General features: G+C 62.7%; 95 protein-coding genes, 2 tRNA genes and 1 pseudogene (2 of these 98 cut by a window edge). 46 read left to right on the top strand and 52 right to left on the bottom strand.

From position 1 onward, the window contains the following. From JG743_RS24940 to JG743_RS24965, 6 genes are all read left to right on the top strand, one after another. Positions 1-805, top strand: the 3' portion of a protein-coding gene (locus tag JG743_RS24940) for a mannose-1-phosphate guanylyltransferase/mannose-6-phosphate isomerase (RefSeq protein WP_202293515.1). 611 nt of this gene lie to the left of the window's left edge; the window shows 805 of its 1,416 coding nt (coding positions 612-1,416); its start codon lies off the left edge, out of view; the stop codon is at positions 803-805. Between the two features lie 87 nt (positions 806-892). Then, positions 893-1,879 carry a GDP-mannose 4,6-dehydratase gene (gmd, locus tag JG743_RS24945; protein ID WP_202293517.1) on the top strand — a complete coding sequence of 329 codons (987 nt, stop codon included), beginning with the start codon at positions 893-895 and terminating at the stop codon, positions 1,877-1,879. A 24-nt stretch (positions 1,880-1,903) separates the two neighbouring features. Beyond that, positions 1,904-2,863 (top strand): GDP-mannose 4,6-dehydratase, encoded by a 960-nt coding sequence (locus tag JG743_RS24950; RefSeq protein ID WP_202293519.1) that lies wholly within the window; start codon positions 1,904-1,906, stop codon positions 2,861-2,863. A 173-nt stretch (positions 2,864-3,036) separates the two neighbouring features. Continuing rightward, on the top strand, positions 3,037-3,846 hold the full coding sequence (locus JG743_RS24955) for an ABC transporter permease (protein WP_202293521.1): 810 nt from the start codon (positions 3,037-3,039) through the stop codon (positions 3,844-3,846). A gap of 8 nt (positions 3,847-3,854) precedes the next feature. Continuing rightward, on the top strand, positions 3,855-4,595 hold the full coding sequence (locus tag JG743_RS24960; RefSeq protein WP_202293523.1) for an ABC transporter ATP-binding protein: 741 nt from the start codon (positions 3,855-3,857) through the stop codon (positions 4,593-4,595). Between the two features lie 159 nt (positions 4,596-4,754). Beyond that, positions 4,755-5,540, top strand: coding sequence for a hypothetical protein (locus JG743_RS24965; RefSeq protein WP_202293525.1), 786 nt, complete (start codon positions 4,755-4,757; stop codon positions 5,538-5,540). 27 nt (positions 5,541-5,567) lie between these two features. Here JG743_RS24965 and JG743_RS24970 read toward each other — a convergent pair whose 3' ends face one another. Further along, a complete protein-coding gene (locus tag JG743_RS24970; protein ID WP_202293527.1) occupies positions 5,568-7,079 on the bottom strand; it encodes a glycosyltransferase in 1,512 nt (503 codons plus the stop codon). A gap of 72 nt (positions 7,080-7,151) precedes the next feature. Next, positions 7,152-7,835: a Stf0 family sulfotransferase gene (locus JG743_RS24975; protein ID WP_202293529.1), complete on the bottom strand. Its 684-nt coding sequence runs from the start codon at positions 7,833-7,835 to the stop codon at positions 7,152-7,154. 176 nt (positions 7,836-8,011) lie between these two features. Here JG743_RS24975 and JG743_RS24980 point away from each other — a divergent pair, with 176 nt between their 5' ends. From JG743_RS24980 to JG743_RS24985, 3 genes are all read left to right on the top strand, one after another. Next, positions 8,012-8,209 (top strand): hypothetical protein, encoded by a 198-nt coding sequence (locus JG743_RS24980; RefSeq protein WP_202293531.1) that lies wholly within the window; start codon positions 8,012-8,014, stop codon positions 8,207-8,209. Then, on the top strand, positions 8,206-9,705 hold the full coding sequence (locus tag JG743_RS34235; protein ID WP_244672903.1) for a class I SAM-dependent methyltransferase: 1,500 nt from the start codon (positions 8,206-8,208) through the stop codon (positions 9,703-9,705). The genes JG743_RS24980 and JG743_RS34235 overlap by 4 nt, the downstream gene beginning before the upstream one ends. 455 nt (positions 9,706-10,160) lie before the next feature. Next, on the top strand, positions 10,161-12,575 hold the full coding sequence (locus JG743_RS24985; protein WP_244673220.1) for a glycosyltransferase family 4 protein: 2,415 nt from the start codon (positions 10,161-10,163) through the stop codon (positions 12,573-12,575). 233 nt (positions 12,576-12,808) lie between these two features. On the opposite strand, the gene JG743_RS24990 is transcribed toward JG743_RS24985, so the two are convergent. The 6 genes from JG743_RS24990 to JG743_RS25015 form a co-directional block, all read right to left on the bottom strand. Continuing rightward, positions 12,809-13,582: an FkbM family methyltransferase gene (locus JG743_RS24990; RefSeq protein WP_202293535.1), complete on the bottom strand. Its 774-nt coding sequence runs from the start codon at positions 13,580-13,582 to the stop codon at positions 12,809-12,811. Between the two features lie 298 nt (positions 13,583-13,880). Beyond that, positions 13,881-16,106, bottom strand: coding sequence for a glycosyltransferase family 39 protein (locus tag JG743_RS24995; RefSeq protein WP_202293537.1), 2,226 nt, complete (start codon positions 16,104-16,106; stop codon positions 13,881-13,883). Further along, positions 16,103-17,023, bottom strand: coding sequence for a lysylphosphatidylglycerol synthase domain-containing protein (locus JG743_RS25000; RefSeq protein ID WP_202293539.1), 921 nt, complete (start codon positions 17,021-17,023; stop codon positions 16,103-16,105). The genes JG743_RS24995 and JG743_RS25000 overlap by 4 nt, the downstream gene beginning before the upstream one ends. Continuing rightward, complete coding sequence (locus JG743_RS25005; protein WP_202293541.1) at positions 17,020-17,745, bottom strand: class I SAM-dependent methyltransferase; 726 nt, start codon at positions 17,743-17,745, stop codon at positions 17,020-17,022. Before JG743_RS25005 ends, JG743_RS25000 begins: the two co-directional genes overlap by 4 nt. A gap of 10 nt (positions 17,746-17,755) precedes the next feature. Beyond that, the gene (locus JG743_RS25010; RefSeq protein ID WP_202293543.1) at positions 17,756-18,838 is read right to left on the bottom strand and encodes a glycosyltransferase; all 1,083 of its coding nucleotides are present in this window, start codon (positions 18,836-18,838) and stop codon (positions 17,756-17,758) included. Beyond that, positions 18,838-19,830 carry a glycosyltransferase family 2 protein gene (locus tag JG743_RS25015; protein ID WP_202293545.1) on the bottom strand — a complete coding sequence of 331 codons (993 nt, stop codon included), beginning with the start codon at positions 19,828-19,830 and terminating at the stop codon, positions 18,838-18,840. Before JG743_RS25015 ends, JG743_RS25010 begins: the two co-directional genes overlap by 1 nt. 131 nt (positions 19,831-19,961) lie before the next feature. Between JG743_RS25015 and JG743_RS25020 the strand changes: the two genes are divergently transcribed. The 4 genes and pseudogenes from JG743_RS25020 (at position 19,962) to JG743_RS25035 (ending at position 22,921) form a co-directional block, all read left to right on the top strand. After that, a complete protein-coding gene (locus JG743_RS25020) occupies positions 19,962-21,086 on the top strand; it encodes a glycosyltransferase family 4 protein (protein WP_202293548.1) in 1,125 nt (374 codons plus the stop codon). Further along, on the top strand, positions 21,083-22,201 hold the full coding sequence (locus JG743_RS25025) for a glycosyltransferase (protein ID WP_202293550.1): 1,119 nt from the start codon (positions 21,083-21,085) through the stop codon (positions 22,199-22,201). The genes JG743_RS25020 and JG743_RS25025 overlap by 4 nt, the downstream gene beginning before the upstream one ends. Positions 22,202-22,324: 123 nt before the next feature. Next, positions 22,325-22,668 (top strand): annotated as a pseudogene (locus tag JG743_RS25030) (VOC family protein). Between the two features lie 178 nt (positions 22,669-22,846). Further along, a tRNA-Gln gene (locus tag JG743_RS25035) sits at positions 22,847-22,921 on the top strand. Between the two features lie 95 nt (positions 22,922-23,016). Here the strand turns inward: JG743_RS25035 and JG743_RS25040 are convergent. Further along, the gene (locus JG743_RS25040) at positions 23,017-23,175 is read right to left on the bottom strand and encodes a hypothetical protein (RefSeq protein ID WP_202293552.1); all 159 of its coding nucleotides are present in this window, start codon (positions 23,173-23,175) and stop codon (positions 23,017-23,019) included. 416 nt (positions 23,176-23,591) lie between these two features. On the opposite strand from JG743_RS25040, the gene JG743_RS25045 reads away from it, so the two are divergent. Continuing rightward, complete coding sequence (locus tag JG743_RS25045; protein ID WP_202293554.1) at positions 23,592-24,296, top strand: Crp/Fnr family transcriptional regulator; 705 nt, start codon at positions 23,592-23,594, stop codon at positions 24,294-24,296. Between the two features lie 225 nt (positions 24,297-24,521). Beyond that, positions 24,522-25,280, top strand: coding sequence for a response regulator transcription factor (locus JG743_RS25050; RefSeq protein WP_202293555.1), 759 nt, complete (start codon positions 24,522-24,524; stop codon positions 25,278-25,280). A gap of 155 nt (positions 25,281-25,435) precedes the next feature. Here the strand turns inward: JG743_RS25050 and JG743_RS25055 are convergent, their stop codons facing one another. Together JG743_RS25055 and JG743_RS25060 are read right to left on the bottom strand one after the other, a co-directional pair. Beyond that, a complete protein-coding gene (locus tag JG743_RS25055) occupies positions 25,436-25,711 on the bottom strand; it encodes a hypothetical protein (protein WP_202293558.1) in 276 nt (91 codons plus the stop codon). 561 nt (positions 25,712-26,272) lie between these two features. Further along, positions 26,273-27,085: a LuxR C-terminal-related transcriptional regulator gene (locus JG743_RS25060; RefSeq protein WP_202293560.1), complete on the bottom strand. Its 813-nt coding sequence runs from the start codon at positions 27,083-27,085 to the stop codon at positions 26,273-26,275. Between the two features lie 370 nt (positions 27,086-27,455). Here JG743_RS25060 and JG743_RS25065 point away from each other — a divergent pair, with 370 nt between their 5' ends. The 9 genes from JG743_RS25065 (at position 27,456) to JG743_RS25105 (ending at position 39,668) form a co-directional block, all read left to right on the top strand. Beyond that, the gene (locus JG743_RS25065) at positions 27,456-29,273 is read left to right on the top strand and encodes a polysaccharide biosynthesis/export family protein (protein ID WP_202293562.1); all 1,818 of its coding nucleotides are present in this window, start codon (positions 27,456-27,458) and stop codon (positions 29,271-29,273) included. Between the two features lie 242 nt (positions 29,274-29,515). Further along, positions 29,516-30,748 carry a GNAT family N-acetyltransferase gene (locus JG743_RS25070; RefSeq protein WP_244672904.1) on the top strand — a complete coding sequence of 411 codons (1,233 nt, stop codon included), beginning with the start codon at positions 29,516-29,518 and terminating at the stop codon, positions 30,746-30,748. 116 nt (positions 30,749-30,864) lie between these two features. Then, positions 30,865-32,175, top strand: a complete 1,311-nt coding sequence (locus JG743_RS25075; RefSeq protein ID WP_244673221.1) for an NAD(P)-binding domain-containing protein — start codon at positions 30,865-30,867, stop codon at positions 32,173-32,175. A gap of 388 nt (positions 32,176-32,563) precedes the next feature. Then, entirely contained in the window at positions 32,564-33,442 is an 879-nt protein-coding gene (locus JG743_RS25080) for a hypothetical protein (RefSeq protein ID WP_202293565.1), read from the top strand. Positions 33,443-33,893: 451 nt separating this feature from the next. Beyond that, positions 33,894-33,978 (top strand) — tRNA-Asn (locus tag JG743_RS25085). Between the two features lie 384 nt (positions 33,979-34,362). After that, positions 34,363-35,373: a TubC N-terminal docking domain-related protein gene (locus JG743_RS25090; protein WP_244672905.1), complete on the top strand. Its 1,011-nt coding sequence runs from the start codon at positions 34,363-34,365 to the stop codon at positions 35,371-35,373. Continuing rightward, positions 35,370-37,376 (top strand): non-ribosomal peptide synthetase, encoded by a 2,007-nt coding sequence (locus JG743_RS25095; RefSeq protein ID WP_202293567.1) that lies wholly within the window; start codon positions 35,370-35,372, stop codon positions 37,374-37,376. The genes JG743_RS25090 and JG743_RS25095 overlap by 4 nt, the downstream gene beginning before the upstream one ends. Positions 37,377-37,486: 110 nt before the next feature. Further along, positions 37,487-38,590 (top strand): acyl-CoA dehydrogenase family protein, encoded by a 1,104-nt coding sequence (locus JG743_RS25100; RefSeq protein ID WP_244672906.1) that lies wholly within the window; start codon positions 37,487-37,489, stop codon positions 38,588-38,590. A 226-nt stretch (positions 38,591-38,816) separates the two neighbouring features. After that, entirely contained in the window at positions 38,817-39,668 is an 852-nt protein-coding gene (locus tag JG743_RS25105; protein WP_244672907.1) for a class I SAM-dependent methyltransferase, read from the top strand. A 132-nt stretch (positions 39,669-39,800) separates the two neighbouring features. On the opposite strand, the gene JG743_RS25110 is transcribed toward JG743_RS25105, so the two are convergent. The 7 genes from JG743_RS25110 to JG743_RS25140 form a co-directional block, all read right to left on the bottom strand. Beyond that, positions 39,801-41,135 (bottom strand): lipopolysaccharide biosynthesis protein, encoded by a 1,335-nt coding sequence (locus tag JG743_RS25110; protein ID WP_202293571.1) that lies wholly within the window; start codon positions 41,133-41,135, stop codon positions 39,801-39,803. Next, a complete protein-coding gene (locus tag JG743_RS25115; RefSeq protein ID WP_202293573.1) occupies positions 41,126-42,397 on the bottom strand; it encodes a glycosyltransferase family 4 protein in 1,272 nt (423 codons plus the stop codon). Before JG743_RS25115 ends, JG743_RS25110 begins: the two co-directional genes overlap by 10 nt. Before the next feature lie 14 nt (positions 42,398-42,411). Continuing rightward, the gene (locus JG743_RS25120; protein WP_202293575.1) at positions 42,412-43,170 is read right to left on the bottom strand and encodes a hypothetical protein; all 759 of its coding nucleotides are present in this window, start codon (positions 43,168-43,170) and stop codon (positions 42,412-42,414) included. Next, positions 43,157-45,136: a hypothetical protein gene (locus JG743_RS25125; RefSeq protein WP_202293577.1), complete on the bottom strand. Its 1,980-nt coding sequence runs from the start codon at positions 45,134-45,136 to the stop codon at positions 43,157-43,159. Before JG743_RS25125 ends, JG743_RS25120 begins: the two co-directional genes overlap by 14 nt. Further along, positions 45,133-46,278, bottom strand: coding sequence for a glycosyltransferase family 4 protein (locus JG743_RS25130; protein ID WP_202293579.1), 1,146 nt, complete (start codon positions 46,276-46,278; stop codon positions 45,133-45,135). The genes JG743_RS25125 and JG743_RS25130 overlap by 4 nt, the downstream gene beginning before the upstream one ends. Before the next feature lie 5 nt (positions 46,279-46,283). Continuing rightward, positions 46,284-47,084, bottom strand: coding sequence for a glycosyltransferase family 2 protein (locus JG743_RS25135; RefSeq protein ID WP_202293581.1), 801 nt, complete (start codon positions 47,082-47,084; stop codon positions 46,284-46,286). A 336-nt stretch (positions 47,085-47,420) separates the two neighbouring features. Further along, positions 47,421-48,995: a glucosamine inositolphosphorylceramide transferase family protein gene (locus tag JG743_RS25140; protein ID WP_202293583.1), complete on the bottom strand. Its 1,575-nt coding sequence runs from the start codon at positions 48,993-48,995 to the stop codon at positions 47,421-47,423. A 356-nt stretch (positions 48,996-49,351) separates the two neighbouring features. On the opposite strand from JG743_RS25140, the gene JG743_RS25145 reads away from it, so the two are divergent. The 8 genes from JG743_RS25145 to JG743_RS25180 all read left to right on the top strand — a co-directional run bounded on the left by JG743_RS25145 (position 49,352) and on the right by JG743_RS25180 (position 62,795). After that, positions 49,352-50,599 (top strand): glycoside hydrolase 5 family protein, encoded by a 1,248-nt coding sequence (locus JG743_RS25145; RefSeq protein ID WP_244672908.1) that lies wholly within the window; start codon positions 49,352-49,354, stop codon positions 50,597-50,599. Continuing rightward, complete coding sequence (locus JG743_RS25150) at positions 50,596-51,600, top strand: glycosyltransferase family 2 protein (RefSeq protein WP_202293584.1); 1,005 nt, start codon at positions 50,596-50,598, stop codon at positions 51,598-51,600. The genes JG743_RS25145 and JG743_RS25150 overlap by 4 nt, the downstream gene beginning before the upstream one ends. Positions 51,601-53,098: 1,498 nt before the next feature. After that, entirely contained in the window at positions 53,099-55,384 is a 2,286-nt protein-coding gene (locus JG743_RS25155; protein WP_202293586.1) for a glycoside hydrolase family 16 protein, read from the top strand. Between the two features lie 105 nt (positions 55,385-55,489). Beyond that, positions 55,490-58,141, top strand: a complete 2,652-nt coding sequence (locus tag JG743_RS25160; protein ID WP_202293588.1) for a type I secretion system permease/ATPase — start codon at positions 55,490-55,492, stop codon at positions 58,139-58,141. Next, positions 58,128-59,540, top strand: a complete 1,413-nt coding sequence (locus JG743_RS25165; RefSeq protein ID WP_202293590.1) for an HlyD family type I secretion periplasmic adaptor subunit — start codon at positions 58,128-58,130, stop codon at positions 59,538-59,540. Before JG743_RS25160 ends, JG743_RS25165 begins: the two co-directional genes overlap by 14 nt. 266 nt (positions 59,541-59,806) lie before the next feature. Next, complete coding sequence (locus JG743_RS25170; RefSeq protein ID WP_202303175.1) at positions 59,807-59,956, top strand: hypothetical protein; 150 nt, start codon at positions 59,807-59,809, stop codon at positions 59,954-59,956. Positions 59,957-59,969: 13 nt separating this feature from the next. Continuing rightward, complete coding sequence (locus JG743_RS25175) at positions 59,970-62,276, top strand: AGE family epimerase/isomerase (protein ID WP_202293592.1); 2,307 nt, start codon at positions 59,970-59,972, stop codon at positions 62,274-62,276. A gap of 93 nt (positions 62,277-62,369) precedes the next feature. Next, a complete protein-coding gene (locus tag JG743_RS25180; protein WP_202293594.1) occupies positions 62,370-62,795 on the top strand; it encodes a DUF982 domain-containing protein in 426 nt (141 codons plus the stop codon). A 502-nt stretch (positions 62,796-63,297) separates the two neighbouring features. Here JG743_RS25180 and JG743_RS25185 read toward each other — a convergent pair. Continuing rightward, on the bottom strand, positions 63,298-64,674 hold the full coding sequence (locus tag JG743_RS25185; RefSeq protein WP_202293596.1) for an aspartate aminotransferase family protein: 1,377 nt from the start codon (positions 64,672-64,674) through the stop codon (positions 63,298-63,300). Positions 64,675-64,927: 253 nt separating this feature from the next. Here JG743_RS25185 and JG743_RS25190 point away from each other — a divergent pair, with 253 nt between their 5' ends. Continuing rightward, on the top strand, positions 64,928-66,043 hold the full coding sequence (locus tag JG743_RS25190) for an NAD(P)/FAD-dependent oxidoreductase (protein ID WP_202293598.1): 1,116 nt from the start codon (positions 64,928-64,930) through the stop codon (positions 66,041-66,043). A 253-nt stretch (positions 66,044-66,296) separates the two neighbouring features. Here JG743_RS25190 and JG743_RS25195 read toward each other — a convergent pair whose 3' ends face one another. The 4 genes from JG743_RS25195 to JG743_RS25210 all read right to left on the bottom strand — a co-directional run bounded on the left by JG743_RS25195 (position 66,297) and on the right by JG743_RS25210 (position 73,305). Then, complete coding sequence (locus JG743_RS25195; protein ID WP_202293600.1) at positions 66,297-68,066, bottom strand: rhomboid family intramembrane serine protease; 1,770 nt, start codon at positions 68,064-68,066, stop codon at positions 66,297-66,299. 349 nt (positions 68,067-68,415) lie between these two features. Beyond that, positions 68,416-71,874, bottom strand: coding sequence for a chromosome segregation protein SMC (gene smc, locus JG743_RS25200; RefSeq protein ID WP_202293602.1), 3,459 nt, complete (start codon positions 71,872-71,874; stop codon positions 68,416-68,418). Positions 71,875-71,934: 60 nt separating this feature from the next. Beyond that, positions 71,935-72,663, bottom strand: a complete 729-nt coding sequence (locus tag JG743_RS25205; RefSeq protein ID WP_202293604.1) for a DsbA family protein — start codon at positions 72,661-72,663, stop codon at positions 71,935-71,937. Between the two features lie 141 nt (positions 72,664-72,804). After that, positions 72,805-73,305: a DUF721 domain-containing protein gene (locus tag JG743_RS25210; RefSeq protein WP_202293606.1), complete on the bottom strand. Its 501-nt coding sequence runs from the start codon at positions 73,303-73,305 to the stop codon at positions 72,805-72,807. A 32-nt stretch (positions 73,306-73,337) separates the two neighbouring features. Between JG743_RS25210 and mutY the strand changes: the two genes are divergently transcribed. Both mutY and JG743_RS25220 read left to right on the top strand, forming a co-directional pair. Then, positions 73,338-74,456, top strand: a complete 1,119-nt coding sequence (mutY, locus tag JG743_RS25215; protein WP_202293608.1) for an A/G-specific adenine glycosylase — start codon at positions 73,338-73,340, stop codon at positions 74,454-74,456. A gap of 10 nt (positions 74,457-74,466) precedes the next feature. Next, positions 74,467-75,078 carry an HAD family hydrolase gene (locus JG743_RS25220; RefSeq protein ID WP_202293610.1) on the top strand — a complete coding sequence of 204 codons (612 nt, stop codon included), beginning with the start codon at positions 74,467-74,469 and terminating at the stop codon, positions 75,076-75,078. A 62-nt stretch (positions 75,079-75,140) separates the two neighbouring features. Here the strand turns inward: JG743_RS25220 and JG743_RS25225 are convergent, their stop codons facing one another. Next, positions 75,141-76,274: a site-specific DNA-methyltransferase gene (locus JG743_RS25225; protein ID WP_202293612.1), complete on the bottom strand. Its 1,134-nt coding sequence runs from the start codon at positions 76,272-76,274 to the stop codon at positions 75,141-75,143. A gap of 185 nt (positions 76,275-76,459) precedes the next feature. Here JG743_RS25225 and JG743_RS25230 point away from each other — a divergent pair, with 185 nt between their 5' ends. Beyond that, positions 76,460-77,149, top strand: coding sequence for an HAD family hydrolase (locus JG743_RS25230; RefSeq protein WP_202293614.1), 690 nt, complete (start codon positions 76,460-76,462; stop codon positions 77,147-77,149). A gap of 161 nt (positions 77,150-77,310) precedes the next feature. Here JG743_RS25230 and JG743_RS25235 read toward each other — a convergent pair whose 3' ends face one another. Further along, positions 77,311-78,033, bottom strand: coding sequence for a hypothetical protein (locus JG743_RS25235; RefSeq protein ID WP_202293616.1), 723 nt, complete (start codon positions 78,031-78,033; stop codon positions 77,311-77,313). Positions 78,034-78,161: 128 nt separating this feature from the next. Here JG743_RS25235 and thrC point away from each other — a divergent pair, with 128 nt between their 5' ends. Genes thrC through JG743_RS25255 form a run of 4 tightly spaced genes read left to right on the top strand, consistent with a single transcriptional unit; the run spans position 78,162 to position 84,370 of the window. Continuing rightward, complete coding sequence (gene thrC, locus JG743_RS25240; RefSeq protein ID WP_202293618.1) at positions 78,162-79,559, top strand: threonine synthase; 1,398 nt, start codon at positions 78,162-78,164, stop codon at positions 79,557-79,559. A 14-nt stretch (positions 79,560-79,573) separates the two neighbouring features. Then, the gene (locus tag JG743_RS25245; protein WP_202293620.1) at positions 79,574-80,866 is read left to right on the top strand and encodes a M16 family metallopeptidase; all 1,293 of its coding nucleotides are present in this window, start codon (positions 79,574-79,576) and stop codon (positions 80,864-80,866) included. Between the two features lie 15 nt (positions 80,867-80,881). Beyond that, positions 80,882-81,478 (top strand): GNAT family N-acetyltransferase, encoded by a 597-nt coding sequence (locus JG743_RS25250; RefSeq protein ID WP_202293622.1) that lies wholly within the window; start codon positions 80,882-80,884, stop codon positions 81,476-81,478. A gap of 3 nt (positions 81,479-81,481) precedes the next feature. Continuing rightward, on the top strand, positions 81,482-84,370 hold the full coding sequence (locus tag JG743_RS25255; protein WP_202293624.1) for an EAL domain-containing protein: 2,889 nt from the start codon (positions 81,482-81,484) through the stop codon (positions 84,368-84,370). A gap of 162 nt (positions 84,371-84,532) precedes the next feature. Here JG743_RS25255 and JG743_RS25260 read toward each other — a convergent pair whose 3' ends face one another. Continuing rightward, positions 84,533-85,141: a YqgE/AlgH family protein gene (locus JG743_RS25260; RefSeq protein ID WP_202293626.1), complete on the bottom strand. Its 609-nt coding sequence runs from the start codon at positions 85,139-85,141 to the stop codon at positions 84,533-84,535. 181 nt (positions 85,142-85,322) lie between these two features. On the opposite strand from JG743_RS25260, the gene JG743_RS25265 reads away from it, so the two are divergent. The 3 genes from JG743_RS25265 to JG743_RS25275 all read left to right on the top strand — a co-directional run bounded on the left by JG743_RS25265 (position 85,323) and on the right by JG743_RS25275 (position 87,302). After that, the gene (locus JG743_RS25265; protein WP_202293628.1) at positions 85,323-86,129 is read left to right on the top strand and encodes a protein-disulfide reductase DsbD domain-containing protein; all 807 of its coding nucleotides are present in this window, start codon (positions 85,323-85,325) and stop codon (positions 86,127-86,129) included. Between the two features lie 130 nt (positions 86,130-86,259). After that, entirely contained in the window at positions 86,260-86,739 is a 480-nt protein-coding gene (locus JG743_RS25270) for a peroxiredoxin (protein ID WP_202293630.1), read from the top strand. A gap of 86 nt (positions 86,740-86,825) precedes the next feature. Beyond that, complete coding sequence (locus JG743_RS25275) at positions 86,826-87,302, top strand: DUF2938 domain-containing protein (protein WP_202293632.1); 477 nt, start codon at positions 86,826-86,828, stop codon at positions 87,300-87,302. A 13-nt stretch (positions 87,303-87,315) separates the two neighbouring features. Here JG743_RS25275 and JG743_RS25280 read toward each other — a convergent pair whose 3' ends face one another. From JG743_RS25280 to coxB, 12 genes are all read right to left on the bottom strand, one after another. Beyond that, positions 87,316-87,978, bottom strand: a complete 663-nt coding sequence (locus JG743_RS25280) for a hypothetical protein (RefSeq protein WP_202293634.1) — start codon at positions 87,976-87,978, stop codon at positions 87,316-87,318. Positions 87,979-88,075: 97 nt separating this feature from the next. Continuing rightward, entirely contained in the window at positions 88,076-88,606 is a 531-nt protein-coding gene (gene rnhA / locus JG743_RS25285) for a ribonuclease HI (RefSeq protein WP_202293636.1), read from the bottom strand. After that, positions 88,603-89,565 carry a homoserine kinase gene (locus JG743_RS25290; protein WP_202293638.1) on the bottom strand — a complete coding sequence of 321 codons (963 nt, stop codon included), beginning with the start codon at positions 89,563-89,565 and terminating at the stop codon, positions 88,603-88,605. The genes rnhA and JG743_RS25290 overlap by 4 nt, the downstream gene beginning before the upstream one ends. Before the next feature lie 7 nt (positions 89,566-89,572). Continuing rightward, the gene (gene ispH, locus JG743_RS25295) at positions 89,573-90,577 is read right to left on the bottom strand and encodes a 4-hydroxy-3-methylbut-2-enyl diphosphate reductase (RefSeq protein ID WP_202293640.1); all 1,005 of its coding nucleotides are present in this window, start codon (positions 90,575-90,577) and stop codon (positions 89,573-89,575) included. A gap of 85 nt (positions 90,578-90,662) precedes the next feature. After that, positions 90,663-91,418 (bottom strand): SURF1 family protein, encoded by a 756-nt coding sequence (locus JG743_RS25300; protein ID WP_202293642.1) that lies wholly within the window; start codon positions 91,416-91,418, stop codon positions 90,663-90,665. Then, positions 91,415-91,801, bottom strand: coding sequence for a DUF983 domain-containing protein (locus JG743_RS25305; RefSeq protein ID WP_202293644.1), 387 nt, complete (start codon positions 91,799-91,801; stop codon positions 91,415-91,417). The genes JG743_RS25300 and JG743_RS25305 overlap by 4 nt, the downstream gene beginning before the upstream one ends. 84 nt (positions 91,802-91,885) lie before the next feature. Next, complete coding sequence (locus JG743_RS25310; protein WP_202293646.1) at positions 91,886-92,767, bottom strand: cytochrome c oxidase subunit 3; 882 nt, start codon at positions 92,765-92,767, stop codon at positions 91,886-91,888. 1 nt (position 92,768) lies between these two features. Then, positions 92,769-93,398: a cytochrome c oxidase assembly protein gene (locus JG743_RS25315; protein WP_202293648.1), complete on the bottom strand. Its 630-nt coding sequence runs from the start codon at positions 93,396-93,398 to the stop codon at positions 92,769-92,771. Positions 93,399-93,400: 2 nt separating this feature from the next. Beyond that, entirely contained in the window at positions 93,401-93,562 is a 162-nt protein-coding gene (locus tag JG743_RS25320) for a hypothetical protein (RefSeq protein ID WP_202303176.1), read from the bottom strand. Between the two features lie 2 nt (positions 93,563-93,564). Then, positions 93,565-94,509 (bottom strand): heme o synthase, encoded by a 945-nt coding sequence (locus tag JG743_RS25325; RefSeq protein ID WP_202293650.1) that lies wholly within the window; start codon positions 94,507-94,509, stop codon positions 93,565-93,567. Between the two features lie 79 nt (positions 94,510-94,588). Next, positions 94,589-96,241, bottom strand: a complete 1,653-nt coding sequence (gene ctaD / locus JG743_RS25330; protein WP_202293652.1) for a cytochrome c oxidase subunit I — start codon at positions 96,239-96,241, stop codon at positions 94,589-94,591. A 37-nt stretch (positions 96,242-96,278) separates the two neighbouring features. Beyond that, entirely contained in the window at positions 96,279-97,145 is an 867-nt protein-coding gene (gene coxB, locus JG743_RS25335; protein WP_202293654.1) for a cytochrome c oxidase subunit II, read from the bottom strand. Between the two features lie 378 nt (positions 97,146-97,523). Between coxB and JG743_RS25340 the strand changes: the two genes are divergently transcribed. Beyond that, positions 97,524-98,072 carry an invasion associated locus B family protein gene (locus JG743_RS25340; protein WP_202293656.1) on the top strand — a complete coding sequence of 183 codons (549 nt, stop codon included), beginning with the start codon at positions 97,524-97,526 and terminating at the stop codon, positions 98,070-98,072. Positions 98,073-98,197: 125 nt separating this feature from the next. Further along, positions 98,198-99,610 (top strand): metalloprotease TldD, encoded by a 1,413-nt coding sequence (gene tldD, locus JG743_RS25345; protein WP_202293658.1) that lies wholly within the window; start codon positions 98,198-98,200, stop codon positions 99,608-99,610. A gap of 33 nt (positions 99,611-99,643) precedes the next feature. Here tldD and JG743_RS25350 read toward each other — a convergent pair whose 3' ends face one another. The 11 genes from JG743_RS25350 to JG743_RS25400 all read right to left on the bottom strand — a co-directional run bounded on the left by JG743_RS25350 (position 99,644) and on the right by JG743_RS25400 (position 111,207). Then, positions 99,644-102,280 (bottom strand): caspase family protein, encoded by a 2,637-nt coding sequence (locus JG743_RS25350; protein ID WP_202293660.1) that lies wholly within the window; start codon positions 102,278-102,280, stop codon positions 99,644-99,646. A gap of 194 nt (positions 102,281-102,474) precedes the next feature. Further along, on the bottom strand, positions 102,475-103,716 hold the full coding sequence (locus JG743_RS25355) for a class I SAM-dependent RNA methyltransferase (RefSeq protein ID WP_202293662.1): 1,242 nt from the start codon (positions 103,714-103,716) through the stop codon (positions 102,475-102,477). Continuing rightward, positions 103,713-104,483, bottom strand: a complete 771-nt coding sequence (locus JG743_RS25360) for a TlyA family RNA methyltransferase (RefSeq protein WP_202293664.1) — start codon at positions 104,481-104,483, stop codon at positions 103,713-103,715. Before JG743_RS25360 ends, JG743_RS25355 begins: the two co-directional genes overlap by 4 nt. A 52-nt stretch (positions 104,484-104,535) precedes the next feature. After that, positions 104,536-104,823, bottom strand: coding sequence for a hypothetical protein (locus JG743_RS25365; protein WP_202293666.1), 288 nt, complete (start codon positions 104,821-104,823; stop codon positions 104,536-104,538). 150 nt (positions 104,824-104,973) lie between these two features. After that, complete coding sequence (gene dxs, locus JG743_RS25370) at positions 104,974-106,887, bottom strand: 1-deoxy-D-xylulose-5-phosphate synthase (protein ID WP_202293668.1); 1,914 nt, start codon at positions 106,885-106,887, stop codon at positions 104,974-104,976. Between the two features lie 106 nt (positions 106,888-106,993). Then, on the bottom strand, positions 106,994-107,914 hold the full coding sequence (locus JG743_RS25375) for a pirin family protein (RefSeq protein ID WP_202293670.1): 921 nt from the start codon (positions 107,912-107,914) through the stop codon (positions 106,994-106,996). Positions 107,915-107,923: 9 nt separating this feature from the next. After that, the gene (locus tag JG743_RS25380) at positions 107,924-108,190 is read right to left on the bottom strand and encodes a DUF2277 domain-containing protein (RefSeq protein ID WP_202293672.1); all 267 of its coding nucleotides are present in this window, start codon (positions 108,188-108,190) and stop codon (positions 107,924-107,926) included. Between the two features lie 46 nt (positions 108,191-108,236). Further along, positions 108,237-108,488, bottom strand: coding sequence for an exodeoxyribonuclease VII small subunit (locus JG743_RS25385; RefSeq protein ID WP_059186707.1), 252 nt, complete (start codon positions 108,486-108,488; stop codon positions 108,237-108,239). 3 nt (positions 108,489-108,491) lie between these two features. Beyond that, positions 108,492-109,418: a histone deacetylase family protein gene (locus JG743_RS25390; protein WP_202293676.1), complete on the bottom strand. Its 927-nt coding sequence runs from the start codon at positions 109,416-109,418 to the stop codon at positions 108,492-108,494. Positions 109,419-109,506: 88 nt separating this feature from the next. Next, a complete protein-coding gene (locus JG743_RS25395; RefSeq protein ID WP_202293679.1) occupies positions 109,507-110,487 on the bottom strand; it encodes a hypothetical protein in 981 nt (326 codons plus the stop codon). Positions 110,488-110,613: 126 nt separating this feature from the next. Next, a complete protein-coding gene (locus JG743_RS25400) occupies positions 110,614-111,207 on the bottom strand; it encodes a TetR/AcrR family transcriptional regulator (protein ID WP_202293682.1) in 594 nt (197 codons plus the stop codon). Positions 111,208-111,327: 120 nt separating this feature from the next. On the opposite strand from JG743_RS25400, the gene JG743_RS25405 reads away from it, so the two are divergent. Next, the gene (locus JG743_RS25405) at positions 111,328-112,551 is read left to right on the top strand and encodes an MFS transporter (protein WP_202293685.1); all 1,224 of its coding nucleotides are present in this window, start codon (positions 111,328-111,330) and stop codon (positions 112,549-112,551) included. Positions 112,552-112,610: 59 nt separating this feature from the next. Here JG743_RS25405 and JG743_RS25410 read toward each other — a convergent pair whose 3' ends face one another. From JG743_RS25410 to aroC, 3 genes are all read right to left on the bottom strand, one after another. Then, positions 112,611-113,033, bottom strand: a complete 423-nt coding sequence (locus JG743_RS25410; RefSeq protein WP_202293688.1) for a hypothetical protein — start codon at positions 113,031-113,033, stop codon at positions 112,611-112,613. A gap of 18 nt (positions 113,034-113,051) precedes the next feature. Beyond that, positions 113,052-114,152, bottom strand: coding sequence for a 3,4-dihydroxy-2-butanone-4-phosphate synthase (ribB, locus tag JG743_RS25415; RefSeq protein ID WP_202293691.1), 1,101 nt, complete (start codon positions 114,150-114,152; stop codon positions 113,052-113,054). 85 nt (positions 114,153-114,237) lie between these two features. Next, positions 114,238-115,343: the 3' portion of a chorismate synthase gene (gene aroC / locus JG743_RS25420; protein WP_202293695.1), read on the bottom strand. Its footprint extends 10 nt past the window's final position; the window shows 1,106 of its 1,116 coding nt (coding positions 11-1,116); its start codon lies off the right edge, out of view; the stop codon is at positions 114,238-114,240.

Here is a 115,343-nt window from a genome sequence, read left to right on the forward strand (position 1 = left end):
CGCAATGGCCAAGCATTGTCCCGCGGTGATCGAGGCCGTTCTCGCCAGCTACGATGACAGCCGCGCCAGCCGTGGCGATGGTTTCGCCAACATCGAACTCTCGCCTGAGCATTTCGCCCTGGCTCCGCGCATTTCGCTCGACCATGCGGTGATGGAAAAGGCGCAAAACCTGGCCGTCGTTCCCTGCGACATGGAATGGAACGATATTGGATCATGGAACGCGATGGCCGAACTGGTCGCCCCCGACCAGAACGGCAACCGGATTCGCGGTGACGTTCGCATGGTCGATACAGCGGGCAGCTACATCAGTTCCGACAAACGCGTCATCGGCACGGTGGGCGTCAGCGACCTGGTGATCGTCGATTCCCCCGACGCATTGCTGGTGGCGTCCCGCGATCGCGTTCAGGACGTCAAGAAACTGTTCGAATCGCTCAAGGCCTCCGGGCATGAAGCGCACTTGCTTCACAGCACCGTGCACCGGCCGTGGGGCACCTACACGGTCCTGGAGGAAGGCGAGCGATTCAAGATCAAGCGCATCGAGGTCAAGCCTGGCCGGCGCCTGAGCCTGCAGATGCATCACCATCGTTCGGAGCACTGGGTCGTTGTCAGCGGCTCGGCGAAGATAATTAATGGCGACGAGGAACTGTTCCTGGCGACCAATCAGTCGACCTACATTCCTTGTGGTCACAAGCATCGGCTCGAAAACCCGGGCAAGATCGACCTGGTGATCATCGAAGTCCAAAGCGGCGACTATCTGGGCGAGGATGACATCGTGCGCTTCGACGACGTATACGGTCGCGCCTGACAATTTCATTGGCTCGCCGGGCTGGGGCGGGCAACCATCGGAAACACGGCTTGGGTGGAGCAATCATCGGACACATCGAGAGCATTGATGACAAAGACAGCATTGATAACGGGCGTCACCGGGCAGGACGGCGCCTATCTGGCAGAACTCTTGCTCTCCAAGGGCTATGAGGTCCACGGACTTGCGCGGCGATCGAGCACAGCCGACGTCAACACGACGCGCCTGAAATGGCTCGGCATCGAGAAGGACGTCAGGATCGTCGACGGAAACCTGACGGATCTTTCCGGCCTGGCCCGAACGATGCGCGACATCGGGCCGGACGAGGTCTACAACCTTGCCGCCCAGTCCTTCGTCAAGTCATCGTGGCAGCAGCCGATCCTGACGGGCAACGTCACCGGCATTGGCGTGACCAACGTGCTTGAGGCGCTTCGCCTCGAAAAGCCCGAGGCTCGCTTCTATCAGGCCTCGTCGTCCGAGATGTACGGCCTTATCCAGGAACCGATGCAGTCGGAAACGACCCCCTTCCATCCTCGCTCGCCCTACGCGGTGGCGAAGCTCTACGGCCACTGGATCACCATCAACTACCGCGAAAGCTTCGGCTTGCATGCCTCGAGCGGCATTCTGTTCAATCACGAATCGCCGCTCCGCGGCATCGAGTTCGTGACCCGCAAGGTCACGGACGCGGTTGCGCGCATCAAGAAGGGCCTGTCCAGGGAATTGCGGCTCGGCAATATCGACGCCAAGCGCGATTGGGGCCACTCCAAGGACTATGTCCGCGCCATGTGGCTGATGCTGCAGCAGGATGTGCCGGACGACTATGTCGTGGCCACGGGCAGGACGACGACCGTGCGCGACATGTGCCGCATCGCCTTCGAGCATGTCGGGCTCAACATCGAGGACCATCTCGTCATCGACCCCGAACTGTTCAGGCCCGCCGAAGTCGAAATCCTGCTGGGAAATCCGGCCAAGGCAAAAGCGAAGCTGGGGTGGGAGGCGACGATTTCGCTGGAAGACATGATCCGGGAAATGGTGGATGCCGACCTTGAACGTCATACCAACCAGCCCGCACGCTAAGTCGAGCAGAGGGCCCCTTGCGTAATGGTCGATAGCTTGGCGCATCGCATTCTGGTCACCGGGGCAAGCGGCTTTGTCGGTTCGGCGCTGCTACAGCTGCTCGCGCGGGACCATGGCGAATGCGAGGTGTTCGCCTTTGGCCATGGCAACGGGCAGATGAACCCGATCGACCTCACGGACCGGAGCGCGGTCGAGGCAGCGATCCGAAAAACCCGTCCCACAGCGCTTGTGCACTTGGCGGCGGTCGCGGCGCCGGCGGATGCGCGCAACGCGCCGCGACATGCATGGGATGTCAACGTGACGGGGACCATGAACCTCGCCGAATCCGTGATGCGACATGCTCCGGAGGCCAGGTTCGTCTATGTCAGCAGTTCGGAAGCCTATGGCGCGTCGTTCCAAAGCGCGGCCGGCCGGCCGGTGACGGAAAACGAGCCGCTTCGGCCGACGACGGTGTACGGCGCCACCAAGGCCGCCGCCGACCTGATGATCGGGCAGATGGCCTATGACGGGCTGCGGGCCGTCCGCTGCCGGCCGTTCAACCATACTGGCCCCGGCCAGTCCGACGCCTATGTGGTCCCCGCCTTCGCGCGCCAGGTGGCTGAGATCATGGCCGGCAAGAACGAACCCGTCATCCATGTGGGAAATCTGGAGGTCGAGCGGGATTTCCTCGACGTCCGCGACGTTGTGCGCGCCTATGCGCGTCTGGCCACGGTCGACTTCGATGCCGAACCGGACCGTGTCTACAACATAGCGTCCGGACAGCCCCGCAAGATCCGGGATATCCTTGACATGCTTATCGCGCGGTCGGGCCTCGATATCGAGGTGCGCACGGATCCGGAAAGACTGCGGCTCAACGACACGCCCTTCGCATGCGGTGATGCATCAAAGGCGCGCGACAGGCTAAACTGGAGGCCCGTCGTGCCATTCGAACAGACAATAGCCGACGTGCTCGACTATTGGCGCCGGATGCACGGCGCCCGCTGAAAGCGCAAAGGTCGAGCACAAGCCCTTGGCAACATTTCTGTTCTGTCATGTCATCAACGAAGTGCGAGCCGGCCGGTATTCCGCGTCGGCGCATCAACTTGATGTCCACCGGGCAATAATGTATCGAACCTGTCGCACACAGCCGGCCTGGGCAGAACAAACGATCGGGACATATGCTGCCGACTAAAACGGGCTTCCTTGCAGAGGCGTTCGCCGATATAGGCGCCGCGCTGACGAAACATCACCTCGCGACGACTTTCAGCTGGCAGGACGTGGCCCAGCGCTATCGCCGTTCGCGTGTCGGGGTGTTCTGGCTGACCATCAACATGGGTGTCCTGATCGGCGCGCTCGGGTTCCTCTTCGGCACGCTGTTCCGCACACCCCTGGAGGAGTTTCTCCCCTACATTTGCGTCAGCCTGATTTTCTGGGGGTTCATCGCTACATCAATCAACGAGGGGTGCATCGCCTTTGTCGGCGCCGAGGGCATAATCCTCCAGGTGCGCATGCCATTGTTCACGCATGTGTTGCGGACGCTGTACCGCAACGCAATCATCCTCGGCCACAACATCCTGATATATCCCCTCGTCCTGCTGGCCGTCGCGCGCATGCCGACATGGCACGTCTTACTGGCGCTGCCCGGCTTTGTCATTTTGTCGCTCAATCTGCTTTGGATCATGCTCATCCTGGCGGTGCTGTGCGCGCGCTACCGCGACATGACGCAGGTGATGCAGAACCTCCTGCAGGTCATCATGTACCTAACCCCGGTGATGTGGATGCCGCAAACGCTTCCGGAGGGCTTCTCGAGACGGCTGGTGGAGCTTAATCCCTTCTACCATCTGATCAGCGTCGTGCGGGACCCACTTCTGGGCGAATTGCCGTCGGCAACCAGCTGGATGGCGTGCGTCGTGTTCGCGGTCGTCGGCTGGATGGTCGCATTGGCCCTCTTCGGCCGCTATCGTCATCGCATCCCCTATTGGCTCTGAACAGCGCTATGGCTTCCATCACATTGACCGGCGTCTCGGTCGAATTTCCGGTGTTCAACGCGGCAAGCCGCTCCCTCAAGAACAGGGTGCTCAGTGTCGCGACCGGCGGCGCGATCGACCGCCGAGGGGACGGCCATGTCATCGTGCGCGGCCTCGAGGATGTCAGTTTTTCCCTGCGGGAGGGGGACCGGATCGGCCTTGTCGGCCACAACGGCGCCGGCAAGACGACGCTGCTTCGCGTGCTGTCGGGCATCTACAGGCCGACACGAGGATCGGCCGTGATCCAGGGCGAATGCGTGTCTCTCATCAACATCTCGCTGGGCATCGATCCGGAAGCGACGGGCCGCGAAAACATCCGGCTGCGCGCCGCGATGATGGGCATGCGTCCGGAAGAATTGCGTGAGCAGTATGACGAGATCGCCGAGTTCACCGGATTGGGCGACTTCCTCGACATGCCATTCCGGACCTATTCGTCCGGCATGCAGCTTCGGCTGGCATTCTCGACGTCCACCGCGATCCGGCCGGAGATACTCGTCATGGACGAATGGCTTTCGACCGGCGACGAGGATTTCAAGCACAAGGCCGACAAGCGGCTGCGCGAGATCGTCGACACGACCAAGATTCTCGTCCTTGCCAGCCACTCGCGCGAGTTGCTGCAGAACAATTGCAACCGCATCCTGTGGATGGAACATGGCCGCGTGCTGATGGACGGCCCTACCAATGAGGTCCTCCCGGCCTATTTCGGTTGAAGCCCGTGGCAAGTGCGCCTGACGTGCGGCCTCACATTCTATGCAATTCTGGACGGAAACCGTTACGCACTTTTCCCGGGATTGCGCTAAGGCCAATCGACACTCGGTACTTAAATTTTACATTGATCATTTCAGTTTCAGATTTTGGGGGACGCACCCATGGGCAGCGACGAGCAAGGTTGGTGGCGCGGCAAGAAGGCGGCATTGGTCGTCGCCCATCCGGGGCATGAATTGCGGGTCCACCATTGGATGGAAACCGCCAAGCCTTTGGTGCTTGTCCTGACAGACGGTTCGGGCCATCTCGGTGTCGGCAGGCTCGACCGCACGACCGAAGTCCTGGCCGGCGCCGGGGCACGTCCATCGGCAACGTTCTTCGGCAAGATGGCGGACCGGGATCTCTACCGGGCTATCCTGACCGGCGAAGCCGAGACATTCCAACAGCTCGTTGACGAAATGACCACAGTTCTCGCCGATGAAGCGATCGACTATGTCGCGGCTGACGCGGTCGAAGGTTTCAATCCGGGGCACGACGTCTGCCGGCTGCTCGTCAATGCGGCGCTGGCGAGATTGCGCGGCCAAAACGGGAGCGAGTTGCCCAATCTCGAGTTTCCGCTCGAGGCGGACGCGCTCAGGCGCGAGACGGAAGCACCAGGGGGGATCGAGCTTCACCTCGACGCCGCGGCATTCGACCGCAAGCTTGGGGCCATCGACAATTATCCGGAATTGACCGAAGAGGCCGACCGCCTGCGCGCGGCGCACGGCCTTGCAAGCTTCGGCGTGGAACGCCTCACTCCGGTCGATTACCATTTGGACATTTCAGAATGCTCGGAGCAGCCGCCAGCCTACGAGCGATGGGGTGAGCAGCGGGTCAAGAGCGGCTATTACACGACAGTGCTGCGCTTCAAGGAGCATGTCGAGCCACTGGCCAGACAACTGGCGATGTGAATCCTGGCGGACGGTCGGGGCGGTCTCTCATTTGCCGAGTTCGATCAGGCGCAGTCCCAGCCCAAGCCGCCGTTCATCGCTCGACAGCCCCAGCTGCTGTGGACTTGCGGGATTCTCAATCCGAAGGCCGACGGTAAAATTCCGGGCTAGCGCAGCTTCGGACGACAGCGCCACCTCCCAGTCTTGCCGTCCCCCAAATATCCGTCGTTCAATCCGCATTCCGTTGATGAAAAGCTCAGCGGCGACTTCCGAACGATGCTCATGCAGGAAAGGCTCCAAAACCAGTCTGAGTGAGGTTGGCGCAGGGCCCCAGCCTATCTTGAATTCGACCATTGCCAGCTCGCCGTCGGTCCAGACTCCCCAGGTTTCAACGGCGCCGAACCCCGTCAGGCGCACGAATCTTTCGGGCTCGTCGGCCAGCGCCAAGGAAACCGGCTCGCCCGCCTTGACTGGTTCCAACTCGGCCGGCAGGCGTGCCAGCCGTGTCAGGAGATCCTCGCGCTCCTTCATCCACGGCCATATAGGTCCTGGCTTCGGCAGCCAGGTCTGCATATGACGCGCCAGCGAGAGGTTCAACTCGTGCCTGACCGGAGGCGCGGCGCGGTATTGGCTAATCGCTTCACCGTAGAGCGACAGGCAAGCGTCCAACCATTTAGACATGCTCGCCTCCTGGCGCGTTCTCCTCGAGACTTCCGCCGCGTCGGCCGCGTCGTAGCGATCGATCTCGGCCGCGATCGCCTCGGGCAAGAGGCGCCGCTGCAGCACCCGAAGTCCGAAGTTGCGGCGCCGCCATGCACCCCAATTGTCGGAGCGAGCCATTCCGGCGAGGCCGCGACCGTCGCAAACGATGACGGCGCGTCCGCATGCCATGGCTTCGAGGGCGCTTAGCCCGGACGCGAAGGCAAGATCGTATTGCGGCAGCAGGGTTTCTGGCTCGCTCGCGACGTTGCCTACGGAGGCTCCTATCACGTCCAGCTCGATGCCACGCGCCTCGCAGGCGGCGCGCACCGCATTCAAATGCTGCACGTTCTTGGCGAAGGCCAGGGCGCGGCGCGGACGCGCCGGCAGCGGCGGGCCGGGCGCGAAACGGTCTGTATCGACGGCATTGAGTAGCGTGACGATACGGTCTGCCGGAATGCCGGCTTCGAATTGCAGCCGCTCGGTGAGCGTGTCGTCGACGGCGACATACTTCCAGACATTGGCGAGAAGCGGAGGGGCGCTATGCCAGGCGACGAAATCGTGCGCAAAGTAAAGGACCGGAGCGTTCGGGAAGCGTGCCGCGGCGATGGCGGTAACCTGGGTGTGGTTGCCGTGGATGATGTCGACGTCCGCAGCGATGGTCGAGATGTCACTGGTGACGGCTATGCCGCGCGCCTGGAGCTCTTGAGCGATCGGCCCCAGTTCGGGCGCATAGACGATCGGCCTGTGCCCGGCGCGCATGAGGGCGAAAGCGACTTCCCTGGTGACGATCTCGGTCCCCGAACGGCCTGTCAGATAAATGTTGGCGATCAGGACCGTCAGCGGCTGTTCGAGCGTCATGTATCCGCGGGTTCCCTTACGATGGATCGTTCGCGCGCGAGCCGGCCGGAGTGCATGGCGCCACGACTGGCTCTATAGCCTATCAACACTATCTGGATCGCCGAATTCTTCGGTGAAGCGCTTGCGCCACCTTTCAGTGACTTCGTCGCGCTGCACGGTAACGCTGATTTGGCGCATGTCGACGTGCGCGCTGTGGAGATCAAACCGCTTTGCTACCCTATCGATTGCCTGTTGCGGTGCGTCCACGACCTCCTCATAGACCATACGCAGGGCTGATATTTCGTTCCTGGCGAAGTACATCTCCCACCGAGCATATTCCGCCGCGATCGCGCGAAGACGGGCCAGAATCGCTTCGCCATCAAATCCCGCTTCACCGGTTGGCGTCTGCCCATGCCGATACTGGCCAGTCTGCAGGGCCCGAGCCCAGGAGATCGCCTGGGCGAGCATATCCCGCCTGCGCAGGAATACGAATTGCAGGCTTGGAAGCATCGAGGTCCATTTTATGGTGCCTTCGATCCAGTCGTGCTGATGGGCAAAGATCTTCAGCCCATAGATCCCGTTGGGCGTCGCGCCCATGGTCAGGATTCTGTCGACCTGCATGGCCCTGTCGTCGGGATAGTCCGGATCGTCGAAATAGCGCCGCCCTGGGCCGTTGAAGTATTCCAGCGGGCGCCCGAGCTGACCGGTGCTGGAGAGCAGTTGCGATACGAAATTGCTGCCCGACCGTGGTGCCGTGCAGATCGCGAAGCCGCGCATGAGAACATCCCCGATTCCTTGGCTGGTCCTTAGCCGATCTCCCGCCCTCAGCAAAGACGGGCTCAGGCCGCTGGCCACTTTCCGTAACTGGCTCCGGCCCCGACCCGACGCGTGGAATCCGCCATTGTCGTGGCGTGCACCGCATGCCATACCCGCCCGTGGGAGGCGACATGCGCTTGGCGGAGCTGACGCCAAGCAGCGGCGAGAGAGAGATGTTTGGCTCTGCAGCAAAAGTGCGAACCAAGGCGGTAGCATTGGAATCCGTGACGCTGACCGATGGCAAAGATGCAGAAGGCTTTGACATCATCCATCCGGACCGTCCCCTTTTTACCGGGGCGGGCTGCGTTGAACACGCGCTCGAAATCACCCGATGAAAAAGAGCTTTGAGGAACTGTACAAGGCGTTCGAGGATCGCTTTCGCGGCTCGAGGGAACTCGTCAAGGAGCGGCTCAAGATCTACGAGCCCTTGCTGGCGCAGGTGCCGCGACAGGCCGATGGACCCACTCTTGCGATCGATCTTGGCTGCGGACGCGGCGAGTGGCTTGAGGTACTCGGCGAGGCCGGGCTGGAAGCGGTGGGCGTGGATACGAACACGCGCATGGCGCAGGAAGCCATCGACCATGGCCTCAAGATCGAACTGCAGGACGCGCTCGAATATCTCGGCGGCAGGCCGGACAGCAGCGTGGCGGTCGTTTCGGCCTTCCATATGGTCGAGCACGTGCCGACCGATTACCTGATCGAACTGCTGGACGAATGCCAAAGGGTGCTGATCGACGACGGTCTGCTGATCCTGGAAACACCCAACCCGGAAAACATCTCGGTCGGCACGCATACTTTTCATCTCGACCCGACTCACAAAAGCCCGCTGCCGCCGGAGCTGCTTCAATTTCTGGTGGGACAGGCCGGCTTCGCGCAAACAGCGATCCTCAGGCTGAATGGCGCGCCGATGATCGAGGCAGGGCCGATCGAGCGCAGCGTCCACCTCATGTTCGAGGTGGCGCGCGACTATGCCTGCCTGGCAACGAAGCGTGCGGCGGAAGGTTCCGAAGCCCTTGCGGCATTTGTAAACGCCGCATCACAACAGCATCCCGCCGACATGGGACAGATCAGGCAGTGGCTCCGTTCGGCCGATGACGAGATCGTCAACCTGTCGGACGGCGTGAAGGCGACCATGGCATCCACCGCGCAACAGATTCAGCTGCTGACGGACAATCTCGCCGCCCAGTCGGAGATGATGCGCGTGGGAAACACCGTGCTCACGAACACGGTTGCCGCTCTCGGCAAACAGTTGAAAGACATTATCAAAGACAGGGCCGTTGCTGCGCGCGACACAGAGATCGAGCGTCTTCGCCAGCATATCGCCGATGAGGAGATCGCGAACAGGGAACAGTTTGCCGTGAAGGAAGCATCCATCCAGGAGCGGGATGCCGAAATCGCCCGCTTGCGTGAAAAGGAGACCGTTCTAACCGAGCAGGTTCAGCAACTGTCGAGCCTGACGGATGCCTTCAAGAATTCGACGTCGTGGAGGCTTGCGGCTCCGTTGCGGGGGATGAAACACCTGTACCGGACCGCTCTCGGGCGGCCGACGGACAATGGCTTTCGCGTCGAACCTCCCGCCGGGCGCCGAACCGCAAGGGCAAACGCAAAGCTTGTGATGCAGCACGCCGTGCTGTGGTTGCGCCGAAGACCTCGCATTGCCGCTGTGGTCTTGCGGACAGTGCGGCTTGTCCCGCCACTCGAACGCCGCCTGCTGGCTTTCGCGCGCGCCGGAGGAGGCTTTGTCACGACGGACACGGGTTGGGCACTCGAGCCCGACCCCTCTACCCTGCGAGCCTGGAGCAAACGTCTCAATTCCGGAAAGCCGACATGACCAGCGAGCCCTTGAAACTCTGGGTCGATGGCCAGTGCCTGCAGACGCATAGCCGCATGCGGGGAATTGGACGCTATGTCCTTGATCTGCTGCGCAGCCTTTCCACCCACAAGGACGAGATCGAGTTGCTGGTTTCGCTCAATGCCGCAATGCCCGAGAGCGCGATGGCCGCGCGGTCATTGCTTTCAGACATCGTCCCGGCGGACCGTATTCATGTCTGGCACGGGAAAGTCGAAGGCGGCGAAGCCGACTTCGGATACACGCCGTGGCGCAAGCGCAGCGAAATAGCCCTTGTCCACCACGTCAATCAACTCAATCCGGACGTTGCCCTTTCCGCCAGCCCTTTCGAAGGCGCGCTGGATCCCGCGGTTCCCTACCTCGGAGGGCCGTTGGCGACGGTCAAGACCGCAGCCATATTCTATGACGCGATACCCTTCAGGTTTCCCGACAAGTATATGCGGGACAGCCGCCGGCAGGACTATTTCAATCGTCGCCTCGCCAGCTACAGAAACTTCGATCTCGCCTTCACGATTTCGGATTTCTCATCGCGCGAATTGCGCCATTTCGTCGACGCGACAAACGACCTGTATATCGGGACCGGAATATCAAACACTTTTGTCGAACTGATAAACGACAGCACGGATCGCAACGGCATCGAGGGCGATTACGTCCTCTACGTGGGAGGATTTGATTGGCGCAAGAATATCGCTGTCGTCCCGGCCGCCTTTTGCATGATCTCCAAATCATTGCGGGAGAACCTGAAGTTCGTCATTGCCGGCGACGTCGGACCTCTGGAAGAGGGTGAGCTGAGAAACATATGGGCGTCCTGTGGTTTGGCGGCCGACCGGATCGTGTTTGCAGGCGCAGTCGATGACCGGACGCTGGTTTGCCTCTACAAGGGAGCTCTTGCCCTGGTGCAACCCTCCTTCATGGAGGGCTTCGGGCTAACGGCGCTGGAGGCGATCGCCTGCGGGACACCCGCGATCGCGGCCAGGGCGGGGGCGCTTCCCGAGATTGTCAGGGATGACGCGCTGTTGTTCGACCCCACTTCGCCGTGGGATCTGGCGGAAAAGATCGAAGCTGTCGCGGCAGGCAAGCCCAACACGCGCAAGCTGAAGGAACTGGCGCGGGACAGGATAGAGGCGTTCGGCTGGGACAAGGTCTCGGAGCGTGTCGTCCAGGGCCTGCAAGGGCTCGATCGCCGCTCCGCGCCGCCGCCCGGGCTCGGATTGGTCGAGGCGCTCGAGGTCAAGAAAAATGAAGAGCGGGAAGTGGCGACCTTGATGGCGCTGGCCGAACCAGAGGTCGCCAGACCGCGGTTGCTGGTGGATGCGAGCTCGACGCTGATCGACGACGGCAAGAGCGGCATCCAGCGGGTCGTACGGCGAATCTGCGAAAGCCTGTTTCCGCGCCGATCGAAGAGCGAGGGCAAGTACATCTCGTTCTGCGACGACGAATCCGGTTGGTATTTCGCCAGGGAGTGGACCGGACGCGCGCCGCCGAAGCAGTCGTCGACCAGGCTCCTGCCCCAGGCCGGCGATACGATCCTGATGCTGGACAGTTCGTGGACCTACCATACGCTGCACCCGGCATTCCTTCGGCCGGCCCTGATCAAGGGCGGCGAGGTCATCTCCTGCCTTTATGACACGGTTCCCTTGCGCTCGGCCGCCTTTTGCCATGAAGGCATGCCGCCCGCTTTCAGCGCATGGTTTCAGACGGCGCTCGCCTATTCGACCGGTTTTGTCTGCATCTCGCGCGCGGTCGCCGACGAATTGCTAGACCTGCTCGCCGGAATCCGGTTCCCACGGCCGATGAAAGTCGGCTACTGGCAGCTTGGCGCGGACTTCGCCAACGGGCCGACCGCATCCAAGCCGGTTCGCGCCAGCACAGGCGCGATGCGCCCCCGTTTCCTGATGGTCGGGACGCTGGAGCCGCGCAAAGGCCATCGCATTGCGATGGATGCCTTCGAGGCGTTGTGGGCCGACGGTTTCGACATAGAACTGATCATCGTCGGGAAAACCGGGTGGGGAACGGCGTATCTCGACGACCGCATCAGGCGCCACGCGGAGTTCGGCAAGCGCCTGCATCTGCACTCACAGGTCGACGATGGCGACCTGGCCACGCTTTACGCGGTTTGCGACGCGCTGATCGCGGCCTCCTTCGCGGAAGGTTTTGGTCTGCCCATCGTCGAGGCGGGCCACTTCGGCAAGCCGGTGATTGCCAGCGACATTCCGGTCTTCCGGGAGGTTGGCAAGGGCGCGGCCGCGGCATCCTTCTTCGAAGCCGGCTCTGCCGCCGCACTTGGCGCGGCGGTCAGGGACTTCCTGAATCGCACGGCCCCAGCTACGCCCGGCGATGCCTCGTGGCCAACCTGGTCCGAGAGCGCGACGCAGCTCGAAGATGTGGTCGTTGGGCAGAAATGGTACAAGATCTACGAGCCGAAGGATCCAAGATCCCTCGCCCCGCGGACCGATCTTGGCACGACACGGATCATGGCGCCCCTTGCGGAAGCGCAGCGCGCTCATCGTCTGGAGCTTGTGGAGGGCCCTTACGCGACCGATGACGGCGCCGCGTCGAAGATCGTCGTCAACGTGACCAACCTCTCCAACACGGTCTGGTCGAGTCTCGGCACGGCTGATGGAGATTTGGGCATTACACTGGGCTACCACGCGCTCGACGCTGCCGGCCAGTCGGTACAATACGACAATGCGCGGACCAGTATTCCGTTTGTGCTGGTGCCGGGCGACACGATCTATCTGGCTGTGGCTGTACCGGTGTCGCTGAAAGAGCGGGGCGCCGCATTCGTCGATGTTGAACTCGTCCAGGAGGGAGTTCGTTGGTTCGGCAATCCTCTTCGGGTGGCGTTGTAGTGGTTTCTTCGGGTTGGCTGAATGGCGGTGGGAAGCAAATGATCAGACGCGACGATGTCATTGCCGCTTCCGATCATGCGAGCCAGAGTCTCTGCCAGCAATACGGCCTCGTCCGCGAAGTCCTCGCATGGGAGCGCGAGGCCAGTCATCACCGGTCACCCCGATCCTTGACAGCCAGCTTCAACAAGCTCGGACGAGGCCAGTCACCTGCCGGCTGCGCCGTCAAGGGCTCGCTAATTCATGCTGCTGCTATTTGGTCTGAAAGCGCAGTAGAGGTCGTCTACGCATCCGGCTGAAACGAGATTGTCGTGAATGAATGCGAGCGCGGCACCATCGCTATCGATCAATTGCGGCTGCCCATCCTTGAAACGGTACACATACGGAAAAACCTCCCGCAACAGTCGCAACAGGTCGCGAGGGTTAATGTCCCGAAAACCGACCATGGTAAAGGCATTGAATTCTACGAGCAGAGAAGGCTTGAAACGCGCTATCGTATCTCGTGCGCCTTGCAAAACGTCTATTTCGAAGCCTTCAACATCAATCTTGATGAAGTCGATCGCCTCAATTCGATGCGACTTCACAAATGCATCGAACGTCGACATCTCCACAGTTCCCGTTGGGGAATGTCCAAGCGTGTCTCCCGTCACAAGGTGGCTGGCAGAAGCGGAATCGGGGTTGGAAAAGAAGGATAGCGACCGTTCCTCGGCTCCCAGCGCGATATTGTAGGCGTTCACCGCTGCAGCGTTGGCCTTGATGGTCTCCAGCAAAAACGGAAAGACGCTCGGGTCTGGTTCGAAGGCATAGACCCTCGAGGCCCCCGACTTCGCCGCAACCACCGCTGTCATTCCGATATTGGATCCGACGTCGAAAACAACCGCGCCATCGGGAAGTGCGCGCATTGCAAACGCGAACGGCGCATCGGGAGCAGCATGGTCAAAGTAGCTATCGCCCTCGCGTCCGCAGAGGGCGACATCCTGTTCACCAAACTGGATATGTCTTCTGTTCATTGACTTTCTCTGAGAAGTACGCGCGATCCTCGTTGCGTGGTGCCGTCGCAAGACCCAGCATGGGTGCCGTTATGGATACCTTCTTGCGTGATCGCTCATGGTGGCTCCCCGGGCCGCTTGATCCGCAGTATCCTACTCGGCCACCTAGAGCAATGTGTAGCACTCCGGAGTTTCACTCGAATGCCTCACATAGCAAACTACCCGCCGTTGCTAACTGCCTTTCCCCTCAAATCACAAGAAAACTCATTGGCCCAGCAGTTGATTGTCGAGTTCGAGCCTCTTGCCGGACACGGCTGGCCTAGTTTGGATCGACTGCTATATCGGTCAGGCCGAATCCAAGCATCCGATCGTCGGTGGAGAACCCAAGTTGTCGCGGCGAGTATGATTTAGCTACAGCTAATGTTACTATGATCTCGCTACCTGAAGACAACTCCTTTGGAAGATCGAAAGACGTCTCAGTTGTTGGTTGTTGCGCGGCAAAATTCAGAGATCCGATTACTTGACCCGCAATGGAGATTGTCACCGTTTGGGTGGGATCCTGAGGCGCAAGGAAGGCCATGCCGGCGATCCGAAGCTTGGCTGGTTTTCCCGGGTTGGGGACCCGCAACGAAAGCGTTGCCAACGGCTCTTCAGTCCAGGCGCCCCACTCTTCAGGAATATGCCAGCCGGTCAACAGACGGTATGGTTTGTTCGAAACCTGCGCGACGTCCGCTGGCGCGTATATTTTCGCCTGGATGCATCGCTCGACAACCTGATTGGGCGGACCAATCCATTCGACTTCCTCGCGCGAACCAACCACCGGCTCCAGGGCTGTTCCGCAGACCTGCGGCAAGTCGACAAGTTCGGTTACGTGAGACTCAGTCAGGGGCTGTTTGACCGGCAGGGTTGGAACATTTTCCAGAAAGGTCAAAACGGAGGCCGTGGGGGAGTAGTTCGTCAGATAGTATGGTGCGCCTCGTTTCCTGAGTTCCGTGGCCAATCGATCGTAGCCGCTCGCCCAGCCTTCTTGCAGCGGAACGAACCACCAATTGCGTGCCATCGCGTTCTGCTGAGCCAGGTAGAGGGCCAACAAGGCAAGACCGGCGCCCAGACCGACCCGACGCCGGTATTGGGCCAAGTTGACCAACGCAACGGTCGCCAGCAGGATCGTCAATGGGATCGCAAATGGCACCCAGCGCCTTGCTCCCCATGGGTGATCTGGTGAAATTCGGGTGTACAACAGCATCAGGACAATCAAAAGGACTGAGGGCACGGCGAATGCCATGCCTTTCAAGCCACTCTGGCGCGCCAGCAGCCAGGCACCCGCATATGCGATAAGCAAGGCGGGCACTGTCGTGTACCAGGTGAATTCGCGAGGCGCTCGAACATAGCTGAATGCAGAATAGATATCGTACTGCGACTGATCGGCGAAAACGCTCTTCAGAAGTACGTAGACCGTGATTGCAAATCCAAGCGCAACGAACACCTGGGAAAGCGGCAGTGCCCATCGCTCCAAAAAGTTGCCCACGACGGAGAAACGCCGCGGAGCAATTATGGACAGGGCAATTTCAAGCCCGGAAAACATCAAGCAGGCCATGGCGCCCGCGAAGCTGGCCCCCAAGCCAATTGGCCATAGGTCGGAAAAATAGCCGAACGAATTGTCTCGCAGATCGACGATGCTCCAGACACAAAGAACCGTCGCGGGCGCAAGAGCGAAAAGGCCTGTCGGCCAGTCACGAGGATTGGAGCACAGCAGCGCGAATATCCATAGCGGGAAAAAGGATGCGACGAGATACCCGTCGACGCGCGAGAGCATGACGCAGCCGAACGCGATGCTGGCGGTGAATGTTTCCCAGGCTGAGCGCCGCTCGATCGACCTGATCATGAACAACAGCGCCACGCTGAACAATGAAACCGTGAACACTTCGCTGAGCGACGATCTGGCGACATAGACCACGGCGGCATTGGTCGCGAGCAATATCGTCGCAAACGGCCACCAGGAACCAACCAGTCTTCGTGCCAGGATCGAGTAGAAGAACAGCGCCAACGTTGCCAGAACGGCCGACGAAATGGCGATCTCATTTTCTCCAAAAACATCGACGAACGCTGCGCGAAACAGCGCGCTGACATGGTTGAATTGCGCGTGGGATGCTGGCGGCCCGGGATAGATGCCCGGGTAACTATCCAACTCCGCCGGCGCGGCGTGAGCGGCCGCGTCTCGGGCGACCTGTTCCCAAGCGTCAACCTTCGGCCAGCCAAAGTCGGCCGAGGTCTGCGCGATGATATTGTACACACCGTTGTCGCGCCCGGCGTCGAGTTCCGTTGTGGCGAAGGTGAAGACGTACGCGCCGAAGATCAGCGCAAGGAGCGAAGGACCAAGAACAGCCGATCTTCGATCGGCGTCAGGAAAATTTGGCGACAGCAGCGCAGCCAGATACGCCAGTGCAAACACGAGATAGCCGTTGAAGACGTGAAATCGCGCGAGGATGAGCGAGGCGAGCGCGGCCGTGATCAGCGCGAAAGAAAGTTGTCCGGTAAATTTCATGAGACTGATCCGGTTCTCCTGAGCGCCAGGAGAGCGATCCCCAAAACAAAGCCCATAAGGTCTGCCAGGGTCGCCGCCAGGCGCACCAGGAGCGCAAGCGTTGCGGCTTCGGTTGCGGAAAAGGTGGGGTAGAGGAGAAGGACGGTCGTTGCTTCACGGACACCGATTCCTCCAGGCGATCCCGGCGTGATGTAGCCGGCTAGAAACGACGCGGACGCTACCCCGACGCAGGCGAGCATTCCAATCGGCTTGTCCGGGAACAACAAACCGGATGAAGACCACAGTGCCAGTCCATTCAAACCGAAGTTGACGAGGTCGATGGCTCCGACAGCAAGAAGCCGTTTGCGCGAGGCGGCCAGGTCAGCCAGGAGTTGCCGGATGAAGGGGGCTATCCGGCTTCGAAACACTATGGCCGCCACTGTCACGACCACGACAATGGACAAAAGACCCACAGCGAGCCAGGTCGCCACACCGCTGAACCTCAGCGCCTGCAGCAGCCATTCGCGCAAAAGCACCGCAACCAGGGCGAAGCCGACGCTAAGCAAGGCGATCGCCTCGACGATCATCGCTTTCGTCGATGCGCTGACGGGTATGTCGTAAGATTTGAGCACCACAGCCCTGCCAACGAGATGGCCGACATTGCCGGGAAGATACTTGCCGATCTGGGTGGAGAGAAAAACCGGGCCTATGAGACCAAGCGGGCGACCTACGCCGAAAACACCAAGCAGCATATGCCAGTTGAGAGCGGCGAGCAGGAGGCTGCAAAAAATTGCCGCCGTACCGATCAGCAGCGAAGTCCAAAAGAAGGGGGCGGTTGCAGCCCGGAAAAGCACCTCGGGTGAACGGGCAACTGCCGCAATGAAGAATACCAGCCCCGCCAACGACAGCGTGATCCCGACAATGCGGAGCGCTTTCACCGTTGCTTCCTTGCCACGAATATGAGGGTCGGAACGATCCCCCGCGTCGCCCTGAAGACGAAATCCGGAATGTTGCTCGCGAATTTGTAGGCGCCGACATTTCTTTCCAAATCGCCGACAAGGCGAATCGCGTCGATGGTCTTGTCTTGCGCGTCGAACCCGGCTTCGCTCAACAGAGTTTCAGCTTCGGTTCGAGAGAGAGGCCGACAGTCATAGCGATGCTTCGCCCCACGAAGTCGGATGTAACGATCCGCGATTGGAGCGGGCAGCCAACTCAGCAACGGAAGTTTGTAGTGAGTTTCGAAAAGCCGCCATTTGTTGGGGACCGCAAAGTACAAGGTTCCATCCGGCTTAAGGCAACGGTGAATTTCGTCGAGATGCCGCCGCTGCTCAGTAAGATCACCGACATGCTCGATAACATGGTTGGTGACGACCAGATCGAAGTGCTCGTTCGGAAACGGCAGTCTGGTGTCGTCCACCTTATGGAAGACATAGCCCTGCTTTATCTGGCGCTCGTCATTGATGTCGGTCGCGAAGGTCCCGCGCGGGCCAAAACCGAGCTCGGAAAAGTAACTTGCGATGAAGCCGGAGCCACAACCGACCTCGAGCATGCGCATTCCCGACTTCGGTGCCGTCATCCCGGACAGCATCGCAATCTTCCGGGCCTTGGCATTTCGGCTTTCCGCATCAAGGATCGCGTGTGAAAGGCGGAAGGCTTCCATGCGCGTCGCCCTATTGTCTCTTCAATTCCGACGCAAGGCTGCGCCAGGTGAGCCGTTCATTGGTTGCCGCTATGGCGTCAGGCTCATACCATTTGCCTCCATCCATAACGCGCGACAAGGCACCCGCAAGCGCGTCTATGTTTCCCGCCTCGACCAAAATGCCTGTTCCGGGCGCAACGATATCGACGAAGCCGCCAACTTCGCTTGCGACCACAGGCTTGTGGTAGTTTAAGGCAAGCGCTGCCACAGCGCTGCCCGAGGCTGAGCGATAGGGCAGGACAATTGCGTCCGCACGCGCGAAGAGATTGGCTGCCGACTGGTTCGAGACATAGGCATTCACCATTTCGACCTTTTCGGAGATACCGCCTTCGCTGATAATCCTTTCGTATGCTGAAGCGCCGTCCCAGCTTTCCCCGGCAATGGTGAGATGGAAGTCCCTGTCGGCAAGCCTGGCCAAGGCCTGCAAAAGTATGTCTAAGCCCTTATATGGCCGGATCAACCCGAAGAAGAGGAGTTCCGTTCCCGCGCGTCGCGGCAATTCGCGATCCGGCGCAGGGAAGGCATCGTAGGCGGGAATCGGATGCATCCGGATCGATGCTGCCGGAAACATTTCGCCCAGACTCTCACGATGGCGACTGGAGTGCACGAACAACTCCTTGCAGTCGCCTAAGGCCAGGTTGCGAAGCTTGACTTTCCAGCCGGCGGCTTCGTGATCATCCACATTATGGCAAATCACCACCAGCCGCTTGCCACAGCGTCTGGCAAGCCGTTTCACCCAAATGATGAACGGTGCCCAATAGACGTGCCACCACTGCACGACGATCAGATCCGGATTCAAGGATCGAATGCGGCGGCCAACCGCTGGCCAGGTGAACGGATTGGCGGAATCGACGATGTATTCGACGTCCGGCAGATATGCGCGCGGCTCGGGTTCCTTGTCGCTTCCGCCGGGGTACATGAATGCTGGAAACTGACGCGAGAAAGATATCGTAAATCGATCATCCGACTCGGCGAGAGCCTGATGCAATTGAGCCGTGTATTGAGCTATTCCTCCGCGATAGGGCGGAACAGGCCCAATTAGCACTATGCGCATCAACGCTCCGAGTTCCGGACGAGATTCGCCCGCTGCGTATAGCGGATGTCCTCGAGAAGCTTGCGGTTGGCCGCTATCACATCGGCCAGGAAAGCGACGAGGAGGCACTGGAAGCCCATCGACATCAGCGCGCCCGCCAGGATCACCGACTGTATGTGGCCTGTGCCCGTTCCGGTCAGGTAGAAATAGAGGAAGCGCAGGCCGATCAGGAAGCCAAGCCCGAAAAGCAGCGCCGCGGCGATGCCGAAGAAGCGGGCCGGCTGGTAGATGACGAAGATGCGCACGATGGTGAAGATCGAACGCTTCAGATAGGAAGGTATGCTCTTGACCAGCTTCGATGGCCTGAGATCGCCGTTGACGCGGATCGGCACCGAGACCACGCGCATGTTCTTGCGGCCTGCCTGGATTATGGTTTCCAGCGTGTAGGTGTAGTTGTTGAACACGATCAGGCGCTGGGCCGCGTTCCGCGAGATGGCGCGGAACCCGCTCGGCGCATCCTGGACGTCGGTGCCGCTGCTCACCCGAACCACCCAGCTGCCAAGCTTCTGCAGCAGCTTCTTGACCGGAGAGAAATGTTCTATCTCCGAGATCGGCCGCGCGCCGACGACCATGTCGGCGCGCCCCTGCAGGATTGGCAAGGTCAGGGCCGGAAGATCGGCGGCATGGTATTGATTGTCGGCGTCCGTGTTGACGATGACATCGGCGCCCCGTGCCAGGCAGGCCTCGATGCCGGTCATGAAGGCGGCGGCAAGGCCCCGATTGCTGGTGTGACGGACGACATGGTCGACGCCGTTTTCCTCGGCAATCCTGACCGTTTCGTCGCTGCTTCCGTCATCGATGATCAACCATTCCACGCTATCGAAGCCTGTGACGGTCCGCGGCAGATCGCTCAGCGCTATCGCCAGTGTTTCTGCTTCGTTGTAGCAAGGAATCTGGATGATCAGCTTTGGCAGCAGCTCGCCCTCGAAATCGGGAGGTTGACAACCGTGCATCTATCATCCTGAGGCCGGGGCGCAAGCGGTTTTCCCCGGCCGAAACTTGTCCTCCCGCTTGGTGTTGCCGAATTGGCGGGATGTCTGTTAGGCCGGATCCTTCGCTTAGGTTTCATTTCCGGGAGAAAAGATTGAGAATCGGGGTCGATGGCAGGAACCTGGGATCGGCCACCGATGGCATCGGCAGGTTCGTCCACAGCTCGATCAAGGCCCTGTCGGCGCTCGGCGCCGATGTCTTTCTCTACGCTCCCGGCCAGATCAACGCCAGCTACGATATCCCAGGTGGCGTAGCCTTGCGGACCGCCGGATTTAGGTCACTCCCCGCCCGCGCGCTGTGGGGACAAGTCGTCCTGCCGTCCTTAGCCTCGCGCGACACCGTGGATGTGTTATGGGGGCCGGCGCACCGCTTGCCCCTCACCCTCGCCGAGCGTATCGCACGCGTGGTCACCATCCACGATCTCGTCTGGGTGCACGCGCCGGAGACCATGCGCGCCCGAACCCGGATCGGCGAGCGCCTGCTGATGAAACCGGCATTGCAAAGGGCCGACAGGGTGGCGACCGATTCTAACGCCACGGCAACCGCCTTGACGGTAGAGTTCTCCTGGCTGCGGTCGCCGATCAGCACGGTCGCCCCCGGCACGACCTCGCTCCCCACCCCGGGCGGCTTTTCGAGCCTGGAGCAGGTCGGCATCACCAGGCCCTACGCGCTTTTCGTCGGCACGCTCGAGCCGAGAAAGAACCTGGGCAGGCTGATAGAGGCCTACGGCCTGCTGCCGGCAAGCGCGCGGTCCGCCTGCGACCTGGTGATCGTCGGCGGCAGTGGCTGGAAACAGACGAGCCTGGCCGACGACGTGCGCCGCGGCGGGCTCGAGAAGAACGTCATCTTCACCGGGTTCGTCGACGACGGGATGCTTGCAACGCTCTATGCGAATTGCCTTTTCCTGGCGATGCCGTCCCTCTATGAGGGCTTCGGCTTTCCGATTGTCGAGGCGCAGTCCTTCGGCAAGCCGGTCCTGACGTCCAACACATCCTCGATGCCGGAAGTCGCCGGCCACAGCGCCATTCTCGTCGATCCGAACGATCCCAGGGCGATCGCCGACGCGTTCGGCCGGCTTTGCAGCGATGCGCAATTGCGCCAGACGATCGCGGCCGGCGCGCGCCTCAATGCGGAACGTTTTACCTGGGAAAATCACGCCAGAGGCATGCTCGACATCTTTGAACAGGCCATCGGACAAAGACGAAGGACCGCGGCTTGAGAGTCCTGCATTTCTTCAAGACCTACTGGCCGGACACTTTTGGCGGCGTCGAACGGACGATCCATGCCATCGCCCAAAGCACGGCCCGCCATGGCATCGAAACGGAAGTGCTGTCGCTCAGCCGCACGCCCGACGAGGCCACGCGTCCCCTGGACGAACATATGGCCACAAAGGCGAAGCTTGATTTCGAGCTGGCGTCGACGGGATTCTCGCGCGAGGTTTTCCGCAGATTCCGGGTCCTCTCCGCCAAGGCCGACCTGATCCACTATCACTTTCCATGGCCGCTCATGGACGTGGTGCATTTTCAGTCCCGCCACGGCAAGCCGGCGGTCGTCACCTACCATTCCGACATCGTCAAGCAGCGGCTCATCCTGCCTTTTTACCGGCCGTTGATGACGCGCTTCCTGGCGGATGTCGACGCCATCGTGGCGACATCGCCGGACTATCTGCGATCGAGCCCCGTTCTTGCGGCATTCAGGGCCAAGGCGAAAGTCATTCCCATCGGCATCGACGAAGGCGCCTACCCTTCCCCGACCGAGGCCGACAATGACTGGTGCCGGTCGACAGTTCCGGAGCCGTTCGTGCTGTTCGTCGGCGTCCTGCGTTACTACAAGGGACTGGATGTCCTGATCCAGGCCGCTGGCGAGGTCCGCTGCAAGATCGTCATTGCCGGCTCGGGGCCCATTGAACGGGAGCTCAGGCTGCAGGCCGAGACCCTGCGCCGCGACAATGTGATCTTCCTTGGCGAAGTGAGCGAGCCGCGCAAGATGGCATTGCTCGACAATTGCCTCGGCTTCATCTTTCCCTCGAACCAGAGGTCGGAGGCCTACGGGCTTTCGCTGGTCGAGGCGGCAATGCGCGGCAAGCCGATGGTTTCGTGCGAAATCGGAACTGGCACGAGCTATGTCAATGAAGCCGGCCAGACCGGGCTCGTAGTTGCGCCTTCGGATCCGGCCGGGCTTGCCCAGGCGATCAACCGGCTGATTGCCTCGCCGACGGAAGCGGCGAGCTGGGGACGAGCCGCGCGCGACCGCTACGCGCGCCTGTTCACCGCCGACAGGATGGGGAAATCCTACGCCGAGCTTTACCGTCAGCTCGGCAGCCGCAAAGGCTGAACGCCTTGCGATCTTTCCAGCCTGGAGGCATGAACGCGCGCTCCCGACAGGTCTACCAGAGGGACTTGCGGCACAGTGCCGGGCGATGTAGAACATAACGAGAACTTTGTGGGGAGTTGCGTCATGAGACTGACCGGGAAGCTCGACTATCTGGAACTGCCTGCCACGGCGGCACGCTGGACAGCGTCAAGGCCTTCTACAGCGCCGCCCTCGGCTGGTCGTTCACCGACTACGGGCCAACCTATTCGGCCTTTGCCGAAGGGCTTGACGGCGGTTTCCAGGCCGATGCCGGAGAAGCCGCCGCCAAACCGCTGCCGGTGCTCTATTCGGAAGCGCTGGAGGAAACGCTTACCGCGGTCGAGAATGCCGGCGGCACCATCGTCAAGCCGATCTTCCCGTTTCCTGGAGGCCGGCGCTTCCATTTCGTGGATCCGGCCGGCAATGAGCTGGCGGTCTGGGGCGAGTAGACGGCAACCCGCAACTCGTCGAGCCAGGTGTCGCGTGACAGTCATGTTCCCCCAAACGCGTGACGGTCCGTAGTGGGAAACATGCGGCAAGATTACCTTGGACGCAGCTCGTCCAAGCATTGAGCTTTGCGGCGGCTCGTCCTATAAGGCCCGCGCTCAGCGGGCACGTTGCCGCTGTTGGGGCGTCGCCAAGTGGTAAGGCATCGGTTTTTGGTACCGACATTCCCAGGTTCGAATCCTGGCGCCCCAGCCAAACTTGCTTCCTTTGGCTTTCTCGGCCGAAAGCGCTGCCGTCGTTTCCGCCAGCAAATCAAATGGTTGTCGGAACACCGCGCGAGCTTCCCATCGTCACACGTGCAGTTCGACAGTGCCGAACTCAGAAGTGGTTTCTTCTCGCCAGGAGCCTGCGGGGCGAACAGTTGGCGGGCATTGCGCCAGCTCCAGCATGCGCACTTCATCCTCCATGTGTTCCTCGGCTTCGCCATGCCGCTCGATCTCGCGGAGCAAGCGCGTTTGTTCGACCCGCCGCTGAGCTGCATTCGGCCGTAGAAGGCGCCGTCGATGCGCCCATCGAACTTTCTGATCCACGACTGGACCACCACGAGATGTCTTCTGCCATGGCGATCAAGCCGCGGACGGGGCCGATCGACATCGAGCAAACTTCGGTCAAAAATGCCCCAAGAAAGCGGCGTTGCTTAATTCGCTATTGCGTCAGTATCAGTGGCTGGGTCAGAATGTTGCGCGCCGAAGGGGGCTCCGAACCATTCAAGGTTGGCCAATAGGCAGCGGCTCTTCTGGCAGACCGTAAGGATCTGTTTCGTCATTCAAAGAGGAGGCCGACCAAGGGTTAGCAACGTACAACTGGCTTTCCGCGAGCGGCTATTGTAGGTTGCGCGGTAGTTGGGGCAGACACGCGAAGCTTGATGCAAACGCTGTTGCAGTTCATGGGTTCGCATCCCGTGGGGGGGACGTTGTCGAAGAACGGCTGGGGAATCACCGATTTTTTCGGTGTTTCCGCGAAAATCTACAAACCCCATTCGGTGATATGCCGCCAGGGTGACACCGATGACACGGTATTCATCCTGAAATCGGGTTGGGCCATCCTTTACCGCGAACTGCTGGATGGAGAGCGGCAGGTCATCGACACTCCCCTGTGGGGGGACATTGTCGGTTTCCACTTCGTGGACGGACCCCGTTTTGCGTCGCTGGCGTCCATAACCGAGCTAGCAGTTTATGAAATTTCCAGGAAAGCACTGGTCGATGCCGCCCTGTCGGAAGGTCGCTTCGGGAACAAGATCGCCTGCGCCCTGACCCGGCTGAATGCCATCCTTGCAGAACATCTCGTGGATGTCGGACGGCGGAACGCGATGAGCCGCACCGCCCATTTCCTGCTCGAGTTGGAGGAGAGGCTCTCCAAAGTTGGCATGTCGGACCATGGAAGATATGAGTGTCCCCTTACCCAGCACGAACTGGCGGACATCCTCGGAATGACCACCGTCCACGTCAACCGGACGTTGAGGGAACTTCGCAAGGCCGATCTCGTCTCTTTCAAGGGAGGCCGTGTGGAGGTCATAAATCGCAAGAAGCTGGTCGAGACAGCCGGATTCGACAAGGAGTACCTCAGGTAGAAGTTACCCCTCCGGTGTCATGGGTCAGTCGACGGCTTTTCGGACCCGAAATTTACCGAAAATTAACTTATGTTAGAGACCGCTCATAAATAGGCTATAAACTACCCAAGCCGTTCTCGCTGTGGGGCAGCGAGGACGGCGCCTAGCTGCTGCAATTAAGTCTCCAACGTTTACAAGGAGTTATGTGGGCCGCAAGGCTGTCAGTGTTGGGAAAGGGTGGGTAGTATGGGTGGCGTAACAGGACTGCGCAATTACACCTCGGCCAATCAGTCAGGAGTTCGATCCAGCGGAACCGAAAATGTCCATCGTAAGGAATGCCTCCTTATCCTGGATGGAAGAGCTTTGGACCGTGAATGTCTCGCATCGGCCCTCGTTGACCACGAACTCGGCATGGTGGTCGCCGCTATGGGTTCGATCGAACAATGGCGCGTGAAGAAGAGTTCGTTTCCTCCTCTTGTCGCCATACTCTTCAACCTTGGCGGCCGGAAGGCGACCGATCACGGCGTAGCGGACGAGATCAGGCATATATCGTCCCAGTTCAGATCAATCCCGGTCATTATCCTGGCCGACAACGAAGACCTTGCACAGATACTGACGGCTCTCGAATGCGGCGCACGCGGCTACATTCCGACCTCGGTAGGGATCGATGTGTGCGTCGAGGCAATCAATCTCGCGGCAGTTGGAGGTATCTTCGTCCCGGCGAGCAGCGTCCTGTCGATGCGGCATCTGATAGATCCAGGCAGTTGCGACAGGCAACCTTTGGCGGGATTGTTCACGCTCAGGCAGGCCGAGGTCGCGCAAGCGCTCCTGCACGGCAAGGCGAACAAGATCATCGCCTACGAGCTGAACCTGCGCGAAAGCACCGTGAAGGTCCACATCCGAAATATCATGAAGAAACTGAAGGCGGCCAACCGCACGGAAGTCGCCTGCAAGGTCAAGGATCTCTTCGCGGAGCGAACACTAGCTGAAAGTGACCCTAAGTAAGTTCGCGGGTCTCCGCTGCAGCTGAATGGCATCCGAGATGCCGGCCTCTGTTCGGCGTGGTTTCGAAGACGACCGCGCAAGAAGGAAGCGACCGACTTCCGCCATACCGGAAGGTAACCGGGATTTGGGTCAACAGCTGGCGGGGGTTCCGCCGATCAATCAGAGTGGGCAGAGTCGGGGAAGGTGTATCTGCCCACCCAGCTTACGGCGTCCTCGACCGTATCGAAATTCTTGTGCTGCCCGCTCAGCAACCCGAACCCTGTCTCGAGGAACCACTTGCCCTTCGTCGAGTAGGCTTCCTCGTCGATCCGAGTCAGGACTGCAACCAGTTGGTCGAACTTCCAGACCAGGAGCCCCAGTTCTCCACCCTCGACCGTTCCGATTCGAGCTTCGTTGAGCGAAAATCCTGGAGCAATTGTTGCTTTGCTCACCTTGATAAATCCCCTCAACTTCAAATGGATAGCAGAAAAGCTCTGTGTCTGTCTTTCCTGTAAACGTCACGCACGAATCTGTTAGCGGATCGCCGGCGAGTCAAGCTCTTTCACTCCATCATCCACCGTCCTTTTTTTCGCGACAAAATGTGCGATTGCCATGGAATTTTTGGCCTTCCCAAGCGCGGAGGCCTCGGCGAAATGCTCGGGCGCCATGCATTCCATTTCGGACAGCTCGCAAGTCCCGCGAGTGTCTCCCGGTCGAACAAGATCTTGCAGCATTGCGTCCCGAAGCGCTCGTGGAAAGAGGTCGATCTTGCGTTCCGATACATCGGCCGCAAGCGAGCACGTAAGCGAAGACCCTCCCAGTGGTCCTGCCGGGCATCGAACCTAGAGTGGGTTACATCTCGCCTGGGCTCTTATATCGTCATGCGCCCCATGGCGGATACGTCTCCACCGCACCCCTTTGCTACCATCGCCGGGGGCGATTCGAACCTACACGTTTCTCGTCGCCGAGCCTCGTATCGAGGCAAGTGAATGCATCAGCCCCGAACAAGGCGGTCAAATCGGATGAGCGTTCTCGAGAAAGTGGTACCCCTTCTGTGCTTCAAATAGATCTTGCGGAAAATGAGAGGGCTGACTTGCCATCTTTTCGTTCCCTGACGGGCCGGCCGCGGGTGAGACCACACCATGGTTCATCGCCCAAACTGCAGCCTGTGTACGATTGCGAACCCGTATCTTTCGAAGGATCGCCTTGACGTGCACCTTCACTGTAGCTTCGGCGATTCTAATCTCGCGCGCGATGGTTTTATTAGACTCCCCTTGGATCAGGCAACGTAGAATACATCTTTCTCTGTCTGACAAAATTGATAGGTCTCTGTCCACATTCTCCATTTTAACAGCTGCGATTGTCAAATCATCAGTCACCGCATCATATTTAAGACCATGCCTTATATCTTGAATAAATGCCGAAGGCTCCACAGGTAACACCGTCTGCCCAAGCATAACTAACTCAAGAGCTTTGATGAGCGTATCGGAAGGAGCGACTTTTGATAAATATGCGTCAGCTCCCGCACGAAAAGCTGAAACTATATCGCTCGATCGACAGTGATCGTCTAGCACAACGACATGGCTGTTCGAACAAATCGCTTTAAAGTCAGCAATTTGTGCGAATTCAGCATCGGCGTCCGTACCGCCGACATCCATGATGAGCAAGATCGGCCGGTGCTGGGGTAGCGGCTTCTGCAGAAGATCGTGAACACAGGCCGCAGAGAAAAGAATACGAAACTTCGCCGTATCCAAGATTCGACTAAGGCCTTCTCGGAGTAACTCGCTTGGCCCGACAAGCACCGTCATAAAAGATTGTTTTGTCATGGTAGTCTCCCCAACGCGCCCCGGTGACGCGCTCGGCGCGCCAACCGTATATCTTTTAAGGTTACGCTAGGAAAACCCTACACCAAAATACCCTCTTTAGGCGTAGGGCAGCATCCTCGAGACTATCCGGGTTTCTCAAACCTATGCCCTGGCGGAAGGTATGACGCGGGCGGCGGGCCGGCGTTCTTCTGCAGCGCAGCGCATTGGACGAGCTCGTCAAAGTCGGTGCCTTATCCGGAAGGAGTGCCCACAAAGGGATAGTTGTGCCGCAGGCGGTGGAGGGTCACGATGAGGGAGAGTCTTGCTCGTCGACCCGTGCTCGACCAGTTCGGGGCGGCATCGTCACCATAGAAGGTGGAAGCCACACGCCATGGCCACAGAACACAATTCCGAGCCCGTAACTCCCTCGTCGCGGGCCGGTGGCCACAGGCGGATCAGGGGAACAAAGGCCATCCTGCTGGTCTTTGGACTCTGCGGTGTCGCCGTCCTGGGAGGGGCAGCGGTCAGAAACTTCGAGCCATTCAACCGGGAGACCATCGGGGTTGTTTCCAGAGCCGTGGCGCAGAAGGTCGACGATCTCTCCGGAGTGGCGGTGCAGAAGCTCGAGGGTGTCTCCGACGCCGTGGCGCAGAAGGTGTCTGCTGCTATCGATAGCTGGCAAGATCAACCGGCTCCAGCCAAGGCCGAACCCTCCCGCGCGATCGTGTCGGCACCGGATGCGTCGGCCGCAACGTTGGTCGAAGGGGGCGTCCTCCCTGCCGTCCCCAACAGTCCCGAGCGCCCCAAAACTTTCGGCAAGGGACCGGATGCGTCGGCCGTGACGTTGGTCGAAGGGAGCGTCGTCCCTATCGTCCCCACCAAAGCCGAGCGCCCCAAGACCGTCAGCGCGGCGCCAGGCGTGCTAACCGGAAGCCTGTTCGGCGTCGGCGACCGTCTCAAGGTCGTGTTCTACGAGCGGGTCGACGTCGAGGAAGACAAATGGGGGGGCGCGTCCTCAGCCTCGGCCCTGCGCGGTATCGTGCAGCGCCCGGAGCTGAGCGGCGATTTTATGGTCCAAGAGGACGGCACGATTTCCGTGCCCTTGCTTGGCTTCATTCCGGTCGCCAACCGGTCGACACAACAGGTACAGGCCGACCTGGCGGATACCTTCGAACAGCTGCTGGGCCGCAAAGGACTGGTCAACATCCTGTCGCTGGAGCGCCCGCCCATTTACGTACTGGGACCAGTCAAGAATCCAGGCTCGTTCAAGTACGCGCCCGGCATGACGATCCTGCACGCCATCGCGCTGGCCGGCGGCCTCGACCGGGGCCAGGGCGAGCCGTGGCAGAAGATCGAAGCCGTGCGTGAAACCCAAAGGCGGGGCGGGGCGATCGATGCAATCTCGAAGTTGCTCGCCCGTGTGGCGGTGCTGAAAGCCGAGCGCGACGGCACGGCGCCCAAGATCCCGCGCCAGTTACTGGAGTTGGCCGGCGCGACTGAAGCCGCCAACCTCGTCAGCGAGCAGAGCGACCGGCGCAAGGCCGTCGCCACGACCCGCAAGGATCGCGAGCGCACGATCCTGCGTGCACTGGAGGCGGCCAGGCAAGATGTTGCCGCGTATGGGCGCATGGACTCCCTCGACGAACTCGTCAAGCTGCGCGAGGAGCGCGTCAACAGCATGCGCACGCTCGTGAACCGCAACGTTCTCAGCATGACGGTGATGGATCAGGTCCGGAGCGAGTTGTCCGACGCTGAACAGCGTCGGCAGGACGCCCTCAACCAGTACGCGATGGCCAAGCAGCGCCTCGCTTCGCTGGAGGCTGAGGCGTTGCAGACCCAGGCCGACCTCAGGAACGATCTGGAGGTCGAGATCGAGTCCACGGAGACCCAGATCGCGGCCAATATGCGCGAGTTGAACGCCAGCGAAGGCGTCCTGGACACGTTGCCGATGACCCGCGCCCAGGCTGTGAACGCGAACAGCGTAACCTATCAAATCGTGCGGCAATCGGCAGCCGGGCCGGTCAGCATCGAATCCCCCGGGATGACCCTGTTGCAGCCTGGCGACCTCGTCAACATCATCGTGGGCGAAGGCGAGCCGGGAGAGCTGGGCGGTTCGCCGGTCCCGACCTCGTCGCCGCCGGCCGGGTCCACGCTCAACGATGCAGCGCCTGGCAGCGAGGTGGCGGAGCAGCCGATCGGTCCGAACTGATGCCCAGCGAGGAAACTGGTCTGCACGGCATGGTCTGCCTGGATGAACTCGTCGGGCCGACGTGGGAAGCGCGAAACGACCATTCGCCGACAGCTTGAACCGTTTCACGAACGGGCATGTCCACCTCCGCCGAGTTCGAAGGATGGCTTGGACTGCCCGCCGTGGGTAGTCAGGAATAGAGTCTTCACTTCCCGCGCCGGCGATACGAAACTACTCCAAACAGGGCAAACCCCGAGCGCTCCATGGCTGACCAGCAGCGCGCGGGGGCAGGAGTTCTTGATGTCTCAGTCATCGGTGCACAACCCCATCGTGTGGCTTCAGTAGGACAAGCCATGCGCCAGGATACGGCTATCGACGTCACCGTGGAGGCCTTGCCGGACATCGCGAGACTTGAGACCATTTGGAAGGAGCTCGAAGCCCGAGCAACTCACTCATTCTACCTGTCCTGGCTCTGGATCGGAACTTGGCTGCGGCATCTGCCGGGGGGCGCGCAACCACATGTTTTGGTCGCCCGGACGTCAAGCAGAATCGTTGGCTTGGCGATTATTTGCCGGCGGAGCGCCTGGAGTTTCGGGCCGCATGCGCGGGCGCGTTGGCTACTCAATGAAACCGGCGATGTTCGTTTCGATCGATTGTTCATCGAGTACAACAACATTCTTGCGGAGCGATCCCTGGCCGATGCCACCAGGGTGGCATGCCTCGAGGCCTTAGCGCAGCACTTGCGCTACTCCGACCAGCTGGTGCTCTCCGGAATTGATCCGGACTTTGAGTTGGCCGCTTGTCGCACCGCGGGCCGGGCCGGGCTCCTTACCGATGTGAGAGCGGACGATACGGCGCGGTGGATCGATTTCGCAAAAGTCCGCGAGAAAGGCGGAAATTTCCGCGCCACCTTGGGCCGCAATACCCGGCAGGCGGTAAGCCGCGCCATGCGGTTATATGCCGAACGCGGCCTCATTGCGTTCCGGACTATGGAAGTGACATCGGAGGCGCTCGCCGCGTTTGATTTGCTCGCCGAGCTTCATCAGGCGCGGTGGGGACGCAAGGGAGCCTTTGCCAATTCGAGCTTCCGCCGATTTCACGAGGAGCTCATTTCACTCGGAGTTCCCGCCGGGACCGTCCGCATCTCACGGACGTTGGCTGGGGAGCAGACAATTGGGATCCTCTACAATTTCGTGCATGACGGCCGCGTCTACAACTACCAAAGCGGCTTTCTCTATGAGCGCGACGGCCGGCTCAAGCCCGGGCTTGTCAGCCATGTTCTGGCTATTGAGGACAGCATCGCACGTGGGGAGTGCGGCTACGATTTTCTGGCAGGGTTCTCCGGGCACAAGTCGCACCTGGCCAATGCGGAGCATCCAATGAAGTGGATCGCAATAGGCAGAGACGGCCCGGAGCGTCGCATCGAGGCAAAGCTGCGCGGTGCCAAGCGGGTGCTAGGGACCATTGCTACGAATATGAAAGAGGCCGTGACTTGAAGCGCCGCCCAAAAGCAGGAGCTGCCACTCTGATTGGAGGCAGGTTCTTGGACAATCGGTAGGCGGGTTCGGCCCTCCGGCTCCCGAGGACGAACGGGAGGTGCTGTTTGTCTACGTTGTGCGACGCAACCGTTGTCGGTGCTGGCCCCTATGGACTGTCGGTAGCAGCACACTTGCGCGGACTGGGCGTTGGTTACCGGATAATCGGCAACCCAATGGAGAGCTGGAAGAGCAAGATGCCGAAAGGCATGCTGCTCAAATCAGCTGGGTTCGCATCAAACCTTTCTGACCCCGAGCAGGCTTTTACGCTTAGGCAATTCTGCATCGAGCATGGCATTCCCTATGACCATTTGAATCTCCCAATTCCGCTGGAGACGTTCTCCGCCTACGGGGTGGCGTTCCAAAAACGCTGGGTGCCGGATGTGGAAGACGAGGAACTCGTTTCCTTGATACCGGCTCCAGAAGGATTCGATCTTAGCATGAAGAGCGGGCTGTCCTTCAGGACGCGCAAGGTAGTGATTGCAACAGGCCTGACCTATTTCCGCCATATCCCCGAGTTGTTGTCCCGACTGCCCAGCGATAGGCTTTCGCATGCCGCTGACGTTCACGACCTCCATAGATTCCGGGGGCAACGAGTGGCCGTACTCGGAAGCGGAGCATCCGCAATTGACATAGCGGTGCTCTTGAACGAAGCGCAGGTCGACGTTCAGCTTATCTCGCGCAAGCCAACCATCATGTACAGTGGCCGGTGGGGAGGCTCAGGCTCGCACCCGGTGTTGCGCCGCCTGGCACTTCCCGTTTCTGGAATCGGCCCGGGTTGGAAACATCGGCTGTTCGCGGACTGGCCTTGGCTCTTTCGGTATCTCCCCGAGAACTATCGACTTGAAATGGCAGAAACGTTTCCCGCGCCCTCCGCAGGAGAGCCAATGAAGGAGCGGGCAGCAAGCATTCCTTTGCTTGTGGGACGCTCGCCTCAGGAAGCGAGACTATCAGAGCGCGGAATACAATTAAGATTACTCTCCATGGACGGCGACACTCAAGTTGTAGAAACAGACCACATAATCGCGGCGACCGGATACAAGGCTGACGTGCGTCGTTTTCCCTTCTTGGGCTCTTCAATTGTCGAACAGCTGCGTCTTGTCGGAAAAACTCCGAGGTTGTCCGCGAACTTTGAGTCGTCCATCCCGGGATTGTATTTCGTCGGACAGGTATCGACTACGACGTTTGGACCGGTCATGCGTTTCGTGTTTGGCACCGACTTCACCTCTCGCACGATATCAAGGCACCTGGCGAGTCTGCGGCCTAGGACGTGGCGAGAGTCCCCTCACAGGAGTGCGGGGCAGTGCCGCTCCACTGCGTCGACATCTTCAGTCCGGGAATGCCTGCGAACCCTCACCTTGAACCAACCAAGGGAGGTCAATCGCTAGAATTGAGACTACCATGCTCGGTCAGGTAAGAAATCTGCAGCAACACGCTCTGTCAGTCGATTGCGTACCAACACCTATAGTCTTAGGAGGAGGAATAAACGGTCTATCGGCTGTACGGAGCTTAGCTCAGGTTGGGCTTCGACCAATTGTCGTCGTCGATAAAAATCATGATGTGGCATCTGTATCGCGATATGCCCGAAGAATTACCGTATCAACATTTGACGGTGAAGTGTTTGTAGATGAATTATTTCGATTGCGAGAAGTAATGCCTCAAGGAGGCGTAATAATATTTGCCGATGATCGCCCACTTTTGACTGTGTCACGGTACCGTGACCGCATAGCCCCCTGGTTCGGCTTCCAACTGCCACCCCACGCACTGCTGGTCGACTTGACTCTGAAGGAGCCGTTTTTTCGTCTGGCCCAGCGCGGTGGCTTTCCGGTGCCAAGAACCCTCTTGGTGCAAAACCATGCTGATTTGAACGGCATGCGTGACCTTCGGCCGCCATTTTGCGTGAAGCCAAACGGCCGTTCCCCGGCATATGATGGCTCTTTCAAGAAGGCCTATCGCATCGAAAGCCGTGCCGATGCTCGGTTGCTCTGCGAGCGAGTACTGGACGCGGTGGGGGAGGTGATTGTTCAGGAGTGGATTGAGGGGTCGAATGACTCCATCTACTTTTCCCTGTGCTACCTGCGCCCGGATGCTTCGGTCGCCTTTACAGGCCGCAAAGGCCGTTCCTGGCCGCCTCAGATCGGCGTGACTGCTAGTTGCTGGGCGGCGCCGGATGTCGCCGAGGAATTGGAGGATCTGACAATCCGCTTCTTCCTGTCAGTCGGTTTGACAAACGGCTTCGCCAGCATGGAATTCAAGCGCGACCGGCGTGACGGTGTATTTCGATTTGTCGAGCCAACCGTGGGCCGGATTGATGGGCAGGTGGAGATCTCCGCCCTGTGTGGCGTCAATCTGTGTTATGTCGGCTATTGCGACGCCGCTGGGCAGCCACCCCCACCATTGGAGCTTGATCCAACCCATGTCTGGCGCGACGAATTCAGGGATTTCATTTCGGCCCGACTCCTTCGCACCGGCTGTTTCTATCCAGCGAGCTATCGGATTCATAACGCCTATTGGCGTTGGGACGATCCAGGCCCGGCGCTGCTGGAGGCAGCAGAAGGCGCGAAAAAAACGCTGCGCCGTGTCATCTGGCGCCCCGTCAAAGCTGAACCGATTTCAACATACCGGAAAGATCAACGAGGGTTGAGGTGGAGATAGTCTCAGCGTCATCTCTGCCGAGACTCTTCGTGCACAGGGCCGGCGGCAAAATCCAGATTCGTCGCGAACGCCAAAGTCAGGGACGCGCGCGCACCCTATGGTCCGCGTGGATAAACTCGTCCGGACGAAGTGGGAGGCGCGAAACGACCACTGGCTGACAGCCCGAACCGTTTCATGAACAAGCATGTCCGCCTCCGCTGAGTGCAAAATGTTGGCGTGGACCGCCCGCCGTGAGTAGTCAGGAATAGGGCCTTCACTTCTCGCGCTGCCGATACGAGACTTCGCCAAACAACACAAACCCGGCGAAGGATTTATGGGTTCGAGGCCTACCTTGGCATCCATCTTTGCTCTGTATAGCTCGCCGGCAGTGCGGCTGCTTGAAGCAGAGCGCGTCTCCCGTTCAATTCGGGATCAGAGCACCATTTCGCGCGGCGGGCTCTCAAATCTATGTTTCAGCGTGGCGGAATTGGTAGACGCACCGCACTGTTGATGCGGCGCCGCGAGGCTTGTAGGTTCGACTCCTACCGCTGGAGCCACCATTTCGGGTTGTTGAGTAAGGACCTTACGGCCCAGTTAGCTGCTCCTTGGCCAACCCAGCGCAGCAGCCTTGCTCGTCAGAGAAAGGGATTTGGGCTGCCCGTAGCTTCGTACCGAGACCCGGGTACATCGGGACGGTGGTAGTCCGGAATTGGTAGTCCGGAATTGAAGTGCCCGCGATGCCATCATTCACTTACGATGCACTGCGGATTGCACGCAAGTTTCATTCACCGGACGGCGCTTAACTCAACATGTCCCGGGCGTACCGAGAAAGAGGCGGCTGTTTCATCGATGAAACCGTCGTGCAGGAAGGAGTTGGGGCGCGGGAGCCACTTCGGCTCCGTCGTGAAAGTGGTTTGGGGGGCCCTATGTCGGGGGACGTGATGCAGATCCCGGAGCTTCTCGCAGACCTCGCGGTCAAGGACATCAAGGTCTGGGTAGAAGGCGACCGGCTGCGGTGCAACGCCCCAGTTGGCGCACTGACGGCGGAGTCGTCCGACCAGTTGCGGGACCGGAAGGGCGAAATCATCACGTTTCTGAATATGGCCACGGCGGCGGCCCGGCAACAGCCTGCAATCATTCCCCTCCAGTCTCGCGGAACACGCACGCCCATTTACGCCGTACCCGGGCATATCGGGGCGCCCTTCTCATTCTCGGACCTGTCGAAGCACCTGGGCGGCGATCAACCGTTTTACGCACTCCAGCCGTCTGGCTTCGATGGGCAGAGCGAGCCGATGGACCGCGTCGAAGATATCGCCGAGTACTTCGCCCGCCAGATCGTCGCATATCAGCCCACCGGTCCGTACATCATCGCCGGTTACTGCTCCGGCGCTGCAACCGCTCTCGAGCTGGCGAAAATCCTGCGCCAACGCGGAGCAGAGATTCCATGCCTGCCGCTCTTTGGCCCACTTCACCCCACCACCTATGGGGAATCGCCGCGTCTACTCTATTTCCTTGCCAAGCGTAGCGCCGATTCATTCCTGCGAGAGATAGCGAAGTTGCCGACATTCGGCGCCCGTCTCCGGTATTTCGGCAGTCGTTTCCGGAATCTCGACCAGCGCGTCCGCGCCCTCGTGACCCCTGTTGGCAAAAGCAAAGAGCCTGTCACGACAGATCCGGTGCTGGCGAGCAGAGCTCGACTCAAATCCACGGCGATCACGGCTTTGCGGCGGTACGTTCCCACCCCGTATTCGGGTCGAGTATGCATATTCCTTCCGAACAAGGCCTGGATGCGATCGGGTGCAGCACCGCACCGATGGCTTCGAGTGGTGCCCCATGCCGAGTTCTATTTCGGGCCCGAGGACTGCAACGATACCCTTATGCTGGAGGAACCGGACGCACCTGCCATCGCAGAGCTTTATCGCCAAGCAACCCAAAAGGCTGGTATCTCATGAACGAAGTCCTACCTATCGCAGCGGAGGGTGTAGCGCTTACCCTGCTGAAAGATGCCGATCATCGGGCGCTGGTTGTCGAATATAACGCCACGGCAGCACCCTACCCGTCGGACAGGACGATCATCGATCTCTTCCACGACCAGGTGACGCGTGGTCCTGACGCTGAAGCGATCCGCTTCGGCGACGCAGCGCTGACATATCAGCAGCTCAACGAACGCTCCAACCAGATGGCCACGCATCTGACCTCGACCGGCGTGGGGCCGGGTCGGATTGCCGTTGTGTTCATGGAGCACTCCATTGAAGTCGTCGTCGCGATCCTAGGCGTCCTGAAGTCGGGCGCAGCCTACGTGCCGGTGGATGCGGCAACACCGAAGGGGCGTCTCGCAACAATCCTGAAGGACATTGCCAACGGGACCGACGGGCGGGTGCCGGTGGCGATCACCCAGGCGCGCCTGCAGTCCGTCATTTCCCCGAACCTCGCCGACATTTTCGTCCTAGACGCCGATTTCGGGTCGATCTTGAACGAGCCGGCCTCGGCCCGAGCGTCGGCTGCCACTCCGGACGGCGCCGCCTATATCATCTTCACCTCCGGCTCGACCGGCACGCCCAAGGGCGTCGTGATCGAGCACCGGAACCTGGTGAACTACATCTGGTGGGCCGCTCGGGTGTACAGTTCCGGCGAACGTCTCGCATGGCCCCTTTTCTCATCCCTCGCCTTCGACCTGACCGTCACGACGCTCTTCACGCCACTCGTCACCGGTGGCCGCATCGTTGTCTATCTTGGTGATCCCGGAATCCAGAGCATGGTCGTTCTCAAGGTCATCGACGACAATGCCGTCGATATCATGAAGCTGACGCCGGCGCATCTCGCGATGATCCGCGACCGCAATCTTGGGACCACAAGGCTGCGCAAGTTCATCGTGGGTGGCGAGGACTTCAAGACCGAATTGGCTCGCGATATCACGAAAGCCATCCCCCATCCTGTCGAGATCTACAACGAATACGGACCAACCGAAGCCACTGTGGGCTGCATGATACACCGCTTCGACATCGACCGGGATCAATCCGCATCGGTGCCGATCGGCGTTCCGGCCGCCAATGCGGGCATCTACGTTCTCAACAAGGCACATCAGCCCACCTCACCCGGCATTGTCGGTGAGATGTTCATTGCCGGCGACGGCCTGGCGAGAGGCTATTTCAATCGCCCTGACCTCACTGACGAACGTTTCCTCACGGCCGCCGATCCCCGAGATCGGTTTTCGCAGCTGCGGCTGTACAAGACGGGCGATCTCGCCCGCTGGAACTCGGAAGGGCGCCTGGACTTTCTCGGCCGCGCCGATCATCAGGTGAAGGTTGGTGGCGCGCGTGTCGAACTGGGCGAGATCGAAGCGCGGCTTCTGAAGCACCCGCACGTTCAGGAATGCGCTGTCGCTGCCATCGCCACCTCGGTGGTGAAACCGGCGACACAAATCGGCCATGTCGAACCGTCAGCGGTCGAAGACGGCATCGCACGACTTGTGGCCTACTATGTCTCGTCGAAACCAGTGACCGTGGCGGACCTGCGCGCCCACCTTGCCGAAGAACTCATGGAGTCCATGATTCCGACACACTATGTTCGCCTCGAACGGATGCCGCTCACATCCAACGGGAAGATCGACCGCGCCTCGCTTCCCGAACCGACGGCGGAAAACATCCAGCCTGCACAAGACTTCGCCGCTCCCTCGACGGAGACCGAGAAGATGCTGGCCGCGCTGTGGTGCGATCTGCTCAAGGTCGAGTCGATCGGCCGTGACGACAACTTCTTTGGCCTGGGCGGGCAGTCGCTCTTGGTGATGCGAGTGGTGTCGCACATGCGAAAGACCTTCGGCGTCGACGTGCAGCTTCGCAATCTATTCGAACGCCCGACAGTGGCCGGACTGGCGGAAGTGATCGACGCAATGCGCTGGGTGGCCGATTCCAGAGCCCCTTCACTCGAGGGACCGAGAGAGGAAATCGAACTCTAGCCCATCGGACGGCCATCCGAATGGCCTTGGGGCGGATGAAGATGATGGACAAAGCTTGGGTACCGTCGCGAGGATCGGGGCTGCCTTGGACAGCGGGGGAGTATGAGCTCTTGCGGGACCAGGTCCGCCGGTTCGTCGAGGAGGAGATCAAGCCCTGTGCGGATCGCTGGGAAGAGGACGGGTTCATTCCCCGTCCGGTCCTGCGCCGCATGGGTGAACTCGGCTTCTTCGGCATCCGCTACCCGGCCGAGTATGGTGGTGCCGAGATGGATGCGGTTGCATCGACGGTCTTCGCCGAGGAGCTCGGGCGCTCGACCTATGGCGGCGCCGCCGATGCGATGCTGGTCCATAGCGACATGGCTTCCATGTATGTCTTTCACGATGGGACCAAAGCCCAGCGGGCACGGTGGATGCCGGGCATTATCAGCGGCGAGGTGATCACCGCGGTCGCCATCACGGAGCCGGATGCGGGCTCGGACGTGAAGGCCATCCGCACGCGTGCGCTCCGAGAGGGCGACTCTTATGTCCTCGATGGCACGAAGCTCTACATCACGAATGGCGTCCACGCAGATCTCTATTGCGTCGCCGCCAAGACCGATCCCTCGGCAGGAAGCAACGGAATCACGATGTTCCTGGTCGAGAAGGGCACGCCCGGCTTCAGCGTCGCCCGCGAGTTGGACAAGCACGGCTGGCGCTCCTCCGACACCGCGGAGCTCGTCTTCGACGGTTGCCGTATCCCCGCCGAGAGCGTGCTCGGCGCGGAGGGACAGGGCTTCTACTCCATCATGCGCAACTTCCAGAACGAGCGCCTGGTCCTCGCGGCCATGGCGATAGGGACGGCCGAGGCGGCTATCGATATGACCCTCGCCTGGGTGAAAGCTCGCCGCGCATTCGGGGGCGCCCTTTGGGACATGCAGGCGATCCGTCAACGTCTCGCGATGCTCTCTGCGAAGGTGGAGGCAAGCCGCCAGTTTCTCTATGCCACCGCTTGGCGGATGGCGGCGGACGAAGATTGCCTGCGCGAGATCTCGATGTTGAAGGCCATCTGCGGCGAACTCGTCAACGAGGTTGCCTATGCGTGCGTGCAGTTCCACGGCGCCATGGGCGTCATGCGCGAGAGTCCGATCGAGCGGATAGCGCGTGACGCCCGCATCCTATCCATCGCCGGCGGCGCGACGGAGGTGATGCTGGAGGTGGTCGCGTCGATGTCGTGAGCCAAATGCCGCCGCCACAAGGCTGTGCTTAATCCGGAGGGAGTGCCCATAAAGGGTGGTTGTGTCGCTGGCGGTGAAGGATCACGATAAAGCCAGAGCCTTGCCAGTCGACCGTGCTCGACCAGTTCGGGACGGCATGCCCACCATTGAAATGAAAGTCACCAGCCATGGCCATCGATACAGAAAACAATTCCGAGCCCGGGGCAGATCGAATGGGGCTCGTGTGTTGACAAAGCTGAAGCCTGACTATGTCGCGATCCAGCGACGCTGCAAGGACACGCGGCCGCCCGACCACCTGATCGCGCACTACGAACTCGAACGCAGACTCGCGGATCGGCTACGGGCCGCCCCCCGCGACGAGCGTTCCCGACTCTATTCCGCGGTCTATTCGGAACTGTTCAACAGCCTGCCGGACCATCCGCAAAAAGCCGCCGTCGGCTCGCGCCCGGACCGGATCGCGAAACAGGTCAGGGTCCTCTCGCCTCTGATGGGGCGCGGCGACGTGTACCTGGAGATCGGCTGCGGTGACGCCTCGCTGCCCTTCGCGCTGTCTGGGATCACTCGTGAGGTGCTGGGCCTCGATGTCACGGACGCCCTGGTGGATTTCGCCGCCGCTCCGGCCAATTTCCGCTTCCTGAAGACGGACGGGGTCGCGATCCCGCTCGCGGACAACTCCGTCGATCTGGCGCATTCGGACCAGCTCATGGAGCATCTGCATGTGGAGGACGCCGAGGCCCAGCTCCAGGAGATCCACCGGGTGCTCAGGCCCGGCGCGCACTATGTGTGCACGACCCCGAGCGCGATCACGGGGCCGCACGATATCTCGATATATTTCGACGAGGTGGCGACGGGCATGCACATGCGGGAATATGACTATTGCTCACTGCGCGCCCTGATGCTCCAAGCGGGCTTTCGCCTGATCGAGTTCCCGCTGGTGGTCGCCGGATATTGGCTCGCTACGCCGCCCTACCAGCTCCTGCACGGTACCGAACTGGCTCTGCAACGGCTTCCGGCTCGGTTGCGGCGCAATCAATTGGCCAATTTCCTGATGGGCATCACGGCAGTCGCCACCAAATAACAGCGCCGGACTTCAGATGCGCGGTCCCACCTGGCCACGAGGCATCGGCGGCCACGGACGCGGCATATATGCGATGGCCTGAAGGCCATCCAATTGCGGTCGATAACCCTTGCGCCATGATCGATTGTCTCCTCAAGTCTGGAGCCGCGACGCGGTCGGTTGTTCGTGCACAGGGCCGGCGGCAGAATCCAGGTTTGTCGCGAAGGCCAAAATCAGGGCCGCAAACGCACCCTCGATGCTGACGGCGAGCGTCCAGCCCAGGACCAGGCCTTGAAGGCCACCAAGTTTCGCTCCCACGATCACCAGGCACAGCTCCAGCAATCCGCCAAGCGCGAACCAGCGGGATGCCTTACGCATCCTGTCGCCTAACCGCGCCAGCGTGCAGGCATGAAATTTAAGCGTTGATCCCAACAGGCTGAAGCCGAGGAAGCGCAGGCTCGAACCGGCGATCTCAGGATAGGCCGGATTGAAGACCGCAAGGATCGTCTGCGAATAGGTGAAGACGAAGACGGCGCAGACCAGCGAGAAGAGCAATGACGCCATCACCGACAAAAGGATGTCGTGTCTGGATTGTTTCGGGCTCGCTCTCACTACGGGGAACAGGGCGGTAGCCATGGCCGCGGGAATCACCGAGGCGATGGTGACCAACATCCATAAGCATACGAAGGCAGCATTGATGGCCGGCGACAGGAGAATCAGCACAAGGTACGGCATAATGACGCTCGGGGCCTGCAAGGCCACGTCGAGCGCGTAGTGGTCGAAAACCTTGCTTCGGAGCGTATGGAGCAGCTGGAAGTCGGGAGGCCCAAAGAGGTGGCGCGCACCGCCCCGCGTCAACAGGTCCACGCCGATGACGGACGCCAGCAGGCCGGCCACCCAGCTCAGAAGAAGCGCGGCAATGGAAGTGTAGCCGCCAACCGTGGCTGTGGCGATCAGCATCAGCTTGAACGTGGCGAACAGCACTTGCCGGATCATCCTGCCGGTGCTGCGCAGGTTGCCCAGGAATGCCTGGTCGACCACGATGGCGAGAACGGTCAGACCGCAGCCGAAGACGAACGCAAGACCCTCGAACCAGCCGCCGATCAGCCCGGTCGAGCTATTGATGTACGCATGCCCGAAGACGAACAACAAGGCCAGGCCGACCGCCAGCGCCACCCCGATGCACGCTGCCGCGGCCACCAGGCCGCGCTCCTTGCCGGGATTGCGGACGATCTCGCCCACCAGCATGGTCCCGATCCCCGCCTCCCCCAGCAGGCCGATAAGCCCCATCACGGACAGGAGGGCAGAGGCGTTGCCGATCACCTCTGGCGGAAACAGCCGCGCCGCGAGCCACCAATAGACAAACCCGAGACCGGCCGCTGCAATCGATCCGATTGCCAGAGCGCCGGAATTCGTCACGAGGGCGGCGCTCTTTCGAAGTTCTTTGCGCACGCGAATAATGGCCGTCCCGGCGGGGTCTACCGACATGATGGCTGTCCCGAACCTTGCTGCGCCGGCACCGCGGACCTGCTGGTACGCAGGACGTCCCGGTAGACCTGCTCGATCCGGGTCACGACCGCACCGGCCTTGAGGCGCTCGACCCTGGCGAGGCTTGTCGCCTCCAGGCGTGCGAGCAAGGCGCGGTCGTCAAGAAGTGTCTGCATTGCGTTGGCGAGGGCGGACGCGTTGCCACTCGGCACGAGAAGGCCTGTTTCGCCATGATCGACGAGATCCGGCATGCCACCGATGTCGGTTGCAACGACGGTCTTGCCGGACGCCATTGCTTCCATGATCACTGTCGCGCAGGCTTCTGGCCCCACCGACGGCAGCACGCCGAACAGTGAGCGCCTCCATGCATGCATGATAGCGGAATGCGGCCACATGGTGAAGACTCGAACGTTCGGCGGAAATTCGGTTGGCGTATCGGCGACCCGGCGCCCGACCAGGACCAGCGGCGGCGCCCGCTCCAGGCTGGCATAGGCCCGCAGGAGAACGTCAATGCCCTTGAGGCGCATCATGTCGCCGACGAACAGGATGAATCCATCCCCGGGCAGTTGCCGCAGGCAGGCATCTTCCGGGCCAAGCACTTCGACATCGTCGGGCACGAAGTTGGGGATGACGTCGTAAGGGGCGCGGCCTTGGGTGAGTCCGGTGTGACGGGCCACCGCGTGGCTCACCGCGATGAAGCGGTCCACCACGCGCCGAGCGGCGAAGCTCGACGCCCAGTTGCCCAAGGTGGTCGCGGCTGCCTTCAACGCGCCGTAGTGCCCTGTAGCGCAGGGCAGGCATTTGGCCGGCGCTGGGCCACTGCAGAGATGGGCGCCCAAGTGCATGAAGTTCTTCTTGGCGCAGACAAGGCCGTAGTCGTGGAGCGTAACCACGAGGCGTGCCCCACTGAGACCTTTAACCGGCAGGAAGGACGCGTAAATCCAGTTATGGGCGTGAACGATGTCCGGCTCCTCCCGGGCGACCAGTCGCTTCAGGGCAAGCACCAGTTCGGGATCCGGGAAAGGCGGTGCATGGCGACGCTCGGGATCGGTGTGGAGGCCCGACAGGCGCTGGAGCGTGCCGCGCAGGCGATGCACGCGGACCGCGCCGTCCAGCTCGGTTTCGGGCGATCCGGGATGCATCAAGGTCCCGACGCTGACATGATGGCCCCGCTGCGCCAGCGCTGCGCCGAGATTGCGGACGTGCCGCTCCTCTCCCCCGATCACCGGGGGATAGAACTGCGATAGCAGCAGGATGCGCATGATCGAACCTCATTTCAGATGCGCGGCACCAGCGTCGAAACCCTGCGATAGAGCCGGTTATCCTCCGGTCGATAGAGCCGCGCCTCGGCCGTCTGGCGAGTTGCCAAGGCGGGCACCGGGATTTCTTGCGTCCAGGTGTCGCCCGGCGCGACGGCGACCGATCGGAAAACGGCGAACGGTTGCCCATCAAGAGTGATTTCCAGGTCGAATCGCTGAGGTTGGGTCTCGCCACTCCTGATGCCGACGGTGATCCGGCCGGACCCGCCGCTGGCCCAGGGCAACAACCAGAACTCCGTGTATTTGAATTCCCGGTGGTCCGCTTCGTCCCGGACGGCCAGCGCATAGGCTCCGGTCGCCACAAGTACCGCCAGCATGACCGCAGCCCCTTGCCAAAGCCGCAGCGGCACCAGAGCCGGCCAGGCTGGCAGATCGGGAGTGTCGCGTCGGATGGCGGCCACCAGCGCTGCGGCGGCCGTCACCACCCAGAACCACAGCGCCCAGCCGAGCGGCGTAAGGAAGCCTGCGGCATTCAGGGCAAAGCCCCCGGCGATGCCGGCGGCGAGGCTTGCTCCGACCGCGTAGACGAGGTGTTGCGACGCGCAGGTGGTCCTGACGCCAATGGCCCGCAGCACCGTGTGGCCAGAGACGAGGAACACCATGGGCGCGCCCAGGACAGTACGGAGGAGCACGCTGTCGCTGGCCGCAACGGCCGCCACCGCGGCCCCCGCCCACAGGCACGCGGCCAGAAGGTCCCGCTTGCTACGAGTTTTCACGCAATCCCCTCACGTCATAGATGACGATCCAGCCGTTGTCGTAGATGCGGGCGACGCCCTTGACGTCATTGAACTTGAGCAGCGCCGCGCCCGAGAGCGGCGTTGTCCGCCGCGCTTGCCAAGGCTGAAAGTAAAAGCCGAGCACCGGCGGAGCCGTGGTCAGGCGCAGGTCAATCAGCAGGAAATCGATATCGCTTCTCGTCAAGGCCCAAAACTCGTCGGGCCCTAATGTCTCGGCCTCGAATAAGAGCGCGGCATCGATGCCTTGGACGACTGCGACCCTGACGTCCTGCCGGCCGTAGCCCGCAAGCAGAAGGCGGTTGATGCGGTCGGTGGTGAAGCGGTTGCCGGCACCGAGCCATTCCTTGGTCCAGCGTGCCGTTTCGATCCCCATCGGTTCGATCGACTCCTGATCGGCGGCCACCCTGTAGCGCCCATGGATCGGATTGAGCGTAGAGCTCATGACGCCGCCCAGGACGATGACCGCCAGAGCAACGGCCGGAGCGACGCGGCGCAACCCGCGTGGCGTGCGCCCCTCCCAGAAGTGGACGACGCTCACCGCGACGACCAGCCCGACGCCGATGAACACGAACGTTCCCATGCGGTTGCCGATTTCCCATCCGGCGCTGGTCAACCGGAAGCCCACCGAGACCGGAAACCCGAAGGCCAACAAGGTGAGGAGTATGATGCGGCTGTCGTGCCAGCGGCGTTTGAGAATGTCCTGGATCGCACGCCAACCGGACCGCGTACCACCAGGCGCTGCCATGGCCAGCGACCGAAAGAATCCCGTTGCCAGTCCGAGTGCCACCAGCAGGAGCGCGAGCAAGGTGGTCAGCCGCATATAGAGGGCCTTGTCCGGCACTCCGAGGTGCTCTGACGGTGGAGTGGGCGCGCCCAGGATCTTTCCGAGCAATGTCTTGAAGCCGGTTTCGACCACCGGGCCGAGATAGCCTGTGAGAGGGATGCCACGGGCCTGCACCCACAGCGACGGCAGGGCTATGGCGAGGATCGCCGCGAGGCCCACCGCGGTGCTGGTCTTGATCCGCAAGGGGTCGTGCCTGCGCCAAGCCTCGAGGGCCGCCAGCGCTCCAAAATAGATGGCGGCGAAGGCGGCCGAGAGGTGATGGGTGACCGCGAGGCTTGCCAGCAGCAACGCAATCAGCCCGAGCGACTTCAACCTCGGTCGCCCGACGAGATCCCTGGACGCTGCTTCGACAGCGAAGGTCAGCACGCACAGCACGATGCCGAGGCTCTGGTAGGAGAACATCGAGTCGAACAGGAAAAAGGTTGAGCAGCCCATATAGGCCAGACAGGCGATGGCCGAGATACGCGGCGATCCGGCGATGCTTTCAAGGAACAGAAACAGGGCACCGACGAACGTGCCCTTGAGGACGGCCAACAATAGCGCCCCCGCCACAAACAATGGCAATCCCGTCAGATTGACGATCGCCGTCGCCAGGATTTCCAGAGCGGGATACGTCGGCCCGATCGGTAAAAGCGGGTTTGACAGGAACAACCGGCGGGCGGTGATGAGATCCTGGGCCGCGATCCAGTGCAAGAACTCGTCGTAGCCGCCGAAGCTCGTCGGGGAATAAACTGTCTTGCAGTACAAGAAAGCTTCGGCAAGCAGGAACAGGAGGAACAGGCGCTCACCCCGGGCTGTTGTCGGCCAGGCGATGCGAAGGCTGGTCGGGACTACCAAGAGGACGACACCGGACCAGAAGAACAGCGGCGCCACGTCATAGTCCCGACGCCCGGCGGCGTGCCCGGCCACGACCAGCAGCAGAGCCGTCGCGACTGTCAGGCACAGAACCGCGATCCATCCGGAGTTGGCCCGTTGCAGCGGGGCATCGGCGCTCCCGCCGCGAAGGTCAGGTCCGATCACGGCCGACACGAACCGTATTCCGGCCCGGAGCGGGTTGATCCTGGCTCCCACGGTGAAATGAGCCGAAATCATCAGCCTCATGCCCCCGTCGCAGGAGGCCACGAGATCACGCCGCCGGGAGCCAATCGGACCGGGGATCGGCTGCTCAGGACATCGCAATAGACGTCGCTCAGCATTTGCGCGCAGGCATCCCAGTCGGGCAGCGCCAAATCCGGCACCTCCCGATGGCCCTCCAGTTCCTCGGCCATGGCGGCGGCCAGTTCCCCCGGACCGGCGTTGCACGAAATCGCCCGGCACAGGCCATTGGCGGCCAGCTCCCGCAGACCGGACGTGTCGCTGACGAGGACCGGACGGCGCAGCGACAGGGCTTCCATCACGGCGACCGGATGGGCTTCGTACTCGCTGAACAGCACGAAAAGCGCGGCACTCGCCAGCAGGTCTGCCATTTTCTGCCGCTCGGATCCGGGGATACCCGCAATTGTGACCCGCTTCTCGAGGCCGAGCGTGGCGACGAGGCGCCGCAATTCTCTCTCGTACGGCCCTGTACCGACGATGTGCAGCCGCACGTCCGGTACCCGGCGGATCAATTCGGGCAAGGCCGCGATCGCCCGATGATGGCCTTTGTAGCGCTCCAGCCTGCCGCTCGAGACGATCAGGTGCGGATCGACCTTGACGCCGGGGCTCGGAGCCGGCATCGCGGCGCCGTTGGGGATAACGACAAACCGCTCCCGCGGCACGCCCATCCTCGCGCTGAAGAAATCGGCTTCGAATTCAGAGACGCCGATCAGCCGCGCGGCCCGGGCTACCAGCGGCCGGAGCAGCGCATGCTGGGTGCTGCGTATGGCGTTGCGCAGCCGGGAGGAATGTCCGCCGCTGTGGAAGGTCAGGACGAACGGCAGGTGCCCGCGGATGACCGCAAGCAGTCCGATCGGCACCACGAAACTGCTGTAACCCTGGAAGTGGACCAGATCCCAAGCGCCGCGCCGGATCGCGGTATAAATGCCAGGTGCCACATAGAGGTCCAGTTCCCTTGGCCAGGCCGGCACGCGCCGCACACGCATGCCGCGCACCTCCTCCTCAACCGGCAGTTCCCCCGAGGGATCGGTAGTGAGCACATCGACCGCGTGGCCACGCGCGACCAAGCGGGGACCGACCTCCTGGATGTGAGTTTCAGTGCCGCCCATATAGGGGTAGCAGCGAGCCGCAACCATCAGGATTCGCATCAGGCCTACCCGCCGTCATCACAGGCTGTCACGCCTCGCCTGTGCTGTTGGTGAACCCTCTCACGCACGATGGTCTTGAGGACGCGCCAGCCGTCCGGGATTGCCCGCAAATGGCTCTCACCGCTGATGCGCGGAGCCTCGAAACTCGCCACCTCGACGATATTGAGGTGGTTCTTCAATGCCCGTACGTTGATGAGGGTCTCTATCTCGAAGCCATCGCAGTCGCAATTCAGCGTGCCGACGTGCTTGGTCCAGAAGGCTATGTATCCGTAGCATAGATCGGAGAACCAACCGCCATAGAGCAGCCGCACGAACAGGGTCAGCCCCCTGTTGCCGAACATCCGGAACAACGACATGTCGTCGGTACCGGCGCCCTGGATAAAGCGTGAACCCTTGACGAGATCCGCGCCGGCCATCAGCGCACTGACAAAGACGATCGCCTGCTCCGGCACCATGGAGCCGTCAGCGTCCAGCATGACGATGATGTCGCCTGTGGCGGCCCTGAATCCTGCTTGCAGTGCAGCGCCCTTGCCCCGGCGGGGCTCCATGACAACCTTCACGTCCGCGCGCAGGCGGCGCGCGACCGCGACCGTATCGTCAGTCGAACGACCATCCACGATAATGATCTCATGCGCCCAGCTGGGGATGCGAGGCAGCAGCCAGGGGAGGTTCTCGGCTTCATTGAGCGTCGGGACGATGAAGCTCACTCGGGGCAGAGTCAGTGCTCGCTGCAGGGCAAAATCAATCGGGTCGGGCGGCGACACGGCACCGACGTGGGCGAGTTTGCTGGGGAGGCGCTCATTCATGGCAGTGCGCTGCCAGCGACAAGCCGCAAGGGCCAACTCCAATGACCGCCACATCCGAGGATGTGCTTGATCCAACCATATGAGGGCTCCCAGCCGTAGTGAAATGAAGATGAGATGAAAGAAGATCGGTGCGCTTATGGCCCCCTTAGAGCTTTGGTTATTATACGAGCATTACCGGTGAATATCTGAAATGGAAGGACAATGGATGATTAGGAAGAAACAATAGATGATTAGCTCTTCTGGGGTATCCCTTCGGGTTACTTCCAGCCCATACCGCCAGCGCGGATAGTGCGGCAGCGACCGCACCTTGCACTCGACCGCCTTTGCTGCTGGTAGCTAACCCGGATGTGAGACCGGCCAGGAGAGGAACTGCCCACACGGCCCCGAGACCCCATGCGGTCCCGAGACCGGCGCGTTGGGTGCCAGTCCCCGATACGAGGTCGTGACCTCTCGCAACCCGCGGACATGCCCGAACAGGTCGATCACCTCCAAGCCAGACCGGCGGTTGTAGGTGTGACATCCCAACGTTTCGGACCAAATGCGACCGACCGGGGTCTGGGCAAACTCCGACGCGCCGAGCGCATCGATCTGGCAGAACGTTACGGCGCCGCCATAGCCGCGCGTGCAATCCTGGACCGGGCGTAGCGCGCGTCCGCCGTGTCGGATCACGGCGCCTGCAGGGCGGCTGAGCCCGGCATCGATCAGGACTGGGTTGGCGGCATGGGGCGTCCAAGAGCCGGTCAGGCTCTCGGCATGGTAGAGGCTCAAGGCATCCCAGGACGTGGACCTCCACAGCCTTGGGCTGACGAAAAACCAAAAGCGGTCCTCATGCCAGAGCGGCGTGGTGTCGTAGCCTTCAATGCCTTCCATGAGGCAGGCCTCCCGTGTCCACCGGTAGGGGAACTCCACTGCCCTGTAGAGGCAGACATTCCTGGCCTCCCCTGATTCAGGGATCATCCAGATCTGACCATTCTGCTCGAACACGAACGGGTACGAGAGGTGATGCGGTTCCTCCACAACGATCCGGGATGCACCGGCTGTCCCGTCCCGGTTCACGGCCACGACCGCAATGCACCCCCGGTTCGTCGAGTAGAGGTACTGCTCGACAAAGATGAAATCCTGCCCCTGGTGCCGGAATGGGAACGGGTCGGCAAGGTAGCTGTCGGCATTGCCGGTGAGCACCCGGAAGGCTGCTTCGCCTTTGTCGAGCAGGCTCGCCGATTCGTCGAAGCGCCAGCCAATCCCCCACATCCTGCCGCCCCTCGCCAGGACGTCCAAAAACCCGATCGCCTTCGATGCAACCGTGCCGGTCGCCCTTGCGAGCGCCGAAAGCGCGCCAAACGAAGGTACTGCCGACCATGGACCGGGGATGCCAGACGCAGTTGAACCGGTTTCCTCGCACAGGGCTTTGAGGATCAGCGGCACAGCGCAGGAAAGGGCGCTGTCGAGCCTCGATGCCAACACGCGACGGTCTGCACTGGCCGGGCGCGCCGTCCACGGTCGCAACGGCCGCGCCGTGTCATGCAGGTCGACGAGAAGATCCTGATGATTCACCCAGGCCGCTACGACACCGATCTCGCCGGGTGCGCCATTGAAGACCGGGGTGAGTACGCGCCGCGCCGCCGGGAGCGATTCCGACCCGCTCAAATCGATCACCACATCCACTTGGCCGGCTGGAGGCGGCGGCAGGCAGCGCAGCGCCGCCTCGACGGGGTCGATGGCGCCCTTCCCGCGAAAGCCGTAGACCAGTCGTTCGAGTTCGAGCGCCAAACGGCAAACTAACGGCAGCGGCCGGCGACCGGCCGCCAAGGCGCAGAAGACTTCGTTGCCGGGCACTTCAGCAAGCGCTTCTGCCAGCCAGAGGTGCCACCGCAGTAGCCGGGACGGATCGAGACTCAGGCAAATGCGCATTGTTTGCTCTCGGATTTCAAAAGGACGCCAGCCTACGGCTTCCACTAGAACCACCTCAGACGAACCGCCTAACCTGGACTTTGCCGCGGGCCCGCGGGCCAAGGGCAGCAGATGGAAAGCCGCAGCGCGCCCTGTGGCGCGAGGGTCGTTTCCACCTACCGAGGTTGCGGAGACTCGCCATGTGGGGAGCCGAACAACTTGACTGGGAGATGTCTGACAGCACGGGTCCACTTAAGCGACCGACCGTAACCGGCCAAGCACCACTATGCCCGATCGATGGCGGCCTGTGCGAGGCCAGAAGGGGTAGTCCTTCTGGGGCTCTTGCGCTGTGCCACCGGCAAGGGTCACGTGGGGGGATGACTGTCGACTGGCAACGGGCGAAATACGGACTGCGCAATGCGTGGCTGTGTGGTCTTGCGTTGGCGTTCGTGTCCGTTCTGGCAATCGCGAGCACCGTGGACAAGCCATCGGCAATGTCCTTCATCAAGACTTCCGGAACGAATTTCACGTTGGACGGCAAGCCGTTCTTCGTGACCGGCGCAAACAACCACTATCTGACCTACGGTTCGCAGGTTGAGGTCACCCGCGTTCTCGATGACGCGGTGGCGATGGGCGCCAATGTGGTCCGCACCTTCCTCCAGCCGGTGATCGGGTCGGTCGATGGAAGCGTCCCCACGATCTGGGATTGGCGCCTTGAAGGCGAAGCCAGCAATCTCGCGGTCAAGGGCACGTACCTGCTCTACTGGGATCCGAGTCAAAACGGGATGGCAATCAATGACGGCGCCAACGGCATGCAGAAGGTCGATTTCCTTATCGCCGAGGCCGGCAAGCGGCACCTGAGGCTGATCATCGCTGTCGTAGATTTCTGGGCCTACACGGGTGGCGCCCAGCAGATGCGGGCCTGGTATGGAAGCAGCGACGAGTCCACGTTTTTCTTCAATGACCCGCGCACGAAGCAGGACTACCGGACCTGGGTCCGCCACGTCGTGCAGCGTGTCAACCCGCTCACCGGACTTGCCTACCGGGACGACCCGACCATCATGGCTTGGGAGTTGATCAACGAAGGCAATGCGCAGCCATTGGCCTTGCGGTTGAGCTGGACTGCCGAAATGTCGGCCTACGTGAAGTCCCTCGATTCCAATCACCTTGTCAGCTCAGGGAATGCCAACATTGTCGACCCGAAGTTAGCCGATTTGACCATCCCGACCCTCGATTTCGAGACCTGGCACGGCTACCCGCTCTACACCAACCTCACCGTCCAGCAATTTAACGACATGATCACCGAGTTCTGCCAGTCGGGAGCCCGCGCCAAGAAGCCGGTCCTTCTGGAGGAATTCGGCTATGCCCGCTCAAATCGGAACTCCGCCGATGCTTACGCCAAATGGCTCGATACGCTTACCCGCGATCCCAAATGCGCTGGCTGGATCGTGTGGCGGCTGGTGTCGCAGCAGGACAGCGGACGCTATCCCGCCGACGAACACGACCAGTTCGATATCCGCAATGATGGAAGCGTGATCTGGAACATCCTCAAAGCCGCGACGGCCCGGGCGGCGCAGACCCGCGAGACTCGCCTGGCCTCAGAAATCGCGCGGGAAGCCCCATGACCGAAGCCTCCGTTGTAATCTGCGCGCACACTCTCGACCGCTGGGAGGAGTTGAAGCGTGCGGTCGTGTCCGTCCGTACCCAAACGCGTGCCCCACGTGAAATCGTCGTGGTCGTGGACAACAACGAGGCCTTGCTAGAGCGCGCCGCGCGCGAGATTGCGGGCGTCACCGTCCTCGCCAATGCCAGGCAACCCGGCTTGTCAGGCGGGCGCATGACAGGAGCGGAATACACCACGGCCCCGGTGATCGCCTTCATCGATGATGACGCCGTCGCCAACCCGCACTGGCTGGAGGAGCTGTTGGAGGCTTATCGGGATCCAGCAGTGTTGGGCGCCGGCGGCCCGGTTGAGCCGCTGTGGCAAGTGCCGCCACCCTCCTGGTTTCCCGGCGAGTTCCACTGGGTCGTGGGCTGCACTTACGCCGGTATGCACGTGCGGGACGGGCGCATCCGCAACCCGATCGGGGCTAACATGTCGGTGCGCGCCGACGTACTGCGGCGCGCCGGTGGATTCGCGCCGGATCTCGGGCGCCGCAAGCTCGGATTCTCCGTCAGCGGCCGAGCAAGGATCGGCGGCAAGGCCGAGAGCTGTGAGGAGACGGAATTCTGCATCCGGGCCGCCGGCCTATACCCCGGGGGCTATTGGGCGTATCGGCCAGCGGCGCATGTGCTCCACGCTGTGCCGATCCAGCGCACTACGTGGAAATACTTCGTCCACCGCTGCCTTGTCGAAGGCACAGCCAAGGCGGTGTTGACGGGTCTCGCAGGGTCCAAAGACGGGCTTGGAGCCGAATGGCGCTACGTCCAAAAGGTGCTGCCGCGCGCCGTGGCGAGCGACCTGAAGGCGGCCATGCACGGCAAGGTCGGCGCCGCCCGGCGGGCCGGGGCGATCATGGCGGGCTTTGCCCTTACTGCGTTCGCCTACGCCACGACGCGCCTCGGCGGGGCCGCCGAAGCTTTGTCACAGCATTTGCTATCGCAGGTCCGAGCTTGGAGAGCATAGCCAGCGCCGATGCAGGCCTTGTAGGGAAGCCGGTTCGGCCGGTGCGGAAAATCTCTGAGATGGCCGTGTTGACTGGCGGCGCCGGCTCCATCGAGATTTTCAGGCACGCGGCCCATCGCGGGTAACTCGTAGGAACCAAACTCTCGCCGTTCCACAGCGAGGCTGACTGTTAGAGTGTTGTTGCAGGTCGGGACAAGCGATGCAGCATTATCTGTTCTATGTTCTGGACGAACGCGGCCAATTCATGGGCGGGGTCAGCCTTGCCTGCATCGACGACACTACGGCCAAAGAGCACGCCAGGCGGTTTGCCGACGGCCACGAGGTGGAGCTTTGGCGACTGGTTGCGCGGTTCAAAATTGACAAACCGCGGGGCCGTCCCGCGGCGACAAAGCACCCTCGTGCCGTAGCGCCACGTTCCAGCCATTTGAACAAGCCGCTTAAGCGATCGCACTTGCCCCTTGGACACGGATGCACGTCTTGGCGCGATTCAGATCTTGAAAATATGATCCCGATACAGGCACATTGGCGTAGCGATTGAACGGCCGGTCCAGTGCCGCTGAGACTGCGCTCGATGACGGTGCCAGCCTTGCACCTTCGATCATTGAAAGCGAATGATGCGGACATCGCCGCCATGCCGCCGGCGACTTCGCTCAGCAACACGTGTAGGAACGTCGTCAACGCCGCAAGGCGACCTCGCGAAAACGGCAAAGTCGCCGGCAGCCCCAACAGACTCGACGACCCGTCCGCCACGCAGTAGCGGAAGTCATCCCGGACGTGCTTCTCGATGACCTCATATGCGAACGACCCGCTCGGACCGACTGGCGTCCAAGCCAGAGCAACATTTCGGCCGACGGACACGGTTTCGTAGGGACGTCTGGAAGGCTGTCTCGGCGCGGCCGCTCGATCACTTTCGATATTAGAATGTGTTAATAAGTTATATTAGGAAAGTGTTAATAAGCGTTAACCAAGCCTCATTCTCGCCGCAAACCGTGGTAAGGTCCGGCTGGGTTTCGTACATCGTCCTCGAATGATCAATTCAGTAGGTACAAGACGATGTGGGCGAATAAGTAAATGTGCGGAAATGCCTGTGTTTTACTTAGGGGCGCGGGTGAAATGAAAAACAAAAAAGACGCAATTAACTAAGGAACTACTGTGCCTATACTAGACAGCAAGCTCGGCGGATCGTCCGCCGGGAGAGATGCGCTCAACTTAAATTCGGTTGCGGCTCGAACCGTCGAACATCTTGCGCGCGTTGTCAGCAACACCCTTTATGGGTTCAATGGCGAAGGCCTGACAGGCATTCCCGTCGACAACACTCGCCTCCGATGGCGAGATCAACGTTAGGCTCGCTCGACAATCACGTCTGGGGCGAGGACTTCCAAATCTCCGCCACTTGAAATCCGTTCGCGGTGCCAGCTGCGAGCATGCGACACGTCGCGCGCCTTGGCGATGCGCGGCAGTGGAATTCCCTGTTTTCAACGCCAAAGAGGATCCCTGAATGACTCTTTCCGCACCCGCAGGCTTTGCCTCTGGCGACCTCGTCTACGAGGAAAACTTCTCCGGTACGGCGCTCGACAGCGATTGGCATAACTACATCACCAGCAATGCCGCCAACGGCTGGGCGTGGAACAGCTATGGATCAGGAGGAAGCGGAGTAGGCGGGCCGTATGATGCCGACTACTTCATGCCGAGCCAGGCCACCGTAAGCAACGGGCTGTTGAATCTCACGGCAATCAAGCAGCCCGTCACGGGCCTGAATCAGGGGACCGTGCAGACATTCCCGATCACGTCCGGCGCGGTCAGCAGCTATGGCAACTTCGAATTCAATGGCGGCTACCTTCAGATCAGCATGAAGGCGCCGAGCGGCGACGGCGCATGGCCGGGCCTCTGGCTGATGCCCGGCAAAGGCGCAGGCAGCAGCGGCGACAATTTCGAGATCGATATGCAGGAGGGTGGATACACCGGCTCGGGACCGGCCAACCAGGCGTTCTCCTGGCACCTTCACACGCCATCGGGGACGGTCGGCGGCGTGGTCGACACCGGCATCGACCTCACGGCGGGCTTTCACACCTACGCCATCGACTGGGTGCCCGGTAAATCGATCACCTGGTATCTTGACGGGAAACAGATGGCGCAAGTGACCAGCGCGCAGGTGCCGATCCCGAATGAACCGATGGAATTGATCCTGGACAACCAGGTCGCGAATTCCAACACATCGGGATGGCACACGACTCTCGACAGTTCGACCCCATCGTCGATGCAGATGCAGGTCGATGCGATCCAGCTTTATCAAAGGGCGGGCAGCGGAGACACCGTCACGGGTGCCAACGTCACTCCCTCGACAACATCATCGACCCAGCCCCCGACGACGCCAACGATCCAGCCGGCGGTGACGCAGGTCGCCGCTTCACCGGCAACGGGAATCGAGCATGCCGGCGATGCCATCACATTGACGGTCGCCTTCAACAAGGCCGTGACCGTCACCGGCACGCCCGCACTGTCGCTCAATGATGGCGGAACGGCCAGCTATGTCAGTGGCTCGGGCACCAGCTCACTCACCTTCCGCACCACGGTCGCTTCGACCGACAAGGATACCTCGGCACTCGCCATCACCGGGGTCAATCTTCCGAGCGGCGCGAGCATCAAGGATGCATCCGGTGTTGCGGCGAACCTCTCGGGCGCGGTGAAGACGTTCTCCGGGCTGCAGATCGATCCGGTCTTGCCGGCGGTGACGCAGGCCACAGCCTCACCGGGAACCGGCACCGAGCACGTCGGTGACACGGTCACGCTTACACTCGGCTTCAACGAGGCCGTGAAGGTGTCGGGCACGCCGACCCTATCGCTCAACAATGGCGCGACCGCCACCTATGTCGGCGGCTCCGGAACGAGCGCGCTCAACTTCCGCACAACCGTCGCATCGACGGACACCAATACCTCGGCGCTCGCCATCACCGGGGTCAATCTGACGAACGGTGCGAGCATCAAGGACGCAAGCGGTGTCGCTGCGAATCTTGCGGGCGCAGTGAAGACCTTCTCCGGTCTCCAGATCGCGACGTCATCGACAGCCCCAACGATCCCAACCACGCCCACCACCCCAACCACCCCAACGACCCCCACGACCCCGTCATCGATCGCGCCGGTCCTCACCATCGCGGATCCAACGCTCAACGTGAACGGGCTCGGCGGTACGGTTGACCTCGGGGTCAAGGTGACAACGACCGACCCCAACGATGTCGTGACCGTGAAGGTGACCGGTTTGCCTATGTACGAGACGATCACCGACAAACTCGATGGTAAGACGTTTAGTGGCAAGAGCATCACCTTGACGGCCGCGCAGGTCGACAGCGGATTGACGCTGCAATCGAACTACAGGGGCGCGGCACATCCCGTGGCGACACTGACGCTGACGGCAACGGCCAAGGACCCCGTCACCGGCGCCGTCGCGACAGCCTCGCCGCAGACCATCGCCGTAACGGATCCTCGCCCTGCAGCCACCACAACGTCGCTAGGGTCTTTGGCAACCCGGGGCTTTGAGCTGCTGCACAAGCATAGGGACCTGGTCGCCGGCGCCGCTAAGACCTGGGCGCCGCATAACCTTGCCACGGCGGATCATCCGGTTGCGACCGGCACGTCCAGGGCGTCCCTGGCAAGCCAGAGTTTTGCGCTGCTGAACCAGTATCTGGCCAGCAACTCCGGCCGGGTCGATGCCGGTCAGATCGTGGCTTCCTTGTCGAATGGAGCCAGCTGGAATCAGGAATCGTACCTGACCACACCACGCCGTTGATCGTTTCCGCACCCAGGGGCTTCAGCTCCTGGGTGCGGCACCGTCAAGTTTGTGAGTGCTGGGGGGATCGAACGCGGACGTATATCCGCGAAGGGTTAGGCCAAAATGGCGATGCAGAACGAGAATGCCCACGCAGCAGACCATGGACTTCGGGCCCTGGCTCTGTTCCTGCGCTTTCATGGCGTAGACGCCAAGCCCGACCAGATCCGCGATCGCTGTGGCGACGGCGGTGCAATCGGCATCCGCGCGATGCTTCGCTGCGCCCGCGAGCTCGGGCTTAAGGTCGGCGCGCGCAAGGCACATTGGAAACGACTTTCGAGCGTTCGGTTGCCCGGTATCGCTTCGTTGCAGGATGGCGGATTTCTGCTTCTCGCAAAGGTCGACGACAACAGCGCGGTTGTGCTGCATCCAAACTCGTCGGGGCCGAAGCGGATCACGCGCGCGGAATTGGAAGCAATCTGGGACGGCCGTTTAATCCTGGCCGGATCACACAACGTCGCGCAGCGGGCGCTTCATGCCCTTGTTGGCGTGGGTATCCGCGGACGTGATCTGCTGCGGCGCGCCCGCGATAGCGTGATGCGTCCGCGTTTCGCCGATCGACGCGATACGGCCGTCGAGGCGACGAGCACCGCATCTGAGAGCGACGACGACTCAGGGCTCATCGCCTTGGCGATATTGCTGCGTTGCCATGGCATCGCGGCCGACCCGGACCAAATCCGGCATCGGATGGGCGCGGCGCGCATGGGTGTTACCGAAGTCCTGCGCTGTGCAAAAGACTTCGGACTCAAAGCTCAATCACAGAGGACGAAGTGGAGTCGGCTTGCGGTTACTCCGTTGCCGGGAATCGCCGTGCTTCGGGACGGTGGATTCCTGATCCTCGGCAAAGTCGTCGACGACAAGCTCCTCGTTCAGCGCCCGTCATCGCCGCAACCCATTACAATGACTCAGGCCGAACTTGAGGCCATCTGGGACGGCGACATCATCCTGATGACCCGGCGCGCGGCCCTGACGGACCTCTCTCGACGGTTCGATATCGGCTGGTTTCTCGGCGCAGTCCACAAGTATCGCCATCTTCTCAGCGAAGTGCTGATCGCGTCATTCTTCCTTCAGGTTTTTGCCCTTCTCTCACCGCTATTCTTCCAGGTGATCATCGACAAAGTGCTCGTGCATCGAAGCATGAGCACGCTCGACGTTCTGGTCACCGGTCTCGTCGCGCTGACCGTTTTTGAAACTGTTCTCGGCACGCTGCGCGTCTATCTGTTCGCGCATACGACGAACCGCATCGACGTCGAGCTCGGCGCCCGGCTGTTTCGTCACCTGATGGCGTTGCCGATCGCATATTTCCAGACACGCCGCGTCGGGGATTCGGTCGCGCGCGTCCGCGAGCTCGAGAATATCCGCCAGTTCCTGACGAGCTCGGCGCTCACGCTTGTCATCGATCTCCTCTTCACCGTCGTTTTCCTCGCGGTGATGTTCTACTACACGACTTCGTTGACGCTGATCGTTCTGGCGTCGTTCCCATTCTACATCGGCATTTCTGCGGGAGTTGCGCCGCTGTTTCGCCGGCGCCTTGATGAGAAGTTCGATCGCGGCTCGGAGAATCAAGCTTTCCTGGTCGAGACCGTCACGGGCGTCGAGACGCTGAAGGCCATGGCGGTCGAGCCGCAGATGCAGCGCCGCTGGGAGGAGCAGCTCGCCGCCTATGTGACCGCGAGCTTCCGCGTGCTCAGCCTGAACAATACGGCGAGCCAGGCGGTGCAGCTGATAAACAAGCTGGTCGTCGCCGCAACCCTGTACTTCGGTGCCAAGCTCGTGATCGGCGGCGACCTGACCGTCGGCGAACTCGTCGCATTCAATATGCTGGCATCGCGCGTAAGCATGCCGGTGCTGCGGCTCGCGCAGATTTGGCAGGATTTCCATCAGGCCCGGCTGTCGATCGATCGTCTCGGCGATATCCTCAACACCATTCCCGAGCCAAGCCTCAGTCCTGGCCGCGCCGCATTGCCGGCGATCCGCGGACGGGTGACATTCGAGCATGCGACTTTCCGCTACCGAGTCGACGGCCCCGAGGTGCTGCACGACGTGTCGTTCAGCGTCGAGCCCGGTCAGGTCATCGGCATCGTGGGCTCCTCGGGCTCCGGCAAGAGCACCATCGCCAAGCTGATACAGCGGCTCTATGTGCCGGAAAGCGGACGCGTGCTGGTCGATGGCGTCGATCTGGCGATGGTCGACCTGACCTGGCTTCGACGCCAGATCGGAGTCGTCCTGCAAGAGAACGTGCTCTTCAACCGATCCATTCGCGAAAACATCGCGCTCGCTGATCCGGCTATGCCTATGGAGCGCGTCGTTGCAGCGGCGTCGCTCGCTGGCGCTCACGATTTCATCCTGGAGTTGCCCGAGGGCTATGACACTGTCGTGGGTGAACGCGGCAGCAGTCTTTCCGGCGGACAGCGCCAGCGCGTCGCAATCGCGCGGGCACTCATTACCGATCCGCGCATCCTCATCCTCGATGAGGCGACCAGCGCCCTGGACTACGAAAGCGAGCGAGCCATTCAGCAGAACATGACACGAATCTCTGCCGGTCGAACCGTCTTCGTCATCGCTCATCGGCTCTCGACCGTGCGTCACGCGAACCGGATCATCACGATCGAGCATGGCCGCATCGTCGAGGACGGCACACATGATGACTTGATCCGCTCGAACGGGCGTTACGCAAACCTCCACTATCTGCAGGCCGGCATTCATGAAGTCCGCTAGCCAAAACATCGTCGAGTTTCCGAAAGTCAATCTTCGTCGCCACGAGCACGAAGTTGCGTTCCTGCCGGCGGCGCTCGAAATCACCGAATCGCCGCCGTCGCCGATCGGGCGCGCCATCGGCGCGAGTATCATCGCGGTCTTCTGCTTCGCGCTGGCATGGGCGTCGCTGGGCAGCGTCGATATCGTCGCAACCGCGACGGGCAAGATCGTGCCAGACGGGCGCACCAAGCTGATCCAGCCATTCGACACGGGCGTCGTCCGCGCCATCAACGTACGCGATGGACAGAGCGTGAAGGCCGGCGACGTCCTGATCGAGCTCGACCCGACCATGACGGATGCCGACCAGGAGCGCGAGAAAAGCGATCTCCTTTCGGCCGAACTCGACGCCGCACGGCTGCGCGCGGCGCTCGCGGATGATCCGCTTGCGGCCTTCCGGCCGCCGCAGGGCGCGAGCGCGGCGGAGATCGAGATGCACCGTCAGTTTCTTGCCAGCCAGCTCGCCGAACAGAACACCAAGCTCGCCGAGATCGATCGCGAGAAAACCCAGAAAGAAGCGGAACGATCGACCACTTTGGCAAGCGGCGCCAAGCTCGAGGCGACGATACCGCTGCTGCAGGAGCGGGTCGACATTCAAAAGCAGCTCGTCGACAAGGCACTCGCTTCGAAGGTCGTCTATCTCTCCGAGTATCAGGAACTGGTCGGCCTTCAGCAGGATCTCAACCTGCAGCAGAGCCGGCTGCGCGAAGCCGACGCAGCCATCGCGTTGCTAAAGGAAACGAAAGAAAAGACCGCCGCGGAGTACCGGCGCGCGACCTATGAGGCGCTCGCGAAAGCCGAGCAGAGAGCTGCAAGCGCCGGGCAGGAGGTGATCAAGGCAGAGCGGCGCACGAAGCTCCAACAATTGACCGCGCCGGTCGATGGCGTTGTGCAACAACTCGCCGTTCATACGGTGGGAGGTGTGGTGACGCCTGCTCAGCCGCTCGCCGTGGTGGTTCCGAGCGAGAGCCATCTCGAGATCGAGGCCATGCTCTCCAACCGAGACATCGGATTCGTCCATCCGGGACAGAAAGCGGAAGTCAAGGTCGACACATTCAACTTCACCCGCTACGGGCTTCTTCATGGTGAAGTGCTTAGCGTGTCATCTGACGCCATAGTAGGCGACAGGCAGCAGAGCGCGTCGAACGACCGCGCGAGCGACAGTGAGCCGAGAGATCAGGAACTGCAGTATGCCACGCGCGTTTCACTTGACCGTACGGACATGCAGGTGGATGACAAGCTCGTCAAGCTCGGTCCGGGTATGGCGGTGACGGTCGAGATCAAGACTGGCACGCGCAGTATCATCGGCTACTTTCTCTCGCCGCTGGCGAAAACCAAGCAGGAATCGCTGCACGAGCGGTGAACGGCTGTTTGCCGGAGCTAGCCAGGCGTCCGAAACGCCTTTCGTCGACCCTCTTGCGAAACTGAACGCGGTCAGCGCTAATTTCGCAGCCCACCCTTGTCGTCGGCGCCAAAGCAGGACGCACCAGACACCCCTCTCCGTCGGCGGACATGGTCCCGTTGGATAAATGGGTGAGAACCGGGGCGTTAGGGCTACCTCCAATTCATCAAGGGGTCCTGGGCACGGCTGCGTGCTAGGATCGGCACCCGCAGTGCGGAGGGGAAACCGTGGTCCTGAACGTAGTCGGCCAAGCCAGACCGAACACATTCGCCTCGAAACCAGTGCTCTCGCCGGAGCGACGTCGCGAGATGCTCGAGGCACTCGATGCCGTGCCGCGCCCCAATCCAGAGGTCGGAGCCTACAACCGGACATTCTGAGAGGAACTGGACCATGCCGGACCGGATCGTAAGTTTTGTCATGAGCGGGGGCGTCGGATCGCGGCTGTGGCCGCTCTCGCGCGAAGACAATCCCAAGCAATTCCATGACTTTTCGGGCGACGGCTCCATGCTTGCAAAAACTGTTCGGCGCCTCAAGGCGCGGTCGGACGGTGGGACGCCGATCTACCTGATAGCCTCGGAACGGCATGCCGACCGCGTCATTTCGGATATCGGTGCGCTCGGCCTGAACGGCGGCAGACCGATCTTCGAGCCCATTGGACGAAATACAGCCGCGGCGGTCGCAATAGCCACCCTGCAGACAATCTCCAAACATGGCGGCGACACGCTTGTACTCGTAGTCCCCTCCGACCATGAGATATCGACCGAAAGGCAATTCTGGGAAACCGTCGAAGCGGGCATGCCTGCCGCAGATTCAGGAAGCATAGTCGTCTTCGGCATCAAACCGACGCATCCCGAAACAGGGTACGGCTACATAAAGGTTAAGGCTGCGGCAAATGGTGACGGAGTAGCCGCCGTTTCCCACTTTGTCGAAAAGCCCAATGTCGAGACGGCCCGCAAATATGTGTCTTCGGGAAGATTCTACTGGAACGCCGGCATCTTCCTGTTTCGTGCCGACACGATGCGGAAGGCATTTCTCGACCTCCGGCCGGACATCTGGGACGCTGCGGAACGGGCCTACAAGACCGCACGGGCCGACGTCTCAGGCATCTATTTGCCTCAGGGCTTCTACTCGACCGTCCCGTCGACATCGATCGACTATGCGATCATGGAGCATGCATGCGGTATCGCGATGGTCACGGCTTCCTTCCGATGGAATGACCTTGGTTCGTGGCAATCGCTGCTCGAAGCCAGCCCGACAGACCGCGACGGAAATGTCGTGATGGGCGACGTCGTCGCCATGGATTGCGGCAGCTCCTACCTCAGAAGCCAGGGCAGGCTGTTGACCGTCATCGGAATGAAGGATGTGGCGGTGGTGGCGACCCCGGACGCGGTATTCGTCGCTCCCGTCACCCACAGCCAGAACGTGAAGAAAGTTGTCGAACAGTTAGAGAAGAGCGGACGCCTCGAGACGAAGTTCACGGCGTCGGAAGACCGCGTCATCATCAGCGGATCATGGCGAAAGCGCGTCGAGCACTGGCTCTTCAACGAGACCCTGCCGCTGTGGTCCACTGCAGGTGTCGACGAAGTGCATGGCGGCTTTCACGAGGCTCTCGGTTTCGATGCACGGCCGTTGGGCAAACCCAAGCGCATACGGACGATGGCTCGCCAGATCTACGCTTTCGCGGTAGCCAAGGAACGCGGCTGGGCCGGACCGGCCGACAGGCTCATCAGCCATGGCATCGACTTCATCGCGAAATTCGGCCGCACCGACCGCGGCGGCTGGGTTCGCACCCTCAATTCCAACGGCAGCGTGGCCGACCCGGTGGAGGACGCCTACGACCATTCCTGCGTGCTCCTGGCGCTTGCCCATGCTCATCGATGCGGCGATCGGGATGCCTTGCGGCTTGCTCAAGAGACATTTCATTTCATCGACACCCATCTCGAGGACGGCTGCTTGAACGGCTTCCTCGAGAGCCCTGGCTGGAACGGGGTGCGGTTCTCGAACCCGCATATGCACATGCTGGAATCCTTCCTTGCCTGGTATGGCGTCACCGGCGACCGCGCCTATCTGCGTCGGGCGGCACGCATCATCGATCTCTTCCGGAGCCATTTCTTCGACCAGGATAGCTGGACGCTTGGCGAACGCTTCGACGTCGACTGGCTGCCGCTGCCTGGAGACGATGGACAATGGACCGAACCGGGGCACCATTTCGAATGGGCCTCGCTCCTCGTCGACTTCGCGCGGGCAAGCGGGCAGAAGGACTTGGCAGTCTACGCAAGGAAGCTCTATTCGTCGGCGATCGCCAGCGGGTTGAACAGGGCCACCGGTCTGGCTTATGCGGCCGTGTCACGGCAGGGAATCCCCTTCGACCGGCTCTCTCGCAGTTGGCCGCAATGCGAGGCCGTCAAGGCGGCCATCGCCCTTGACGGCATTGGCGGGCCTGATCTGAAACCCGAGATCGAAGCTCGTGTCGCCCGCCTCTTCCGATGGCATATCGATCCGGCACCGCTTGGCCTGTGGGTTGACAGGATTGACGAGCGCGGGAGGTCAGTGGCGACGGAGGTCCCCGCGAGCATTTTCTACCACCTGGTAACGGCGTTGATGCAGTACCTGGACAAGACCGAAGGGCAGGTGGAGCCCTTCCCGCTCCAAGGGTCCGATGTAGGCGGCCCCATTCGGGCGCAGGTCTACGGTTGATCGAGGAGAGGCTGTTCGTCGGATGGCTTAGGAGACCCGTCCAAATCCGACAAGCTTTCGCTGCGTCGCGCTGGGGTGAGACGATGACAATGCGTGAACTTCGCCGAGAGCTGCGACGCGCTGCCGATGGAATGGCGGATTTGTCGCGCGGCGACTTCAAGGTCTTACTTTGTCGGGCAGCGCTACCTTGCCGAACACGCAACCCTGCATGAATGCCTGATGGCTTGGGAGGAACAGATGAGAACGGGATTCAGCAAACCTCTGAGCATGTTTATCGGTCTCGGATTTCCCAGGGAGATTTCTGACGCCGCGGAGGCCTTCGAACTGCTCAACGACATGCCCTCGCACATGCGGGGACCTGCGCACAGCGCGGCGTTGAACGCCTGCAGGGCGGCGATGCGGGGCGAAGTGGACCAAGAAGTGGCGCGCGGTCTCGTCAGAGCCTACGCCAAGGCGCGTGGCATTCTTCCCAGTCGTCGATTGCCGAAATGGCAGCTAGCTGAAACTAAAGTCTTCTGAGGAACCTGGAAGCGCGGCAGTCGCGAGAGCCGGCGCCGAATGGCGAGGCTGAGGTCAACCGCGTGGTGCGCAATCCCGCCTATCGCTACGATCCGGACCTAGCTTTCAGCGAGGTCAAGGCCAAGGCCCAAGCGGCACCGGGTTGATCCGGTTGCTACCCAGCTTCGTCCATATGGATGTGTTCCGCCTATTTCAGCCGGCGTATATATTTCTTCGCCAGCCGGTTGCCGTTTCCTCAGGCAACGCCGGTAAGGCTCGGCCTCTCTGTCATGTGCACGACAAGAGCGCGCCGGGCCGCAAGAAGTCCGCGATCACGCCACCGCACCGACGGATTGTCTGGTAGCTTATTAGAGCGGCGGATTTTTTGTTCGATGGCCGGCGCCACATACCCGCACCCAAACACGCCCTATGTGGCGCCGGCCATCACCACTGCGTCACAAGGCTTGAACGGACCAAGAGAATGAGCGCCTGCTCATAAAGGCATGGGGGTGCTGACGGTTTTTCAGCCCTGCGTCCGAACCTGAGGCAGGGCGGCGTCGAGCGACCGCTCGAACGCATCGACCAGCGTATCCACCTGGGACTCGGTGATGATCAGCGGCGGACAGAAGGCGATGGCATCGCCCATGTTGCGCGAGATGACGCCATTCTGCTGCAGGAACCCGTTGACCAGCGCACCGAGAGCGGCGGGCTTGCCCCATGGCGCCTTGTTCGCCTTGTCGGCGACCAGCTCGACGGCGGCGATCAAGCCAACGCCGCGCACCTCGCCGACCAGCGGATGCGAGGCCAGCCTGCGCAGCCTTGCCTGCAAATGCGAGCCGACGGTGCGCGCATTGCCGACGAGGTCGCGCTCCTCGATCAGCTTGATATTCTCCAGCGCGACAGCCGCGGCGACGGGATGACCGCCGCCGGTGAAACCATGTCCGAAAGTGCCGATGCGGTCGCTTTCGTCGGCAATCGGCTCGAACACCCTGTCGTTGATGAGCAGGGCCGAGATCGGCAGATATGAGGAGGAAATCTGCTTCGACAGAACCATGATGTCGGGCTTGATGCCGAAGGTCTGCGAGCCGAACATCTTGCCGGTCCGACCGAAGCCGCAGATGACCTCGTCGGCAACGAGCAGGATGTCGTATTTCGACAGCACGGCCTGGATCTTCTCCCAATAGAAGGCGGGCGGAACGACGACGCCGCCGGCGCCCATGATCGGCTCGCCGATAAAGGCGGCGATGGTTTCCGGACCCTCGGCGAGGATCAGTTTCTCCAGGTCGTCGGCGAGACGGCTGGAGAACTGCTCCTCGCTCTCGCCCGGCTCGGCGTCGCGCCAATGGTGCGGCGTCGACGTGTGCAACACGTTGGCGATCGGCAGGTCGAAGGAAAGATGGTTGTTCGGCAGCCCGGTCAGGCTTGCCGAAGCGATGGTGACGCCGTGATAGCCGCGCTTGCGGCTGATGATCTTCTTGCGCGCCGGCTGGCCGAGCGCGTTCGACCGGTACCAGATCATCTTCATGGCCGTATCGTTGGCTTCGGAGCCGGAATTGGTGAAGTAGGCCTTGCTCATCGGCACCGGCGCCATCTGCACCAGCTTCTCGGCGAGGTCGATCAGCGGCGCGTGCGCCTTCGAGCCGAAGTCGTGATAGTAGGGCAGCTTCGACATCTGCCGCGTGGCCGCCTCGACCAGGCGCTTTTCCGAGAAGCCGACGGCGACGCTCCACAGGCCAGCCATCGCCTCGATGTAGCGGTTGCCGGCAATGTCCTCGACATAGACGCCATCGCCCTTTTCGATAACCAGCGGACCCGTTTCCTGATGCTTGCGTGCATTGGTGTAGCCATGCAGATGGTAGCGGATATCGCGGGCTTCAGGGGAATTGGGTCGGGTGTCCATGATGGCTCCTGTCTGGCGTCCAAACGAAATGGGATCGCCTTGCTTCCTGAGAAGTCCGAAAAATCCGTCTTGCGTTGGTGCTGCTTGATGCCCCATCCGGAGGTCGGGCCACAAGAGCCGCTGTGTCACGATCGATAGCGCCATGCGATTGGCAAGTTCCAATGGTGTCTCGCGGCTTGCGCGATCAACGCGGTGGATACGATCCTAGACAAAGGCTGCAATGGCGCGGTTAGCGCAACAGAATGGACTGAGCATGGAACAGGTCGATTGCATCGTCGCCGGCGCCGGCGTCATCGGTCTGGCCGTTGCGCGCGCCATGGCCGCGCAAGGCCTGGACACGCTGATCCTCGAAGCGGCCGTCGCCATCGGCACCGAAACCAGTTCACGAAATTCGGAGGTCATACACGCCGGCATCTACTACCCAAGGGGTTCGCTGAAGGCGCGGTTGTGTGTCGAGGGGCGTGAGATGCTCTACCGCTACTGCGCGGAGCGTTCGATCCCGCACCGGCGCTGCGGCAAGCTTATCGTCGCGACCGACGAGACGCAGGAACCAGTGCTGGCCGCCATCCGCGCCAGCGCCGCCGCCTGCGGTGTCGGCGACCTGCGTTTCCTTTCCACCGCGCAGACGCAGGCGCTGGAACCGGCCCTGCACTGCAGGGCGGGGCTGCTGTCACCCTCCACCGGGATCATCGACAGCCACGCGCTGATGCTGGCCCTGCTTCGAGATGCCGAGGAACAAGGCGCGATGCTTTCGCTCAACACGCGCGTCGTTTCAGGCCTTGTCGAGGACGGCCGCATCCTGCTCCGGACGGCCGACACGGCGAGCGGCGAGCAGTTCGAAATCGCCACGTCGCGCCTGATCAACGCGGCCGGACTCGGCGCGGTGGCCCTTGCCGCCTCGCTCGAAGGCTTCGACCGTCAATTGCTGCCCACACTCCGCTACGCCAAGGGCAATTATTTCTCGGTGGCCGGGCGCGCGCCCTTCTCGCGGCTGATCTATCCGGTGCCCGAGCCCGGAGGGCTCGGCGTCCATCTGACGCTGGACCTCGGCGGCACGGCCCGTTTCGGGCCGGATGTCGAGTGGACCGACCGGCTCGACTACCGCGTCGACCCCGAACGCGGCGAGCGCTTCTACGATGCAATCCGCAAATACTGGCCTCAGCTCGCGGACGGCAGCCTGCAGCCGGCCTATAGCGGCATCCGCCCAAAGCTCTCCGGAGCCGGCGACGCCAACAGCGACTTCGTCATCCAGGACAGCGCGACGCATGGCATCGAAGGCCTGGTCAATCTGCTCGGCATCGAAAGCCCCGGGCTGACGTCCAGCCTGGCGATCGCCGCGCATGTCGCGCGCGTTCTGGCGCTCGCCTAGCGGAGCACGAGAAGGTCATCGAGGGCTGCGCAAGAAGGATCCGGAGAAGCCCCCCAATGAAGCGGTATCTCATCCCGGGCGGCGAGGATTTCCTTCGCTTCACAAGCCGGCTACTGAACCCTGCGGAAGTGGTGCTTGCCCGCAGTAGGGCTGGTCAAAAAGCAAGTGGACGCTACCGCTCACTCGCGTCGCCTTGTATCGTTTTGACGGCCTGCATGCTTCAAATAAGAGCCGCGCGACAAACAGCGGACTTTCAAGAGCCGGCGTTGTCTTTCTGCAGCCTTTTCAATTCCGACTCCGCAGCTCCAAGTTCGATAAACGTCTTTGGGCATATCGATATCGCCTTCTCCAATAGCGGCTTTGCGTCGTCGATATGCCCTGCGATCAAATCTTCCTCGGCGCCGTAGAAAGTGGCCTCGCACAATTGGTCATTGCCGACGGCTTTCATTTGCAGAGCCTGCGGAGACAGATCGCCCATGAACAGATCGAAGATCGGATAGGGCCAAGTGGCAGGCGTGAGTTTGGCTTGTGCCTGCTGCGCCTGCGTTTGCAACGCCGGATCTTTTGCATACCCCATCGCCATGATGCGCCACAGATCGTCATAAGCCACCTGCGCACCCGGCATTTCGCTTTGCTGCTTAAACAGCCGCGCGGCATCGTCGTAACGGCCATTGAAGAAGGCTGTAAAACCACTCTCTGTCTGATAGGCGGCATAGGTCCGGGAGATCGGTACAAGCGCGCCCAACGCCACCAGGGCGAAAACGCCAGCGACAACTCCCGCAGCGCGAGCATAGCGCGGACGAGCCTGCTCCCGCGACCAGGACGACATCAGCGCCAGAGCGAGCACGGCGCCCACTATCGCGCCGCCGATATGGGCGGAATAGTCGATCCTCAGGCCTTTATCGGGACCCGAAAAAAGCGGCAGCACCGCGGGGACCAGGATCGAAATCGCGCGCGTCTGCATCAGGCTGCGCTTGGCGCTGGATTGGAAATGAAAGCTGAGCACGATTGCCGTGGCAAAAAGGCCGACAATGCCGCCTGATGCGCCAACCGCAACAACAGTGGCCGGGGTCATATACAGCGAAGCCACCTCTCCGCCCACCGCGCATGCGGCAAAAAGCGCCAGGAACCATAGACGGCCCACCAACCCCTCCAACAAAAGCCCTGCGCGCCAAAGCGCAAAGCTATTGCCGAGGAGATGCACGAGGCTGGCGTGCATCAATGTAGCCGTGACCAGCCGCCACCACTGGCCGTTCAAGATCAAGGGCTGCCACATGCCGCCGAGCGCGGCCAAGGTTTGCAGCGAGGGCGATCCGCCCTGGTTGGGATCGACGGCAAACTTCAACTCGGCGCAATAGATCAAAACCAGCAGCGCGATGAGTCCGTAGGAAGCAAGCGGCTGTGTGGCGGACGATGGTAGACTGCGGCCACCTTGTTCTTCCATCGCATCGAGCGCTGTTGGGTGCGCCGCCATATAGGTACGGCAAAGTTGAGCGATATCCGTGCCTGCGGTATCGATTTGGCTGATCGGGATACTCAGTGCCAGTTTGCTACCCCGCTGCAGCATACACCATCGCCGCGGCACGCTTGCGGCATAGGCAGGATCGACGGCCAGCCTCAGAATGACGAAGTTTTTGCCGGATATCTCAGAAAGCTTCGTTATCGCGTTCCAAGGTACGAGCCTACTTATATAGGGAACTTGCACACCTTGCGACGAAAGCACCACCGCAGGCGCTCGCATCACCAACCGGCGCACCATTGTGGCGGCCATCAAAGCGCCGGCAATCAAGCAGATCCACCCACTAAGGACAAGTAGGGGCGGCGGATGTTTAGCCTGAAGGGAGAAAATCCCGAGACCCAACATCAAGGCGGATATGGCACATGATTTGATGAGTTTTTGGGTAGAATAGTAGAATTTCCGCTCCAGATCGTTTTCCAACATCAAGCCCCTACATCCGCCTGGATTTATGCGTTCGAAGACAATTGAAGAAAAATCAGCGGGGTCACTGCTTTTGGAAATCATGCATTCGCCAGAATGCAGATATCATGCAGCACGACAAACAATCGCACCGTCCGACAAGCCTCCCCCTACTGTTTGCGGACGCTATCAGCGGCGCGGCCTTGCGCACAATATGAGCCTCGGCTCGCGCAGGACACGTTTTCTTGATTTTAATGCTTCGCGCAAGTCTGAGCGAAGTCGCGTCCACAGACCGTTCTGTGGGCATGAAGCCGGTCATGCGATTAGCGGTGAACCCGAAGCAGCCATGCAATTCGCCCCCTCGCTTCGGGCGGTTGACCTTGCTTCAGGAGCCGCTCAGGACAATCGGATCTGGAATAGTCACGCCGATCTATGCTGGCAATGAGACCCTGAATCAGCTCGCCTCGCGCATCGCCTCGGCCGCCTGCAGGTCGACCGAGACCAGCTGGCTGACGCCCTGTTCGGCCATGGTGACGCCGAACAGCCGGTCCATGCGGGCCATGGTGATCGGGTTGTGGGTGATGATGACGAAGCGCGTCTCGGTGGTGCGGGCCATCTCGTCCATCAGATTGCAGAAGCGCTCGACATTGTGGTCGTCGAGCGGCGCGTCGACCTCGTCGAGCACGCAGATCGGCGCCGGATTGGTGAGGAATACGGCGAAGATCAGCGACATCGCCGTCAGCGCCTGCTCGCCGCCGGAAAGCAGCGTCATGGTCTGCGGCTTCTTGCCCGGCGGGCGAGCGAGGATTTCGAGCCCGGCCTCCAGCGGATCCTCGGATTCGATCAGCTGCAGTTCTGCTGTGCCACCGCCGAACAGATGCGAGAACAGGCGCTGGAAATGGCCGTTTACCACCTCGAACGCCGACAGCAGCCGCTCGCGCCCCTCCCGGTTCAGGCTCTGGATCGCCTGCCGCAATTTGCGGATCGCCTCGATGATGTCCTCGCGCTCGGAAACGATGGTCTCCAGCCGGTCCGACAGTTCCTTCTGCTCTTCCTCGGCGCGCAGATTGACGGCGCCGAGCCGCTCGCGCTCGACCTTCAGCCGGTCGAGCTGACGCTCGACATCGGCCATTTCCGGCATCGGATCGTCGGCTTCCAGCCCAGTATGCTTGATGACCAGATGCGGCGGCGTGTTCAGCGTTTCCTGGATGCGCGCCTCGACCTCCAGCCGCCGCTCGTCCGCGGCGGTCAGCCGCTCCTCGGCGCGGACGCGGGTTTCGCGCGCTTCAGCGAGCGATTGGATGGCAGCGGTCGCGGCCTTGTCGAACTCGGCCTGTTTGTTCTCCGCTTCCTGCAGGCGGTCGGCGGCTGCCTGGCGCAGCGTCTCCGCCTCGGCCAGTTGCGACAGCAGCGCGCGGCGCTTGGCGTCGATCTCATCGGGAGCGTCGGCCAGCCGTTCGCGCTCGGCCTCGGCTTCGGCCTTGCGCTCGCCAAGGGCGGCGATCTGCGTCGATGCGTTCTCGGCCCGCTCCAGCCAGTTGCGCCGCTCGGCGCCGATGGCTTCGAGGCGGCGGGTACGCGCTTCGGCTTCGCGCCGCAGACCTTCATGGACGGCGCGCGCGTCGGCGAGCGTGGCGCGATCGCGCGAGACATTGGCCGAGGACTGTTCGAGCTGCAGTTGCAGGTCGCCGAGGTCCGGCGCGTCCTGCAACAGCATCTCGGCTTCCAGTAATGCCGTCTGGGTTTCCTCGTGGCTGTCGACGACACGCGCACGCGCCTCATCCAGTGCGGCGCGCCGGCTCACCAGCTCGCCGCCAGCCTTCTCGGCCTCGGCCAGCGCGTTGCGGGCGGCGTCCAGACCATGCTGGGCATCGCGGCCGGCCTGGCGCGCATTGCGCTCGGCCTCGCTCGCCTGGCGCAGCGCCTGTTCGGCCTGGACAAGGGCTGCCTCGGCCTCGCGCAGGATGCGCGTCGCCTGCACCGCCTCGGCATCGAGCTCGGCCAGCCGGTTCTTCTGCGCCAGCCGCTGCGCGGCGGCGGTCGGTGCGTCGGCGCTGGCGGTGAGACCGTCCCAGCGCCACAGCGCGCCGTCGCGGCTGACCAGCCGCTGGCCGGGCGCAAGCAGGGCCTGGAGACGGCGGCCATCGGCCGCCTCGACGATACCGATCTGCGCGAGGCGACGGGCAAGCTGGGTGGGCGCGCGCACGACGCTGGCAAGGCTCTTCACGCCGCCGGGCAGCGCTGCATCGCCAGGCTGGATCGCGCTCTCGCCCCAATGCACCGGCGCGCTGCGGTCGAGCGGCACGTCGAGATCCTCGCCAAGGGCGGCGCCAAGCGCGGTTTCGTAGCCGCGTTCGACGCTGAGCTGCTCCAGCACGGACGGGAAAAGGTCGCCGCTGGCGGCGTTCAGAATTTTGGAGAGCGTGCGGGCCTCGGTCTCGATCCGCGCCAGCTCGGCCTTGGCATCCTGCACGGGCGGGCGGGCGGCGCTTTCGGCCGCGCGCGCGTCGGCGACGGCCTGCTCGGCCGCGATCGCGCCGGCCTCGCTCTCCTCCAGACGCGCCGCGGCGTCCTCGACCAGCAGCCGCTTCTCGGCCGGATCGGGCAGGCCGGAGATGCGCGAGACAATATCGGAAAGCTCGCGGTCGACCTCGGCGAGCTGGCGGGCGAAGCGGTCGCGGCGCTCGGCGGTCTCGCGCAGCGTACGTTCGATCTGATGGCGCGAGGCGGCGGCTTCGGCCCGTTCGGCGGTAAGCGCGGCAAGCTTCGCCTCGCTGGCAGAAAGCGTCGCGCCGGCTTGCTCGAAGGCGGCGCGGGTGGTGGCCTCGCGCTCGGCGGCGCCTGCATTCTCGGAGTTGAGCGAGGCTTCCTCGACGCGAAGGCGCTCGAGGATGTCCGCATTGTCGCGCACCATGCGCTCCTCGCGGGCGATATCGCCGTCGAGTTGCTGCAGCCGGCGCTCGAGCTCGGCCTGGCGGGCGCGGATGCGGCCGGCTTCCTCCTCGATCTGCGACTTGGCGATCGACAGGCGCTGGAAGGCTGCGGCGGCAGCGGCTTCGGCGTCGCGCAGGTCGGGCAGCCGATGCGCGCCGATGCCCTGCTCCCTCGCGGCCGCCATCTGCGCGGCGGCACGGTCGCCGACCAGGGTCGTCGCGGCAGCGAGTGCCGAACGCGCCTCGCCTTCCTGGGTCTTGGCCAGCGTCCAGCGCAGATGCAGCAGCGTCGCCTCGGCCTTGCGGATGTCGGCCGACAGGTTCTTGAAGCGCGAGGCCTGGCGCGCCTGGCGCTTCAGACTGTCGATCTGGCTTTCCAGCTCGCCGACGACGTCGTCCAGCCGCTCGAGGTTCTGCTCGGCGGCCTTGAGCCTCAGTTCCGCCTCGTGGCGGCGCGTGTGCAGGCCGGAAATGCCGGCAGCCTCTTCGAGAAGCGCCCGGCGCGCCTGGGGTTTGGCCTGGATCAGCTCACCGATGCGGCCCTGCCCGACCATCGAGGGCGAGCGCGCGCCGGTCGACTGGTCGGCAAACAGAAGCTGCACATCCTTGGCGCGGGCTTCCTTGCCGTTGATGCGGTAGAGCGAGCCCGCCTCGCGTTCGATGCGGCGCGACACCTGCAATTCATCGGCGTCATTGAAGGCGGCGGGCGCGGTGCGGTCGGAATTGTCGAGGAAAAGCGTGACTTCGGCGGTGTTGCGGGCGGGCCGCGTACCCGAGCCGGAAAAGATCACGTCGTCCATGCCAGACGCGCGCATGTTCTTGTAGGAGCTTTCGCCCATGACCCAGCGCAGCGCCTCGACAAGGTTCGACTTGCCGCAGCCGTTCGGCCCGACGATGCCGGTCAGGCCGCGCTCGATGACGAACTCGCCGGGTTCGACGAAGGACTTGAAACCAAGGAGGCGAAGGCGCGAAAACTTCATTCGCGCCGCTCCATACAGGCTGGTGCGCCGAAGCCTAGCAGCTTCGGGGCGGCCTGGACGTCAGAGCAGAGGGTCGATGATGGCCGACATTTCCTCAATCGACATCGCCCCTTTGTAGGTCTTTCCGTTTATGAAGAAGGTCGGCGTCGAGTCGACCTTGAACTCGTCCGCGCCGCGTTTCTGGACAGCTCTCACATCGTCCAGAAGTTTCTGGTCCGTCAAGCAGGCCTCAAAGGACTCCTGTGTAAAACCGGCGAGCTTGGAAATCTGCAGCAGAGCTTCCTTGGTGTTGTTGACGCCAACCCAGCTCGGCTGCTGCTTGAACAGCACATCGACCATCGGGAAATAGTTGTCCTTGGCGCAGCGCGCAAGCATGAAGCCGGCCTCGGCGCTGGGGTCGAAGGGGAATTCGCGCAGGATGTAACGCACCTTGCCTGCATCAATATACTTGGTCTTCAACTCAGGGAAGGTGGCCTCGTTGAAATGCGCGCAATGCGGGCAGGTCATCGAGGCATATTCGACGATGGTGACCTTGGCGTCGTCCTTGCCGAGCTGCTTTTCGGGCAGCGCACCAGGCTTCAGCAGTTCCGCCATGTCGACCGTGCCTTGCGCCTCCGGCACCTTGGCGGCCGCCGGCGTTGCCGGCTTGGCGGGTGTAGCCGGATTGGCGGGCTTCACATCGGCCGCCTTTGCATCCTCGCCCGAGTCGCTGCATGCGGCGATGAGAGCCACCGCCGGAATGGCGGCCAGCGTGGTCAGAAGGTTCCTGCGGGACAAAGGACGGTTCATGCGAATCACCTGATATCGGTTGGATTTTGCAATGCAAAGGCTAGAAAAGGCGAGAGCTGGCGCGAATTAAGGCATCGCCGTCCCCATTCCAATCGCCAAATTTTGGCGTGCGTTCACGAATACGCGAGATTAACGACAATCCTATGGCCTTTTCCGCCCTAGAATAGTTGCGCCGAGCCGTTCCAGCGAGGCGCGCAGGCCATCGTCCTCGATCTTGCCGACGGTGCGCGAGAGTTTCGCCTTCTCGGCGTCGTTGAGCGGCCTCGGCGCCGGTTTCGGCCGGGCCTTTTCGGACAGCACCGGCTTCTGCACGATCCGGATACGGCCTATTGCCGTGAAGCCGAGGAAGGCATTGACGCGGTTGATGATTTCGCCTGCCTCGTGCTGGAGGTGGAGCGCCGCCATGCCCTCGCAGGCAATGACAAGCACCGCCGGCTCGAACGGATCGTCCTCATGCAGGCGACGCGGCCACTGGATCTTTTCCGGGCGCGAGCGGCCGGCAAGCCGTGGCCCGGCGATCTCTTCCCAGGACTGCACCAGTCCGATCGAAATGCCGGCGCGCTTCTTCAGCACCGGATCGAGGATCTCGGTTGCGAGATCGCTCACCGGAACGGGATTGCCGTAGGGCCTTTTCCCTGCCATGTGCGTTCTCCAATCCCAGGCTCACCCGATCAATGGCACCGCACGACCAGACCCGCAAGGCTGCATCCGGCGAAAGCAGCGAAGCAGCTTCAGTCGCTCCCCGCCTGCTCGCCTGGTACGACGCGCACCACCGCGACCTGCCTTGGCGCGTCCCGCCCGGGGCGCTGGCCGGGGGCGCAAGACCCGACCCCTATCGTGTGTGGCTTTCGGAAGTGATGCTGCAGCAGACCACGGTCGAAGCGGTCAAAGCCTATTTCCGCGCCTTCCTTGAAAAATGGCCTGATGTCGAAGCATTGGCGGCGGCACCCGTCGAGGATGTCATGAAGGCCTGGGCCGGGCTCGGCTATTATTCAAGGGCGCGCAACCTCAAGGCCTGCGCCGATCTGGTCGCCGGGCGCGGCGGCCGCTTTCCGGACACGGAAGCCGGCCTGAAGGAATTGCCGGGGATCGGCGCCTATACGGCGGCGGCGGTCGCGGCCATCGCCTTCGACCGACCGGCGGCCGTCGTCGACGGCAATGTCGAGCGCGTCGTGTCCAGGCTGTTCTCGATCGCAACGCCGCTCAGCGAGGCCAAGCCCGCAATACGCGCGCTGGTCGAAAAGCTTGTGCCGCAGGTGAGGCCCGGCGATTTCGCCCAGGCGATGATGGATCTCGGCGCCACGATCTGCACGCCACGCCGGCCGCGCTGCATGCTGTGCCCGCTGCGTGAGGATTGCAGCGCCATCGTCTCAGGCGATCCGGAGCGTTTCCCCGTCCGGCTGCCCAAGGACGACAAGCCGCTCAGACGCGGTGCGGCCTTCGTTGCCGAGCGCAATGACGGCGCCATCCTTTTGCGCAAGCGGGCCGAAAGAGGCCTGCTCGGCGGCATGACCGAGGTGCCGACGACGGCCTGGACTGCAAGGGTGGACGGCGCGACCACCGAGGCGGCGGCGCCGTTCGCCGCCGACTGGCGGCGCGCCGGACAGATCGCGCATGTCTTCACCCATTTCGCGCTCGAGCTCGACGTCTTTCATGCCCATGTGAAAAGTGATGCCCCGGAAGGCCATTTCTGGTCGCTGGCCCATGAAATTTCGGGGGAAGCACTGCCCACTGTCATGAAAAAGGTAATCGAGGCGGCGATACCGGGCGCAACCAAAAAGCGGTCGCATTGAAAGGACAGGCATGACCGAGATCCGCCACATCGTGTTCGACATCGGCAAGGTGCTGATCCACTACGATCCGAATATCCCGTTCAGCCGCCTTATTCCGGACGCCGGCGAGCGGAAATGGTTCTTCGACAATGTCTGCACGCATGACTGGAACCTCGAGCAGGACCGCGGACGGACATGGCAAGAAGCCGAGGCGCTGCTGATCGCCGAATACCCGGAGCACGCGGAAAACATCCGCAATTTCCGCCGCCATTGGCACGAAATGGTGCCGCATGCCTATGACGACAGCGTCGCCATCATGATCGGCCTGATCGAGACCGGTCACGACGTCACCATGTTGACCAACTTTGCCTCGGACACGCTTGCCGAAGCCCGGCAGCGTTTCGCCTTCCTCAACCGGCCACGCGGCGTGACCGTGTCGGGTGACATCCATCAGATCAAGCCGGATCGCGCCATCTACGATCATCACGTCGCCGCGTTCGGCCTCGAGGCGTCCGCCACATTGTTCATCGACGACAGCCAGAAAAATGTCGATGGCGCCAGGGCCGCCGGCTGGCAGGCGGTGCTGTTCACCAACGCCCGTACGCTTCAAGCGGACCTCGATCGTCTCGGGATCAAAGCGTGATTTGAATCGCTTCGGGCGATCCGTTGAAGTTCTGATTCAACCTTAACGGCGAGCGTGCGGGGTCAGGCCCCTGCCCGCTCCATGCCGAGGCGGGCGATGCGGCGCAGCTCGTCGATCGGGGTGAGACCGCCGCTGCGCTCATAGTGCCAGAAGGTCCAGCCGTTGCAGGCGTCGAGCCCCTGCACCTCGGCTCCGATCTTGTGGATCGAGCCGGCGCTGTCACCGATCGCCACCGTGCCGTCGGCGCGCACCTTGGCCGCCCATCGCTTCTTGGCGTCGTAGAGCGTGGCGCCCGGCGCCACCAGGCCGGTGTCGATGAGGCTGATGAAGGCGACGCGCGGTTCGGCGCGCTTGCCAGACAGTATGGTCAGGTCGGCGCCGTCCAGCGGCCGGACCGCGTCGATGCGCTCGTTGGCGGCGTCGATATAAGCCTGCTCGCGCTCGATGCCGACGAAGTGGCGTCCAAGCCGCTTGGCGACGGCGCCGGTGGTGCCGGAGCCGAAGAAGGGATCGAGCACGATGTCGCCCGGCCTGGTCGAGGCCATCATGATGCGGGCGAGCAGCGCCTCCGGCTTCTGCGTCGGATGCAATTTGTCGCCATTGTCGTTCTTCAATCGCTCCTGGCCGGTGCAGATCGGAAACAGCCAGTCGGAACGCATCTGGACATCGTCATTCGAGGCCTTGAGCGCCTCGTAGTTGAAGGTGTAGCCCTTGGCCTTCTGGTCACGCGAGGCCCAGATCATCGTCTCATGCGCGTTCTGGAAGCGGCGGCCGCGGAAGTTCGGCATCGGATTGGTCTTGCGCCAGACGACGTCGTTGAGGATCCAGAAGCCGAGGTCCTGCATCTTGGCGCCGACCCTGAAGATGTTGTGGTAGGAGCCGATGACCCAGATGGTGCCACTGGGCTTCAGCACGCGCCGCGCCGCGAGCAGCCAGGCGCGGGTGAAGGCGTCATAGGCTTCAAAGCTCTCGAACTGGTCCCAGTGGTCGTCGACGGCGTCGACCTTGGACTGGTCGGGCCGGTGCAGGTCACCGTCGAGCTGCAGGTTGTAGGGCGGGTCGGCGAAGACGACGTCGATGGACTTTTCGGGCAGCCTGTCGAGGGCCGCGATGCAATCGCCCTTGAGGATAGTGTCCAGCCATTCGGATTGCTGGGGAGCGTGGGAAAGCTCGTCGAGAAGACGCACGGCTGACATTTTTACACCCAAGGCACGCGTTACTGTTTTACTGTCCGTTATGGTTACCGATCAGCGTAAATATTCGGTGAAGGACAGGACCGCCCGGCGGTCGACAGCTTCGCGAGTTTGCGAAGCCTGGCCGGTTGGTGTATGCCGCGCCGCCTGAGCCGCATCAGGCTTTTTCTCCCGCGTTCCGGATTGCCATGCCCCAGCCAGACCTTGTCATCTTCGATTGCGACGGCGTGCTCGTCGATTCCGAAATCATCGCCGCCCGCATTGAGGCCGAGCTGCTGACCTCGGCCGGCTACGAGATAACGCCGGAGGAACTGGCAGAGACCTATGCCGGGCTGACCTTCAAGGACATCATGATGCGGGTGGAGGAGAAGTCCGCCATCCCCTTCCAGGCTTCACTGATCGACCGCGCCGAGGCGCTTGTCGACCGCAAGCTGCGTAGCGACGTGCGTGCCATCGACGGCGTTCGCGAGGCGGTGGCGTCCGTCACCGTGCCGCGCGCAGTCTGCTCCAACTCCCGCACGGAACGGGTCGAGTTCATGCTGGAGAAGGTGGGGCTGTTGCCGTTCTTCGCCAGCCGCATCTTCTCGGGACTCGACATACCCAGCAAGAAGACCAAGCCCGCGCCGGACGTGTTCCTGTTCGCAGCCGAAAAGCTCGGAGCGAACCCCAGGAACAGCTTCGTCATCGAGGATTCCGTGCATGGCGTGGCCGGCGCCAGGGCGGCCGGCATGCGCGTCATCGGTTTCACCGGCGCCGGGCATAGCTATCCCGGCCATGCCGACACGCTGACCGAAGCCGGCGCGGAAACGGTCATCCGCCGCTGGGCCGAGCTGAAAAGCGTGATTGCCGCGCTGTCGGAATGGTCGGCGGACGCCTGAGGTCCGATTGGAAACTCTACTCCTACGGCCATCTGAGGCGTTTTCTGCGCTTCCGGTGCTCACGTACTCAAAGTACGCTCCGGTCCGGTTCTCGAAAACACCTTCATAAGGCTCGCAGGAGCGAGTTTCCAAACGGACCTCACCTAAACTCGATGGCGGGCTCAGTTCGTCGCCGGAGCGGCTTTTTTCTTCCGCTTGCCCTTGTCGGTCGCGGCTTTCGGCGCGCTCTCGTCGTAGCCGACGAAGGCCTGGTAGTCCTTCGCGGTCGGCTCGGGCACGACGACGTTCTGGTCCGTGAAGACGAACTGCGTCGCGGCCGACGGGTCGGAGACCTGGACCTGGTACTGATGGATCTGCGAATAGAGCACGTCGTCGCCGTGCATCACCGCAACGCGGATCGGCATGGTGATGGTGCCCGGCGAGAACATCGGCCCCGGCACGACCCTGCCGGCCACCCCGATCTTCATCGACATCTGGCCGTTGGCGCGGCTGCAATCGCGGGTCATGTCGGTGATCGAGGCCTGGTAGATAATCTTGGCGGGATCGCGATCGGGATCGACGACCGTACCGTCGGGCGCAGTCTGGGCTGCAGCGGCGGCGGCATCCTGCGCGGCATCTGCTTTCTTCCTGGGCTTGGCGCCGCCCTTGGCATAGGTGTTGAAGTAGGCGGTGCCGTCGCGCAGCGTCACTTTCGGGCAATAGGCCTGCAACTGGCTGGCAAGCACCTTGGGATCCTGCGGCGGCGGTGGCGCCTGCGTATCCTTCTTGCCGAAACCAAGGTTCAGGATGCCATTGTCGCTCGATTGGCAGCCGGCGGCGGCAAGCATAAAGCCGGCAAGCGCCAGACCCGCGACAAAACGACGGTTGACCGAATGAAACGCCATGAACTGCACTTCCCTCTCGCAAAGCTGGTGACGTATAGCAACGGCGCGGCAAAAATGCGACTGAGCCGGCTCGGAAAATTAACCAATTTGCGGTGGATGAACCCGCCGGCTGCAACGGACCTGAGACGATGCAATATGTGAGTACCCGCGGGGACGCGCCCGTGCTTGGATTTTCCGACGCGGTGCTGGCCGGGCTGGCCCGCGATGGCGGGCTTTACGTGCCGCGCGAGTGGCCGCAATTCTCGGCGGCGGATATCCGCGCCATGCGCGGCCTGGCCTATCCCGACCTCGCCATCCGCCTGCTGACACCGTTTCTCGGCGGCGAGATCGCGGCGCCCGTCTTCGAAAGGCTAGTGCGCGAAGCCTATGCGACCTTCCGCCACGAGGCCGTCTGCCCACTGGTACAGACCGGGGCGAACACTTTTGTGCTGGAGCTCTTCCACGGCCCGACGCTCGCCTTCAAGGACGTGGCCATGCAGCTGCTGGCGCGGCTAATGGACCATGTTCTGGCCGAGCGCGGCCAGCGCGCGACGATCGTCGGCGCCACCTCCGGCGACACCGGGGGTGCCGCGATCGACGCTTTCGCCGGCCGTGACCGCACCGATATCTTCATCCTTTTCCCGCACGGCAAGGTCTCGCCGGTGCAGCAGCGGCAGATGACGACGTCGAGCGCAGCGAACGTGCATGCGCTGTCGATCGAAGGCAATTTCGACGACTGCCAGGGCCTGGTGAAGGACATGTTCAACGACCACGGTTTTCGCGACCGGGTCTCGCTGTCCGGCGTCAATTCGATCAACTGGGCCCGCATCATGGCCCAGATCGTCTATTATTTCTCGTCTGCGCTGTCGCTCGGCGCGCCCGATCGCCCGGTGTCCTTCACCGTGCCGACGGGCAATTTCGGCGACATTTTCGCCGGCTATGCCGCCAAGCGCATGGGGCTGCCGATCGAGCGGCTGATCATCGCCACCAACGACAACGACATATTGGCACGCACGCTGGCGAGCGGCGAATACCGCACCAAGGGCGTGTTCGCCACGACCTCGCCGTCCATGGATATCCAGGTGTCGTCCAATTTCGAGCGCCTGCTGTTCGAGGCGGCGGAGCGCGACGCCGCAACCGTGCGGCGCTACATGAACGGACTGAAGCAGTCCGGCGCCTTCACCATCGAGGCGGGCGAAATCGCGAAGATTCGTTCCGAATTCGATGCCGGCCGCGCAAGCGTCGACGAGGTCGCCGCCACCATCCGCTCGACGCTCGCGGCAAGCAACTATCTGCTCGATCCGCACACGGCGGCGGCCTTCCATGTTGCCGCAGGCAAGGTCGAAGGCACTGTCCCCATGGTGGTGCTGGGCACCGCGCATCCGGCCAAGTTCCCGGCCGCCGTCGAGGCCGCCAGCGGCATCACCCCCGCCCTGCCCGCATGGCTAGGCGATTTGATGACAGCCGACGAAAAATACACGGTACTTCCATCCGACCTGAAAATGGTGGAAGATTACGTTACACGCCACACGCGGGCGGCGCGTTAGGGAGTACTAACCATATGGGTGTTGAGGTAAGCCGTCTGTCGAACGGCCTGACAGTCGCAACCGAAACCCTTCCAAGCCTCGAATCCGTTGCCCTTGGTGCCTGGGTCAAGTCAGGCGCCCGCAATGAGCGTGACGAAGAGCACGGAATGGCCCATTTGCTCGAGCATATGGCCTTCAAGGGCACGAAAAGGCGCACCGCCTTCGAGATCGCCTCGGAAATCGAGAATGTCGGCGGCGAGATCAACGCCGCCACCAGCGTCGAGACCACCTCCTATTACGCCAGGGTGCTTTCCGACGACGTGCCGCTGGCGGTCGATATCCTGGCGGACATCCTGCAGGAGTCGGAATTCGACCCCGAGGAGCTCGAGCGCGAGCAGCATGTGATCCTGCAGGAGATCGGCGCCGCGCACGACACGCCAGACGACATCGTCTTCGACCGCTTCACCGAGACCGCCTTCCGCCACCAGACGATCGGCCGCTCCATCCTCGGCACGCCGGAAACGGTCAAATCCTTCACGTCCACGCAGCTGCACAGTTTCATCGAGCGCCAGTATGCCGCCGAGCGCATGGTGGTCGTGGCCGCCGGCGACATCAAGCACGACAATTTCGTGCGCGAGGTGGAAAAGCAGCTTGGTGGCTTCCGCGCCAAGGCGGAAAGCAACATGCCGCAATATGCGCAATATGTCGGCGGCGACTTCCGCGAGGATCGCGACCTTATGGACGCGCAGATCGTGCTCGGCTTCGAGGGCCGCGCCTACCATGTGCGCGATTTCTACGCCTCGCAGGTGCTGTCGATGATCCTCGGCGGCGGCATGTCGTCCAGGTTGTTCCAGGAGGTTCGCGAAAAACGCGGCCTGTGCTACTCGGTGTATGCCTTCCACTGGGGCTTTTCGGACACCGGCATCTTCGGTGTCCATGCCGCGACCGGGCAGAGCGACATCGCCAAGCTGGTGCCGGTCATCATCGACGAATTGCAGAAGGCCGGCGAGAACATCCTGCAGGAAGAGCTTGACCGCGCCCGCGCGCAATACCGTGCCGGCCTGATCATGTCGGCCGAAAGCCCGGCCAGCCGCGCCTCGCAGATCGCCAGGCAGCTGCTGCTGTTCGGCCGGCCGATCGCCAAGGAAGAGCTGATGGAACGGCTGTCGGCGCTCACCGTCGAGCGTCTGACCGATCTCTCGTCGCGGCTGTTTTCGACCAAGCCGACGCTCACCGCCGTCGGACCCGTGGGGACGCTGGCGCCCTATGAGGCGATCCTCGATTCGCTTGCGGGCCCGCAGACGACGGCCCGCAAGCTCGCCGTCTAGCCCAGTCCAAGCGCCATGTTCGCGCTCCCTTTCTTTCGCCGCGACCTGCCGGCACTGAAGGGTGACACGGTCACGCTGCGCGTGCCGCTGACCAACGACTACCGCGAATGGTCGACGCTGCGCGGTGAAAGCCGCGCCTTCCTAGAGCCGTGGGAGCCGCGTTGGACGCCGGATGAGCTCGACCGCACGGCATGGCGGCTGCGCATCAGCCGCTACCGTGAGGATTACGCACAAGGAACGGCGATCGCCTTCTTCATCTTCGAGAAGTCGAGCGGCAAGCTCGCCGGCGGCATTACGCTCGGCAACATCCGCCACGGCGTCGCGCAAAGCGGCCATATCGGCTACTGGATCGGCGAGCGCTATGGCGGCCGCGGCCTGATGACCGAGGCGGTCAAGCTGGTGTCGCGCTTCGCCTTCGATACGTTGAGGTTGCACCGGATCGAAGCGGCCTGTATTCCCGACAATGCCCGTTCGATCCGCGTGCTTGAAAAAGCCGGATTCCGGCGCGAAGGACTGCTGCGATCCTACCTCAGGATCAATGGCATCTGGCAGGATCATTACCTCTACGCCCGGATCGCGGACGATCCGCCGGGCGCTGGAACGAAGGGCTGATTGTTGACGAATTTTTCGCGATTCGCGTCGCTGTTCGCCCTTGTCCTGGCGATGGTCGTTGCGCTGTGCGCAGCCTCGCCGGCGCTCGCCGTCGAGCCGATCAAGATCGCCCGCGACGACGTGGCGCTCGATCTGTCGGGCGCCGTCGAGATCTACCGGAACCAGGGCGAGAATTTCCAGGTCTCGACCGCGCCGGGTCCCGACGGCATCGTCAGGCGCATCGAGGTCGAGGCCAATGACGCGCGCTCCACCGGCGACTGGGCGGTGTTCGCGCTCGCCAACACCACCGACCAGCAGCTCGACCGGCTGATCGTGGCGCCGCATTTCCGGCTGGTGAATTCGGGCATATTCTGGCCGGACCTCGGCTCGACCCGCATCGCCGCGATCACGCCCAGCGAAGGCTTCGCGCTCGACCGCCAGACCAGCCCCGATGCCGACGTGTTCCGGGTGACGCTTAACCCTGGCACGGTGGTCACCTTCATCGCCGAGCTTGCCTCGCCGAAACTGCCGCAGGTCTATCTGTGGGATCCGGAATCCTACAAGGACTCGGTCAACTCCTACACGCTGTTCCGCGGCATCGTCATCGGCATCGCCGGCCTTTTGGCGCTGTTCCTGACCATCCTGTTCGTCGTCAAGGGAACCTCGATGTTCCCGGCCACGGCAGCGCTTGCCTGGGCGGTGCTTGCCTATATCTGCGTCGATTTCGGCTTCCTCAACAAGATCATCGAGATATCGCCCGGCAATGAGCAGATGTGGCGCGCCGGAACGGAGGTGGCGCTGGCGGCGACCTTCGTTGTGTTCCTGTTCGCCTATCTCAACCTCAACCGCTGGCACGGCCATTTCAGTTATGGCGCGCTGGTCTGGATCCTCGGCCTGCTACTGATCGCCGGCGTCGCCATCGTCGATCCGGCGGTCGCGGCCGGCATTGCCCGCATTTCGTTTGCAGCCACGGCGCTGACAGGCCTCGGGCTCATCGTCTTCCTCGGTATTCGTGGTTATGACCGCGCCATCATGCTGGTGCCCAGTTGGGTCATGGTGCTGTTGTGGCTGTGCGGATCGTGGATGGCGATCACCGGCATGCTCGACAACGACATCGCCCAGCCGGCGCTGGGCGGCGGCCTGATCCTGATCATCCTGTTGATCGGCTTCACCGTCATGCAGCACGCCTTTGCCGGCGGCGCGCTGCATCAGGGCTTGTTCTCGGATCTCGAACGGCAGGCGCTGGCCGTCGCCGGCTCGGGCGACACGGTGTGGGACTGGGACGTGCTGCGCGACCGCGTCGTCACCAAACCGGATGTCAGCATCCAGCTTGGCCTGGCGCCCAACAGCCTTGGCGGCGCTGCCCGCAACTGGCTGCCGGTGCTGCATGCCGATGATCGCGACACCTTCCGCACCACGCTCGACGTGGTGCTGGAGCACCGGCGCGGCCGGGTTTCGCAGAATTTCCGGCTGCGCGGCGCCGACGGGCACTATCACTGGTTCGCGCTGCGCGCCCGCCCGGTGATCGGCTCGGACGGCGAGGTGATCCGCTGCGTCGGCACCATGGTCGACGTCACCGAGCAAAAGAAATCCGAGGAAAGGCTGCTGCACGACGCCGTGCACGATAATTTGACCGGCCTGCCGAACCGCGAGTTGTTCATGAACCGGCTGGAGGCGATCATCTCGATCGCCCGCACCGAGGACAAGGTGCGCCCGACCGTCTTCGTCATCGACATCGACCGTTTCAAGCAGGTCAATGACGGCCTCGGCATCTCCGCCGGCGACACCATCCTGCTCACCATCGCGCGCCGGCTGCATCGGCTCCTGAAGCCCAAGGATTCACTGTCGCGCTTTGCCGGCGACCAGTTCGCGCTGATGCTTCTGTCGGAACAGGATCCGGCCCGCATCGCCGCGGTCGCGGACGCCATCAAGCACGCCATCAACAACCCGATCACCTTCGCCAAGCGCGAGATCGTGCTCACCGCCTCGATCGGGCTGATCACCTGGACGACGGCGCAGACCTCGTCCGAGGACATGGTCAAGGACGCCGAACTTGCCATGCACCAGGCCAAGCGTTTCGGCGGCGACAGGATCGAGCCGTTCCGGCCGGCCTTCCGCACCGTCGGCACCGACCGGCTGCAGTTCGAGTCCGACCTGCGCCGCGCCATCGAGCGGCGCGAATTCACGCTGGCCTACCAGCCGATCGTGCGGCTGGAGGACGGCAGCGTCGCCGGCTTCGAGGCGCTGCTCAGATGGGACCATCCGCGCCGTGGCATGATCCCACCAGGCGATTTCATACCGGTTGCCGAGAGCTGCGGGCTGATCGTGCAGCTCGGCCTGTTCGCCATGCAGCAGGCAGCCGAGGACCTGGCAACCTGGCAAAAGCAGATCGGCGACGCGCCGCTGTCGGTCTCGGTCAACCTCTCCAGCCGCCAGCTGATACGTCGCGATCTGGTCAGCGACGTCCGTTCGGTCATTGCGCGCGCCAATCTGAAGCCGCGCTGCTTCCGCCTCGAGCTCACCGAGTCGCTGGTGATGGACAATCCCGAGCAGACCTCGCATGTGCTGACCAAGCTGAAGCAGCTCGGCATCGGGCTGTCGCTCGACGACTTCGGAACCGGCTATTCGTCGCTGTCCTATCTGACGCGCTTCCCCTTCGACACGATCAAGATCGACAAGAGCTTCGTCGACGACGCGACGCCGAAGCGCGCGGTGCTGCTCAAGTCCATGGTCAACATGGCGCATGAGCTCGGCCTGTCCGTCGTGGCGGAAGGCATCTCCGACGAGAGCGATGCGCTGGAGCTGCGCCAGATGGGCTGCGAATACGTTCAGAGCTTCATGTTCGGCGCGCCGATGCCCGGCGACCAGGTGCTGAAGACGCTGAAAGAGCAGTACCCGCTTACGCAGGCTTAGAGGCCATTTGGAAACTCTACTCCTGCGGCCATCTGATGGCGCTTTCTGCGCTTCCGGTGCTCACGTACTTCAAGTACGCTCCGCTCCGGTTCTCGAAATCACCACCATATGACTCGCATGAGCGAGTTTCGAAACGGCCTCTGGAGGAGCTTGCCAGATAACTCAGGCGTGGCCGGCCGCCAGGCTGAGATGCGCCAGATCGATGCCGATCGAAGCGAGGATGCGGTCGTATTTGCGCTCGATGTCGGCGTCGAACAAGAGCTCCGGCGTCGCCGGGCAGGTCAGCCAGCCATTCTCGGCGATCTCGGTTTCCAATTGCCCGGCGCCCCAGCCGGAATAGCCGAGCGCCATCAGCGCGTGCCGCGGCCCGCGGCCGGACGAGATAGCGCGCAAAATATCGACGGTGGCGGTCAGGCAGATGTCGTCGGAGACGTTGAGCGAGGATTCCACCCGGTAGTCACCGGAGTGCAGGACGAAGCCGCGGCTGCGGTCGACCGGCCCGCCATTGCGCACGACGAAATCGCGCGCATGCGCCGGCAAGCGGATCGCCTCCTGCTCGTTCATGATGCCGAGCTGCACCAGAAGGTCCGGAAACAGCATCTGCTGGGTCTGGTTGATGATCAGGCCCATCGCGCCTTCGTCGCTGTGGGCGCAAATGTAGATGACCGAGCGCGTGAAGCGATCGTCCTTCATGCCGGGCATGGCAATCAGGAACTGATCGTCGAGAAAACCGCGTCCGGCGGTCGTCTTCTTGTGGCGCAACAAGTCCATGGAAGGAAGGGTAACGCGTTTCCCGGGCGTCGGAAAGATGCACAGCACGCGATTTGAGGCCTGGCGCCGCCGTCGAATTCGCCGCTCACTTGCCGGCGGCATGCACGATCTCACGCAAATATGATACCGAAAGGCTCATGAAATCATTGCGAAGCCACGAACTGACGATCAAATCACCGCCATGCGAAGCCTGAAGATCCTGCTGATCTGCTCCGCCGTTGGACTGGGACTGAGCGTTCCGGCGTCGGCCTCCTCCTCGATCTGGTACAACAGCGAAGGCGGCAAGGTGCGGCTCGTCACCAGCGGCAAGCCCGACAAGGCCGGGCGCATCCAGGGCGTGCTCGAAATCGCACTGAAGCCAGGCTGGAAGACCTATTGGCGCGATCCGGGCGACGCCGGCGTGCCGCCGCAGATCGACATCTCACCCAGCACCAACATAGCGAGCGCCGCATTCTCGTTTCCGCCGCCGCAACGCCACGACGACGGCTACGGCAAATGGGCCGGCTACGATCATCCGGTTTCATTGCCGGTGACCTTCACGTTGTCGGCGGCCGAACAGCCGGCCGTCATTGTGGCCGATGTCTTCCTCGGCATCTGCGAGACGATCTGCATTCCCGTGCAGACGCGGCTGAGCCTCGACCCGGCTTCCGATGCGGACAATGTCGAGGACGCGGCGCAGGTGCAAGGGGCATTCGCGGCGCTGCCGGCGCCGCCAAGACCCGACTTCGGCGTGAACGTGCTGCCGGGCGACCACGAGACACTGGTCGTCGAGGCGAGCTTTCCGGGCGACCCGGAAGCGGCCGACTTCTTCGTCGCCGGCGAGCGGGACTATATGTTCGGCGCCCCGATGCGCAGCGAGAAGGCCGGCAAACTGGTGTTCACGGTGCCGATCCTAGACCGGCCATCGACGACGCCGACCGACGGCGGGCTTCATTACACGCTGACAAGCGCCGAGGGCGCGGTCGAGGGTCTGCTGCCGTTTCCGTAATGCTCCAATTGGGGCGCAGTTCGGAACATCCTTTGCTCCAGGCGCGCCAGCGGTTGCGGGCGGCATCCGAGTTCGATATCGCAAGGATACATCCTGCCATCCACCACCCCATCATCGAACGAGGTATTCCATGATCTCCGTTGGCGACAGACTGCCCGATGCGACTTTCAAGACGATGACCGCCGACGGCGCCAAGCCGATCACGACGGCCGAAATCTTCGCGGGCAAGAAGGTCGTGCTGTTCGGCGTTCCCGGCGCCTTCACACCGACCTGCAGCAACAACCACCTGCCCGGCTATCTGGAAAACCATGACGCCATCCTGGCGCGTGGCGTCGATACCATCGCCGTCGTCTCCGTCAACGACGTGCATGTCATGGGTGCCTGGGCGCGCTTCAGTGGCGGCGAGGACAAGATCCTCTATCTGGCCGACGGCAGTGGCGATTTCGCCAAGTCGGTCGGCCTCGACAACGACCTTTCCGCAAGCGGCATGGGGCTGCGTTCGAAGCGTTTTTCGATGATCGTCGAGGACGGCAAGGTGACCGCACTCAACGTCGAGACCAAGCCCGGCGTCGACACGTCGGGTGCCGCGCACATCCTGCAACAGCTCTAACGCTCAGCCAGGCGCGGCCGGACTGGACATCGCCAAGGATCGCGCCCGGCGGTGCTTGATGTTTCTTGCCTTTGGGGACCTGACCGATGTTCGACGCAATCTGGCGCAGCGTGGCGATCGGCATCGGCGCGACGCTGCTGATGGATATCTGGGCCATCCTCCTCAACAAGGCCTTTGCCCAGCCGCGGCCGAACTGGGGACCGGTCGGCCGCTGGGTCTGGCACCTCAGGAGCAAGGTCTTCCACGACGATATCGGCCAGGCCGCGCCTTACGCGCATGAAGTGGCGCTGGGCTGGGCCTTCCACTATTTCGTCGGCATCGTCTACGGCATCATCCTGGTCGTGCTCGCCGGAACGGCGTGGCTCGCCCAGCCGACCTTCCTGCCGGCCTTCATCCTCGGCATCGTCACCGTCGGCGCCGGCTGGTTCCTGCTCGCGCCGGGCATGGGCGCCGGCTGGGCCGCCTCGAAGCGGCCCAATCCGAGGCAGATCCGCGCCCTCAACCTCGTCTCGCACACGGTGTTCGCGCTGGGCCTCTACGGCACCGCCCTCATGATCCGCTGAGGGCGGAGGACCGTCACCATTCGCCGACGGTGCCAGGCTTCGTCGAGGCAACGGTGTCGATGATTTCCTGGCGCAGCGCGCTCTTCTGCGCCTCGAATTGCTCTCGCGTGATGCCCTGGCCGCCGGTGGCGGTAACGCCGAATTCCTCGAGCGCGAATTCGTAGCGCGCCTTCCATCTGATCACGTGCTCCGTCATGACCTGCGTAAGCGCCGGCACCGAGCCCGGATGCGCCGGCAGGCCACACAATTGCGAGGTCCGCGCATCTGCCGCCAGCATGACGACATTCCAATCGTCGAAGCCGACGAGATCCATCTGGGCATAGAGGAACGCGCCATGCTCGCCGTCCCAGATCGATTGGTCGATGACCAGGAAGGGGACGGCACGGCAATAGCCGTGGCGAGCCGTCATGTCGCGGTTGAAGGCCTCGGTGCGCTGCTGAAGACGGTATTTGGCCGTGGCGAAGAGGGCGATGTAGTCGTCGGCCATGCGCATGATGTTGCGCTGATCGTCCGGCGCGAAGCCGAGTTCTCTCAGCAAGGAGCCGATCTTCGGATCGTCCCAAAGCTCCTTGGCGAAGACGCGCGTCACGCCGTCGGAATCCGGCGTCGGACGCATCATCTTCTTGAGCTCGGCAAAGCTGTGCTGCTGTTTCCCGAAAGTCCTGCGCCCCTTCATGACCGCGATCTTTCATGCGAGGTCGATGGCGGCAGTCTATGTTTCGGAGGTGAAATCGCCTTTAATCCAAAGCCTACAATTGCCGGCTTTGGACGCGTCAGTAGCTCTGCGTCGAGCGCCGCGGCTTTGCGACCGTCGACCGCCTTGCCTGCGCTGCTGGCTGCGGCGCCGCGGCAGGCTTGACCGGCCCCTTCTTGAATGGCGCCATGCCTTCGCGGGCGAGCTCGTCGGCACGCTCGTTCTCGGCATGGCCGGCATGGCCCTTGACCCAGTTCCAGGTGACCTGATGGCGCCGGTTGGCCTCGTCCAGCGCCTGCCAGAGCTCGCCGTTCTTGACCGGCTTCTTGTCGGCGGTCTTCCAGCCGTTCTTCTTCCAGCCATGGATCCACTTGGAAATGCCATCCATGACGTATTTGCTGTCGGTGTGAAGCTCGACCGCGCAAGGCTCCTTCAGCGCGTTCAGCGCCGAGATGGCGGCGAGTAGTTCCATGCGGTTGTTGGTGGTCTCGGCCTCGCCGCCGGACAGTTCCTTGGTCTTGCCGTTGAAGCGCAGGATGGCGCCCCAGCCGCCGGGGCCTGGATTGCCCGAGCAGGCGCCATCGGTGAAGATTTCAACATGCTTGGTCATAGCAATCCGTATTCCGAGGGAGATCCGATCGCCCGATGGAACCGCATCCGGCGGATATATTCGGTCGGGTCGCGCTTCATCACCAGCCCGCCATTGGGAATGGTCAGCCAGTCATAAAGCCGGGTCAGCATGAAGCGCAACGCCGAGCCGCGCGCCAGCATCGGCAGCGCCGCCTTCTCGTCGGCACCAAGCGGCCGCACGCTCTGGTAGCCGGCAAGCAGCGCCGTGCCCTTGGTCAGATTGAAGGAAAAGTCCTTCTCGAAGCACCAGGCGTTGAGGCAGGTGGCGACATCATAGGCGTAGAGATCGTCGCAGGCGAAGTAGAAGTCGATCAGCCCCGACAGTTTCTCGCCGAGGAAGAAGACATTGTCGGGGAAAAGATCGGCATGGATGATGCCTTCCGGCAGTTGCTTCGGCCAGTTGCGCTCGAAATCGGCGAAATCGGCGTCGACCTCGGCCGCGAGCCCGGGCTCGACCTCGTCGGCGCGGTCGCGGGAGGCGTCCCACAATTTGCGCCAGCCGTCGATGGCCAGCGCATTCGGCCGCCGCATGGCGAAATCCTGGCCGGCGAGGTGCAGTTCCGCCAGTGCCTTGCCGACCTCGCCGCAATGTGCCGCCGTCGGCCGCCGCAGCGACAGGCCTTCGAGGAAGGTGATGATGACGGCCGGCCGGCCGGCGAGCTGGCCGATGACGGTGCCGTCATGCGCGGTGACCGGCAGCGGGCAGGAAATGCCCTTTCGCGCGAGATGGCCCATCAGGCCGAGGAAGAACGGCAGGTCGGCCTTGTCGACGCGCTTCTCGTAGAGCGTGAGGATGTAGGAGCCGCTGGTGGTGTGGAGCAGGAAGTTGGAATTCTCGGTGCCTTCGGCGATGCCCTTGTAGGACAGCAATTCGCCGGCCGGGTAGGCCTTCAGGAACGCGCCAAGCTCGCCCTCGCTGACATCTGTATAGACGGCCATGGGTGCTTCACGCGGCTCCGTTGACGAAGGCCATGTCGGCCGCCGTCAGTTCCACATCGCGCAAAACCCGCATCACCGGAAAGTCCTCCGTTTCGGTCGCCGTCACCGCCAGCTCGATCGTCACGTCGAAGCGCTGCCGGAAGGCATCGATGATCTCGTCGACAATGATCTCCGGCGCCGAGGCGCCCGCCGACAGGCCAAGCGTCGAGATGTTGGCGATGTCATTCCACGGAATCTCGGCGGCGCGCTGCACGAGAAGCGACATCTTTGCGCCGGCGCGCTCGGCGACTTCGACGAGACGCCGAGAGTTGGAGGAGTTGGGCGCGCCGACGATCAGATAGAGATCGGCGCCGGCGGCGGTCTCCTTCACCGCTTCCTGGCGGTTGGTGGTGGCATAGCAGATCGATTCGGCAGCCGGCGCATGCAACTCGGGAAAGCGTTCCGTGAGCGCGCGGATGATGCCGGCGGTGTCCTCGACCGACAGCGTGGTCTGGGTGACGAAGCCGAGCGCCGCCGGGTCGGCGGGCTCGAAAACGGCGGCGTCGGCCTCGGTCTCGATCAGCGTGACGGCGCCGTCCGGTAGCTGGCCCATGGTGCCGATCACCTCGGGGTGGCCGGCATGGCCGATCAGCAGCACGTGGCGGCCGAGGCGCTGGTGGCGCATCGCCTGCTTGTGCACCTTGGATACCAGCGGACAGGTGGCGTCGAGGTAGAACAGGCTGCGCGCCTGGGCATCCGCCGGCACCGATTTCGGCACGCCATGCGCGGAAAAGACGACCGGCGACTTCCGATGCTCGGGAGGGATCTCGGACAATTCCTCGATGAACACCGCGCCCAGGCTCTGCAGTCCCTCGACGACATAGCGGTTGTGCACGATCTCGTGGCGGACATAGACCGGCGCGCCGTATTTCTTCAGCGCCAGCACGACGATCTGGATGGCGCGGTCGACGCCGGCGCAGAAGCCGCGCGGCTGGCAGAGCCTGATCGTCAGCGGTGGCTTTGTCTGAAGCATGATTGCGGACCGGTTGATCGGAACTCGGAACTCAAGGCGCGAAATGAGGTGCGCACCCCTGCCCTGTCAAGGGCGGCGACGGCAATCACCCCGCTTTCGCCGGACGGCGGAGCCTGAACAGCAGGACGCCGGCAAGGGCGGCGGCGAGGCCGTACCAGGTGACGGCATATTGCAGATGGCTGTTCGGCAGATCGACGACGGTGACGCCGCCGACCGGCAGGCCGCCGGGGTTCGGCGTCTTGTCGGCGTCGATGAAGAACGGCAAAAGGCCGGCGCCAGCAGGCAGGCCGGCGCTCGACGCCATGGCGTCGCGGTCCTTCCAGTAGAAGATGTTCTTGGCGATATCATTGTCGGGCAGCATCATCGAGGGCTTGGCCGCCAGCGGATTGCGGGCGAGCCCGGTGACAGTCACCTTGCCGGCGACCTCGCCTTGCGGCCGCTTGGCCGCATCCTTCAGGTCGTAAGGAACGAAGCCGCGATTGACCAGCACGATGCGGCCGTCCTCCAGTTCGAGCGGCGTGAAGACGTCGAAGCCGGAGGCGCCCTCCCACGTGGCGAAGAAATGCCGCTCGCCCTGGTGCAGGAAGGTGCCGGTGACCGTCACCGGCGTGTAGTCGACGTCAGCCGTGGCGGCGAACTGCTTTTCGAGCTCGGCCAGCGGACGCGGCGCCGAATGCGTGCGCTGGTCGATGGTCTGAAGCAGGCCCTCCTTCCAGTGCAGGCGCTGGACCTGCCACGTGCCAAGGCCGATCAGGACGGCGAACAGCACCAGCCCAAGGATGAGCAGCAATGCCCGCCTGGGCCGCGACCTGCCTGCCGTCAGAGCGGATGCCTCGGTCATTCGCCGTGGTCCAGCCTGCCTTCGGCGGCCTTGTTGCGGTATTGCAGCGTCAGGAGCACGCCCTTGATCAGCCTGAGCGCCGTCAGGCACAGAACCAGCGTCAGCGGTATCCACAGCAGCAGGTGGACCCAGAGCGGCGGCCCGAGCGTCACCTCCATCCACAGCGCCAGGCCGACGACGATGAAGCCGATGATCAGGATGACGAACACCGCGGGTCCGTCGCCGGCATCGGCGAAGGAGTAGTCGAGGCCGCAATTGACGCAGCGCTTGCCGACGCTGAGGAAGCCGGAAAACAGCTTGCCCTCGCCGCAGCGTGGGCAGCGGCCGTGCAGGCCAGCCGAGATCGGCTCGATGGGTGGCCAGATCGCCTTGTCGTCACTCATTGCAGGCATCCTAGAGCATTGTGCGCAAAAGATAAGGCGGCCACGTCGCCGCAGCCGCCTACCAGAGTCCTCAAGCCCTTGGGCTCAGTGGGCTTCGATCATCGCGCCGTTCGAGGCCCAGACATAGACCGCGCTGAACAGGAACAGCCAGACCACGTCGACGAAGTGCCAGTACCAGGCTGCCGCCTCGAAGCCGAAATGCTGCTTCGGGGTGAAATCGCCCTTCATCGCGCGCACCAGGCAGACAGCCAAGAAGATGGTGCCGATGATGACGTGGAAGCCATGGAAGCCGGTGGCCATGAAGAAGGTGGCGCCGTAGATCGAATCCTTGAAGCCGAACGGCGCGTGCATGTACTCGTAGGCCTGCACCATGGTGAACAGCATGCCGAGGCCGACGGTCAGCACCAGGCCGTTGATCAGCCCCTTGCGGTCGCCATGGATGAGCGAATGGTGCGCCCAGGTCACCGTCGTGCCCGACAGCAGCAGGATGATGGTGTTGTAGAGCGGCAGGTGGAAGGGGTCGAGGACCTCCATGCCCTTCGGCGGCCACACGCCACCGGTGAAGGCGGTGCGGGCATATTGCTGCGTCTCGCCCGGAAACAGGCTGGCGTCGAAGAAGGCCCAGAACCAGGCGACGAAGAACATCACTTCGGAAGCGATGAACATGATCATGCCGTAGCGCAGATGCAGCGACACCACGCGGGTGTGATGGCCCTCATGCGCTTCCTTGATGGTGTCCGACCACCAGGCGAACATGGTGTAGATCACGATCAGGAGGCCGATGAAGAACAGCCACGGATTGGCGATGTTGTGGCCGAAGATCGGGAAGTTGCCGGCCTTCAGATACTGCATCAGGCAGACGCCGCCGATGGCGGTCACCAGCGCGCCGACGGAGCCAAGGAACGGCCACGGGCTGGGGTCGACGAGATGGTAGTCGTGTTGTGGTTTTGCGTGCGCGTCTGCCATATCAACCCCCGAGGCTTGCTTCGGTATTCGGAACTTTGTTGGTGGTTTGCGCCGGTGCCGACGATGCGACCGGCTTGTTCTTGTCGACCGGGAACATGGTGTAGGACAGGGTGATGGTCTGCAAGTCCTTCAGTTCCGGCACGTTGACGATGTCGGGATCTACATAGAACACGACCGGCATGTCCAGCGTCTCACCGGGCTTCAGTGTCGTGTCGGTGAAGCAGAAGCACTCCACCTTGTTGAAGTAGGGACCGGCCAGTTCCGGCTGCACGTTGAAAGTGGCGCGGCCGGTGAAGGGGCGGTCGAACTTGTTGGTGGCGCTGTAATGCGCCTGCACCGTCTCGCCGATCTTGATGGTGACCGAACGGGCGACCGGCTGGAAGTCCCACGGAACACCGGCGGTGTTGGCGTCGAAGCGGATGGTGATGTCGCGGTCCAGCACGCGGTCGGCATATTGCTGGGTGGCGCGCTTGACCGTGCCGCCATAGCCGGTGGCCTGGCAGAACATGGTGTAGAGCGGCACCGCGGCATAGGCCATACCGATCATGCCGGCAAAGAAGGCGATGCAGACGCCGGCGACGACGCGGTTGGTGTTCTTCTTGGTGGGATCGGTGACCGTTTCGCGCGCCATATTCACATCGTCCCGGAAAGGTTGTGGCCGAACTTAACGATGGTGGCGATGTAGAAGATGACGACGAGCAGCGCCAGCGCCACGCCGATGGCGACGGAGCGGCTGCGCCGCGCCTTCTGCTGGCGTTCCGTCAGCGTGACCAGTTCGAGGTTCTTGTCGGCCACGATCATATCCCTCCGATGGCGAGCGCGCGCCCGACCACGCAGTCGGCGAGGTAGACGGCGAAGATGGCGAAGAGATAGAGCAGCGAGTAGCCGAACAGCGCCTTGGCCGGCTTCATGGCGCGGTCGTCGTCGGCCATGCCGAGCACTTTCCAGGCATACCAGACGAAGCCGGCGCCAAGCACGGCGGCAACGGCGCCATAGGCGGCCGTGGTGAAACCGAGCGCCCAGGGCAGCACGCCGACCGGTGCCAGGATGAGCGAATAGGCGAAGATCTGGCGCCTGGTAGACGCGTGTCCGGCGACATTCGGCATCATCGGGATGCCGGCACGCTGGTAGTCCTCGGACTTGAACAGCGCGAGCGCCCAGAAATGCGGCGGCGTCCACAGGAAGATGATCAGGAACAGGATCAGGCTTTCCAGGCTGACATTGCCGGTCACCGCCGCCCAGCCGATGACGGGCGGGATGGCGCCGGCGGCGCCGCCGATGACGATGTTCTGCGGCGTCCAGCGCTTCAGCCACATGGTGTAGATGACGGCGTAGAAGACGATGGTGAAGGCCAGCAGCGCGGCCGACAGCCAGTTGACCAGCACGCCCAGCGTCATCACCGACAGCGCCGAGAGCACCAGGCCGAAGCTCAGCGCCTCGCCGGGCGTGACGCGGCCGGCCGGAACCGGACGGCCCTTGGTCCGGGTCATCACGGCGTCGATGTCGGCGTCGTACCACATGTTGAGCGCGCCGGAGGCGCCGGCGCCGATGGAGATCGACAGGATGGCGATGACTGCCAGCAGCGGATTGATGGTGACGGGCGCCGCGACCAGGCCGACAAAGGCGGTGAACACCACCAGCGACATGACGCGCGGCTTCAGCAGGGCGAAGAAATCGCCCGCCGTCGCTTCCGACATGCGAAAGCCCGGTTCGTCAATCAATCTTTCGTCGACAAGGGCCATGCGTACTTAAAAGTCCATCATTCCGTTGGCCAAAACCGCCGGACGAGCCGGCGGTCTCGTATTCGCGCGGAACTGCCGCCTACTTGATCTTCGGCAGCTTTTCCCACTGGTGGAACGGCGGCGGCGACGGCAGCTGCCATTCGAGCGTGGTCGCACCCTCGCCCCACGGATTGGCGCCGGCCACCCGCTTCTTCTGGAACGCCTCGAACACACCATAGAGGAAGATCACGACGCCGACGGCCGAGATGTAGGAACCGTAGGACGACACCATGTTCCAGCCGGCGAAGGCATCCGGATAGTCAATGTAGCGGCGCGGCATGCCCGACAGGCCGAGGAAGTGCTGCGGGAAGAAGATCAGGTTGACGCCGACGAAGGTGACCCAGAAGTGAGTGTTGGCGATGACGGGCGAGTACATGTAACCGGTCATCTTCGGGAACCAGTAGTACCAGCCGGCGAAGATGGCGAAGACGGCGCCGAGCGACAGCACGTAGTGGAAGTGCGCCACGACATAGTAGGTGTCGTGCAGCGGGCGGTCGAGGCCGGCATTGGCGAGCTGGACGCCGGTGACGCCGCCCAGCGTGAACAGGAAGATGAAGCCGATCGCCCACAGCATCGGGGTCTTCAGCGAGATCGACCCACCCCACATGGTGGCGACCCAGGAGAAGATCTTCACGCCCGTCGGCACCGCGATGACCATGGTGGCGAAGACGAAGTAGCGCTGCGTGTCGAGCGACAGGCCGGTCGTGTACATGTGGTGCGCCCACACGATGAAGCCGACGGCGCCGATCGCGACCATGGCGTAGGCCATGCCGAGGTAGCCGAACACCGGCTTCTTCGAGAAGGTCGACACGATGTGGCTGACGATGCCGAAGCCCGGCAGGATCAGGATGTAGACTTCCGGGTGACCGAAGAACCAGAACAGGTGCTGGAACAGGATCGGGTCACCGCCGCCATCCGGCGTAAAGAAGGTCGTGCCGAAATTGCGGTCGGTGAGCAGCATGGTGATGCCGCCGGCAAGGACCGGCAGCGACAGAAGCAGCAGGAAGGCGGTGATCAGCACCGACCAGGCAAACAGCGGCATCTTGTGCAGGGTCATGCCCGGCGCGCGCATGTTGAAGATGGTGGTGATGAAGTTGATGGCGCCGAGGATCGAGGAAGCGCCGGCGATGTGCAGCGACAGGATCGCCAGATCCATGGCGGGTCCCGGCTGACCGGATGTCGACAGAGGCGGATAGATCGTCCAGCCGCCACCAACGCCGTAAGCGCCAGGCGCGCTCGGCACGAACATCGAGGTGAGCAGCAGGATCAGGGCCGGCGGTAGCAGCCAGAAGGAGATGTTGTTCATGCGCGGGAAGGCCATGTCCGGCGCGCCGATCATGATCGGCACCATCCAGTTGGCGAAGCCGCCGATCAGGGCCGGCATGACCATGAAGAAGATCATGATCAGCGCGTGCGCGGTGGTGAAGGCATTGTACATGCTCTTGCCGCCGTCGATGGCGGCGTCACCGCTCATGCCGTAGACCATCTGCGCCAGACCGGTGAAGATCTGGATGCCCGGCTCCTGCAGCTCCATGCGCATGACGACCGAGAGCGCGCCGCCGATGATGCCCGCGCAGATCGCGAAGATCAGATAGAGCGTGCCGATGTCCTTGTGGTTGGTCGAATAGACCCAGCGGACCCAGCCATGATAGGGCTTGTGGTCGTGATCGTCGTGAGCTGCAGCCTCTGCCATGTTCCGCTCCGTTCCCTGATCTTTCCTGGCCGCGGCATCAGTTGCCGGCGGCCGCTACCTTGTCTTGAGCATCGACCTCGGCCATCAGCGCCTTGTTGGCGCCGGGCAGGTCGGTCCTGGCTGCGGCCAGCCAGGTGTTGTACTGCGCGTCGGAAACGACGCGGATGGCGATCGGCATGAAGGCGTGGTCCTTGCCGCACAGCTCCGAGCACTGGCCGTAGTAGAGGCCTTCCTTCTCGGCCTTGAACCAGATCTCGTTGATGCGGCCGGGCACGGCGTCGGTCTTGACGCCGAAGGACGGCATGGCGAAGGCGTGGATGACGTCGGTCGCCGTCACCAGGACGCGGGTCATGGTGTTGACCGGCACGACCATTTCATTGTCGACGGCGAGCAGGCGCGGATAGAGCTTGCGATCTTCCTTGCCGGCGGCGGCGCGGTCAGCGTCCTGGAGAATCGCGGAGTTGAAGGAGAGCGTCTTGTCGAGCTGGTATTCGTAGTCCCAGTTCCACTGGTTGGCGGTCGCCTTCAGCGTCAGCTTGGCTTCTTCCGGCGGCGTGTATTGCGCGGTCAGCAGCTGAAAGGAGGGAATGGCCAGGCAGAGCAGGATGACAACCGGCCCGACCGTCCAGATCACTTCGATCAGCGTGTTGTGGCTGGTGCGCGAGGGCACCGGATTGACGCTGGCACGGAACTTGAAGATGCAATAGGCGAGCAAAAACAGCACGAACAGCGTGATCGGCACGATGAACCAGAGCGTGTAGTGCTCGAACCAGGTGACCTGCCGCATGATGTCGGTGGCGGCGGGCTGGAAGGTCATCTCCCAGGGCTGCGGCTGGGCCGCATGGGCGGATGCGCCGGCAAAGACAGTGGCGGCAGCAGCGGCGCTTGCTAGGAATTTTCTCATCGCCCTCATCATCTCCCATTTCCTCGCGGCCGTATGCGCAGGAATATCGAATAGCGCCGGGACGGGAATCCCGGACAGTCCCAAGGCTGGTTCAAACCATACTCTAATTGCCTCCGCAAGAAAGGAGCGGAGGAAACCGTGCGGCATTTTTGCGCGCAAGTGCGGCTACGCCTTCCAGACGGCAAAGCGGCCTCTGCCGATCACCGGCGCGTGATCGGCAACGAACACTCCGGAGCCGTGCGCCGGGCGGTCGCAATTAGGGCGAATTTGGCTTGGAAAAGCGCTGAATTGCCCGTATCCGGGCGGGCTGGCGGCGGTGCCGTCCTTTACTTGGCTGTCGCGCGGCTTCAAAGTGCCGTGATTCGCAATGGAGCCGTCATGAGACCCTGGCTTTCGAGAACCTTGGCGAAGGTCATCTTTCTCGCCGCCTTGCTCGGCGCCGGCCTGTCCGGCACGGGCGCGTCGTACGCCGCCCAGGCCAATGCCGCGCAGCAGCCGAGCGGCACGGTGCGCTCGACGCATGGCGCGTGGTCGATCATCTGCGACACGCCGGCCGGCGCGACGTCGGAGCAATGCGTGATGATGCAGAACGTCGTCGCCGAGGACCGGCCCGAGATGGGGCTGTCGGTGGTCGTTTTGCGCACCGCCGACAACAAGGCCGAGATCCTGCGCGTGCTGGCGCCGCTCGGCGTTCTCCTGCCCAACGGGCTTGGCCTCAACGTCGACGGCAAGGACATCGGGCGGGCCTATTTCGTGCGCTGCTTCCAGGACGGCTGCTATGCCGAGGTGATCCTCGAAAAGCCGCTGCTCGACACGCTGAAGACCGGCACCTCGGCCACTTTCATCGTCTTCCAGACACCGGAAGAGGGCATCGGCATTCCGGTCGACCTCAAGGGCTTCGCCGACGGTTTCGCCGCGCTTCCTTGATCCGCGAGGACAAGGCCTGGACGATGGCGGTGGCCTGACGTCATTGTGAGCGGCGCTGTTGCCGATTGTCTCGGACCGCCTTCGCCCCTACATCGGGGGAAACGACTCCCGCGGACGGACCTGCCATGAACAGCCTTATCGGCCAATTCGACATTAGCGACGATCGCATCAAGAAGATCGTCGCCGAGACCATCAACGGCGCCGACGACGGCGAGCTGTTCCTCGAATACAGCGAGAGCGAGGCGCTGATGTTCGACAATGGCCGGCTGAAGACCGCCAACTTCAACACCGACCAGGGTTTTGGGTTGCGCGCGGTGGCCGGCGAGGCCAGCGGCTACGCGCATTCGAGCGACCTTTCGGAAGCCTCGCTGCTGCGCGCAGCCGACGCCGTCTCGGCGGTCAAGGGCGGCTATTCCGGCACGCTTGCCGCGGCACCCGCCCGCACCAACCGCCACCTCTACGGCGAGGAAAACCCGATCCCCTCGCCTTCCTTCGAGGCCAAGGCAAAGCTTTTGCAGGAGATCGATGCCTGGCTGCGCGCCGAGGACCCGCGCGTGCGCCAGGTGACGGCCTCGCTTGCCGCATCCTGGCAGCATGTCGAGATCGTGCGCGCAGACGGCCAGGTGGTGCGCGACATCCGGCCGCTGGTCAGGATCAACGTCTCGGTTGTGGTCGGCAGCGGCGACCGCCAGGAGAGCGGCTCCTACGGCATGGGCGGACGCAAGAGCTTTGGCGAATTCGTGGTCGAGGAGAGCTGGAAGCACGCCGCCAAAGAGGCGCTGCGCCAGGCGCTGGTCAATCTCGACGCCGTCCCGGCGCCCGCCGGCACGTTCGACATCGTGCTCTCCAGCGGCTGGCCGGGCGTCATGCTGCACGAGGCGGTCGGCCACGGGCTGGAGGGTGATTTCAACCGCAAGAAGACTTCGGCCTTCGCCGGGCTGATGGGTAGCCAGGTGGCGGCGAAGGGCGTCACCGTGGTCGATGACGGCACGCTTCCCGAACGGCGCGGCTCGCTCACCGTTGACGATGAAGGCACGCCCTCGGCGCGCAACGTGCTGATCGAGGACGGCAAGCTGGTCGGCTACATGCAGGACCGCCAGAATGCGCGGCTGATGGGCATGAAGGCGACCGGCAACGGAAGGCGCGAGGGTTACGCGCACCAGCCGATGCCGCGCATGACCAACACCTACATGACGTCGGGCGACATGCAGCCGGAAGAGATCATCGCCTCGGTCAAGAACGGTATCTATGCCGTCTCCTTCGGCGGCGGCCAGGTCGACATCACCTCCGGCAAATTCGTCTTCGGCTGCACCGAGGCCTACATGATCGAGGACGGCAAGGTGACGCAGCCGATCAAGGGCGCGATGCTGATCGGCAACGGGCCGGACGCCATGCATCGCGTGTCCATGGTCGGCAACGACATGAAGCTCGACAACGGCATCGGCATGTGCGGCAAGGCCGGACAGGGCGTGCCGGTCGGAGTCGGCCAGCCGCATCTGCGGATGAACCAGATGACGGTCGGCGGCACCAGGGTTTGATGGAAGCTGCCGCTTGAGGGATGCGCGGCAAGTCTACTGCCTACACGGGGGCTCATCCGGCTGCCCGCAAGACGGCTTCTTGCCGCCCTGCGGCTTGAAAGGCGCCTGCGGCAGGCGGCGCTCCTGCGTCTGGACTTGAGACCTTGGCTGCGCATTGAACTCTGGTTTCCGGGGCTTGGAGAACACCTGAGCATTCGGGCTTTCCGGCAGCTTGAATTGCCGCCGCGGATTTTCGCTGGGCCTGTTGACCTTGAATTTGCGCTGGATGTTGGCCTCACCGCCAGCCGATCCGCCGTCGATGGTCGGAAGCTTGCGGAACTTCTTGACCCTTTCGTTGCCTGTCGCCGAGCCCGCACCTTGCTCGTTCGGGCTCACGACAATCGGTTGGCCGGACGACAGGTCCTTGCGCCGCAGCTTCTTGGGTTGGCCATTGTTCTGGTCGGAGAACAGAGCTGGATTGTTCCTCTTGAATCTCTCATGCGCGCTCAGGCCATTCTCGACCGGGGCGCCATTGACGGTCGGAAGCTTACGGAACTTCCTGACCCTCTCGTTGCCGGTCGCCGAGCCCACGCCTTGCCCGTTCGGGCTCACGACATCCGCTTGACCGGACGACAGGTCTTTGCGCCTCAGCTTCTTGGGTTGGCCATTGTTCTGGTCGGAGAACACAGTTGGATTGTCCCTCTTGAACCTCTCCTGGACGCTGGGGCGGTTCTCGGCCGGGGCGCCATTGACGGTTGGCAGCTTACGGAACTTCTTGCCCTGTCCGTTCTGCTGGCTTGTGCCCTGCTCTCCGGTCACGGCGGCGCCGGCATTTCCGATAGCTTGCTGGTCCTTGCCTCCCATGCCTTGCTTGCGCAGAAATTTCCTGGACTTGTCGTTGGACAAGGTCTGGCTGTCGAGCAGCGGTGGCTTGCCGTTGACGAGTGGCAGGATCTTGCCGCCGGCTCCAGGCAAGGCATGCTCGGTTGAAAGCTTGGCGGCAGGCAGCGTCTTCGACGGCGGCGTCGCGCCATTCGGCTGCTGGCTTTGCGCGGCCCCCTGGCCGAGCTTCGCCGGCAGGCCGCCCTGGCTCTGTTTGGCTAGTGCCGCCCTTTTCTGCAGCAACGGTGGCAACGCGACCTTGGCCGCGAGCGCGGTCACGCCCAAGCCCGCGGCGGCACCGGTCATCTTCTGACCTGTGTTGAGACCGCCCAGCGCATTGCCACCGGCCTGTCCAGGCTGATTGATGGTCTCGTTGTTGATCACCGTGTTGTTGATGATCGTGGTGTTATGGATGTTGTTGAAGATGACGTTATCCGGCGGCCGCACGATGTTGTGTGGCGGGTTGCACCACACGGGCACCGGCACAAAGACCGGCACCGGCAGAACAAAGATATCCACTGCCGGCCGTGGCGGGGGCAACACGATGAAATCCGGCGGCGGCGGCGGCAGGAAGATCACGGCGATCAGCGGCGGCGGCTCGAAGTCGAAGTCGTCGAAAATGAGCACGAGCCGGTCGACGTAGATGATCTCTTCCGGCGGCGGCGGCGGCACGTCATAGACATAGACGGTGAAATCCTCCGGCGGGTCCAGAGCGGCATCGAAATGCTCCAGCCGGCGGCGCGCATCCCAGGCATGCGGGCCATGTGGATAAAGCTCGAGATAAGACCAGTAGGCTTCCGGAGTGTCGCGAAGCCATGTCTCGCGCCAGGTAATGGCCTCGCGTCGCGCCGCGATGATCGCGCGCACGCGCTTGGCCATCGGGTCGTGCGGATAGGCGGCGAGAAAGTCCTCATAGCCGCGCAGCGTGTCGCGGTCCAGAGCCGCCGCATAAGCGTCGCGCGCGTCGAAGTCACGGATCTCCCTCGTCCGCATGTCGCGGGTTTCGTCCTCTGAAACCCGGGGCGGGGGAGCATCCGAACCACGTTCGAAGAAGACGAAGGGCTCGGTGACTTTCGAAGCATTCCACGGCACTTCCGCGCCCTTGGTCACTTCGTTGACGCGCAGCCGCGTCTGGTCGAACACGTCATTCAATTCCAGGCCGCCTTCGCGCATCATCTCGGCCAGCGCCTGGGCATAGGCGCCGTAAGGCCCCTTGCCCTCGGGCGCAACGGTTCCCGGCGCGGCGTTGAAGGCGATGAGCATGTTCGGATCGGGATCGACCAGCACGAGACCGCCTGCGAGTGGCTGCTTCGACTGCGCGAAGGAATTTGGCCGCGCCGCATCGAGCACGATGACGTTGACCTTGGTCGGCAACGCGGCGAGCGGCTTGGTGAGATCGGAGACCCGCACCGCCGCGATCGGCACATCGGCGGCATTCGAGATCTGAGCGTCGACCGGCACGAAATAATTCTCGCCTTCGAACTGGACGCCATGTCCGGCGAGATAGACAAAGACCACCGCGTCCGGACCGGCGGCCGAGACCTTTGCGAGGAAATCACGGAATGAGCCGCGCAGCGACTCCTGGTCGACGTCGCGCGCCCCGACAACATCGAAACCAGCCGCCTGCAAGGTCTGTGCGATCAGGCCGGCATCATTGGCCGGCGTTGCAAGTTCTCCGGATTGATAGCTGGCATTGCCGATCACGAAGGCCAGACGCTTTTCGCCTTGGGCGAGAGCCCCGGTCGCGAAACAGACCGCAAGGATGGTGAGCGCGACAAGAAAGCCGAGGAATTTATGGAGCGTGCGCATTACAATCCGCCATCCGTACGAACAATAACGCTGCAGAGACGGAAATCTTCCGAAATCAGTGCGAGCAGAATCTCGCGCAGCTTTGCGGCGCAATTTCGTCCAGCGAGCAGCTTTGGGGTACTTCGCTATCTGACATTGCCAGCAGAAGCATTCACAACCAGCCGGGTACGGCTTTCGCGGTATGCCGCGTGAAATTACCGCCTTCGCCTCGGCTTCTCCAGCAGGGCGACAGCCTCGACATGCGGTGACCACAGGAACTGGTCGATCGGCGTCACGCTCTTCAGCGTGTAGCCGCCGTCGATGAGGATGCGCAGATCCCGCGCCAGCGTCACCGGGTTGCAGGAGACCGCGGCGACCAGCGGCACGTCGGAACGGGCGATCTGCTTCGACTGATCCTCGGCGCCGGCGCGCGGCGGATCGAAGATCAGGCCGTCGAAGCCATTCAGTTCCTTGAATGTCAGCGGCCGCCGGAACAGGTCGCGGCGCTCGCTGGTCACCCGCTTCAGGCCGCTGGCGAAGCGGAAGGCATGATCGAGCGCGGCCAGAGCCGGCGCGTCGCCTTCGACGGCGTGGACCTCCGACTTCGCGGCGAGGCGCAGCGCGAAGCTGCCGCAGCCGGCGAACAGGTCGGCGACCTTTTTGGCACGCGACAGGTGCTGGCCGACGAGGCCGGCCATCGCCTGCTCGGCGGCTTCGGTCGCCTGCAGAAAGGCGCCCGGCGGCACTGCGACGGCGACCGATCCGAACTGCACCACCGGCTTCTTCGGCTCGACGACGATCTCGCCATCGACGGAAAGCCTCGCCAGTCCCTCGGCGATGACGAAATTCGACGCGATGCGGCGCTGGTTCTCGCCAAGCTTGCCGGCATCATGGACCGCGACGTCGAGGCCGGAGGCGGTCACGGTGACGGTCATGTGGAAGGGTTTCGGCGTGGATGAGACGAGCCCGGCAAGCGACCGCAGGCGATCGAGGGCGGCGACGATCGCCGGCAGCGAGATCGGGCATTCCTCGATCGGGATGATCTCGGAGGAGAGCGCGCGCACGAAGCCGAGCAGCATGCCGGCATCGGTGCGCCGGGCGCTGAAGACGACGCGACGGCGGGTCTCGGGCGCGCAAGGCACCAGCGCTCCGACCTCGCTGGCAATGCCCTTGGCCTTCAGCGCCTGCGCGACCTTTTCGCGCTTCCATTCGCGATAGGCCTGCGTCTCGAAATGCTGCAGCGCGCAGCCGCCGCATTCGGTGAAATGCCGGCAGGCCGGATCGATGCGGAGCGGCGATGCCTCCAGCACCGACATCAGCGTCGCGCGGTGCTTTTCGCGCGCGGCGGTCACGGTCTCGCCCGGCAGCGTGAAGGGGACAAAGACCTCGCCACCGTCGGCCTCGGCAACGCCGTCGCCCTGGGAACCGAGCCTGGCGATGCTGAAGCGCGCGCTCATGTCCCGCCATCCTTGATCGCCGCGAGCAGGAACTCGCGGTTGCCGTCGCCGCCCTCGATCGGCGAAGGATGCAGCCCCAGCACGCGCCAGTCGGCAATACCGCCAAGCCAGTCGCCGAGCAGGCCGGCAACGCGCTCCGCATCGGCCGGGTCCTTCAGCAGACCGCCCTTGCCGATCGCCTCGCGGCCGGCCTCGAATTGCGGCTTGACCAGAAACAGCGCCCTGGCGCCCTCACCTGCCAGGGCCAGCGCCGGCGGCAGCGCCAGCTTCAGCGAGATGAAGCTGACATCGCAAACGATGAAATCGGGAGTGAGGCCGCCAAGATCGGCTGCGGAGAGATCGCGGGCGTTGAGGCCCTCGATGACAGTGACGCGCGGATCGCCGGCGATGTCGGGATGCATCTGGCCGTGGCCGACATCGATCGCCGTCACGTGCGCCGCGCCACGCTCGAGCAGCGCCTGGGTGAAGCCGCCGGTCGAGGCGCCGATGTCGAGCGCCTCGCAGCCAGCAGGGTCGAGGCCGAAACGGTCGAGGCCGGCGAGCAGCTTCAGCGCCGCGCGCGAGACATAGACCCTGGCCGGATCGTCGATGGCGACGCGGCAGTCCGCCGGAACGGCCTGGCCGGGCTTGCGGGCAACAGCGCCGTCGACCGTCACGGTGCCGCGCTCGACGGCATCGCGGGCGCGCGAGCGGCTGGCGAACAGGCCGCGCTGGACGAGCAGTTCGTCGAGCCGCTGGCGAGGGCTGGCTGGCAAAGCGGAATTCATCGGCCTTCCTTGGCGAAAGCCGGTCGCGAAGGCAAGGACATTGGCAAAAGGACTAGAAGATCGTCCGCGAGACCGGCCGTTCGACGGCAGGCGCCAGACCGTCATTGGCATTGCCAGAGGCCTGCCGGCGTGGCGGATCGACCGGCACCGCCGGCGGGGTCTCAGGCAGGACGACGAGTTGCGGAACCTGCTTGTAGGAAAAGCCGCCGCGGATGTCGCCGATCTTGCCGGCAACGATGTCCATCGCCGCTTTTTCTAGATTGCGGTCGTAGCGCGTCTCGGCCCTCGCCGACGCAGCGGCCAGCGCCAACAAGGCGATGCCGCACAGAAACCTGTTCATTGTCGTTGCCCCCTTACCCTCGGGAGGCTTCTAACAGGCCGCCGTTGAAAAACGGCCAAGAGACAGGGTAATCAAAGCGCCAAACGGCAGCGTAAACAGCTGGTTACGACCGCAAGTCGGCAAAGTGATTCAAAAGCTTGAGACTTTGATTCAGGCGCGCTGGGCCTGTGGAGCCTGCCCGAGAGCGACGAAGACGGTCCGCACGATACCAGCCGTGTCCAGCCCCGCGTCGGCATACATCTTCTCGGGCTTGGCGTGGTCGGTGAAGGCGTCCGGCAGCACCAGCGGCCGCACCTTGAGGCCGCTTTCGAGCAGTCCTTCGTGGGCGAGGAAGTGCAGCACCTGGCTGGCGAAACCGCCGACCGAGCCCTCCTCGACCGTCACCAGCACCTCATGCGAACGGGCGAGCCGGCGGATCAGATCCTGGTCCAGCGGCTTGGCGAAGCGGGCGTCGGCAACGGTGGTGGAAAGCCCGGCGGCGCCGAGCTCCTCGGCCGCCATCAGGCAATCCTGCAGGCGGGTGCCGAAGGAGAGCAGCGCCACCTTGGTACCTTCCTTGAGGATGCGGCCCTTGCCGATCTCGAGTACCGAGCCGCGCTCCGGCATGTCGACGCCAACGCCGTTGCCGCGCGGATAGCGGAAGGCGATCGGGCCTTCATCGTAGTGAGCGGCGGTGCGCACCATATGGCGCAGCTCCGCCTCGTCAGCGGCCGCCATGACGACGAAGCCGGGCAGCGATGCCAGGAAGGTGGTGTCGAAGGCGCCGCAATGGGTGGCGCCGTCGGCGCCGACGAAGCCGGCGCGGTCGATCGGAAAGCGCACTGGCAGCTTCTGGATCGCCACGTCGTGGACGACCTGGTCGTAGGCGCGCTGCAGGAAGGTCGAATAGATGGCGGCGAAAGGCTTGTAGCCTTCGGTGGCGAGACCGGCGGCGAAGGTCACCGCATGCTGCTCGGCGATGCCGACATCGAAGGTCCGGCTCGGAAAAACCTCGCCGAAGAGGTCGAGCCCGGTACCGCTCGGCATGGCGGCGGTGATGGCGACGATGCGGTCGTCCGCGCGCGCTTCCTGGATCAGGCTCTCGGCGAAGACCTTGGTGTAGCTCGGGGCGTTGGCGGGCGCCTTGGCCTGCGTGCCCGTGATGACGTCGAATTTGTTGACGCCGTGATACTTGTCGGCGGCGGCTTCCGCCGGGCCGTAGCCCTTGCCCTTCTGGGTCACGACATGGATCAGCACCGGGCCGTCGGCATTGTCGCGGACGTTCTTCAGCACCGGGATCAGGTGCTCGAGATTGTGCCCGTCGATCGGGCCGATGTGATAGAAGCCGAGTTCCTCGAACAGCGTGCCGCCGGTGACGTAGCCGCGCGCGTGCTCGACCGCCCGCGTGATGGCGCGGTCGGCGCGCTTGCCGAGGTAGGAGGTCAGCTTCTTACCGAAGTCGCGCAGGCCGAGATAGGCCTTTCCGGAGGCCAGCCTGGCCAGATAGGCGCTCATCGCGCCGGTCGGCGGGGCGATCGACATGTCGTTGTCGTTGAGGATGACGATCAGCCGGGCATCGAGGGCACCGGCATTGTTCATCGCCTCATAGGCCATGCCGGCCGACATGGCGCCGTCGCCGATGACGGAAATGACATTGTTGCGGCGGCCGGAGAGCTCGCGCCCGACAGCCATGCCGAGGCCGGCGGAAATCGAGGTCGAGGAGTGGGCGGCGCCGAAGGGGTCGTATTCGCTCTCGGCCCGCCGGGTGAAGCCGGAAAGGCCGCCCTCCTGCCGCAAGGTGCGGATGCGGTCGCGGCGGCCGGTCAGGATCTTGTGCGGATAGGCCTGATGGCCGACATCCCAGATCAGCCGGTCGTCCGGCGTGTTGAAGACATAGTGCAGCGCAACGGTGAGCTCGACCACGCCGAGCCCGGCGCCAAGGTGACCGCCGGTGTGGGAAACGGCGTCGATCAGTTCGGCGCGCAGCTCCGCGGCGAGCTGCGGCAGCTCGCTTTCATCAAGCGTCCTCAGATCCGCGGGGATGCGGACCTTGTCGAGGAGCGGCGTTTCGGGCTTTGCGTTCACTGCTAGGGCCTAATCAAACCTGACGTTCATGCGCGGCGATAAAGGGCGAAATAGGACGCCGCCCGGCGAATGTAAATGCGTGTCAGTGACGCGGGTGGCTCTGGCGTTAATTGTCCGGTAACGGAATGAACTCTTCCTCGTCTCCAGGAACGATATCGAAGCGGCCCGTCTTCCATTCTTCCTTGGCCTGCTCGATGCGCTCTTTCGACGAAGAAACGAAATTCCACCAGATGTAGCGCTTTGAACCGAGCGAGGCGCCGCCAAATAGCATGAAATGGGCGCCGCGCTCGGACGAAATGACGATCTCCTCGCCCGGTTTGAACACCAGAAGCCGCTCGGCCGGGAAACGGTCTCCGGCGATCGAGACCTCGCCTTCCAGCGTGTAGATGGCGCGTTCCTCGGCATCGGCCGGGATCTTGACGCTGGCGCCTGCCGCCAGCCTCAGATCGGCATAAAGGGTGTCCGAGGCGGTCGAAACGGGTGAGCGCAGTCCAGAAAAATCGCCGATGACGACGCGGCCGCTGACGCCTTCGGCATCGATCTCGGGCAAGCGGATCACCGCGGTGTTCTGGAAAACCGGGGCGACCTCCTCCTTGCCGTCGGGCAGCGCCAGCCAGGTCTGCAGGCCGGAGATCGACATCGGCGCGCCGCGCAATTCCTCAGGCGTGCGCTCGGAATGGACGATGCCGCGACCGGCGGTCATCAGGTTCACGTCGCCCGGCGCGATGACCATTTCGGTGCCGAGAGAATCGCGATGCCTGATCTTGCCGTCGAACAAGTAGGTGACGGTCGAAAGCCCGATATGCGGATGCGGGCGGACGTCTATGGCGTGGCCGGCGCGCAGGATGGCCGGACCCATGCGGTCGAAGAAGATGAACGGCCCGACCAGACGGCGCTTTGCCGTGGGCAAGGCGCGGCGCACCTCGAAGCCGCCAATGTCCTTGGCGTTGGGAATGACCATCAACTCGATCTGGTCGCAGGCGAACGCATCGCCGGGCTCAGGATCGTTTCCCGGAAAGAAGCTCATCCGATCCCCTCAGGCGAAGCGGAGGGCGGATCTGGCCCTTGCCTTGGCCGCCTCTTCCTCGCGATTGCGCGGATTCTGTGTCGTTTCAAGCGAATCTAGCAATTCGCGCGCCGCGGCCGCAATCGCCTCGACCCCTTGGTTGAAGGCATGCTCGTTGCGCTTGGAGGGCTTGGTCGAGCCGCTCAGCTTGCGCACGAACTGCAATGCCGCGTCATGGACCTCGTCATTGGTCGCCGGCGGTTCGAAGTTGAACAAGGTCTTGATGTTTCGGCACATCGCTTGGACTCCTGCCTGCTTTCCTCTGCCCCGCCCCGTTTCCGAACTACTCGGCGTCAAGCGGCTCCGTGCCAACCGGCTTGCCGTCACGCGACAGCCTGATCTTCTCGACCTTGTCCTCGGCCGCCTTGAGCAGCCGGTCGCAATGCGCCTTCAGCGCCTCGCCGCGCTCGTAGATGCGGATCGACTGGTCGAGCGGCACGTCACCACGTTCCAGATCATCGACGATCTTTTCCAGCGCGTCGAGCGCCTGCTCGAAGCTCATCGCTTTGACGTCCTCGTTGCCTTCGCCTGCCATACTCTATCCCTTCATCAGCCGCCCGACATGGGCGGCGACCGAAAATGCCAATCCCTGCAGATCGTAGCCGCCCTCGAGCAGACTGACGAGCCGGTTGCCGCTGTGGCGCCCGGCGCGCTCCATCAGTTGGCCGGTCGCCCAGTCGAAATCCTCCTCGGTCAGGTTGATCTCGGCCAGCGGATCGCGATGGTGCGCGTCAAATCCGGCAGAGATGATGATGAGGTCGGGCGCGAAATTGTCGATCGACGGCAGCACGCGCGACAGGAAGGCGTCGCGGAACAGGTCGCTGCCGGTTCGCGGCGCCAGCGGCGCATTGACGATGTTGCCGGCGCCCGTTTCGCTCCTGGCGCCGGTGCCGGGATAAAGCGGCATCTGGTGCGTCGAGCAATAGAGCACCGACGGATCGTCCCAGAAGATGTCCTGCGTGCCGTTGCCGTGATGGACGTCCCAGTCGACGATGGCGACGCGCTCGGCCTGGTGCTGCTTCTGCGCATGGCGGGCGGCGATCGCCGCGGTGTTGAACAGGCAAAAGCCCATGGCCGTGTTCTTCTCGGCGTGATGCCCGGGTGGCCGGGCGGCGACGAAAACATTGGCGGCGCGGCCTTCGAAGACATCGTCGACGGCGGCGTTGGCGGCGCCGATCGCCGTCACCGCCGCCTGCCAGCTCTTCGGGCTGGCGCTGGTGTCGGCATCGACCGAGACAATGCCCGTCTCCGGGATTGCGGCGCGCACGCGTGCGACGTGATCCTCGGGATGCGCATAGAGGATGGTGGCCTCGTCGCCTTCTGGCGCCTTGACGCGGTCGAGCGCCGAAAATGCCTCGTCATCCAGCACGCGCTCGATGGCGCGCAGACGGTCGGGCCGCTCGGGGTGGCCGGGTGGGGTTAGGTGTTCGAGGAAGACCGGGTGGGTGTAAAGCCTGGTGACCATGCCCCGATATAGGCGCGCAAGACCGGTTTGGCCATGTTTTCGCGCCGCCAAAAGGTAACGTTCAACAGGGATTAGGTCAGGCTTCCGGCTATTGGGGTGCCGGCTGCGTCCAGCGCGAGCCGCCGAAGGACGCCAGCGCCTTGTCCTTGAGCTCGCGGAATTTCGAGGAGGCTTCCGCCAGCCTGTGGTCCCAGTCGGGGTTGGGCACCTGGCCCTCTATGGTGGCGAAATAGACCTGCATCAGTGAAGCGATGGCGAAGGGCTCGATGAAGGCTGCCTTAAAGGCCCAGGCAAAGACGATTGCCAGCACGAAAGCCCAGCCGGCAAGCTGCCCCGGCATGAACCAGAGAATGGCGCCGGCGGGCGCCAGCATGAGCAGGAAGATCACGAAGGACACGCCCCACATGATCACCGCCAGCCACACCGCGTTCTTGACCATGGTTTTGCCGTTCTGCGCATAGAGCACGACGCCTTGCCTGGCGGTCTCGAAGGGCGAAGCGGAGTTGATGCGGATGTTGTAGCCGAGGATGATCTCGTCGACATAGGTCAGCGACATGCGGATCACCGTGTTGATGAAGCTGACAACACCGTTCAGCCCGGGGATGGGCAGAAAGGCGGCGATGCCGCCGACAAGGCCGGTGATGGCGCGGATGGCGCCCTTGACCAGTTGGTCGATGACGAACAGCACATTGGCCTCGGCGAAGCGCTCGGTCACCACGGCCCTGGCATAGGAAATCTGGTTCTGGCCGTCGGGAACGTCCTGGCCGTCGATCAGATGGACCATGACGGCGATATGGCCGGCCTTGAGGACGTAGAGGATGTATTCGCGGATCCAGTAGACCGCAACGGACACGACGCCGAAGCCGACGACCCCGCCCCACAGCGCAAAGGAGAGCGGCCCGTCGGGGTCGGTGGAGATGTGGCCGACGCCGTAGCCGACGCTGGCGCCGGTGCCGGTCGCCATGATGTAGGCCAGCGTGATGCCGAAATAGACGATCATGCGAAAGACGATGAAAGGCCAGGTCCTGATCATGATGGACACCGACCTGCCGATGCTGAAGTCCCACATGGCCCGACTCTCCCGCCTCAGAGTTGGCCGGAGAGGATGCGCTCCCTCTGGCCATTGTCAATCGGAGCTCATGTCGTGCCGGTCTCAAACCGGTGCACAAATCCGTCGCTACAGTTACCCGAGCGGTCAATCTTTCTTGCGTAAGCCGTCGAGCAGTTGCTTGAACGCCGTCACCGCCTTTTTCGACGTCGCTTCGGGATCCTGCGAATTGGCGATCCGCTGCGCGGCCTGGCTGCTGGCGCCATTGATCAGCCGCGCAGCGGTCTCTGGATCGAGGTCCGGCACGACCACCCCCTCCTCCTGCAGGCTGGTCAGGTGATCGGTCATTGACGCCGTGCAGGCGCTGGCGTTCGGCCATTGGGCCGGATCGCCAAGCACTGCCGGGCCGTCGCGGAACATGATGCGCTGGATCTCCGGCTCCAGCGCCAGTTCGATATAGGTGGTGCATTCGTCGACGAAACGCTGCCAGCGGGTCGGCGCCCGCGCCGCCACCTCGTTCACCCGGGCAGCCATCTCGCCGTCAATCTCGGCGATGACCGCCTGCAGCAATCCCTTCTTGTCGCCGAAGTGATGATAGAGCGCGCCGCGCGTCAGCCCAGCCGAAGCGGTGAAATCATCCATCGAGGCGTCGGCATAGCCGATGGTGCCGAAAGCGTGGCGGGCCGCCGCGATCAGCTTGGCGCGCGTCTCGGCGATCATCTCCTTGCGAGGTCGGTGCATGGCGTCTGGCCCTATTCACATACGCTTCGTATGCCAATTGACATACGCGGCGTATGACATATCTGAATTCATACGCAGCGTATGTAGTTGTCGATCCTTCCCTTGTCGAGGAGCCAGACCATGCAGAACCCCTATTCGGAAATCTTTCGAGCTCCCGGCAGCAAGGGCTTCGCCGCGGCCGGTTTCGTGGCCCGGCTGCCGATCGCCATGGCGCCGATCGGGATCGTCGCCATGCTTTCGCAGACCCACGGCGAATACTGGCTGGCCGGCGCCGTTTCGGCGAGCTTCGCGCTGGTCAACGCATTCGTCGCGCCGCAGATATCCCGGCTGGTCGACCGCCTCGGCCAGACGCGCATCGTCGTGCCGACGACGGTGATCTCCGTGCTCGCCTTCGCAGCTCTGATCACGGCAGCCAACCAGGGATGGCCGATATGGACGCTATTTGCTTCGGCGCTGCTAGCCGCGGCCATGCCCAGCATCCCGGCGATGGTACGCGCCCGCTGGACCGAGATCTTCCGGGATCGCCCGGAGTTGAACACGGCTTTCGCCTTCGAGTCTGCGGCGGACGAGCTGGTCTATATCGCCGGGGCATCGTTGTCGGTGGGATTGAGCACCGCGCTCTTCCCGGAAGCGGGCATGCTTGTAAGCACCCTGTTCCTCGCCTTCGGCTCGGCGGCCTTCATCCTGCAGCGCGCGACCGAACCCGGCGTGCGGCCGGCGCAGCATGGCGCGCGCGGATCGGCAATCCGGCTGCGGCCGGTCCAGATCATCACCTTTGCCCTGATCTTCGTCGGCGCGACCTTTGCCACGACGGAAGTGAGCACGGTGGCGATCACCAAGGAGCTCGGCCAGCCAGGCGCCGCCAGCCTCGTCATCGGTGTCTATGCGCTGGGATCGTTCGTGCTCGGCCTCGTCGTCGGCGCGCTCAATCTGAAGGCGCCGCTGCAACGCCAGTTGGCCATCGCGATCGCCCTCGTGGCGCTCGGCACGTTGCTGCCGCTTACCGCCGGCTCAGTGCCGCTCCTGGCGCTGACCGTGTTCATCAGCGGCGTGGCGATCTCGCCGACCTTCATCACCGCCTTCGGCCTGATCGAGCGCCACGTGCCGGAAGCGATGCTTACCGAGGGCATCACCTGGGTGATGACCGGCATCGGCATCGGCATGGCGTTGGGCTCGTTTGCCGCCGGCGCGGTGGTGGATGAATTCGGCGCCCGCAACGGGTTCTGGGTCTCGGTGGCTGCCGGGGTTATCGCGTTGCTTACGGCGTTGATCGGCCAGCGCAGCCTGGCCACCCACACATGCGAGTTGGACGGATGCGACGCGGCCGCCGTTCCCGCTGAGTGATCTACCAAGCCCCCGGTTCGAGAGGACCGGGCGCAGCTTCTTTAAAGGAGCGTCGCTTTCTACGACTGCTCAAGCCTCTCGCGTATCGCGTTCCCATCGAGAACGACGACAGGACTTCCCAGTGTCTCGACCATATCCGGGTCTAGGTGAGGTATGGTTTCGGCACGCCCAACCATCGGCGGGCATTCTCCGGCGCAATAGACGACCGAGCAGGTGACACGCAGGATTTTCCACAGCGCTTCGTAGAAGCGCGGATCGTCCGTTGGCCGCGCGACGGTGAAGCCGGAACATCGCGAGGCATCGCCGGGGTCGAAATTGAGATAGAGGTCGGCCGACGAAGCATCGTCATAGGTGACGACCCAGCATGAGAATTCAGCTTCACGCCTGGTGATGAACGGCGCGAAGGCATCCTCGACGACCGACGTCGGAAAATAGCTTTCCTCGCCATCTTCAAAGCAACTGAGATAGGCCTCGAAGCTCATCCCAACGCCCCCAAATGGCTAGAAAATTTCCGTCTTGGCGATGTGAATGCCAAAGCCTTCGAGGCCGACATAGTGGCGCTCGCGCGAGGCGATCAGGTTGATCGAGGAAATGCCCAGATCCTTGAGGATCTGCGCGCCGAGGCCGATCTCGCGCCATTCGTTCTCGCGGCGACGTGCCTCTTCGTGGTCCTCGCGGTCACCGCTCGCCGGCCGCTTGCGTTCCTGGTGGGCGACGCCGACCGAGCCCTCGCGCAGGTAGACGATGACGCCGCGCCTGCGTTCGCCCATCGCTTTCATGATGCCGTCGAGCCGATGGCTGGTGCCGAACACGTCGGTCACGACGTCCTCGGAGTGCAGGCGCACCGGCACCTCTTCGCCATCGCGGATATCGCCGAAGACGACCGCGACGTGGTGCATGGAATCCCAGGGCAGCGTGTAGGTGAAGACCTGCGCCTTGCCGCCGAGGGTGTCGATGTCGGAGCAGGCGACTCGCTCGACCAGCGTTTCCTTGCGTTGCCGGTAGGCGATGAGATCGGCAACCGAAACCTGCTTCAGGCCATGCTCTTCCGCGAAAGCCTGCACCTGCGGGCCCCGCTTGACCGTGCCGTCGTCGTTGACCAGCTCGGAAATGACGCCGATCGGCGGAAGGCCAGCGAGCTTGCAAAGGTCGACGGCGGCCTCGGTATGGCCCGAACGCATCAGCACGCCGCCTTCGCGTGCGATCAGCGGAAAGATATGTCCGGGGCGGACGAAATCAGAAGCGCCGACATTACCGTTGGCGAGGTTGCGCACGGTCAGTGTGCGGTCGTCGGCGGAAATGCCGGTCGTGGTGCCGTGCTTGAAGTCGACGCTGACGGTGAAGGCCGTGGTGTGGGCGGAGTCGTTGTCGGCCACCATCGGCGCCAGATTGAGGCGCTTTGCCTCCTCACGCGGCATCGGCGTGCAGACGATGCCGGAGGTGTTGCGGACGATGAAGGCCATCTTTTCCGGGGTGCAGTGGACGGCGGCAACGATCAGGTCGCCCTCGTTCTCGCGCCCGTCATCGTCCATGACGACGACGATCTCGCCGCGCTCGAAGGCGCGGATGGCTTCGACGATCTTCTTCTGGTCGTAAGGCATTGGCGGCTCGCTTCGCTCGCAGGGAATAGGGCAGTAAGGCAGTAGGGAAAAGGAAAAAATGTAGGGCGGCAGGCTGGCCTTTTGCCTATTCCCTACTGCCTATTCCCTTCCCTGTCTGTCCTCTGTGCCGCAGATAGTGATCGGCAATCGCGCAGGCAACCATCGCCTCGCCGATCGGCACGGCGCGGATGCCGACGCACGGATCGTGGCGGCCCTTGGTCATGACGTCGACGTCGTTGCCGTCCTTGTCGATCGACTTGCGCGGAGTCAGGATCGAGGAGGTCGGCTTGACCGCGAAACGGGCGACGATCGGCTGGCCGGTCGAGATGCCGCCCAGGATGCCGCCGGCATTGTTCGACAGGAACACCGGCTTACCGTCATTGCCCATGCGCATCTCGTCGGCATTCTGCTCGCCCGTGATGCGGGCGGCCTCGAACCCGTTGCCGATCTCGACGCCCTTGACGGCGTTGATCGACATCAGCCCGGACGCGATGTCCTGATCGAGCTTGGCATAGATCGGCGCGCCGAGACCGGCTGGAACCCCCTCGGCGACGATCTCGATGATCGCGCCGACGGAGGAACCCGCCTTGCGGATGCCGTCGAGATATTGGGTGAAGACGGGAACCGACGCCGGGTCCGGCGTGAAGAACGGATTTTCCGCATCGCCGATGAAATTCCAGTTCCAGTTGGCGCGGTCGATGGATTTTTCGCCCATCGACACAAGGGCGCCGCGCACCACCATGCCCGGCACCACCTTGCGGGCGAGCGCGCCGGCCGCCACGCGCGCCGCCGTCTCGCGGGCCGAGGAGCGGCCGCCGCCACGGTAGTCGCGCAGGCCGTATTTGACCTCGTAGGTGTAGTCGGCATGGCCCGGCCGGTATTGGCGGGAAATCTCGCCATAGTCCTTCGAGCGCTGGTCGACATTCTCGATCAGCATTGAGACCGGCGTGCCTGTGGTGATCATCGTCTCGCCATCCTCGTCGAGGATGAAGCCGGAGAGGATCTTGACCTCGTCGGGCTCGCGGCGCTGCGTCACGAAACGCGATTGGCCGGGCCGGCGCTTGTCGAGTTCGGCCTGGATTTCGGCACGGGTGAAGCGGATGCCCGGCGGGCAGCCATCGACAACACAGCCGAGTGCCGGCCCGTGGCTTTCGCCCCAGGTGGTGACGCGGAAGAGATGACCGAAGGTGT

The organism is Mesorhizobium sp. 131-2-1 (assembly GCF_016756535.1).
GTDB lineage: Bacteria > Pseudomonadota > Alphaproteobacteria > Rhizobiales > Rhizobiaceae > Mesorhizobium.

Coding starts and splice junctions, on each gene's coding strand:
- JG743_RS25060 (WP_202293560.1), bottom strand. CDS start 27,085: ATGACAAAACAATCTTTTATGACGGTGCTTGTCGGGCCAAGCGAGTTA.
- JG743_RS25070 (WP_244672904.1), top strand. CDS start 29,516: ATGGCTGACCAGCAGCGCGCGGGGGCAGGAGTTCTTGATGTCTCAGTC.
- JG743_RS25360 (WP_202293664.1), bottom strand. CDS start 104,483: ATGAATTCCGCTTTGCCAGCCAGCCCTCGCCAGCGGCTCGACGAACTG.
- JG743_RS25385 (WP_059186707.1), bottom strand. CDS start 108,488: ATGGCAGGCGAAGGCAACGAGGACGTCAAAGCGATGAGCTTCGAGCAG.
- JG743_RS25395 (WP_202293679.1), bottom strand. CDS start 110,487: ATGTGGGACTTCAGCATCGGCAGGTCGGTGTCCATCATGATCAGGACC.
- ctaD (WP_202293652.1), bottom strand. CDS start 96,241: ATGGCAGAGGCTGCAGCTCACGACGATCACGACCACAAGCCCTATCAT.
- JG743_RS25365 (WP_202293666.1), bottom strand. CDS start 104,823: ATGAACAGGTTTCTGTGCGGCATCGCCTTGTTGGCGCTGGCCGCTGCG.
- JG743_RS25110 (WP_202293571.1), bottom strand. CDS start 41,135: ATGTCGGTAGACCCCGCCGGGACGGCCATTATTCGCGTGCGCAAAGAA.
- gmd (WP_202293517.1), top strand. CDS start 893: ATGACAAAGACAGCATTGATAACGGGCGTCACCGGGCAGGACGGCGCC.
- JG743_RS25125 (WP_202293577.1), bottom strand. CDS start 45,136: ATGAGGCTGATGATTTCGGCTCATTTCACCGTGGGAGCCAGGATCAAC.
- ispH (WP_202293640.1), bottom strand. CDS start 90,577: ATGCTTCAGACAAAGCCACCGCTGACGATCAGGCTCTGCCAGCCGCGC.
- JG743_RS25300 (WP_202293642.1), bottom strand. CDS start 91,418: ATGACCGAGGCATCCGCTCTGACGGCAGGCAGGTCGCGGCCCAGGCGG.
- JG743_RS25375 (WP_202293670.1), bottom strand. CDS start 107,914: ATGAGCTTCTTTCCGGGAAACGATCCTGAGCCCGGCGATGCGTTCGCC.
- JG743_RS25405 (WP_202293685.1), top strand. CDS start 111,328: ATGCAGAACCCCTATTCGGAAATCTTTCGAGCTCCCGGCAGCAAGGGC.
- JG743_RS25310 (WP_202293646.1), bottom strand. CDS start 92,767: ATGGCAGACGCGCACGCAAAACCACAACACGACTACCATCTCGTCGAC.
- JG743_RS25115 (WP_202293573.1), bottom strand. CDS start 42,397: ATGCGCATCCTGCTGCTATCGCAGTTCTATCCCCCGGTGATCGGGGGA.
- JG743_RS25205 (WP_202293604.1), bottom strand. CDS start 72,663: ATGAACCGTCCTTTGTCCCGCAGGAACCTTCTGACCACGCTGGCCGCC.
- JG743_RS25275 (WP_202293632.1), top strand. CDS start 86,826: ATGTTCGACGCAATCTGGCGCAGCGTGGCGATCGGCATCGGCGCGACG.
- JG743_RS25155 (WP_202293586.1), top strand. CDS start 53,099: ATGACTCTTTCCGCACCCGCAGGCTTTGCCTCTGGCGACCTCGTCTAC.
- JG743_RS25005 (WP_202293541.1), bottom strand. CDS start 17,745: ATGGAAGCCTTCCGCCTTTCACACGCGATCCTTGATGCGGAAAGCCGA.
- JG743_RS24960 (WP_202293523.1), top strand. CDS start 3,855: ATGGCTTCCATCACATTGACCGGCGTCTCGGTCGAATTTCCGGTGTTC.
- JG743_RS25190 (WP_202293598.1), top strand. CDS start 64,928: ATGGAACAGGTCGATTGCATCGTCGCCGGCGCCGGCGTCATCGGTCTG.
- JG743_RS24965 (WP_202293525.1), top strand. CDS start 4,755: ATGGGCAGCGACGAGCAAGGTTGGTGGCGCGGCAAGAAGGCGGCATTG.
- JG743_RS25010 (WP_202293543.1), bottom strand. CDS start 18,838: ATGCGCATAGTGCTAATTGGGCCTGTTCCGCCCTATCGCGGAGGAATA.
- JG743_RS25350 (WP_202293660.1), bottom strand. CDS start 102,280: ATGCGCACGCTCCATAAATTCCTCGGCTTTCTTGTCGCGCTCACCATC.
- JG743_RS25230 (WP_202293614.1), top strand. CDS start 76,460: ATGCCCCAGCCAGACCTTGTCATCTTCGATTGCGACGGCGTGCTCGTC.
- JG743_RS25160 (WP_202293588.1), top strand. CDS start 55,490: ATGGCGATGCAGAACGAGAATGCCCACGCAGCAGACCATGGACTTCGG.
- JG743_RS25220 (WP_202293610.1), top strand. CDS start 74,467: ATGACCGAGATCCGCCACATCGTGTTCGACATCGGCAAGGTGCTGATC.
- JG743_RS25355 (WP_202293662.1), bottom strand. CDS start 103,716: ATGAGCGCGCGCTTCAGCATCGCCAGGCTCGGTTCCCAGGGCGACGGC.
- JG743_RS25245 (WP_202293620.1), top strand. CDS start 79,574: ATGGGTGTTGAGGTAAGCCGTCTGTCGAACGGCCTGACAGTCGCAACC.
- JG743_RS25280 (WP_202293634.1), bottom strand. CDS start 87,978: ATGAAGGGGCGCAGGACTTTCGGGAAACAGCAGCACAGCTTTGCCGAG.
- JG743_RS25095 (WP_202293567.1), top strand. CDS start 35,370: ATGAACGAAGTCCTACCTATCGCAGCGGAGGGTGTAGCGCTTACCCTG.
- JG743_RS24990 (WP_202293535.1), bottom strand. CDS start 13,582: ATGAACAGAAGACATATCCAGTTTGGTGAACAGGATGTCGCCCTCTGC.
- JG743_RS34235 (WP_244672903.1), top strand. CDS start 8,206: ATGAAAAAGAGCTTTGAGGAACTGTACAAGGCGTTCGAGGATCGCTTT.
- JG743_RS25340 (WP_202293656.1), top strand. CDS start 97,524: ATGAGACCCTGGCTTTCGAGAACCTTGGCGAAGGTCATCTTTCTCGCC.
- JG743_RS25195 (WP_202293600.1), bottom strand. CDS start 68,066: ATGATTTCCAAAAGCAGTGACCCCGCTGATTTTTCTTCAATTGTCTTC.
- JG743_RS25410 (WP_202293688.1), bottom strand. CDS start 113,033: ATGAGCTTCGAGGCCTATCTCAGTTGCTTTGAAGATGGCGAGGAAAGC.
- JG743_RS25265 (WP_202293628.1), top strand. CDS start 85,323: ATGCGAAGCCTGAAGATCCTGCTGATCTGCTCCGCCGTTGGACTGGGA.
- JG743_RS25290 (WP_202293638.1), bottom strand. CDS start 89,565: ATGGCCGTCTATACAGATGTCAGCGAGGGCGAGCTTGGCGCGTTCCTG.
- JG743_RS24955 (WP_202293521.1), top strand. CDS start 3,037: ATGCTGCCGACTAAAACGGGCTTCCTTGCAGAGGCGTTCGCCGATATA.
- JG743_RS25150 (WP_202293584.1), top strand. CDS start 50,596: ATGACCGAAGCCTCCGTTGTAATCTGCGCGCACACTCTCGACCGCTGG.
- JG743_RS25270 (WP_202293630.1), top strand. CDS start 86,260: ATGATCTCCGTTGGCGACAGACTGCCCGATGCGACTTTCAAGACGATG.
- JG743_RS24985 (WP_244673220.1), top strand. CDS start 10,161: ATGCGGGACAGCCGCCGGCAGGACTATTTCAATCGTCGCCTCGCCAGC.
- JG743_RS25400 (WP_202293682.1), bottom strand. CDS start 111,207: ATGCACCGACCTCGCAAGGAGATGATCGCCGAGACGCGCGCCAAGCTG.
- JG743_RS25145 (WP_244672908.1), top strand. CDS start 49,352: ATGACTGTCGACTGGCAACGGGCGAAATACGGACTGCGCAATGCGTGG.
- mutY (WP_202293608.1), top strand. CDS start 73,338: ATGGCACCGCACGACCAGACCCGCAAGGCTGCATCCGGCGAAAGCAGC.
- JG743_RS25185 (WP_202293596.1), bottom strand. CDS start 64,674: ATGGACACCCGACCCAATTCCCCTGAAGCCCGCGATATCCGCTACCAT.
- JG743_RS25090 (WP_244672905.1), top strand. CDS start 34,363: ATGCAGATCCCGGAGCTTCTCGCAGACCTCGCGGTCAAGGACATCAAG.
- JG743_RS25140 (WP_202293583.1), bottom strand. CDS start 48,995: ATGCGCATTTGCCTGAGTCTCGATCCGTCCCGGCTACTGCGGTGGCAC.
- ribB (WP_202293691.1), bottom strand. CDS start 114,152: ATGCCTTACGACCAGAAGAAGATCGTCGAAGCCATCCGCGCCTTCGAG.
- JG743_RS25250 (WP_202293622.1), top strand. CDS start 80,882: ATGTTCGCGCTCCCTTTCTTTCGCCGCGACCTGCCGGCACTGAAGGGT.
- JG743_RS25225 (WP_202293612.1), bottom strand. CDS start 76,274: ATGTCAGCCGTGCGTCTTCTCGACGAGCTTTCCCACGCTCCCCAGCAA.
- JG743_RS24950 (WP_202293519.1), top strand. CDS start 1,904: ATGGTCGATAGCTTGGCGCATCGCATTCTGGTCACCGGGGCAAGCGGC.
- JG743_RS25210 (WP_202293606.1), bottom strand. CDS start 73,305: ATGGCAGGGAAAAGGCCCTACGGCAATCCCGTTCCGGTGAGCGATCTC.
- JG743_RS25065 (WP_202293562.1), top strand. CDS start 27,456: ATGGCCACAGAACACAATTCCGAGCCCGTAACTCCCTCGTCGCGGGCC.
- thrC (WP_202293618.1), top strand. CDS start 78,162: ATGCAATATGTGAGTACCCGCGGGGACGCGCCCGTGCTTGGATTTTCC.
- coxB (WP_202293654.1), bottom strand. CDS start 97,145: ATGAGAAAATTCCTAGCAAGCGCCGCTGCTGCCGCCACTGTCTTTGCC.
- JG743_RS25165 (WP_202293590.1), top strand. CDS start 58,128: ATGAAGTCCGCTAGCCAAAACATCGTCGAGTTTCCGAAAGTCAATCTT.
- JG743_RS24975 (WP_202293529.1), bottom strand. CDS start 7,835: ATGCGCGGCTTCGCGATCTGCACGGCACCACGGTCGGGCAGCAATTTC.
- JG743_RS24995 (WP_202293537.1), bottom strand. CDS start 16,106: ATGAAATTTACCGGACAACTTTCTTTCGCGCTGATCACGGCCGCGCTC.
- rnhA (WP_202293636.1), bottom strand. CDS start 88,606: ATGACCAAGCATGTTGAAATCTTCACCGATGGCGCCTGCTCGGGCAAT.
- JG743_RS25130 (WP_202293579.1), bottom strand. CDS start 46,278: ATGCGAATCCTGATGGTTGCGGCTCGCTGCTACCCCTATATGGGCGGC.
- JG743_RS25050 (WP_202293555.1), top strand. CDS start 24,522: ATGGGTGGCGTAACAGGACTGCGCAATTACACCTCGGCCAATCAGTCA.
- JG743_RS25390 (WP_202293676.1), bottom strand. CDS start 109,418: ATGGTCACCAGGCTTTACACCCACCCGGTCTTCCTCGAACACCTAACC.
- JG743_RS25380 (WP_202293672.1), bottom strand. CDS start 108,190: ATGTGCCGAAACATCAAGACCTTGTTCAACTTCGAACCGCCGGCGACC.
- JG743_RS25305 (WP_202293644.1), bottom strand. CDS start 91,801: ATGAGTGACGACAAGGCGATCTGGCCACCCATCGAGCCGATCTCGGCT.
- JG743_RS25325 (WP_202293650.1), bottom strand. CDS start 94,509: ATGGCCCTTGTCGACGAAAGATTGATTGACGAACCGGGCTTTCGCATG.
- JG743_RS25175 (WP_202293592.1), top strand. CDS start 59,970: ATGCCGGACCGGATCGTAAGTTTTGTCATGAGCGGGGGCGTCGGATCG.
- JG743_RS25015 (WP_202293545.1), bottom strand. CDS start 19,830: ATGCACGGTTGTCAACCTCCCGATTTCGAGGGCGAGCTGCTGCCAAAG.
- JG743_RS24970 (WP_202293527.1), bottom strand. CDS start 7,079: ATGACGCTCGAACAGCCGCTGACGGTCCTGATCGCCAACATTTATCTG.
- JG743_RS25315 (WP_202293648.1), bottom strand. CDS start 93,398: ATGGCGCGCGAAACGGTCACCGATCCCACCAAGAAGAACACCAACCGC.
- JG743_RS25235 (WP_202293616.1), bottom strand. CDS start 78,033: ATGGCGTTTCATTCGGTCAACCGTCGTTTTGTCGCGGGTCTGGCGCTT.
- JG743_RS25135 (WP_202293581.1), bottom strand. CDS start 47,084: ATGAATGAGCGCCTCCCCAGCAAACTCGCCCACGTCGGTGCCGTGTCG.
- tldD (WP_202293658.1), top strand. CDS start 98,198: ATGAACAGCCTTATCGGCCAATTCGACATTAGCGACGATCGCATCAAG.
- JG743_RS25260 (WP_202293626.1), bottom strand. CDS start 85,141: ATGGACTTGTTGCGCCACAAGAAGACGACCGCCGGACGCGGTTTTCTC.
- smc (WP_202293602.1), bottom strand. CDS start 71,874: ATGAAGTTTTCGCGCCTTCGCCTCCTTGGTTTCAAGTCCTTCGTCGAA.
- JG743_RS25045 (WP_202293554.1), top strand. CDS start 23,592: ATGCAAACGCTGTTGCAGTTCATGGGTTCGCATCCCGTGGGGGGGACG.